At 26.8% G+C, this 115,343-nt stretch carries 87 protein-coding genes, 1 pseudogene and 1 other annotated feature (2 of these 89 only partly in view); of the genes and pseudogenes, 80 read left to right on the forward strand and 8 right to left on the reverse strand.

The features are described 5' to 3' along the window. The 40 genes from JJC01_08095 to JJC01_08290 form a co-directional block, all read left to right on the forward strand. Nucleotides 1–1,777, forward strand: the 3' portion of a protein-coding gene (locus JJC01_08095; GenBank protein UDN59808.1) for a hypothetical protein. The gene continues 1,118 nt to the left of window position 1, outside the view; only the last 1,777 of its 2,895 coding nucleotides appear in the window; its start codon lies off the left edge, out of view; it ends in the stop codon at nt 1,775–1,777. A gap of 46 nt (nt 1,778–1,823) precedes the next feature. Continuing rightward, nucleotides 1,824–2,039 carry a hypothetical protein gene (locus tag JJC01_08100; protein UDN59809.1) on the forward strand — a complete coding sequence of 72 codons (216 nt, stop codon included), beginning with the start codon at nt 1,824–1,826 and terminating at the stop codon, nt 2,037–2,039. Beyond that, entirely contained in the window at nt 2,029–3,111 is a 1,083-nt protein-coding gene (locus tag JJC01_08105) for a hypothetical protein (protein UDN59810.1), read from the forward strand. The genes JJC01_08100 and JJC01_08105 overlap by 11 nt, the downstream gene beginning before the upstream one ends. A gap of 13 nt (nt 3,112–3,124) precedes the next feature. After that, nucleotides 3,125–3,646, forward strand: coding sequence for a hypothetical protein (locus JJC01_08110; protein ID UDN59811.1), 522 nt, complete (start codon nt 3,125–3,127; stop codon nt 3,644–3,646). A gap of 14 nt (nt 3,647–3,660) precedes the next feature. Further along, on the forward strand, nt 3,661–7,407 hold the full coding sequence (locus JJC01_08115) for a hypothetical protein (protein ID UDN59812.1): 3,747 nt from the start codon (nt 3,661–3,663) through the stop codon (nt 7,405–7,407). Between the two features lie 17 nt (nt 7,408–7,424). Continuing rightward, nucleotides 7,425–9,662, forward strand: coding sequence for a hypothetical protein (locus JJC01_08120; protein UDN59813.1), 2,238 nt, complete (start codon nt 7,425–7,427; stop codon nt 9,660–9,662). 1 nt (nt 9,663) lies between these two features. Continuing rightward, nucleotides 9,664–11,496 (forward strand): hypothetical protein, encoded by a 1,833-nt coding sequence (locus tag JJC01_08125; protein UDN59814.1) that lies wholly within the window; start codon nt 9,664–9,666, stop codon nt 11,494–11,496. A 1-nt stretch (nt 11,497) separates the two neighbouring features. Further along, entirely contained in the window at nt 11,498–13,525 is a 2,028-nt protein-coding gene (locus tag JJC01_08130) for a discoidin domain-containing protein (GenBank protein ID UDN59815.1), read from the forward strand. Further along, nucleotides 13,513–15,009: a hypothetical protein gene (locus JJC01_08135; protein ID UDN59816.1), complete on the forward strand. Its 1,497-nt coding sequence runs from the start codon at nt 13,513–13,515 to the stop codon at nt 15,007–15,009. Before JJC01_08130 ends, JJC01_08135 begins: the two co-directional genes overlap by 13 nt. A gap of 207 nt (nt 15,010–15,216) precedes the next feature. Then, entirely contained in the window at nt 15,217–16,728 is a 1,512-nt protein-coding gene (locus JJC01_08140; protein ID UDN59817.1) for a hypothetical protein, read from the forward strand. A gap of 4 nt (nt 16,729–16,732) precedes the next feature. Continuing rightward, entirely contained in the window at nt 16,733–17,338 is a 606-nt protein-coding gene (locus JJC01_08145; protein UDN59818.1) for a hypothetical protein, read from the forward strand. A 72-nt stretch (nt 17,339–17,410) separates the two neighbouring features. Further along, on the forward strand, nt 17,411–19,717 hold the full coding sequence (locus tag JJC01_08150) for a phage tail protein (protein UDN59819.1): 2,307 nt from the start codon (nt 17,411–17,413) through the stop codon (nt 19,715–19,717). Nucleotides 19,718–19,766: 49 nt separating this feature from the next. Further along, nucleotides 19,767–20,459, forward strand: a complete 693-nt coding sequence (locus tag JJC01_08155) for a hypothetical protein (protein UDN59820.1) — start codon at nt 19,767–19,769, stop codon at nt 20,457–20,459. Between the two features lie 146 nt (nt 20,460–20,605). Continuing rightward, nucleotides 20,606–21,223 carry a hypothetical protein gene (locus JJC01_08160; GenBank protein UDN59821.1) on the forward strand — a complete coding sequence of 206 codons (618 nt, stop codon included), beginning with the start codon at nt 20,606–20,608 and terminating at the stop codon, nt 21,221–21,223. Then, nucleotides 21,204–22,337 (forward strand): hypothetical protein, encoded by a 1,134-nt coding sequence (locus JJC01_08165; GenBank protein ID UDN59822.1) that lies wholly within the window; start codon nt 21,204–21,206, stop codon nt 22,335–22,337. Before JJC01_08160 ends, JJC01_08165 begins: the two co-directional genes overlap by 20 nt. Nucleotides 22,338–22,358: 21 nt before the next feature. After that, nucleotides 22,359–22,847 carry a hypothetical protein gene (locus JJC01_08170; protein ID UDN59823.1) on the forward strand — a complete coding sequence of 163 codons (489 nt, stop codon included), beginning with the start codon at nt 22,359–22,361 and terminating at the stop codon, nt 22,845–22,847. Between the two features lies 1 nt (nt 22,848). Beyond that, nucleotides 22,849–23,919 (forward strand): hypothetical protein, encoded by a 1,071-nt coding sequence (locus tag JJC01_08175; GenBank protein UDN59824.1) that lies wholly within the window; start codon nt 22,849–22,851, stop codon nt 23,917–23,919. Next, nucleotides 23,912–24,280: a hypothetical protein gene (locus JJC01_08180; GenBank protein UDN59825.1), complete on the forward strand. Its 369-nt coding sequence runs from the start codon at nt 23,912–23,914 to the stop codon at nt 24,278–24,280. The genes JJC01_08175 and JJC01_08180 overlap by 8 nt, the downstream gene beginning before the upstream one ends. A 38-nt stretch (nt 24,281–24,318) precedes the next feature. Then, entirely contained in the window at nt 24,319–27,963 is a 3,645-nt protein-coding gene (locus tag JJC01_08185) for a hypothetical protein (protein ID UDN59826.1), read from the forward strand. Nucleotides 27,964–28,003: 40 nt separating this feature from the next. Next, nucleotides 28,004–28,780: a hypothetical protein gene (locus JJC01_08190; protein UDN59827.1), complete on the forward strand. Its 777-nt coding sequence runs from the start codon at nt 28,004–28,006 to the stop codon at nt 28,778–28,780. Next, the gene (locus JJC01_08195) at nt 28,773–29,186 is read left to right on the forward strand and encodes a hypothetical protein (protein UDN59828.1); all 414 of its coding nucleotides are present in this window, start codon (nt 28,773–28,775) and stop codon (nt 29,184–29,186) included. The genes JJC01_08190 and JJC01_08195 overlap by 8 nt, the downstream gene beginning before the upstream one ends. Continuing rightward, nucleotides 29,167–29,982, forward strand: a complete 816-nt coding sequence (locus JJC01_08200) for a baseplate J/gp47 family protein (protein UDN59829.1) — start codon at nt 29,167–29,169, stop codon at nt 29,980–29,982. The genes JJC01_08195 and JJC01_08200 overlap by 20 nt, the downstream gene beginning before the upstream one ends. Nucleotides 29,983–29,990: 8 nt before the next feature. Beyond that, nucleotides 29,991–30,665 (forward strand): hypothetical protein, encoded by a 675-nt coding sequence (locus tag JJC01_08205; GenBank protein ID UDN59830.1) that lies wholly within the window; start codon nt 29,991–29,993, stop codon nt 30,663–30,665. After that, nucleotides 30,666–31,784, forward strand: coding sequence for a Low copy number virion structural protein (locus JJC01_08210; GenBank protein ID UDN59831.1), 1,119 nt, complete (start codon nt 30,666–30,668; stop codon nt 31,782–31,784). A 15-nt stretch (nt 31,785–31,799) separates the two neighbouring features. Beyond that, nucleotides 31,800–35,480 carry an Ig-like domain-containing protein gene (locus JJC01_08215; protein UDN59832.1) on the forward strand — a complete coding sequence of 1,227 codons (3,681 nt, stop codon included), beginning with the start codon at nt 31,800–31,802 and terminating at the stop codon, nt 35,478–35,480. Between the two features lie 25 nt (nt 35,481–35,505). Then, on the forward strand, nt 35,506–39,183 hold the full coding sequence (locus tag JJC01_08220) for a virion structural protein (GenBank protein ID UDN59833.1): 3,678 nt from the start codon (nt 35,506–35,508) through the stop codon (nt 39,181–39,183). Nucleotides 39,184–39,301: 118 nt separating this feature from the next. Beyond that, nucleotides 39,302–41,536 (forward strand): hypothetical protein, encoded by a 2,235-nt coding sequence (locus JJC01_08225; protein UDN59834.1) that lies wholly within the window; start codon nt 39,302–39,304, stop codon nt 41,534–41,536. Nucleotides 41,537–41,760: 224 nt separating this feature from the next. Continuing rightward, nucleotides 41,761–43,128: a hypothetical protein gene (locus JJC01_08230; GenBank protein UDN59835.1), complete on the forward strand. Its 1,368-nt coding sequence runs from the start codon at nt 41,761–41,763 to the stop codon at nt 43,126–43,128. Nucleotides 43,129–43,136: 8 nt separating this feature from the next. Further along, nucleotides 43,137–43,622: a hypothetical protein gene (locus JJC01_08235; protein ID UDN59836.1), complete on the forward strand. Its 486-nt coding sequence runs from the start codon at nt 43,137–43,139 to the stop codon at nt 43,620–43,622. 7 nt (nt 43,623–43,629) lie between these two features. Further along, nucleotides 43,630–44,508, forward strand: coding sequence for a hypothetical protein (locus JJC01_08240; protein ID UDN59837.1), 879 nt, complete (start codon nt 43,630–43,632; stop codon nt 44,506–44,508). Nucleotides 44,509–44,543: 35 nt separating this feature from the next. Beyond that, nucleotides 44,544–44,858 carry a hypothetical protein gene (locus JJC01_08245; GenBank protein ID UDN59838.1) on the forward strand — a complete coding sequence of 105 codons (315 nt, stop codon included), beginning with the start codon at nt 44,544–44,546 and terminating at the stop codon, nt 44,856–44,858. Between the two features lie 31 nt (nt 44,859–44,889). Next, entirely contained in the window at nt 44,890–45,219 is a 330-nt protein-coding gene (locus tag JJC01_08250) for a hypothetical protein (GenBank protein ID UDN59839.1), read from the forward strand. Between the two features lies 1 nt (nt 45,220). Beyond that, nucleotides 45,221–47,401 (forward strand): virion structural protein, encoded by a 2,181-nt coding sequence (locus tag JJC01_08255; protein ID UDN59840.1) that lies wholly within the window; start codon nt 45,221–45,223, stop codon nt 47,399–47,401. 10 nt (nt 47,402–47,411) lie between these two features. After that, entirely contained in the window at nt 47,412–49,175 is a 1,764-nt protein-coding gene (locus tag JJC01_08260) for a hypothetical protein (protein ID UDN59841.1), read from the forward strand. Next, nucleotides 49,172–51,298 carry a hypothetical protein gene (locus tag JJC01_08265; protein ID UDN59842.1) on the forward strand — a complete coding sequence of 709 codons (2,127 nt, stop codon included), beginning with the start codon at nt 49,172–49,174 and terminating at the stop codon, nt 51,296–51,298. Before JJC01_08260 ends, JJC01_08265 begins: the two co-directional genes overlap by 4 nt. Further along, nucleotides 51,298–53,007, forward strand: a complete 1,710-nt coding sequence (locus JJC01_08270) for a hypothetical protein (protein ID UDN59843.1) — start codon at nt 51,298–51,300, stop codon at nt 53,005–53,007. Before JJC01_08265 ends, JJC01_08270 begins: the two co-directional genes overlap by 1 nt. After that, nucleotides 53,008–54,237, forward strand: coding sequence for a hypothetical protein (locus JJC01_08275; protein ID UDN59844.1), 1,230 nt, complete (start codon nt 53,008–53,010; stop codon nt 54,235–54,237). A 265-nt stretch (nt 54,238–54,502) separates the two neighbouring features. After that, nucleotides 54,503–54,874: a hypothetical protein gene (locus JJC01_08280; GenBank protein UDN59845.1), complete on the forward strand. Its 372-nt coding sequence runs from the start codon at nt 54,503–54,505 to the stop codon at nt 54,872–54,874. A 27-nt stretch (nt 54,875–54,901) separates the two neighbouring features. After that, complete coding sequence (locus JJC01_08285; GenBank protein ID UDN59846.1) at nt 54,902–55,165, forward strand: hypothetical protein; 264 nt, start codon at nt 54,902–54,904, stop codon at nt 55,163–55,165. Between the two features lie 78 nt (nt 55,166–55,243). Further along, the gene (locus JJC01_08290; GenBank protein ID UDN59847.1) at nt 55,244–56,155 is read left to right on the forward strand and encodes an RNA polymerase subunit sigma-24; all 912 of its coding nucleotides are present in this window, start codon (nt 55,244–55,246) and stop codon (nt 56,153–56,155) included. Between the two features lie 59 nt (nt 56,156–56,214). Here JJC01_08290 and JJC01_08295 read toward each other — a convergent pair whose 3' ends face one another. Beyond that, entirely contained in the window at nt 56,215–56,592 is a 378-nt protein-coding gene (locus JJC01_08295; protein ID UDN59848.1) for a PadR family transcriptional regulator, read from the reverse strand. A 265-nt stretch (nt 56,593–56,857) separates the two neighbouring features. Here JJC01_08295 and JJC01_08300 point away from each other — a divergent pair, with 265 nt between their 5' ends. From JJC01_08300 to JJC01_08320, 5 genes are all read left to right on the forward strand, one after another. After that, complete coding sequence (locus JJC01_08300) at nt 56,858–57,292, forward strand: hypothetical protein (GenBank protein ID UDN59849.1); 435 nt, start codon at nt 56,858–56,860, stop codon at nt 57,290–57,292. A 275-nt stretch (nt 57,293–57,567) separates the two neighbouring features. Next, nucleotides 57,568–58,611, forward strand: a complete 1,044-nt coding sequence (locus JJC01_08305) for a hypothetical protein (GenBank protein UDN60146.1) — start codon at nt 57,568–57,570, stop codon at nt 58,609–58,611. A gap of 110 nt (nt 58,612–58,721) precedes the next feature. Then, nucleotides 58,722–59,864, forward strand: a complete 1,143-nt coding sequence (locus JJC01_08310; protein ID UDN59850.1) for a peptidylprolyl isomerase — start codon at nt 58,722–58,724, stop codon at nt 59,862–59,864. Between the two features lie 459 nt (nt 59,865–60,323). After that, nucleotides 60,324–61,715: a peptide MFS transporter gene (locus JJC01_08315; GenBank protein ID UDN59851.1), complete on the forward strand. Its 1,392-nt coding sequence runs from the start codon at nt 60,324–60,326 to the stop codon at nt 61,713–61,715. A 236-nt stretch (nt 61,716–61,951) separates the two neighbouring features. After that, on the forward strand, nt 61,952–63,745 hold the full coding sequence (locus JJC01_08320; GenBank protein ID UDN59852.1) for an aminopeptidase P family protein: 1,794 nt from the start codon (nt 61,952–61,954) through the stop codon (nt 63,743–63,745). Between the two features lie 85 nt (nt 63,746–63,830). On the opposite strand, the gene JJC01_08325 is transcribed toward JJC01_08320, so the two are convergent. After that, nucleotides 63,831–65,213 carry a peptide MFS transporter gene (locus tag JJC01_08325; GenBank protein UDN59853.1) on the reverse strand — a complete coding sequence of 461 codons (1,383 nt, stop codon included), beginning with the start codon at nt 65,211–65,213 and terminating at the stop codon, nt 63,831–63,833. A 255-nt stretch (nt 65,214–65,468) separates the two neighbouring features. Here JJC01_08325 and JJC01_08330 point away from each other — a divergent pair, with 255 nt between their 5' ends. Continuing rightward, on the forward strand, nt 65,469–65,816 hold the full coding sequence (locus JJC01_08330) for a cupin domain-containing protein (GenBank protein UDN59854.1): 348 nt from the start codon (nt 65,469–65,471) through the stop codon (nt 65,814–65,816). 17 nt (nt 65,817–65,833) lie between these two features. Beyond that, nucleotides 65,834–66,868, forward strand: a complete 1,035-nt coding sequence (locus tag JJC01_08335) for a hypothetical protein (GenBank protein ID UDN59855.1) — start codon at nt 65,834–65,836, stop codon at nt 66,866–66,868. 50 nt (nt 66,869–66,918) lie between these two features. Here the strand turns inward: JJC01_08335 and JJC01_08340 are convergent, their stop codons facing one another. After that, nucleotides 66,919–67,968, reverse strand: a complete 1,050-nt coding sequence (locus tag JJC01_08340) for a PTS sugar transporter subunit IIC (GenBank protein ID UDN59856.1) — start codon at nt 67,966–67,968, stop codon at nt 66,919–66,921. Nucleotides 67,969–68,241: 273 nt separating this feature from the next. On the opposite strand from JJC01_08340, the gene JJC01_08345 reads away from it, so the two are divergent. From JJC01_08345 to eam, 3 genes and pseudogenes are all read left to right on the forward strand, one after another. Further along, entirely contained in the window at nt 68,242–69,783 is a 1,542-nt protein-coding gene (locus tag JJC01_08345; GenBank protein ID UDN59857.1) for a hypothetical protein, read from the forward strand. Nucleotides 69,784–69,919: 136 nt separating this feature from the next. After that, a pseudogene (locus tag JJC01_08350) lies at nt 69,920–70,063 on the forward strand (PLP-dependent aminotransferase family protein). A 443-nt stretch (nt 70,064–70,506) separates the two neighbouring features. After that, a complete protein-coding gene (gene eam / locus JJC01_08355) occupies nt 70,507–71,775 on the forward strand; it encodes a glutamate 2,3-aminomutase (protein ID UDN59858.1) in 1,269 nt (422 codons plus the stop codon). 101 nt (nt 71,776–71,876) lie between these two features. Here the strand turns inward: eam and JJC01_08360 are convergent, their stop codons facing one another. The 4 genes from JJC01_08360 to JJC01_08375 form a co-directional block, all read right to left on the reverse strand. After that, a complete protein-coding gene (locus JJC01_08360; protein UDN59859.1) occupies nt 71,877–72,233 on the reverse strand; it encodes a hypothetical protein in 357 nt (118 codons plus the stop codon). Between the two features lie 150 nt (nt 72,234–72,383). Then, a complete protein-coding gene (locus JJC01_08365; protein UDN59860.1) occupies nt 72,384–73,478 on the reverse strand; it encodes an AI-2E family transporter in 1,095 nt (364 codons plus the stop codon). A gap of 203 nt (nt 73,479–73,681) precedes the next feature. Next, the gene (locus JJC01_08370; GenBank protein ID UDN59861.1) at nt 73,682–74,380 is read right to left on the reverse strand and encodes a transglutaminase domain-containing protein; all 699 of its coding nucleotides are present in this window, start codon (nt 74,378–74,380) and stop codon (nt 73,682–73,684) included. Between the two features lie 36 nt (nt 74,381–74,416). Further along, complete coding sequence (locus tag JJC01_08375) at nt 74,417–75,106, reverse strand: helix-turn-helix domain-containing protein (protein UDN59862.1); 690 nt, start codon at nt 75,104–75,106, stop codon at nt 74,417–74,419. Between the two features lie 393 nt (nt 75,107–75,499). Between JJC01_08375 and JJC01_08380 the strand changes: the two genes are divergently transcribed. The 10 genes from JJC01_08380 to JJC01_08425 all read left to right on the forward strand — a co-directional run bounded on the left by JJC01_08380 (nt 75,500) and on the right by JJC01_08425 (nt 89,257). Further along, a complete protein-coding gene (locus tag JJC01_08380) occupies nt 75,500–76,615 on the forward strand; it encodes a 4-hydroxybutyrate dehydrogenase (protein ID UDN59863.1) in 1,116 nt (371 codons plus the stop codon). Between the two features lie 318 nt (nt 76,616–76,933). Next, on the forward strand, nt 76,934–77,755 hold the full coding sequence (locus JJC01_08385; GenBank protein UDN59864.1) for a MoxR family ATPase: 822 nt from the start codon (nt 76,934–76,936) through the stop codon (nt 77,753–77,755). Between the two features lie 20 nt (nt 77,756–77,775). Continuing rightward, nucleotides 77,776–78,972, forward strand: coding sequence for a VWA domain-containing protein (locus JJC01_08390; protein UDN59865.1), 1,197 nt, complete (start codon nt 77,776–77,778; stop codon nt 78,970–78,972). Between the two features lie 148 nt (nt 78,973–79,120). Next, complete coding sequence (locus JJC01_08395) at nt 79,121–82,519, forward strand: S8 family serine peptidase (protein UDN59866.1); 3,399 nt, start codon at nt 79,121–79,123, stop codon at nt 82,517–82,519. 9 nt (nt 82,520–82,528) lie between these two features. Further along, nucleotides 82,529–84,202, forward strand: a complete 1,674-nt coding sequence (locus tag JJC01_08400; GenBank protein ID UDN59867.1) for a S8 family peptidase — start codon at nt 82,529–82,531, stop codon at nt 84,200–84,202. 110 nt (nt 84,203–84,312) lie between these two features. Further along, complete coding sequence (locus JJC01_08405) at nt 84,313–84,507, forward strand: DUF3787 domain-containing protein (protein UDN59868.1); 195 nt, start codon at nt 84,313–84,315, stop codon at nt 84,505–84,507. Nucleotides 84,508–84,796: 289 nt separating this feature from the next. Beyond that, nucleotides 84,797–85,031: a binding site (T-box leader), on the forward strand. A gap of 75 nt (nt 85,032–85,106) precedes the next feature. Further along, a complete protein-coding gene (asnS, locus tag JJC01_08410; protein ID UDN59869.1) occupies nt 85,107–86,504 on the forward strand; it encodes an asparagine--tRNA ligase in 1,398 nt (465 codons plus the stop codon). A gap of 176 nt (nt 86,505–86,680) precedes the next feature. Further along, complete coding sequence (locus JJC01_08415; protein UDN59870.1) at nt 86,681–87,139, forward strand: hypothetical protein; 459 nt, start codon at nt 86,681–86,683, stop codon at nt 87,137–87,139. Nucleotides 87,140–87,322: 183 nt separating this feature from the next. Next, nucleotides 87,323–87,580: a hypothetical protein gene (locus tag JJC01_08420; GenBank protein UDN59871.1), complete on the forward strand. Its 258-nt coding sequence runs from the start codon at nt 87,323–87,325 to the stop codon at nt 87,578–87,580. A 96-nt stretch (nt 87,581–87,676) separates the two neighbouring features. Then, the gene (locus JJC01_08425; protein ID UDN59872.1) at nt 87,677–89,257 is read left to right on the forward strand and encodes a YARHG domain-containing protein; all 1,581 of its coding nucleotides are present in this window, start codon (nt 87,677–87,679) and stop codon (nt 89,255–89,257) included. Nucleotides 89,258–89,529: 272 nt separating this feature from the next. Here JJC01_08425 and JJC01_08430 read toward each other — a convergent pair whose 3' ends face one another. Beyond that, nucleotides 89,530–90,705, reverse strand: a complete 1,176-nt coding sequence (locus JJC01_08430; protein UDN59873.1) for a GGDEF domain-containing protein — start codon at nt 90,703–90,705, stop codon at nt 89,530–89,532. 344 nt (nt 90,706–91,049) lie between these two features. Here JJC01_08430 and JJC01_08435 point away from each other — a divergent pair, with 344 nt between their 5' ends. The 20 genes from JJC01_08435 to JJC01_08530 form a co-directional block, all read left to right on the forward strand. Further along, the gene (locus JJC01_08435; protein ID UDN59874.1) at nt 91,050–92,414 is read left to right on the forward strand and encodes a zinc ribbon domain-containing protein; all 1,365 of its coding nucleotides are present in this window, start codon (nt 91,050–91,052) and stop codon (nt 92,412–92,414) included. Between the two features lie 21 nt (nt 92,415–92,435). Continuing rightward, nucleotides 92,436–92,927 carry a zinc ribbon domain-containing protein gene (locus JJC01_08440; GenBank protein UDN59875.1) on the forward strand — a complete coding sequence of 164 codons (492 nt, stop codon included), beginning with the start codon at nt 92,436–92,438 and terminating at the stop codon, nt 92,925–92,927. A 257-nt stretch (nt 92,928–93,184) separates the two neighbouring features. After that, entirely contained in the window at nt 93,185–93,856 is a 672-nt protein-coding gene (locus JJC01_08445; protein UDN59876.1) for an N-acetylmannosamine-6-phosphate 2-epimerase, read from the forward strand. 85 nt (nt 93,857–93,941) lie between these two features. Then, nucleotides 93,942–94,808, forward strand: coding sequence for an N-acetylneuraminate lyase (locus JJC01_08450; protein UDN60147.1), 867 nt, complete (start codon nt 93,942–93,944; stop codon nt 94,806–94,808). Between the two features lie 33 nt (nt 94,809–94,841). After that, nucleotides 94,842–96,344: a sodium:solute symporter gene (locus tag JJC01_08455; protein ID UDN59877.1), complete on the forward strand. Its 1,503-nt coding sequence runs from the start codon at nt 94,842–94,844 to the stop codon at nt 96,342–96,344. A gap of 157 nt (nt 96,345–96,501) precedes the next feature. Beyond that, nucleotides 96,502–96,954, forward strand: a complete 453-nt coding sequence (locus JJC01_08460; protein UDN59878.1) for a YhcH/YjgK/YiaL family protein — start codon at nt 96,502–96,504, stop codon at nt 96,952–96,954. 162 nt (nt 96,955–97,116) lie between these two features. Beyond that, complete coding sequence (locus JJC01_08465) at nt 97,117–97,920, forward strand: hypothetical protein (protein UDN59879.1); 804 nt, start codon at nt 97,117–97,119, stop codon at nt 97,918–97,920. 56 nt (nt 97,921–97,976) lie between these two features. Continuing rightward, complete coding sequence (locus JJC01_08470) at nt 97,977–98,864, forward strand: ROK family protein (protein UDN59880.1); 888 nt, start codon at nt 97,977–97,979, stop codon at nt 98,862–98,864. A gap of 18 nt (nt 98,865–98,882) precedes the next feature. Further along, nucleotides 98,883–99,731, forward strand: coding sequence for a MurR/RpiR family transcriptional regulator (locus tag JJC01_08475; protein ID UDN59881.1), 849 nt, complete (start codon nt 98,883–98,885; stop codon nt 99,729–99,731). A gap of 62 nt (nt 99,732–99,793) precedes the next feature. Further along, complete coding sequence (locus JJC01_08480; protein ID UDN59882.1) at nt 99,794–100,483, forward strand: Crp/Fnr family transcriptional regulator; 690 nt, start codon at nt 99,794–99,796, stop codon at nt 100,481–100,483. A gap of 185 nt (nt 100,484–100,668) precedes the next feature. Beyond that, nucleotides 100,669–103,308 (forward strand): diguanylate cyclase, encoded by a 2,640-nt coding sequence (locus JJC01_08485; protein UDN59883.1) that lies wholly within the window; start codon nt 100,669–100,671, stop codon nt 103,306–103,308. 107 nt (nt 103,309–103,415) lie between these two features. Next, on the forward strand, nt 103,416–106,292 hold the full coding sequence (locus tag JJC01_08490; GenBank protein UDN59884.1) for an EAL domain-containing protein: 2,877 nt from the start codon (nt 103,416–103,418) through the stop codon (nt 106,290–106,292). A gap of 172 nt (nt 106,293–106,464) precedes the next feature. Then, nucleotides 106,465–107,472, forward strand: a complete 1,008-nt coding sequence (gene asrA / locus JJC01_08495) for an anaerobic sulfite reductase subunit AsrA (GenBank protein ID UDN59885.1) — start codon at nt 106,465–106,467, stop codon at nt 107,470–107,472. Beyond that, nucleotides 107,473–108,264: an anaerobic sulfite reductase subunit AsrB gene (asrB, locus tag JJC01_08500; protein ID UDN59886.1), complete on the forward strand. Its 792-nt coding sequence runs from the start codon at nt 107,473–107,475 to the stop codon at nt 108,262–108,264. Between the two features lie 12 nt (nt 108,265–108,276). Beyond that, nucleotides 108,277–109,248, forward strand: coding sequence for a sulfite reductase subunit C (gene asrC, locus JJC01_08505; GenBank protein UDN59887.1), 972 nt, complete (start codon nt 108,277–108,279; stop codon nt 109,246–109,248). A gap of 56 nt (nt 109,249–109,304) precedes the next feature. Continuing rightward, entirely contained in the window at nt 109,305–110,090 is a 786-nt protein-coding gene (locus tag JJC01_08510; protein UDN59888.1) for a formate/nitrite transporter family protein, read from the forward strand. A gap of 263 nt (nt 110,091–110,353) precedes the next feature. Then, a complete protein-coding gene (locus JJC01_08515; protein ID UDN59889.1) occupies nt 110,354–112,372 on the forward strand; it encodes an FUSC family protein in 2,019 nt (672 codons plus the stop codon). Between the two features lie 225 nt (nt 112,373–112,597). Beyond that, nucleotides 112,598–113,455 carry an alpha/beta hydrolase gene (locus tag JJC01_08520; protein ID UDN59890.1) on the forward strand — a complete coding sequence of 286 codons (858 nt, stop codon included), beginning with the start codon at nt 112,598–112,600 and terminating at the stop codon, nt 113,453–113,455. A gap of 97 nt (nt 113,456–113,552) precedes the next feature. After that, nucleotides 113,553–114,422 carry a radical SAM protein gene (locus tag JJC01_08525; protein UDN59891.1) on the forward strand — a complete coding sequence of 290 codons (870 nt, stop codon included), beginning with the start codon at nt 113,553–113,555 and terminating at the stop codon, nt 114,420–114,422. Nucleotides 114,423–114,684: 262 nt separating this feature from the next. Further along, nucleotides 114,685–115,343, forward strand: the beginning of a protein-coding gene (locus JJC01_08530) for an FAD-dependent oxidoreductase (GenBank protein ID UDN59892.1). The gene runs 1,342 nt beyond the window's last position; 659 of the gene's 2,001 nt are visible here — the first part of the coding sequence; the start codon lies at nt 114,685–114,687; its stop codon lies beyond the right edge, outside the window.

Consider the following 115,343-nt stretch of genomic DNA (forward strand, 5'->3'; position numbering starts at 1 on the left):
AGATGATATTAAAGATTTTACACATGAAGGTTCAAATATTCAAATGAATGATATCCTCGCTGGATATGATTTTTCAAAAGGGAAACCCACATTTAATTTATATAATCTAAATATAGATGTAGGAAAGGCTGACAATCAAAAAATTTATATTTCTAGTATAGATTTATTCTCAAAATACTATAATCCAAAGTTTGATTTTAAAAATGATGAATATAACTTATTAATATCAAAGTCTAATAATAAGGAAACATCTATAATTGAGCATAAGTTATTTGGAGAATATTATAAAGGGAATCTATCTCTTATTGACTCAATTATATATCCTGATTATCTTTCAAAACCTTCATTATATACCTTTGAATGCTATATATATAAACGACTAGAAAATAGCAAATACAGACTTCTAATAAATAAAGAACTTGAAAAAGGGACAATACAAAAAAATGACTTTAAAACATCTTATGGTTACAGTCTGATAAATTTTTATAAAGAAGGTAGTTTATTAAATATTTCAGAACATATGGATGAGTTATATAAGTACAGTAATAATCTTTATAATATGTATCAAATTCAATTTGGAATCATGAAAAAAATCAAGGATACATCATCTGATGAATCACCAACTAAATTAAAGTTTTCAAAATTACCTACATATAAAAATGATGATGGTTACTTTGGAGTTGCGACAGAATATTTTCCTGACTTTGTGGTGATTGATGGAAGTAAAGATGAATTGATTCTTCCCAAAAGTGGTTTTGATTATAATATATATAAAGATAAGATATTTGGTGACAATCTTATAATAACAGATAAGGATAAGTATGTAAAAAAATACACACAAGCTGGAAATCAAATAATTGAATTACCTATAGAAAATCCAGTTGATTATTTTGCAAATATAGCAATAGATGTTATAAATATTGATGTTTCTGTTATGAAGTATGTTCTTGATACACTATACAATCAATGGAGACATAATATTTATAGATATGCTGGTATAGAGCCTGAAAAAGCTATAAAAGATTTGATAGACTCAACAATGAAGTATATAGGTGGAAAATATTATTGGGATAGATGCAAAATACCACATCTTGAGAGAACCTTAAAACTTTTTTTATGGTATGCAGAAATGAGTATATTGTGTAATTCAGAGTATGAAGTTGTATATATAAGAGAAGATTGTAAGATTGATTATTCTAATAAAACATTAGGAAATTTAGAAAAAAATATATTACATATTGACAATTTAGAATTGACAGATGATTTTGTTCTATCAAGTAAGAAAAAGGGTGTAAGTTCCAAGTTAAAATTTAAAGTCAATCAAGAATTTGATTTACAACTAAAATTTAAAGCATATATGGAAAACCGTGGTGTTTTAGAAATACATATAGGAGAAGAAATTTATACGTTCTTAGGGGATGAAAAACCTTCTTATAATATAGATTTAAAAATTCCAAAAGAAGTTAAAGACGTAGAGATTTTATTTTTTTATGATAATGAGGAATCTTTTATAGATATAGCTGCTTTTAGAATAAAAGATATGTTCAATAAATCAGTTAAGATAAAATATATTGGAAAACTTGGAAAAACAAATAAAACTGTAGAATATTTGATAAATATGTTAAATATTGCAGGTGAGTCTATAGAAGATACACAAGTTAAGTTAGGAATTCAAAATTCAGTACAAGTTGCATATGCACTTGATACATTTAAAGATTATATGTTTAAACATCATAATAATAAAGAAAAAGGTAAGCGAAGAGTAATTAAAAAATAAAAATTATTTAAAATACTATCAAAGATAATCGAAGGGAAGAAATGTTATGGTAAATTATCAAATTCAATATAAAGAAAAAGTAAATCAAAATGAACTATCTGGACCACCAAATGAAGCAAATGAATTTTGGAGAGTTGTATGTGACATGCCAACTTTACAATCAGCAATATCAACTACCAAATCACTAGTGAAAAAATATGGGTATGAAAATTTTCAGATATGTAAAGTGACTAGTATAAGGGTTGAAGTTCATGCAGAGTAAAAAAAAATTAAATAAAATATCTACAGGATATATATTTAGTGAGGAATTTAATGGTACCATGAATCCTCTGTGGGATGTATTTCCAAGTGATAACAATAGAATCACCTTTACAGGTGATTCTATTAAAATACTTGAAAATGATGATAAAACAGAATTATTGATACCATGTCCCAAAGAATCTGGATATGTATTTCAAACATATATAAGGTATGAACCAAAAGAATCTAATGGTAATGGTGGTTGTATAATAAAGTCTATTACTGAAAATTATGTAGAATGTGAATTATCATCAGAAATCGAATCAATATATTATTCATATTTAAAAGTAATATATTCTGATAATTTTGTATTAAACCTTAGAGCATCAAAAGATGGATTAAATTGGGAAGATTTTGGAAGTACAAAATTGTTAGATTCTAACTCAATAGGATATTATCTAAATGACAGTAAAGATACATTAGAAATATTTAATTGTGAAATGTATAAGAATAACTTTATAACATTTATAGGAATTGATAAAACACAAAATATCAAAATATATGACGAAAATAATAAAGAAATAGTGACAGATGTAGATATGAAATATACTGAAGATTCAGTTATTGTTGATTTATCATCAAAACTTTTTCCAATAAATCATGTAAAGGTAGAAGTTGAAAGTGGAGGAAGATTATCTGATACTATAACTATAGACAAGTTGTATGGTGGAGATGTATATTCATTTGAACCAGAAATTAGATTTATTGTCAATGAAGCTAATATGGATAATGGTGACTTTGATTTAGGACTAGTACAAGGTAAAGATAGAGTTTATGAGTTACAAGTAGTAAATGCAGGTGATTTTACTAAAACTGGAACCTTAAAAATAGTTGGAGTTTCTAGTTATGATAGGGGAGATAGTATGGCTTACTTGATGCCATATGGGGATTCAAGTGGAAGTTCTGAATTATTTAAAGAGTTGGACATTACTTTATTGCCTGGAACTACAAGTAAATTTTTGATTAAGATAATAAAGGACTCTAGTTGTATAACAATTGATGATAAATATAGTTTTAATATTATATTTATGTAAGGTGGTATGGTAGATGGGTGTAAGAATAAAAAGATATGGAAAAACAGAATATTTAAATGACCATAACCAATTAAAGAATACTGATATAGAGGACCAACATCCAATAAAAGCTATTACTGGATTGAATGAAAAACTAGATGATATAGATAACAATATAAGTATTAATATAGATGATATAAGAAATAACAGAAATGATATAGATATTATTAATAAGATGATAGAAAATGGTGAGATTGGTGGGAGTTCTAGTGGTGTATCTGATATAACTCCATTAGTTGAAAGAGTAAAAGTATTAGAGCAAAATGTAGTTATACTAAATAACAATAATTTAGAACTAAAAGAATTTGTGATTAGTGTATTGAATGAAGTAAATCGTTTAGAAGATGAACTTGTGAAAACAAAGCTTATTGTAGACGAATATCATAAAAATACTAATTTAAGTAAAAATAGTTTCACTGATACTTTGATAAATGACGATTACATACAAAATCTAATTGATTGTAAGATTGATATAAATAATGATAATGTTACATAAAGTGAGGTGATGATATGCAAGGAGTAGATTTAGGATATAAGAATGTAGAAGGAGATGAAATATCTTTTCCAAATGTAACTATAAATGCTAATATAACTGGCAAAGTAAGTTCTGTTATAGAAATAAAAGATGGCTTTAAAGATGGTTTTGAACTGGAATATATTTTAAATGGTAAAAAGATAAATAAAAAACTTACAAATAATATTTATATAATAACAGAAGAAGAAGTGACTAAGCTTCAGGAGGTTTTAAGAACTTTAAAAATAAAATCAACTGATGATTTCAACGCTTCTATTTACTTGTCATTTGTACCAGAGGGAACAACTGCTAAAGCTGATCAGGAAAGTTATGGCAAAAACGTTGCAAGTAATGTTTTAGATAGTAATGAAGATACTTATTGGCAAGCTACATCTAACAATCAGGGTGTTGATGTGATTTTTAGAGAAAAGAAATTTATAGAGTCTGTTACAGTATGTCTACAAGATGAACTTTTAGAAATCTGGGGAGAAAATGAGAATGGTACATTTGTAAAATTAGCTACAAAAAATGGTAGCGATAGTAGCATAATTAAAAATATTGTTGTAGATATACCTAAAAATGAATATAAACATTTATTTTTTAAAACAGTTACATTTACTGAAGGATGGTCTGATATTAGAGATGTATATATAAATGAAGCAAGAGTAGATTTTAGTTTCAAATATAAAAAAGAAGAAATTAGTTTAGGTGATAAAAAGGCAGAGGGAGATAAGATTATATTTCCGAATGCATGTGCAAAATTCAATGGTAAATGTGGATTAAAAATAGAATATTTAGGTGTAAATTATGATGTAACGACAGAATATGAAACAAGCAATAACAAAGTAAATAGCAAAGATAAGGTAGTTTATATAGAAGAACATAATGAAAATGAAATAAATGAAATACTAAAAACTATAAAAATAAAAGGATATAAAAAATTTAATGTAAAGATAACACTAATTAAGAATAATGATGGTTATATACCTTTTGGAATTGTGGCTACAGCCAATAGTGTTTATAGTGATAATACTCCAGATAAAGCAATAGATGGAAATATAAATACAAGATGGATGTCTTCAACTTATGAAGCAATTTTCAGACTAGAATTCAAAGAAGCTACAAATATAAATAAAGTACAAATGAAAGTAAGTGCATCTCCAGCATCACAAAATAATTATGTAATTAAATCTGGAACAACAATAATAGGTCAAAAAACGTTAGTAGTACCAAATAGTATAACTACTGTCGATATTGATGTCACAACTGCTAATTATAATAATATAAGTATAGAGTGTAGTAGTACTAGTAGTTGGATTAATGCATTTGAAGTCCTTTTAAGTGGATATACTGAAAATTTAGATTCTGATACTTGTATAATAAATGATATGCATGAAGTATATAATATACAAGGAATAGATGAACATACTTTGTTATATTTAAAAGGTGATTCTTTTAATGATTTAAGTCTAAATCCCAAAACAGTAACTGCTATAGATGTATCGATTGTTGAAGATGATTTATTTGGAAAATCGTTTAAATCCAATACTGGATTAATTCAAATTCCATCTGAAGAAATAACTTTGAATGGAAGTACAAGTTTTACAATAGAATGGTTTGAGAATTTAATATCAGTTTATGACGCAGCTATATTTAGTACTAATGAAAGACTAAAACATGGACTACTTTTAGGATATTATGAAGGAGATGTTTCAAATCTTTATTGTAGTAGCAATGGAAGTTCTTGGGATATAATTCGTCAAGGAACTTGTGGAGGAAAAACTTTTAATAAATGGATACATAAAGCTTTTTGTTATTCAAAAGAAAATCTTACTTTATACTGTTTTGAAAATGGCATAAAAACATATGAAAAGAAATTACAACAAGAATTATCTATTTACTGTGGTAATAGATTTTTATTTTTCGACGTTTGGACAAATAAAATTAATGCAAATATATCTAATATTAGAATTTCTGATGTGACAAGGTGGATAGATGATTTTGAATTGCCCTTAGAGCCGTATGATTACTCACCTAACATTGAGATAATAGAACAAACAGAACATCATATAATCTTTAATGTCTTAGCAAATACAACTACTATAAATAAGGTTAAAGTATATATAAACAATAAAATAGAAAAAGAGTATATTGATACTTTTGAAAATCTAATATTTGATATTATATATGATGAAAAATATATAATTGGAGAAAATGAAATAAAATTTGTTATAGATTACAATGAAAATAAAAATATAGAAGAAAAAGTATATCATTATAGGCAAAGAATTGATGAAAATACAATGTTCTTTCTAAACGGAACAGACATTGTTGATAGTAGCTATAATCCAAAGGTTATAAATAACAATGGAGTAACAATGTCTGATGGTGGTAAATTTGGTAAGTTTTATAATATGAAAACTGGATATTTGCAAATACAAAATTTTAATCCTCATTTTAGAAACTTTTCAATAGAGTTTTATTTGAAATTTAATGATAATAGTACACAAGATATATTATTTGATACTAGAGTTTCTTCTTATAACAAAGGATATTTAATTTATACAGAATCTAAAAAATTAAGATTCTATCTTAGTGAATATTCATATTCTTCTATAGATTATTCAAACTTCGATAAAAATGTTTACCATCACTTCGCTTTTGAAATTAAAGACTATAAATATATAAAGATATACCATAATGGTATACTTAAAAAAACAGATACTTTGTCTGAAATACCACAAGAACATGCAAGTAACAACATATATATGTCAAAAAGATGTGATGGAGGTAATTATCGTTTTACCAATGAATTAAGTATGTTTAGAATCTCTAATATGAATATATACAATGAAAATTTTACACCAACAAATATTCTATATTGTTACGAACCTATATTGAAGGCAAACCAAGTATCTGAAAATCAATTAATATTATCAATAAATGATAAATCGAATGTAATGAATAAGCTTGAAATTTTTATAAATGGAACATTAAAAAAAACTATAGTAGATAACTTCGATAATATCTCTTTTAATTTATTATTAGATGATTATAGTGATGACTTTAATGAATTTGAATTGCTAATGACATTCAACAATATTAAGCGCATTATAAAAAGATTTAAAATTTATAAAAATAAAGAAAAGTTAATACTTGCAAGTAAATATTTTGAAATAAAAAATGTTTTGTTTGATAAAAAATATACTCATTTTAAGCCTTTCTTTTTAGGTCATGGTAGTGTTAATGTTTTATATTCAACGAATGATAATGAATTTACATATTGCGATATTAATAGTTTCACACAAATAAATTCAAATAACATAAGATTAATGTTTTTAATGGATTCAGATGCTGTAATTGAAGCTTATAAAATTTATCTAAAGGATTGCACTGATACAACTAACATTAACTTTAATGAAGTTTTACCTCCACCAAATAACATAGATAAATTTCCAGTAACTGGTGGTGAGGGACTTAGTAAAGAATTATTTGATGTTATAAAAAGTAATTTTGATATTTTAAACAATAAAATACTAGAAGAACAAAAATATATAAAATATATAAATGATAGAATTATCTCAGTAGAAGATAAAGTGTATGATATTGAATTTGATGTTGATGAATATCATAAAAATACTAACTTAAAACATAATCAATTAACTGATACTCTTATTAATGATAAGTATATAAAACAGTTAATAGATTGTGAGTTAGATATTAATAATGATAATGTCAAGTAAAAAAAGAAGGTGAATAAATGGCTATAGTTGGTGAACAGTTGTTACAGCCAGAAGCTGGATGGCAAAGAATTGATAACATTGATAATAATTTTAAATATATAGGATTATGGAAAAAAGATACAAGTTCAGGGCTTTATAATAACACAGGTATGTTTATACAAGAAAATGCAACAATAGAAGAAGTAAATTCTAGTTATATTACATTTGCTTTTTATGGTTCAAAAATAAGGATATTCCATACTAGATATGCTAGTCATTCTTCTAATATGAAATGTATTATAGACGATATTGAGTATGAAAATTATAATATTCATGGAGAAACTATAAGACAATATCTTGCCTTTGATAAAATAAATTTAGAAAAGAAGATTCATTTGGTAAAAATTAAAAGTGATGATGGTGTCAGATTTGATTTTGATTGTATAGATATAGATGAAGATGGATATATGATAGATTTAATTGAAACCAAACTAACGAAAAAATCTACATTAGAATCTATGGAAATAGGAGATATAATTCCTTGCAGATATACAGCGCCTATTTCTGGAAAAGTAGGATATTTTTCAGAACTTGGAAACTGTAATTGTGAAGGAATAGATGTAGATACTTCATCAGATACACCAGATGGAAAATTTTATTTTATAAAAGTTAATGATAATAAATTTATATCTGATAGAAATGTTCAAGCATCTATTTCATGGAATGAATTAAACAAAAATAAATTAACTTGTAAAATGCTTTCTCCAACTTCTTTAGTATTTAATGGTAAGTCATCATATGTAAGTATACCTATAGAAAAAATTAGGACTACTAAAGAGATAACAATAAAAATAAGAGTATATTTAGAAGACTGGACAGTTGGAGCAGAACATAGGTTTTTTAGTTGTACACAACTTGGAGGTTATGCATGTTGTTATGTTCCAAAAGATAGATATTTTAGAATAGAGATTGCTACAAATCATCCTAATTCTCCAACTTTATATTTTATTTCTGGATTTAATATTGATTCATCTAACAATGGATGGAAGACTTTTTACATACTATATAATGGAGAATCAGTTAAAATATATGATGAAATAACTTTAAAATTGAATGAAAAACGAAATGGTACTATCATATATGGAAGTACAAATCATTTGGTATTAGGTGGAGAAGCAGGAGGAGGTTTTTCTGTAGAGTCAGGTACTCGTTTAACTGGAAAAATATCAGAGTTTGTAATATGGGATAAAGCAATAGAACCAGCAACTATAGAAAATAATCTAACAGGGAATGAAGAAAATCTAATTTGTCTATTTAAATCTACTAATGCAATTGGGGATACACTTTATGATTTATCACCAACTAAAAATAATGCAACTATTTTTAATTGTATAAAAGAATATGACAATAGTAATAAATATCATTACACTATTCCAAGTGGGGGTATAGCGTATAATGATGATATAACAATATCCTTTCCAAAGAAAGCTTTAAAATCAAACGAAAATGATGACTATATTTTAGAACAAAGTTCAACATACAGTACAGGATTTCTTGCGTATTTAGCTTTCAATAAAACAAACATAGATTCTGATGACTGTTGGCATAGTAATTCTGAACCTAACCCATATATTAAAGTGTCATCAAAAAAAGATAAAATACCAGTTTCTGGATTTAGGTTAACTAACAGAAATTGTCCTGGTTCTATCCAACCTCCATCATCTTGTACTGTATATGGAAGCAATGATAATACAGTTTTCGAAAAGATATATGAAACATCAAATTTACCTTCAGGAAATAAAGCTACTTCTTATCATTATTTTAATTCACAAGTAGAATATTTACATTATAAATTCAATTTTCAGCACGCAGATTTATATATAGCTGTAGGTGAATTAGAAATGTTTAAAGAATATGAGTGCAAAGATTCATCTTCAAGCTTAATTAATAAAAATAAAGGTGGATGGCCAATAGAAAATGATTGGGATACATATATAAGAAATAGTGATTTAAAAGGAAAGATAATAGCAGGAGACAATGATATATGGAACTATCGCAATATGATTTCTTTATGTAAAGAGAAGGTTATTACAGGATTAAAAGATATTAACAATGAAAATATAGAGCCTACAAATGGGAATATATTAATACCAGTTCGTGGCAAAATTGAAGATATTGACGATTTGTCAGCAAAAAGATTTAATATATGTTTATCTTCATCTGTTGCTAAAAATACAGGTTTCAGACCTATGTTAATTGCAGAGGGAGGGATATAGTATGGCTAGTGTAGGTAGTACTTTACCAGAGCCAGAACAAGGTTGGAAAAGATATGACAACACAGACAGTAGAATAAAATATGTCAATAAGTGGACTATAAATAATAATGCTCCAACTGCTTATAACAATACAGGATGTATTACAAATTATAGACATGGTGAAAATGGGATATTAGAATTTAGATTTACTGGTACTAAAATAAGATTAATAGTTCCTGGTTCTGATGGTTCTCATACAGATAAGTGTACAGTAGAGATAGATGGTGAAAAATTTATAGCTAGCCAATGTACATCAAATCTTATACATCCTAATTATATTTATCAAATGTTATTTTTTGAAAAGCTTGATTTAACAGATAGTGTTCATACTGTTAAGCTATATATAGAACTTGGAACACCGCCACCTTCAAGTGCTCCTTATGGAGATAATTATTTAGCTTTAGATGCAATTGATGTAGATGTAAGCGAATCTCTATTGCATCATACACTAGAAGAAAATAACTTAATACAAAATATTCAAATTGGAGAATATATACCTTGTGATTACACTTATGAAGATGGTTTTTCAAACTTTGGGACAGGAAAATCAATAAATTTTATTTGTGTTGAACATAATTTAAACCAAAGTATATTAATATCAGATACAGTAATTCCAAATTTAAGCTTTGATGAAATAAATAATAAAGGATTTATTTATGGTAATTTACTAGAAAGCCAACCTTATGGAAATTATTTATGTACTATAAAGTCAATTACAGATAGTCCATTTAATGATAACTATTTCTATTCAGAATATGATAAATACGTTTTAAATAGTAGTTTAAATAACTTAATTACTGCTGGAGATAAAGATATATGGCATCACAATTTAGCATCTATAACGGATACTTTTTCTGATTCAGATAATACTAAGGTAACAATTAGAGGTGGTACAAATTCAGACTCATATAATATAGTTAATACGTCTGCTAAGAATGATGCAAGTGGCTTTAGACCAGTTCTAATTATTAAGAAATTATACTTTTATCCAGAGTTTGATATTAATTATATTTTTGGAGAATGTAATGGCATTATAAATATAGAAAATATATCATTAGATAAAATAATAGATATACCAAAAATAAAAGTAAAAATAATTAATAAAAGTAAAGATATAGAAATATTATATACAAATTTACTTGATGTAAATGAAGGGAGTTTGGATATAGATGTAATTAATACTAATTTATTAGATGGATTAAATATCTTAGAAATTATCATAGAAGATGAAAATAATTATACTTCAGAACCAAAAACTCTAAATGTGTTTAAACATTATGAAGGAATTATTCAATATGCTAAAGTGGTTGTAACTAATAATATACCCTTTGATAAAGAATATAAAAGTGTGAAAGTCAAATTAAAATCTGATGGCTCAATTATTGGTATATATACTATAGATAATACCAATTATAGTATTTTTAATATAAATTCTATTTTTGATATAAATTCTAATAATATTAATTTATTTTTACTAATGGACAAAGATACTATTATAAATGCGTATAAGATAATTTGTGAAGATGAGAAAAATCTTTCTTTTGATAATGCTGAGTTAATACCTTTGCCATCACAAGGTACTGATGAAGATACAAATTCAATAAATAAAGAAGAAGTGATAAAAATAATAAATGAAACTGTTAATCCCAAACTAGATTTAATAAATAAAAATCTAAGCTTATCTGATTTAAAAATTCAACTAAAATATGATAAAGAATTAAATCTTTCTGCTAATTATACATCTAACTATTATATAGATACTAAGCTTGATACAGTAGAAAAAGAAGGTGAATAGTATGGCTAGTGTTGGAGACGCCCTTCCTCAACCAGAGGAAGGTTGGAAAAGGTATAATGATGATTGTATAAATATATTCTATTCTGAATTGTATAAAAGAGTTCCTATGAGTTCATGTTATGGTGGAACAGGTACATATGTTAGAAATGTTCCTTATGACGAAACAGATATTAATTTTAGTTTTATTGGTTCAAAAGTAAGAATAATGTGTGACGTATGTAGCGATAGGTCTGATTTAATTGATATTAATCTTGATGGTAAAGTTGAACAATTTAGCACAAGAACTGGTAACGCTATGAATTTTTCTAAAATAGTATATGAAAAATTAGACCTAGATAATAAACTACATAATATTAAAATATCAATAAATAAAAATAGTGTTGTTGTTTATTTATTCTTTGACTGTATAGATATAGATGAAAGTGGACATATATTGTCACCAATAGAATCTAAATTGACACAACGAACATCAATAGAAGATATGGAGATAGGAGATATAATATCTTGTAGATATACTGCTTCTACTGCTGGAAAAATAGGAGATTTTTCAGAACTAGGAAAGTGCAACTGTGAGGAAATTCCAAGGGATGTATCAAGCTCAACTCCAGATGGAAAATTCTTTTTTGTTAAAGTAGATGATAATAAATTAATAGCAGATAGAAATATACAAAATAATATATCTTGGAATGAGATTAATGGTAATTTAGATATCTTTTATAGAGAAAAAGTGTTTCCTCTAAATATTTGTGAAAGTGATGAAACAGATGAATATATTTTAAAAGCAAGTAGTGTATATGAAAATAGGCATGCTTACAATGCATTTGGTAACAAAATAGGATGGCACAGCGAATTATATAACTATCCACATATATTACAAGTTAGTTTCAAAAGAAAACCTCAAAGAATAAACTCATATAAGTTTCACTTTGGAAATAACGAACAGTTTCCACAGTCAGCAACAGAATGGACGATAGAGGCTAGTAATGATGAATTGACATGGATAATTTTACAGACAGTCAAAGAAAATCCTGCTCCAAAACATGATCAAATAAAAAATTATATCTTTAAAAATGAAATTTTTTATAATCATTATAGAATAAAAATAACAAATTCAAATTCTAACTCTGGATGTGTAGCTATAAAATGTTTAGATTTTTTTTATAAAAAATTCTCTATGTGTTTACCAGATGGAGGAGTGTCTTACAATAATGATATAACAGTATCTTTTCCTAAAAAAGCTTTAAATGCAAATGAGACTGATGAATATATACTTTATGCAAGTGGGTCTCTTAGTGACGCACTTCTTACATATAAAGCATTTAATAAAACAAACATTGACTCTAATGATTGTTGGCATAGTCCTAATGAAGCAAATTCATATATAAAAATATTTTCAAAAAAAGAAAAAATAATTTCAAATGGATTTATGTTCACTAATAGAAATAGTGATTCATTCCCTCAAGCTCCTAATTTATGTATCGTGTATGGTAGTAATGATAACGAAAAGTTTGAAAAAATATATGAGTCATCAAGCTTTCCTCAAAATGCTAGAGCTGTATCTTACCATTATTTTAATTCTCAGGTAGAATATTTATATTATCAATTTAATTTTAGTGGAGCAACAGGTTATGTAGCTGTAGGTGAGTTAGAGCTGCTTAAAGAGTATGAATATAAAAAATCCTCTCCAAGTCCAATTAATAAAAATCAAGGTGGTTGGCCAACTAATAATGATTGGGATAAATATATATGGAAAAGCAATTTAAATGGAAAAATAGAGTCTGGTGACAATAACATATGGAATTATAAAAATATTGCATCTTTAACAGATAACATTGCTATTTTATCAGTTGTAGATGTATGGGGAACAAGACCAAATGGAACCTCAATTGCTGTTAGAGGATATAATGATCAATTCGTAAATGATAGTAGTCCTAAAAGGTATGGAATAATAAATAATGCCTATACGGCTTCTAATGTAGGATTTAGGCCAATATTAGTTATAGGTGGTGATGCAGAATGGCTGTTATAGGGGAACAATTACTTCAACCAGAATCAGGATGGAAAAGATATGATGAAGCAAATATACAAGCTATAATAAAAGGAACATTTTGGGGAAAAGAGAATTTCAATGGATTTTATGGAGGGTCAAGTATTTGGCTTAAAAGTATTGATAGTAGCTATAAATTTAAATTTTATGGAAATAAGTTAAGACTTATATCAGATAGAAATACAAATAGACCTCAAAATAATACTAAATTAGTAATAGATGGAGTTGAATACATTTGTAATACATATGGTCAAACAAATGGTCAAATACTTGCCATTGATGTAGGTAATTTAGAAGATTCTATACATGATGTTGTAATATCTCCAGTTAAAGAGGGTCTTGCAACTATTGACTGTATAGATATAAATTCAGATGGATATATTCTTGATTTAGCTTTAGAACGAAACAAAACCATTAATAAGTTAGAAGTTGGAGAATATATTCCATGTAATTACAGTTACTATGATGGATTTTCAAGCTTTTATACTGGTAAAGATATAAATTTTATTTGTGTTAGCCACACTGATAGACAGTCTATATTAATCTGTGACAAAGTTATTCCAGATTTATCATTTGATGAGATAAATCAAAAAGGTTTCATATATGGTAATGAGCTAGAAAATCAATCTTATGAGCATAATATTTTAAAAATACAATCCTTAACTGGAGGTTCCAATAATAATGGTTTATCTGAATATGATAAGTATATTGTAAATTCAGACTTAAATGGACTAATAACACCAGGAGACAAAACTATTTGGAATTGGGATATTTGTAGTATTACAAGTTCTATATCAGCATCTGATAATTCTAAAATAATAACTAGAGGATACTCTAGCCTTACAAACTATTCAACAAACAATACTTTCAACAATAAAGGTCCAACTTTTGGGTTTAGACCAGTATTGATTATTAAACATTTATATGTTTCTCCATCATTTGAAATAAATCAATTTGGAAATTTTGATAATTGTTTTAGTATAGCGAATATAAATTTAGATATATCAATAAAAATTCCTAAAGTAAGTGTTAGTATAATAAATACAACTAATTCCAAAACTTTTATTTCTACTGAATTAATAAATGTTGTAGATAATTCTCTAAATATAGATTATACATTTAATAAAGACGATTTTGAATTAAATAAAGTAAATGTACTAAAGATTACTTTAACCGATGAAAATGAGTTTGAAACATCTATAGAAATAAATACATTCCCTATCGAAGATAAGCTGCTTATTTTTAACAATTCAATAACCTCTACTATCATTGAAAACAAACATAATAAAGATAGAATGATTGTCTGCGCTAATATAAAGGATAATTGTATTGTATTATACTTAAATAATAATAATTACATTGAAGCAAACCTTGAAGATTATGTCAGTGTAAATAAAAATACGAAATTAAAATTTTTATTAGATAAAAATTCTGATTTAATATCTTATGGATTATCATTTATATAAAAAATAATTAATACTAAAGCGAATGAAGTATAAAAAAGGAAATCTAAAGTAAAAAATAATTATCGTGATTTGCAAATAAAATATAAATTAAAATCTACAAAATAAATATAAGTGGTAGTATATTAAATAATGTCAAGATATATAGTGTATTTAATTAATCTTGAAGAATTATAAAAAATAAAGATGATTAGAAGGAAAGAAATAATCATGAACATATCAAAAAATTTGCTTAATGAACAAGAATTCTATGGCAAAAATATCTATCTATTGGGAACTTCAGAATTTGGACCAGTAAACACTCCAATAAAAATAAATTCAATTTCTCACATGAATTCAAACTTTGGGAAAAAAGGTTCTTTAGTTGAAGCATATAAAATTATAAAAGAATCCAAATTAGACTGTAAAGTTTATCTATGTAAAGTTACAGGAGCACATGCAGAAATTTATCTGGATGTAAAATGTGCTAATGGAGAAATAATAAAAAACAGTATACACATTAAATCAAAGTATGCAAATGAAATATATAATGATATTGAAATAATGATAAATCAAGATGACTTACGGGTAGTCTATCCAAAAAATTTAGGGGATTATGTATTAAAATATCCATATAAAAATTATCCTACTTTGTATGATTTATCAGAAGCTATAAATAAAGATTCTCAAAAGCTAAAAGGGATGATAATTTGTAGTATTTATTGTGATTCTTATATAGAAACAAAGGATTCTATAATTGAAGTAAATCAAAGTACATATAAACTTAGTGGAGGATATAATGGATTAGATTGCAACAAAAATATAATGTACAATAATTTAGATAGTACATATACTATTTTAGAAGGACTTGATGTAGATATTATTATGCCTTTAGGAGTATATTATGATGATACATTTACAGATGACAGAGAAAAAATAGATAAATATTATGACCTAACAAGAGACTATTTAACTATTAAAGATGGAGAACGATACTTGACTTTTTATGAACAATTGCTTAATTTTTGTAAAGTTCAAATGAAAACAGGTATCATAACTCATGGTGTTATTGGACTTAATCTAACTAATGAGATTTGGATAGATGAGAAAAAATATATTGCTATACTGGAATATTTTAAAAAAGTAAATGAAGTATCAAAATTTGATAAAAATTATGAACAATTGGTAAGTGTAGTAGCTGGAGATGTATATACCACATATGGTACTAACATTGTAAATGCAAGTATAGTATATGCTCCCCTTGTAGCAAGTTTAGATATTATAGCAAATACTACAAATAAGGAAGTTCCAGAATCATTTTCACTATTTAATACCTTTGATACTTCAACAATAGAAAAAATGAATGAACTTGGATATGTATCATTTAGATTTAGTCAGTTACATAGAAGGGTAGTAGTATCAAATGGAATTACAATGAGTGAGCATACAGAATATAAGTATTTATGTAATGTAAGAATGATTCAGTTGACCATGTGTTACATAAAAAAGATGTTATATTCATATATAGGTGAAAATATAGATGCTTTGTTATCATCTGGATATTTAAAAGAAAACTTAACACAATTGTTAGATGAATTAAGGGAGAGAGAACTTATAAGTGAATATATAATAAATGAACTATCTAAACGTAAATCAGGAGAATTATTTTTAGACTTAAGTTTAAAGACAGTATATATGTTAGAGTATGTTAAAACCTATAGTGGTTTGAGTATAGGTAGGTGAAAAAGTGAATACAGAATCTATTCAAAATAATAAAAATATATTTATAACTAAAGAATACATTAATAACTTTGAAAAGATAGAAGAAATACTAGAATATATTTTAAAAACAGAATTAGAAGATAATTGGGGAGTAATTTCCTTTGAAACAATAAAAAAAGATGAGACAGATAAAATTATACTGCCACAAATAAATTACTGTGTAAAATTAAGAGAAATATCTAAAGGTAAAAGTTATAAGCCAATGTTGACTGATCTAATTGATGAATTAGATGAAAATAAAGAAAAAACAGGTAAAGTAATTAAAGTGTATAGACAAAGTTTTGATTGCATACTAGAATTTAGATTTATAGCTAAAACACAAAAAGAATGTAGAAGACTTATGGAAGCTTTTGAGGACATAATAACATCTTACACAGGATTTCTAAAGAAAAAAGGTCTTGGGGATATTTTCTTTTTAAAAGAAATCTCAACTGAAGATAACATAAGTTTTGATGAAAATACTTCAGTTAAAACATCTGAATATTTTATACGATTAGAAAAAGTAAAAACTTTAAATGTAAATAAACTTAAAAATATAGAAATGAAATTTTCTGTAAAGGATAGAATTTAGCCAAGAATAGTATAAATTCCACTTGGTATAAAGTCTATAATATCTACAAAATTTAAAGGGGGAAAAACCTTTATGGCAAACTTAGGAAATATGTATCCTAATCTTCCAGGAATGTTAGTCGAATTTAAAGATGGTGGTTCTGCACTTAGATTTGGTTTGGATGAATATAACACTGATAGTATGTTGTTACTTGGGACAGCAGTTGATGGCCCAGTAATGGAGCCTGTAGCGATAGATGATTCTTCTATAGAATTACTATTTGGTTCAGACACTAATTTAAATGGAATTCCAAATGGTTCAACATTAGTTCAATCATATAAGCAAGCTAGAGATGCTGGATGTCAAGATATAAGAGTAATGAGAATCTCTGGTACATGCGCAACGTCAAATATAAGTGCACCATCTCAAGTTGTTGAAAAAAATAAAAAGATAGATGAGGACTTATCAGTTACTCAAGGATGTGAGAAAACTGATATAAAACTAAGTGGAAAAGGGATTATTGCAAGTTCAATTAGAGTTTATGTAAAAGGAAAAGAACTACTCTCTGGATTTGTATATAATGAATTTCTTAAAAGCATATCAATAGAAAAAAATGCTTGTGATGCAGGTGTACCTGTTTCAATAGCTTATAATTATAGATATTGGGTTGAACAGAAACCAGAATATTTAACTTTGAATCGTGATAAAAAGATTTTTTTATCTAATATTCCAAATGGCGCTGCTATAGTAGTTACTTATGATGGGAAATCTATAGATGAGTATATTGAAATGAATGATAATGTCATAACAATACCATCTTTAGATGAAGGAGAAAGAGTAGTTGTAAGTTATAGGGTAGAAGTTGTAGGAGAAGAAATAGAAACTCAAGTAGATGGAAATATTTTTATGACTGCCACATCAAATCAAAAGCTACTTTTAAGTAATACTCCAGTAGATGGAACACTTACATTATATGTTGGAGGAAGTAAAGTATTAGATTCAAATTCTTTTTCAATAGATAAAAAGTCAAAAACTATAACTCTTAAAAAAGAATGTTTTCAAATGGGACAAGTAGTATCCGTAAGTTATTATATGCCAGTTAAAGAGAAGATAGAAAGAAAGATAAGATTAAAATCTAAGTTTGCTGGAGATATGTATAATTTAGGTCAAGTAAAAGTAGAAGATTTGAGAGACACTTTTGGCAATTATATAGGAAAATATGTAAAAATCATTAAGCCAGAATCTAAAATGAGTATTGGTGAAGAACCTTTAATATTATCAACTCTTGACTACTTAACTTTTGGAGCATTAGTAGATGCAATAAACAATTTACAGACAACATATTTTGCAGAAACGGATACACCAGAAGAACTTACAAAAGATTTAATAAAATCAGCTACATATTTTATAGGCGGTTCTAATGGTTTAGATATGAATAAAGAAGATATGTTTAAGGCATTATCAGGAGAAAGAGATAGAAATGGATACATAGTAAAACAAGGTGCTTATCAATTGCTTGAAAATTATAATGTAGATTGGATAGTTCCTTTAGGTGTTTATGCTGATGATAAACTATTTGACAGACATCAAGATTTTGCATATGAACTTGCTTTATTCTGTGCAGTGTTATCCTATAGAAATAAATCTACATATGGTGTAATAGCAATGAATCCATTAAAAGATACATCTCTATCAGGTGTCCAATCACACTCTAAATATTTAACACAATACAGTAATGAATTTTTAATGAAGGATGATAAAGGTACTATAATTACTGATGGTCAGGGAAACTCTATAGACCTTGGAAAGTTTATATCAGTAGTTGCAGGTCCTACACCTATAGTGGAACATAAGGTAAGTTCGCTTAGAGAAGGAAATCCAGCAGTACTTTATGCTGCGTTCAATACAAGTATTTTACCACATTCATCTCCAACAAATAAGATATTAAGTGGTGTGAAATCACTAAAATATTCTTTTTCAAATGCACAATTGAATGATATAACAGGGAACAAATTGGTTTCATTCAACTCTAAAAAATTAAAGGGTAGAACTTGCTTAAATAAGGTTTTTGTAGTAGATGCTCCAACATCTGCGAAGAAAGATAGTGTATATTCAAAATTATCTACATTAAAAGTTATGAGAGTAGTAACTGATAATATAAGGGAAGTGGCAGACCCATTTATAGGGGAAGCAAATACAATAGAACAGAGAAATGCACTAAGTGCAACAATTGCAAAAAGACTAGATGCATTATTATTACAAGGAGTTATATTAGATTATAGTTTCAATCTAATAGCAACACAACAAGATTTAATATTAGGACAAGCTAAGTTGGAAGTTGGTATAGTAGCACCACAAGAACTTAGAAAAATAACTACTATAGTAGGTCTAAAAAAATAAAAACGGAAGAAAACCATTCGTTTATATTTAATAGTTAGGAGATATCGTTATGTCAAGTCCGAATATAAACACACTAACATCATTTTCTGGTGCTGATTTGGTTGTAAGCTTTGCAAATCAAGTTATTGGAGAATTACAAAAAATATCGTGGAGTATAGAACGTGAAAAAAAACCAGTATACACATTAGGAAGCCCAGATGCAAGAAGTTTTTCAAGAGGTAAAAGAGAGATTAAAGGTTCCTTAGTATTTGCTATGTTTGACCAAGATTCTCTAATTAAATCTATGAAAAGCGTTTTAAAATCATCAGAATCTACAATATTTACAACATCAGGAAAATTAGCTATAACAGAAGAAGAAAACTTTATAAATGCAGTAGAGATGTTGAAGTGGAATATAACAGCACAAGATGCTATAAATTTAAGTAGAAACATGGATAGTAAATCTAAGTATAATGAAAGTAATCCTAAAGTAAGTGACGAAAATTTTGAAATACCTAATGGCTTTAGCCCAATAAGGGATAATAGAATAATTTATTTAGATTCTTTACCACCATTTGATATAACAATGACCTTTGGAAATGAGCAAGGTCAATGTGCATTTCAAAAGATATATGATGTTGATATAATAGATGAATCTAGTGAGGTCTCTATTGATACAATTGTTTTAGAGAAAAAGTTAAATTATAGAGCTAGAAAAATATCACCACTTATACAAGGTGTATATTCAAAAGAAGAAAATTAAAATAAAACATAAAATAAAAGATGTAAATAGATAAAAGTAAAAAATTATAAGGCCTCATGTAGTAAATATTTACAGGTGTATTTTATGTATTTAAAAGCTACATGTGGTTTTTCTAAATATAAATCACAAAAGAGAGGTAAAGTAAAATGGATTTAGATAATACTTTTTACAAAGCATTTTCAAGTACAGATTCTCTCGCATTTGTTTTATTTCCAGAATCTAAGCCCATTCTTTTAGGTAGTTTAACAAGTATATCATACTCAATTCAAAGAAATAAAAAGCCAGTAACATCAATAGGAAATACAAAAGTATCTGGATATACTAGAGGACCTAAGGTGATTTCTGGAAAAATGGAATTTACTTTAATAAATCAGAATCTAATAAGTGATTTGACAAATAAGATTTCAGCTTTATCCAATAAAAAGAAGATTAGTTCAGACGAATTGCCTCTATTTGATGTAATGATAGTATCTCTAAATGAATATAAATATGTCACACAAATGATGATATATGGCATAGATATTATCAATGATAGTCAGATTATTTCTATAAATGATATTTTTATAAAAAATACAATTCACTTTGTAGCAACAGATTTAAATGATTTTATGAGTTTATCAAGTGATAAAACAGTATCAAATAATACAAGTAGTTCAAATGTATTCTCGAATTCAGTGTTTTCTTATGATTTTACTATTGAGGGATATGAATATTCTAAAAAAAGTAATTTGAAAGGCGTTAAATATGACAAATTTAAACTTTGATACTATAAATAAAAAAGAAGTAAATAAGAGAGATTATAGTACATATAAAGAAGAGTTTTATGGAAGTTCTGATGTATTAATTTATATAAATGGAAAACATAATAAACAGATATCTGCAATAAAATTTTATGTCAAAGAGCAAAGTAAACCTATTTATGGATATACATCTAGGGTATTTGATGATATAGCTGTAGGAAATAGAATAGTATTAGGATATATAAAAGTTCCTGTTAGTAATGCTCTCTCAGATACATCTAATTGTTTAGAACAAAATATAAGTATCTGTGATGACTTTATTTTAAATAAAGAAGAAAAAATATATATACCAGATTGGATATATGGATATGATTTAAGAAATCTAAATGATAATTATATATGTAAATATGATGATAACTTCTTATATAAAAATAAATGTAATTTAGATGACAATAATGTATCATTTCTTTATGATAAGTCACTATTTTATGTTGATTTTGGAAGTAAATACGATATTAGAGTACACTCTGTACAAACAGCTCTAGTGTATATGGGATATATGTATAAGGAGCTAAGCTTTAGTGAATTAAAATACGGTCATTATTGTGTATGTACATTTGATATGGTTAAGGCTTTTCAAAAAGAAAGTGGAATTATACCCACAGGAAGGTTATGTAAAAAGACTTGGAATTTAATATTTAAAAAATTATATTCTAATTATAACATCATTATTTTGAAGAATAATGAAAAAGAAATCTGTATTAAAGATATGCAAGAAGAAAATCAGTATAAATCAGATTGTAATTTAAAAGCTATAAATTCTTTTGTTTATGATGAATTAGAATGTGATTACAACTTGATAGATAATTTAATAGATGATTACAATTACAAAGAAAATAAGCTGAAATATGACTTAGAAAATTCAGACTATCAACCTTTCTTTAATCCTAATAATATAAATACACTTAGAAAAAATAATTTTTCGATAAGTCTTATATATGGAGATAAAAAAGAAAAATATAGAAAAATAATAGGAGTATCACCTGTATCAGTAAGTCAAGAAATAGATACAACAGGAAATCCTATATACGATATATACGAATTCATAGCAAAGGATGTAATTGAAACTAATAATTAAATAGTACTTGGAGGTGAGTAAATGAATTATGATGAAAAAGAAATAGAGTTATTAGCAAAACAGGCCAAGCTGGACTTAGAATCTCAATATGGAAAAAATATAGACGAAATTGATTTATATGCAGATGTTTTTAGTGAGGACAGTAAAAATGAAGAATTTCAAGGTTTAGGGCTAGAAGACACTCCATTATTTGAAGGAGGACCAGGAACAATTCAAGTACAAGCATGGAAAAAGAAGTGGTCTGGTTATGATATTTATATGATTGATATTTTAAATAAAAGGTTTATATTTAGAACGATTAACAGATTTGAATATAAGCAGTTATTATCTATTCAAAATATTGACACTTTAGAACGTGAAGAAATTATATGTCAAACAGTTACATTATGGCCAGAAGAGTATAATTGGAAAGATACTACTAAGTCCTTAGCAGGTTTACCAACTTCATATTCTGAAGTAATTATGGAAAAATCAGGATTTACAAAAGAATTTACAATAGAGGTAATATAGTATGCTTTTAATAAAAGATATTATAAATATAAAAGAAAAAACAGGATATAAAAAGTTAATTCATATTAAGTTTAGTACACATGAATATATATTTAAATTAATTAATTTAAATATATACATAAAAGCTGGTATTATTTCTGATACATATGAAGAGTTTAATGATTTTATATGCCAATCTGCATTAATATATCCTGATAAATTTGTTTTTTCAAAAAGTCCAATAGCAGGATTGGCAGATGAAATATCTAAAAGAATAGTTTATGAATCTCATATTTTAGATGAAAGTTCAATAATAGATTGTTTTGAGGAAAGTAGAAGTAAGCTTAATTCTTTTTTAGAACAGAGTAAATTATTTGTAAAAGCAGCATTTCCAGAAATTTCTCTTAAAGAAATACGAGACTGGGATTATGAAAAGCTTATGGAAATGACAGCTAAGTCTGAATATATTCTTAAATTAAGAGGCGTAGATGTGGACCTTGAATATGACAAAGATTATCCAAATAATAAGTCTAATAAAGAGTATATGAATAATCAGAATGACATAAATAATTTAAATAAGGAAAACCTAGAAAATAATTACATAAAATCTAAAAATTATCGTTTGGATTCCAATAAATTCTCAAATACAAGATGGGATAATCCAGAAAAGCTAAAAGTATTAAGGTGTAGAAATGTACAAAAATTAAATATAGGAACTAAATATGCAAATTTAGATTTTTTTAAAATAGAGAATAAAAATGATAAGGATAATATTACTAATTCAAAACATATAAAAGATAAAAAGAGAGATTACATAAGAAATAAAGATAATATCATAAATAGTACAAATAGAAAAAATTCTAAGATAAGCGATTTCTATGTTAATGAAAATTTGAAGAATTATAACGACGATATATCAAAACTTCATTTACAAATAAGAGATATTTTAAATGGAGCAGGATATAAAAATATTGATATAGACTATATTCTAGGTGGAAAAGAATCAAATATAGATTTGAATTTTTATGAAAACAGACTTGAAAAATTTAAAATAAAGATGTTAAAAATGATTGGAGATATTATAAATGAATAATTTAAATAATATTGAAGAAGCCTTTTATAAAGAAGAATATGAAAAATTTTTATTAGGGAGAAGAATAAAAGCTAAAGCATCTTTCAATAATATCAACTCTAAATTAAATGATGAATATTGTAACTTAGAAAGTAAAGATAACATAGTAGAAGATGATATTTTTACAAATAATAATGAAGTATTAAATATGAAAATATCTGCTCAATCTCCTTTAGATACTGATATAGATTATGGTGAAAAAATTATAAAGAATCTATTTAAAAATATAAAAAATTTAAACATAAGAACTACAATACAAGATGATAGAAAAGACATAACAAGTGAGGAAATTGAAAGTGTAATATCTAAAATAATTGAGTGAATTTATAAAAGTGCTTGTGAGTTAAAGAAGGTGAGTTTATGAATAATAAGTCTAATAAGAGTTCAAACCAATCTTATTATGGAGCTATTGCTCAGGAAATAACTGATAAAGATAGTCAAGAAATAGTCAATATGCTATACAAAGAATCAACACTTAGAAACTTAGATGGTGAATATAAACCTTTAAGTTATTACGAATATATTCAATATGAACATAGGCTCAAATATAAAGACAATCTTGATAATATTTTTAGAATAGGAGACTGTTGTTTTAAAATATTACCAGAATATATAAGTATAACTTCTATAAATGATAGTGAGAGTCTTAATGAGAATAGGATGGCAAATATAGAACAATCTAAAAAACAGAATATAAGAAAAGAAATATTTGTGAACTTGACGATAAATGGTATAAATCAAGTTAATGGATATCAAGTAGAATCGCCATTTGACTTCAAATATTATGTAGATGGATTAAGAAATTTAATTTGTCAGTTTAAATATACTCCATTTGTTCCAATTGAATGTAAAGTTGTAAATGATGCAAATAGTATAAATAATGTAGCCTTAAAAAGTATGTCAGTTGAAACTGTAGAGGGTTTTTCTGAGACTCTAAGAATCAAAATAATTATGGAAGAATTTAATGTAAAGTCTTATTTTAATAAAGATAATATTTCATTAGATAAGCATATAGATTGGGATTTGTATAGATTTTATACTCAAAAAAATCTTGAAAATTCTAACTTATCAAGTCTTAAAAAGATACAGTCACTAAACTTCACTGGTAAATTTACATTTAAAAAATTACATTTAAAAAATATTGATTTTAATAAAATAAAGAGCAAAAACATTATAATGAATGAACAATATTTTGATGAAATATTGAGTAGTGAAGAAAGTGTATATCTTACATATATCAATTTTAGTTTAAGTAATACATTTTCGAACATAGGATTAAATCATGATGAAATACCAACAAAACAATATATGGGATTTAATAAAATTGACTTTGTCTTTATATTTAAAACAAGCGATGAGAGTATAATAAAAAAATTCAACAGATTAAATAATAAAAATACAAGTTTTGAAAATGAAGATAGAGATATTATAAAAGTGGAAAATGAACTTGTAAATCTGACTGGAACAGAGTGCATAACCATAAAAGATGTTCAAGTAGACACTGTATTTGGATTTTGTGGATTATACAATATAACCATTAAATGTAGAAGTTATGATATGGATAAAATTCAAAAGATGAAGCCAATATGCTTTAGACCATTTAATAAAGCTATAGAAACATATGAATATGAGTACAATGAAATTCCTGAGGGGAGACTAGGTACAGAAGAGGATTTTATAGATTATACATCTAAAGGAATAGATAATAAAACTATGCAGGATATTTGTGCCTCCAAGAAACTTGTATATTTGGAAATGTATCCAAATCTCAGTCTACCAAAATATAACGAAATAGACAATGCTATACAAAAAGTAAGAAATTTTAGATTTAAAAATGGAATTAAACAAACTTCACTTGTAAAATATCCTAGAACAGATATAGTTATGGGCGAAATAGCGAGAAATGAAAAATATAGTGGTTTTGTTGAACCAGACTTTTATATTATATATCCTACTAAATCTGAATGTAATAAAATTGATACACAGTTAAAAAGCATTAAATCAGATATAGTTGTAGAGCCAGAATATAAATATGGATATGAACCACAAAACATAGGTGAATTGGATGATGAATTTGAAAGAGAATTATCTTCTGACGAACACTTAATATTTAAGAATGAAAACTTTAATAAAATACATGGAAATGAGATTGGAAAATTTAATATCGAACAAGTAAAGCCAACTCAATCCTTTAAAGAGTTTCCTAAAAATAATCGAAATACAGTTGTAGAAAATATGCTAGTTGATGAATTTTTATATTCGCAAAAAGGTACACTCATTAGGGCATTTCCAAATTTTATATTTATGTTATGTGATGAGGGTATAGATTGCTTTGATGGACAAAAAAGTTGGACAAATTACTATATATATAAGTCTATTATAGATATAAAAATATCACAAGAAGTTGATTCTCCTATATCAAGTGCAAAAGTAATTATTCCTAATGATTTTAATAATGAAAAAAATTTAGATGGTGATAGTATTGGTATAAAAAATGACACTCTAAATACGTTTAATAAAAATCAATGTATATTATCAAAAGTGTTGGAAGGATATAAAGAAGACTCAAGAGATGAAATTAATTTAGAAATAGTGAAAAAAAGAAATAAATTAGATAGCCAAGACATTTTGAAAGAAGGAACTAGAGTACATATACGAATGGGATATGGTTCAAATCCCTCAAAATATCCAATTGTGTTTAATGGTACTATAATTGAAATGAACACTTCAAAAGACACTATTTTAATAGAGGCAAAGTCAGATGGATTAGAGCTTACAAATAGATATCTAAGTGAAGATATGAATTTTTTAAATGATAATATAGATTTAAAGAAAGATGCAAGTAATATAATATTAGATTTAATGAGTAAGAGAAGTTCTAAAATAGAATACCAAAATATTGAATATAAGGAAAAGAATCTTAAGAGTAAATATGATGTAGAGCATTTTGGCATGTATGATTTTAATTCTATAGAAGCTTACAAAAAAGTTCAGAGTGATATATCTAAAAATATGTATCTAAGTAATTATAATGGGATATACCTTAGTGATATTCACAGTGTTAACTATATAAGTGAATCAATTTATGAGTTTTTACCAATAGGTAAAAAAATATGGGACATATGTAAAATGAGCGAAAAATCTATGCCTGAGTTTGTAGTATATCCAAGACCATTCCTATTTGAACATAGATTATTTTTTGGTTTACCTATTTGGATGTACAAATTTGATATAAATAAGTTTAAAAATGATACCTATGAGTATTCTAAAGCTTTTTCGCAAATGCATATAGTAGACTTTAATGACTCAATTATAGCCAATAATATAAAAATAGATAATAACAATTTAATAACAAATACAAGAGGAATTTATAATGTATTAGGGACTTTAGAATCAACACCATTTATAACGAGTGATTACAATATGAAATGGTCAAATCAAAAAAATAAAGTATTAGACAATTCAATGATACAGAATTTTAATATATTTTCTACTTTAGAGGATGAAAATTTGAAATGCAGAGAATTATATGCAAATAACAGGCATATGTCTATAAGAAACTGTGTATCACAACTTCAAAATTCATGGCAAGAAACTTACAGTGGTGAGTTGATTATTATGGGGAAACCACAAGTGAATGTATATGATTTAATAGCAATTAATGATTTGTTTGGAGGACTATCAGGTGTGTGCTTAGCAAGGAAAGTAACACACTCTATAAATATGAAAACTGGATTTACAACATCAATTACACCAGGTCTATTGACTGCAAACTCATTAAAATATAGTGGCATGAGTAATATGTTAAAATCATGTAATAAAATATTGTTTTCTGTAGCAAATATATTAAACAATGAAAGCTTAGTAAGTTCAAACAATACAACTGATACTTCTAAACTAACGAGACTAGATAATTATAAGAAGCTAAATAGTATATTTACTGCACAATATGAAATGTTTAATTATAAAAACTCTATAATTAGATATCCATTATATAAAGTTTAATTCATATAGGAAGTTTAACCTAGAGTGGGAGGTAATTAATATGAAGCTTAAAGATAAATTAATAGATAACATAATAGATCCATATTCAAAGATACTGTTTACAACTTCTATAGGTAAAGTAATACATTATAATATATGTAAAAATACAGCAGATGTATATGTAGAGAACATAAAAGGCAATAGTACAACTTTTTCAAATGTACCTATTCAAAATATAGGAGAAGGAGTTCATTTATCACCATTAGAAAAAGGAGATAAAGTATATATACAATTTAATAATGGTTCTATATTTCAACCGAAAATAACAGGAGTAGTAGAGAAGTCATACAAATCTCCATCAAAAAAAAGACAAACTCATATTAGAAAAGGATGTTTATTATCAAATATAAAGAGAGATTCAAGAGAAATAACTAAAAAAACGAGCGAAACTTGGCTAGACTATGCTAATAAAGATAAGTCAAAATATAAAGATTTTATGCATAAAAATCCTATTAATAATATTGTAAAAAAAATAGAAAAAAAAGGAATTTTTGTAGGTAAAGAAGTTGGTATATACCATCCTGTAAAATCTTCAATTGTAAAATTAAGAGATGATAGTAGTATAGATATATTTACAGCAACTAATGTTGGATTAAGGATAAATGCTGAAAATAGAACTATAGAAGTTTTTGGAGATTTTTCTACCAAATCAGAAAACTGGTCAGTAATATCAAATAATATAAATATATGTGCTGAAGATAAAATTACTTTATCTGGAAGTGAGATAGTTATTGATACAAAAAAGATAGAGATAAATGGAGTAGATAAGAATGTTTGATTTTTGTATAACAGATAGTGGAGAGCTAATATATGATAATAATTCGAATAATTTTTTATATTTAAATTCAGATGATTTACTTAGACAAAAATGTATTTGTAGAATAAAGTCTGTAACAAAAGATTGGTTCAATGTAGATTATATAGGTTCAGATATAGAAAAGTTTTTAGGCGAATTAAATAATAAAAATACATTAGACTTAATTATAAAATCTATTGAACAAGCATTACTTTATGATGAGTTAGTTGGAGAAAATAGTTTGTTTTTTATACCTAAAATATGCAAAAATAGGATAGAATTATTAATTTTCATAAAAGAAAAAAGAAATAATAATCCAATTGTTATTAACATGGAAATTGATGTAGTTAGTGGGGTGAAAATCAAATATGATATTAATACACAATAAAAATTTTGAATCTCTGGTTAAAGAAACGGAAGTCGAACTAAATAAAATTGGATTTGACACAAGCCCTGGTTCTATAGCCAAACTTTTTTCTGATATAATAAATAAAAATATATCAGAATTTTATGATGTACTTACAATGAGCCATCTTCAAGCTTTTGTGACTACTGCTACTGGTAGGTTTTTAAATGCTATAGGTATATTAGTAGGATGCAAGAGATTATTTGAAGAATCAGATGAAGATTATAGAAAAAGAATTACTCATCAAACACTAACTTTGGCTAAAGCAAATGAAACTTCAATAAGATTAGCTGTCTTAAGTATCAAAGGTGTAAAAGATGTAATATTAAAAAGATACTCTCATGGACCAGGTAGTATGACTATTGTGCCAATAACTGAAAATATAAAAGATGAAGATTTACTTTTGAATGTAAGAGAAGCATTATTAGATATAACATCATTTGGAGAAAAGGTCATAGTAAAGTTGCCTAATTTTAAATATGTAAAGCTAAATGTAGGGTTGGTATTTTCTTCATATATAGGCGAAATAGAAAAACAAGCTATAAGAGTATCTGTAAGAGAAGAAATCATAAGCTATATAAATTCTATAAACATAGGAGAATCACTATTTATAAATGAATTGACACAGAGAATAATGCAAGTCAGTGATTCTATACTAAATTATTCTTGTAATAGTATTAAGATAAACAATAAAAATTGTTTGTTAATTAATCAGGAGTGCAGATGGGATGAAAAATTTATCGTATCTCCAGATGGGGATTCTGTAGTAATTATATAGGGGACATAATGACTGAAAACATATATTTGGAATTAATAAAGAGTGTTGTAGCAGTTACAACTGCAATTATCACTGTAGTTGGAGCTTGCTTAGGTAGAAAAAAATATAAAAAAAAGAATAAAGAACAATATAAAGCTATAAATAATCAATTAATGTTATATTCGCATCCAATATTTAAAAAAATAGAACTAAATAAAAATATTATAAAAATACATTTTACACTCGAGAATAAGGGAAAAGAAGCTGTTTTTAGAGAAATATTGATTAATCATATGGATATATTTAAGGTTCATGCTTTAAAACTATGTAAAAAAGTGGACTCTGGAAAGATAGTAGATACAGATGAATTATATACAGAAAGTGTTTATACATTAAATAATATTATTGCCGATTTGAAAAGTTTTTATAATGATAATAATCGTTATTCGCAAGAAGAAGTAAATGTACTTGATATAGTGATGGATAAGTATAATCATTGGAATTCAGATAGACAGCATGAAATAGTTGCTAGGATTCAAGAAATTTGTGTATCTGCTTTTTATCCAGATATATACAATAAGTCTATAACGGTATTTGATACATTTCTGTTTGTTATGAATGACATTATGTTTGATGCAAATAAAACATTAAATAATTTAAATGGAGACTTAGTAGGGCTAAAATTTAGAGGAGTGATTATCTAAATGCAAGAAAGCGATTTTGCAAGATATACAGAAAAAATAAGGTCAATGCTTCCCTTTTGGTTTGAAATGAAGAAAAAACCCAATAAGTCTATTGGGATTGAGTTTTTAAATATATTTGGTATAGAGTTGGATGAAATAGAAGAAATGCTACTTTATGCTTCAAAACAAATGTATATTGAATCAGCAGATGAAGAGTTTGTTGATTTGGTATATAAAGCTTTACTACCAAGTAACTTTAATATAAATAATATTTCTATGGTGTATACAAATCAACTCATACTTGAAAGAAGTTGTGATTTGTATACTTTTTTTGGAATAAAGAGAAATGAAAAAAATTTAGAAAATAACATAAAGCAGCCAGATTATTATTTTATTGATGAAAAGAAGAAAATAATTTATGTTAGAGAGGCATACGATAAAGAAGAAGATTTACCTTTTGGTAAAATAAAAATAAAGTTTAATAATAAAGAATTTTTATTTGAGCTAAGTCTACATCATGTATGGAACTTTTTTGATGAATTTGGTTCTTTAGTAGGATGCTCTAGGCTTAAAGGTGAGAAGAATCATGATTATAAATTGAGAATTCTTGATGTCTTTAAAAATCCAGCTAATTCAACAAAGCGAGGTCTTGCTAATGGAATTGCAAGAGAGCTTGGAATTAGAGAAGTAAAAGAATGGAAGAATATGGGCGAAGATTTTATTATATCTGAAAAGATGGTATTGATAAATACTATATCAATAGATAACAATATAATAGACTTAAATGATGTCTATATCACTTCTAGAGGAGAAATTCTTTTAAAGGGAAATCCTGATAAAAAAAATCAATCAGCAGTTATTTCTTTTATAAAAAATCTTGAAATGTATCAACTAGTGGATATAAATAATAAAAAATTAAATATAGAATTGTATAATTCAGATGCAACTCCAACAAGTCTATTAATTGATTATGTAACAAAGATAAAAGATGATACTTCAACTTTCTGGAATGATTTTAGATATGATGAAGATATTTGGGTAAGAAAAGATGAAGATTATGATAATAGTTTTTCATTTTTACCAACGTTTCTTGATTCCAGTATAAAAGGTTTTTCAAAATATGGATATTATAAAAAGTAGATTGGGGGTGAAAAAATGGATTTGAACTTTGAAATTAAACTTATTATAGAGAATACTGAAATAAATAAGTTGATAACCTTTAATAAACATATAATTAAAAAAAATCTAAAGCTATACCCACACGAAGAACTTGAAGTTGATTCAAAAGAAATAACCAAGTATTTTGCTAAAGAGTTAGATAGATATAGTATTGAAAATAATATACATATAAGTAAATTAATGGTTGATGGATATGAAATAGAGTCGTTAACAGAGGGTGTATATATTTTTTTTAAAACAGAAAATACAGAATTATTCTCGCTATCTCCATCTATAGTTGCCGTATTGGAAGAAGAAAAAAATGTAATTATAAAAGAAAATAAAGTGCTAAGCTATACTAAGTTTAAATTGCCAGAAAGAGTGGAAATAGTTCCATATATGAATATTAACATAGCAAGTAGAATGAAAGCATTTCAGTCTGGGATAGGAGATTATAATGATTGTAAGTTATATAAATCAGAAGATACTACATATAAAAAGACATTTAAACTACTAAATAAAATATATGGAATAAGAGCAAGTAACAAGGTAAAATATAACACTATAAAATTTTATTATAGATATAAGATGGAAGCTAAAACTAATTACATTACTTATGATTCTAAAGTAAGTATTAGAGTAAGTGCAAGAGAGGTATCCCAAATTAGAGAAAAAATTGAAGGAGAACCATTTGGGCCAACATATAAATCTGAACTAGATTTAGACTATGTATTTGATGAGCATACTCAAGTAGCAGATATTTATTTATATAGTTTGATACCAGAATTAAAAAATAAAGATTATTCAAAGAGATATAAATTTGATATAGAAGTTTACAATATAAAAGGACCAGTAAGAATATATTCATATACACATGGATATAGGGATTTTTTAGAAGACAATAAAGCTGATGACAACGTTAAATTTAGTGAATATGGTTATTTTGACCATAAAGTGTGTATAAAAGCTGTAGAAGTTATAAGACAAAAAGAATATATTGAAATATTTCCACCACTAGAATATGATTCGCTTGTTGGAGCCATAAATGGAGATTTTGAAGTATCAGAAAATGGAAAGAAGGATATGGTAGATACAGCTCCAGTTTTTGAAGCTTCTCTTGATGTCTATGATAGAAAATATTATTGTATAATAGAAAAATTTAGTCCAGAAGAAGCATATGTTTTATATGAGTTTGATAATCAAGTAGATGAAGAAGACTATACATTAATTAATGGAGACAAAATAAAATTTTATTCTGATTCTATAATTTCCGATTCAACTGAGTATAAGGAATTTTTAGGACAAGTTGATAGAGGAGAGTTCATAATTGATGATAATAGAAAGCATACCTATGTTTATGGTCTTACAGAATTTAGTTTAAATTCAAATGAATATAAAAGGTTTGAGCTTGTAGTAGAAGCTAGTATAAGTGATGTGATGATTTTAGATTATCCAAAAGTGCTTACTATAAGATATGGATATATTGATGATATTATAATTGTATCCTTGAGAACATTACAAAATGCTTTAGCACGTTGGTGTCCAAGTATACATAATGGATATTATTATTATAATCAAGATGAGTATTATTTATATAATAAATGTAATATGAATGGTCAAGAAAAAATATTACAGGATACCTTTAATAAATTTAGAATACTAATTAAGATTACTTTGAATGTATCAGAGCCAACAGGGCAATTTGAAAGGTATGATATTAGAAAATTTAATAAAAAAGACTTATTACTGGATAGTTCAAAATTTGTATATAAAGATAATATGTTATGGCCAAAACCAATAAAATACTATAACGATTATTATTACGATTTTCTGGAAGAATATATTTATGAAACAACACCTTTTTTATTTAACAAAAAACCTACATCCATTCAAGAAATATCATGGATACAAAAATCCAATGAATTTAGTACTGTAGATGTATTTTATGTAGGTCATAATGATATTTATGGAGAATGGATGCAACCAGTTAAATTGATTTATGGAGAGCCCATTCCTTTAAATTTAATATTGTGTAAAGTTTTTAAATTAAGGTTTATACTTAAACCTTCTAAAATGCCCAAACTACAACATAGAGAGTTAATTTATGAATGTGAATCTGATTGGAGAAACTTTATTGATTCTTTCCTTAGTTTTAATTTTTATTATAGAGAAGAAGTATTGATGCCGTTATCGGATAATTCCATATCAATATCAATAACTAACATAATTGATTTAGGGGATACAATAGAAACCACAGAGAATTTAAAATATATAATGCCATCAATGAAGTTTGATGGAGAAGTAGAATTTTATGTACAAGATGACAATGTATTGCTTAATTTAGAAGGAAAACTAAATTCAGATAAATGGATTCAAGTAGAAAATAATACCAAGATTGAAACTAAAAGATTTGTGAGATTTAAAATTGTTTTAAAAGAGGGAGCAAAACTATATAGTTTAAACCTAAAAGTTGGAAGATATGAGTATACAGGAATGAATTTAGAGACTTTTTTACCCTCAATAGGGGATATAAAAGTTAAAGCCACTTACAATTCTACAGAATACTCATCTAAATATGAAAATATAATATCTTATAATCTACCGTATGATACTCAACCATATACAATTATAAAAAATATTGAAGAATATGCAGAAACAGTTGCAAAAGCTAATAATTTTAAACTAGAAAATATAAAAAGTATAAAATTTACTAAGGTAGATGTATATTCTGAAGAATATAATATTTTATATGATGGAGATGATAAAGTAACTAAAAAACCAGTAAAAGCACAATCATTATATTTATCTGAAAGTGATTTTATAGTAGAATCAGAGCAAGATGGAATAATATTTAAAGTTCCTTACACTAAAACAATAAGAATGTCTCCAATACCACAACAATATTCACCTATTATCATATATGAAATTGGAATAGAAGAACCATATACTCAAGTATTTTTTTTGAGTGAAACAGGAGAATATTCACTTGAAAGTGAAGAAAAATTTGAATCTCTTGGGTTTAAAACTTTATACTTACAAAACATAGATATAGATGAGACAACAATAGTGATTACAATAAATGAGGTATTAATGAAGGACTATACTATTGAAAATAATGTTATAGTTTTTGAAAAAGAGGTTCCTAAAGGAAAGATAATAAATGTTAGATACAAGATTAAGAACTCTTTTATAGCTTTGTATGACTATGAAAAAGATGAAGTTGAAATAAAATTACATAAATTTGAAGAAAAGTATCCAAATAAAGTGAAGGTCTATTTTGAAACTCATAAAACATCTTCACTAAAAGAATTAAAGCATATATCACTAAATCCAATCTACAATACCCTATACAATGGATATATATACATATCAGATTATACCTTAGAACCATACTTTTTAAGGATATATTTAGAAACCAACTTTGTGTTTGCAAATGGAAAAGATGATATAAGCATCTTAATATCAGTAACAGATGTGTATAATAATCCAGTTGAAGGTGCTTTTGTAAATATAGAATCTGCTCTTGGAACAATTGAAAAATTAAATGATAGAACTGATATTAATGGAATAATTCCATGTATTTATACAAGTTGGACAGGAGATTGTATAGATGTTATAAAGGCAATTGCTAATGAAAATGCTAAAGATGAAATCACTATAGTAAATAGAAAAATATAGATAAGCTACAAAAGGGGTATGTTTTATGGATATTAATAAGTTGAAAACATTAAATTATAAGATAACAAATGGGTCTAATCTTCAAGGCGTTATTTTAATAAAAGAAGGAAACATAAATTCTCTAGGAGAAGCATATAGAAAAGGTTCTATTGAAGAAGAAACTTTTTTAAAATTATCAGGAAATGTTAATTTTAGTATTTTAAATAATATAATATATTTTAATTATTATGCAAATGATTTATATATTGGAGAAGACTCTTTTGATTTTATTGTGACATTAGAAAATGGAATGACATACATTCAAACAATAGGTATTTTAATTGAACAAAAAATAGTGAGTGTAAATACAAAAGAAAGATTTATAGAAATATATTTTGATAATGAACAAGATAATAGAGTAGCTGTAAATATATCAAGTAATATTAACCAATCTATAGAATTACCAACGACAATAGTTTATAGTTCAACTGATAAAGAATTTAATATTGATAAATGTGTTGAAACTAATGATGCTATAAATAATTTTAGTGAAATAGCGTATCCTTTATATGATTGTAAGGTTGAGATAGTAACTAAAGCTACTAATGAAACCGTAAATAATGGGGCAAGTATAAAAGTCGTTAATAACGCAAATATATCATTTATAAAGAGTAAGAAATTTTTAGGTGATGAATACGGGAAAATTGTATTTAAAAACTTTGTAAATAGAGAATATAATATTGATTCACCTACAAAAGAAATTGTTTATATAGTTTGGCATGCAAGAACAATTGTAACTGAATATAAACCCAAAGATGATATTATAGTAAGTCAAAGACCTGATGTAAGTATACCTAATTTCAAGTTACCTATTATGGACTATCCACAAGCACCAAAAGATGAATCTATTTTAGAAAAAGAAGAATATGTATCTGGAGATTTATTTTCTAATACAAAAGTACATAAAGAATTTGATAATAAAGGAAATAAATCTATTAAACTTGGAAGAAATGTTCCAAATGGAGCAGTAAATTTAGCTTATTATTATAATACAACAGCCTCACTAGATGATACTGTTTCTGTAATAGAGACTAATACAAATAATGTAACATTGCATTTTGTTGAAGATTGGATTCACAGAAGAGATTTAGCTACAAAAAATGATGATTACTTTCCAGAAACTATTGAATTTACTGGTGAAAAAGGCACAGAATTAGAAGGGTATTGGGGTGTTTTATATAGAGATTTTGTTATGTGGGATGAATCTACAGTTACTGATTTTAAACCAGAGCATAAAGTTCAACATGAGGAATTTAAAGGTCTATTAGCTAAAAGAGTGCCTATAGACAAGATATACAATGATGGTGATAAGTATGGTGTTTTAAATTTGACAAACTCTATATTTGAAGCTGTAAGCTTTGTGGAAACTGAGAATGAACTTATTGATTATAATCCTAAAACTTATAATGCATATACACGATATGAAGGTTTGGTTAGAAAGTTAAAAGTATTGTATAATGGGTCAGCTAAATATAGTGGTGTTGTAAATAAAAAAGATGAAATATCAAATATACATCCAGAACAGGAAAGAGAAATAATAATGTATCCAGATGAAAGTGGTCTTTTACATAGAATTGATGGAGAGTATTTGATAGATGACGATTTATTTTATATTACAAATAAATTTAAGGACAACATACCACTGTATTACAGATATAAGTTAAAGTATAAAATTTATGATAATGTCGGATTAGATATAAATGGTTTGTATAATTCAGAAAATATAAATATCGTTTCAGAAAATAATTATCCAATAGATGAAAATGAGTTTAAGTACAAGGTCTTTATAGAAAAAACTAAATATGAAAATGTCTATGATGCATATCTATATACATCATTTGTACCAACTGTAGAAAATCCTATATATGTTATGTATGATGGATTGACAGAAGAAGCTTATGGAAAAGATAGTGTAAATCCTTTAGAAACTAAAGCAGGTATACTTGAAAAGATAAGTCCAATTCAATGTTGCGATTTAGATTCATATAGAGTAAATAGGTTTCAAGATATAACAAATAAGTCTTCTATAGAGGTATTTGAATATGAAATATTGGAAGACAAAAGAAGTAAAATACAAATTGAATACATTATAATGGCGGATGAGTTAGAAATAGCTCCTATTACAAAGGAAATAATAAATAAAAAATATGCGTTATACTCAGAACTTGCTAGTTTTAAGAATGAGGACATGATTATATCTGAAAAGGATACAAATGGATATATGACAGCAAGAGAGATGTTTATGAAGTACTCATCAGTTGAAGACAGAGATAAAATAAATGAAAACTCAACTTTTAGAGTTAAATATAATCTTCAAAATTTAGATACTATGTATTCAAAAGATAAGACTTTGATATATACAGCATCAGATGGAAATGGATTTATATATGGAAGAACATATGAAGATACTGGATTTCCAGAACAAGATTCAACTACTCTTGGAGATATTAAAAATACTAATATGTTAGATAAAGATTCTATATATAAATCAGCGAATGGAAAAGTTTATAAAGGATATTCAGTAGTGTGTAGAAATATAAATCAAATTGTTGTGGGAACTCCTCTAGAAAAAGAGCCCCTAAAAGGTTGGTTTCCAACTATTAAATATGCTTATTTTAGTAAAAAATATGAAAGAATCGATAAAACAATAGAAATTATATATTCCATACCAGAATATGATTTACAGATATTTGGAAAGTATGGCAAACCATATATTGACATATCTGGAGAAAAAGGAAGTTTTGTTGGAAATAGTACTATTAAGGTAAAAAATACTCCAATGTATATAGAAGTTGATAATAGCTGGAAGCCAACTAATTTAAAAGTTTATAAAATGTTAAATGATAAAGATAAAAAAGAACTTGAAATAAAAGGATTTAATTTTAAGTATGGATTTATAGAGATTAATGATTCAGTAAGTGATAATGATAAGATATTAGTAGATTATACTTATGAAGAAAAGAATCTTCATTACAGAGGCTATTATAAAAACCAAGATAAAGATAGCAAAATTATAGATTTAAATTTAAATCCAAATATGTATAGTTTTTATACAGACACTTCTAATGAACTAAATGAGATGAAAAATTCTTATGATTTATTTAATCGAACAATTCACTTTTTTTTAAAACCCATGAGAATAATAGACAGAGGCACAGGTGAGATTTTAAAGGACAACTATTTTTGTGTATACCATAAATTTGATGATCAAGAAGCTTTAGAACCATTTGACTTACATATAGGTAGAATTTTTGTGAGGCATCATACTTCATTAAAATCCACAAATTTAATAGATACTAGATTGAGAGGCGGAGGTATTATCAAAGAAATGGAAGATATACTTCGTCGAGATTTAGAGCCTGAAAGTGATTATTATTTAGATATTGGTACACTTGATGGTAAACCATATCAAGAAAACTCTGTAATTATAATAAGAATAGATAGTAAGCTTCTTTATAAAAATGGAGGAAGATTTTCTGAAGAAGATATAAAAAAAGCTGTTCAAAAGTGGGCTGCTTATGGTAGCTATCCTATTATTGAATTTGTAGATGTAATAAGTGATGATGAGTTACCTCAGACTAGCATAGAAGTCAGTAAAAACATAGATAATCAAAAACATGTAAGACCAAGTATATGGATAGAAAATGTAAACTATAATATATAACTGTATTTTAATAATTATACAAAATATATTTAAATGAAACTCGTTATAAACAATTAAATTAAAAGATTAATAACTATAATTTTAAAAATATACTACTAGATTAAATGAGGTGATTTTATTGGGTGTTTTACCTTCAGCAACATTGCTTACAAATGAATTGAAATTACATGATTTCAAAGGTGTTAAGTTATCCGTTACATTTGGAGATGCTGATTTAAATGATGGATATTCATATGCAAAAATGAATTTTAGAGCAAGTGACATTAAATTTGATTGGTGGATAGATAAACCAAGATTAAATATTATAACAAGTGAACTGACTTTAAATGATAAAAAAGTTTGGAGTGAGTTAAATCATGGTCCTAATAGTGGATTAAATGCAGATTGCCTAGATGGGTATCATGCTGTTGATTTTAAAGATAGATTGGGATACAACCATTTTAAACATGCTGCATTGGTGTCCCATAAAAGATATATTAAAATAGCCACATTTACTCCAAGAAGAGTTGGAAATGTACCTGATTTTTCTACAGATGGTAAACTTCCATATCAGGGGATATTTGCAAATAGTCTAGTGGCTAAAATGAAAAATGAAGATTACATTGATGAATTTGTTAAATCTACATCTAATTATATCGATTACACAAAACCGAATATAGGAAAATTCGACCACACTGATATGATGACAGAAGGAATTTACAACTCCATATTTAGAGGGTCTATAACTTTTCTTAAAGAAAACAGTCCAACTACTATGGATATTCATATTGGTTTATTTGAAGACCCTACAAATACAAATAAAGATGGATGGACTTGTACAAACAAGTTTTTTTATGTATCATTACATGATGAAAAATTACCATTTTTAAATGAAGATTTGTCTTCTGAAGAAAATTTAATAAAAGAAGATGAATTTAGAGAACAAAAAAACAATGGTGGAAAAATTAATTTTGATAAAACTATAGCTGATAAAATAGAAGATTCTATAGAAAAATCAAATTTAGAAAAAGAAAATATCTCAATGTATGCAAGTGTAACTTCACCAAGTGAAAATCATGCACATGAAAGACCTCTTGATTTAAGTGGATATAAGACTCCTCAAGACCCTAGTAAAAATGACTATAAAGCTGAACAATTTCCACCATATAAACATGAAGGGGATAGCTATCAAAAAGAGATAGATATACTAAGGTTATATCATGTGAAGTCAGATTCTACTACAGTTGATGGTGTGGAAATAGTTACTCACAAATTTGAATTATACTTAGCTATAGATGAAAAAACAGAAGTACATATACAGCCATATATGTCCAGTTCTTGTATAGTTCATCAATATCAAAGCCCAGTTACAATATCTGGACTTCCTGAGACAAATCATTTTATAAAGCCAAAGTCAATTTACGATAATAGATATTCCCATATTAGACATAGACATTATGATTATGAAGCTAGAATGGATAAGATTGATAGCGAAGTAGAGGAAATTTGGGATACTTTTGACTATTATGTTGTAATAGCTCAAGGAAGTGATAATGCTAGAAAAATTCTTATGACAGATGATAATGGAAATGTTTTTTGTTCAAATGATAATATGGAAAGGCACACTGATTATAGGAGAAATGGTTCAAGAGTTTTAGTTAGTGATACAAATAAGTGTATTAGTGAAAGTTCTGTTACAACTAGGGAACTTGCTCAACTTAAAGAGGTAAGAGCCAATGTTCAAGAACAGTTAGACGAACTAAGAGATGATATTGATGATATAAAAAGAGACATAATCAATATAGAAAATGAAATTAAAAATATTAAAAAAGATTATGTCAAAAGACGAGGGGATTCTATGTATGGAGATTTAACTATGATTCAAAATTCTAAGATAGTTATAACTGATGAAGGAAATAGAAAAATATCATTACGTGGAGATATGGAAGGTGCTCTAAATGCTGATAGTGATGGAGAGATTGACCATTTTTGTTTATATGATGAAGCTATTAAGTACACAGATCATAATAAAAAGGAGAGGGTAGGTAGACGAATATTATCATATAGGCCTCAAGATGGAAATGGTGGATGTGTGTGGTTTTTTAATAATTCTATCCGTCTTGGAGATGGATTTGGCCTACCAGGTCCTAAATTTTCATTATCTTATTGTCCTCCTGGAGACTATCCTCCATTTAAAAAACCTAAAGTAGGTGATATATGGATAAAGCATATATTGGATACAATATCAGAAAGTAAAAAAGAAGATAATGATAAATACCCTATAGGTCTTTATGTTTGTACTAAAAGTGATGATGATGGAAGTAGTGGTAAGAAATATAAAGCAGAATGGACTCCAATAGCACAAAAAAAATAGTAAGTATACTAGATAAAGGGATTGTTTTAATTAAAATTGAAACAATCCCTTTTATAGTAATCACATATCTTATTTTCGGCAAACTTAAATTGCAATATTTATTTATATAAAAAATTATTAATATAATTTAAAAAATGTTAAACAAATTGCTATATAGATAAGGTATATTAAAAATAAAAGTAAGTTTACAAAAGTAAAATGATATGCAAAAGAGGTGAGTTTATTTGGAACATCCCAAGATAAATATATGTAAATCTACAGAAGGAAATTTATTACACTATATTTATAGATTTAAAAATATTTCATCAGAAACAGAAATAGAAGAATATATAAATAATCAAGACCCAATTATAGAAATATTAGAAGAAAATGCTGATATAGAATCGACTAACATCAAAGATTTTTTACTTAGTAGAAATGATTTTCCAAAAGGATATGATGGGTATACTGAATTTACGCTACCATTTGAAATAGTAATTCCTTTTAAAAAATTAATTGTGAATTTAAAAAATGATTTATCATCAGCACCTCAAGAAAAAATAGAAATACAATTAAGTTCATATCAAACTATAGCAAAAATTTTATTTAAGAAAAGAAATAATTATAATGAATATGAAACATATAGGATTATAACAGAACAATATGAGATTGATGATACAATAAAGATTAGAAATAACAATGGATTTCTAATAAAAAAATCTAATGTGGAATATAATAAAATCACCTTAGATTTTTCCATAGATATAGTTACACATATAGATATACACGCACATGGAGTGTTTGATCCAGTAGTAGCTACTATAGAAGGAAAAAATTACACATTATTTTATCAAATGAAAGAAAAGCAAAAGAATAAATATGAATATAGAGTCATAAGTAAATTTCCTAGTGGAAATATAACAGAACTATCAAATCTAGGAATTTGTGAATTATCTGAAAGTCCAGATAAAATAACTCAAATATTAGAAGTAAAAGAAGATGACCCTAAAATAACAAAATGGAAAGAGATAAAAAGAGAAAAAGCATCAAAGGATATAAATATTAATAAAGAGGATTTATACAGCAAAGTAATAAATACAATAACTAGCCAAGAAGTACATTCAGATGATTCTACACTAATAACTGATGGGATAAGATATGTAAAGTTACCAAATATATGGCATAAAGATAAAAGAGAATTATTTTATAGAAAATCTAGAGTTTTTAGAATGAAAAACATATATAAAAACATATCAACAGACTACTGTAAGCCAATAATATTTCAAGATAAATTTGAAGTATTAATTGATAAAATGGTTATCTATAGAAAAGATGTAACGAATTTAAATGAAAACGAGCAGAAAAAGCCAGTTGATATAACAGATGAAAAAGCCACCATATTTAAAACATATATAAGGCAAGGTGGTAAGTACTATAATGATTATATAAATAATATAGAAGATAATGGTGCAGTTGAGATGGTTGTGTTAAATTCTAGATATCCACTTTTATCAATAAAAGATTACTGTTTGTACTCAAATAAGTACAACTATACTATATATTTATATGATGAGAAAGGAAATATATCAGACCCAGTAGTGGCTGTATTATAGGTGTACATATGTATGATAATATCAATAGTCTTTCAAAAATATATACAGAAAATACAATAACTTTTTCAAGGATAAAAAATCTAAAATGTATAAGTTATAAATTGTATGTAAATGAAAAGATAGGAGAAAGATGGCAAAGTTATTTATTAGCAGAAATACCAAATCCAAAGGTTGAAGTGCTGTTGAATGAAAATAAGGTGCTAGAGTACAATTCGAATCAAAAGTGGGATGTATCTAAGGCTATAAGTGGGACAGTAAGCAAGTCTATAAAAGTGAGTGTAAATAACATAGAGCTAAATAATAGGAATTATACATTTAATTCTAAGTTTAAAATTTTATATATTCATATAGAACTTTCTCCTACAGACTTTGTTGAGATACAATATCAAGTTGATAAGATAAAATACGTGCATAAGACTTTAAATAAATGTGAATACAGTGTAGTACCTGTTTTTGATAAACAATATTTAACAGGGCAGCACTCTTTATTATAGGTGAGTTATGAGTGAAAAATTTACTAAGATTTCAAGAAAAAATATAATAGATAAACTGTATACTGATGAAGATATGATTGAAAATTCATTTGAAAAGGATATATCTTATTATTCAGATAATTTATTTTTTGATAGAGCTTTATTTAATTTTGATAATAATAGATATGCAAATTCCTTATTTATAAATGAATTTAAAAATAAGGAGTATTCTGATGTCCAAAATAGTAGTGATATAAAGTTTGATTTTGATAAAACTTGTATATATTTAAATGAAGGTAGCAGTTTTGGAGAATATAATTCAGTTGATATTTATACTCATGAACATAAAAGTTCTTCATTAAATAATTTTTTTCTGATTGTAGACCAAACTATACCAAATGGTTCGGAAGTAATCTATTATCTAGTAACTGATAAAAAAGAAGTGCTTCAGATAAGAGCAAATAATACTGTACCATATACTATACAAAAAGAAGAAGATATACCTAAAACAGTAAAAGTAAGAGCTAAGATATGGTCAAATTTAGCAGGAGAATCACCTAAAATTAATGCAATAGCACTTCTCTATAGTGATGATTTTACAGAAGCTCAAATGGGGCTAATTAATCCTGATTTAGGAAGACTCCCAGATACTGAATATCCAGAATTAAATGATGTAACAACTATATTAAGAGATTCTAAAAATGATGATAAATTGATAAAAGTAAGTAATGCAACTGAAGACATAGTACTTAATTATGCTGAAGAAGGAAATTTAGATACAATAAATATTTATGAAACTGTATCAGGAGATAAAAAAGAAGATATTTATCTTATATATGATGATTACGAAAATAGTGATAAAGAGGTTGAAAAAGTCTTGATGCAGATCATAAGTAAGAAAAAATAGTAATGTATATAGACAATATGGTGAGTTGGTGAAATATGAGAATACAACAGAAAAAAGAGAATATTTATGTAAAAGGTTTAGATAAAGTTGATGCGTACTTAATAAATATAATTCAAAGATATTTTGAATATGATGGTAAAAAAATATTAGGGTCTAAAGAGCAAATCATAGATGAGGTTATACAAAGAGTTAAAGAAGATTTAATATTACCTGAAATTCAAAATTTATTTGAAGAGTTTTTGTTAAAAAAAGGAATATCATTTGATGAAAATAAAGTGATAATAACTAATAAAGATTTAATAATTATCAATGGTCAAATAAAAGAAGAAAAAAATAATGAAGGAATATAAAATCATAATATAAACATAAGGAGGAAACTTTATGCACAGTTTTGAAAGAGATAAGTATTTCATTTCAAAAGAAAGTTTAGAAGGATATACTATGGAAAGTGGTATTATCATAGGAAAACAATTAACTAGAGAATTAGAATTAATGGATGAAAATATGTATGAAGTTCATAAATTATCTCTGTGGACTAAGTTGCTAAAAGAAGGAATTAGACCTATTAAATGGAATAAATCAGAATGGAATGGCACTAAGATAGAGTTTGAAGTAATGAAAACTAAAGAAGATGTAAAAATGGCTGTAAATGAGTTAATTAATCTATCTAATAAATGTCATGAAAAGTATAAATTAAAGGCTGGAATGTAATATGCCAAATACTTCATTGAATATAAGTAAAATAAAAGATGAGATTATAGAAGCTGTTGTAAGAGAAATAACATCCAATTGTTCTACTGATGAGGAAAGAGAAATTTTAGAAAATGAATTTGAGACAAAAATTAAAAATAATACATTGATAACGAGCTTAGATGAGCATGAAATAAGTATTAATTCTCAATCAATTAATAAGACTATGAACGAACTGTATATAGATTTACTGACTAGTTTTGGTGTAGTTAACTCAATGAGTGAGTTGATATCAAAGTATGATAGTATGAGTACATCATATATAAATAGTATAGCGACAAAGATAAATCAAATAAAAGATAAACTAGAGAGTTGTAGATATTCTACCTCATTTAAACATATGCCTAAATTTATAATAGAGAGATTTAGAAACTCAAACAATTTCGATAAAAGTAGAAGTATTCAAAAAGATAGATATGGTCAATGGATACCAGAAAAGTGTTATGTTAATTTTGATGAAAAGGAAAACATATTAACATTACCATTTTTAAAACGAGATAACATGTTAAGATATGATAATAAAGTCTCAACAGCATCTTTAAATTATAAGTTTCAGCTTGGTGAAGGATTTATAAAATCTTACAATAATGGAACATCTCTTGAAAATGCTATAGATGGAAATCCAACATCATTTTGGAGTGATACTATACTGTCAGATGCTCCATTAAGTGTTTCGTTTGAAAATAATAAACCAAAAGCTCTATATGTAAGAGATAATTATTTTTATGGAATAGACTCTGGGGCAGTTTGTGACCTTGAACTTAATTTTGAATCTATTAATAAAATAAACGAAATAAACATAACTCCATTTACAAAATATCCTATTGATATAGTTGCTATAAGATATAAAATGACAGATGATGAAGATGAAGTGTTGATAGAGTTAGTAACACCAGATAATAAAGACAAAACACTAAAAAGTGTTTTTACTAGAGATAAAGTTACATTTAGATTTCCAGAAATAATATGTAAGAGGATATACATATTATTTACACAGAAACATTATATAAGAGAAACATATGTATATAATCCAACTGAGGTAAATAAAAATTTACTTTGGTTTAATAATGAAAATGATAGAAAAGAAAAAGTAAGTAAAGCTGTATTTAAACCAGTGTACTATGATAGAGAAATGGTTAATTCTCTATGGCAACAAATGAATGATAGAATATTATCAGATTCTTATGATGAGCTACTATCTAGAATAGTTGGAAATGACAAGTTGAATCACAAGGTATTAAAATATGAATACAACTATGGTTTATATGATTTAGGATGCTATAATAATCATTTTGATAGAACTGGCTTTTATATAAGCAAATCTTTAAATTTAAATTCTAATATAAAAAGTGTACAGATAGTAACTGATGAACTACATCCTAAAAATTCACTTGGAAAAACTGTCACCGACATAGAATACTATATTACAGTATCTGATAATCCAGATGCTAAAGATTGGATTCCTATATTGCCAATGAATAAGGAGATTATAGAATCTGAACTTTTATTTATAACAGGAAGTACTAGAGCTTATTTTAGATTTGAAGCAGAAATCGTTTATAAAGTAATGAAAGATGGAGAAGAGATACCTTTAGGTAGTGAAGGATTTTATATACATAAAAATCAAAAAACTGGATTTTTTTGGTGTATTCAAATATTTAATTATGATTATAATGCAGTATATAGTATAAGTTATAAGCCTGTAAGGGGCAGTGATTCTGTAGATTTTGCATCAAAGTTAGAAACAACTATAGAATCTTTTAATGGAGAAAATAAATCAAATTTTGAACTTAAATACAGTCCATTTACAGAGTCTACAGTGGATTATTGTGATGTAAAAGTGGTAGACACATTAAATCAGAATATTAACTGTGAAATAGAAACTCTAAATGTGACAGATATATCAGAAAATGGAAGTAGTTATAAGAATTTTGATAATTTAAATGACAAACTTCAATTTTATATATTTAAGAACTCAATCTATTTTAATAGAGAGATAGAGAATAAGTATATCATAGATATATCATATAAACATTTAGTATCAAAAATAAAGTTAAAAGCATTATTTAGAAGAAATACAGTTAAAGATGGATGGTTAACACCTGCTTTAAAAGAAATAAAATATATGGTAGATACATTTTAAAGGTGATAATATGAATAATTATAAATATAAAAAGCCAAATATATTGTTTGAAGAAAGGATTAAAATTCTAATAGATGATTTAAACAAAGATTTTGATTCTGGAAAAATAAAAACTAAAGCAGAGTATTTTTACGAATTTAAGAATATGATTATTGATTTTTATAATAAACTTGGAAAACCATCATTTAAATTCTATGAGGCAGTATATATACCATCATTTTCAAACTATAGTGATATGTTAAAAAAAGCTAAATATGATATGCATGTCTTAATGTGTAGTTGTGAGAAAATAGGAAATGATTTACAAGTATATTTTAAAGATGTTAAAGAAGATACTGGTATATTAATGAAAAAATTAAACTGCATAGAAACAGAGATAAATGAACTAGATAAAAAAGTAGACTCTTTGAAAACAGTAAGTAATATGATTTATTCAGATGACTTTGTAAAAGTTAGTAATAGAAATAACTTGAATAATACTTCTTGCAGTGTATTATATGGAGCATTAACATTAGCAACAACATCGAGTAAATGTTTAAATGACAATATAAATATACAAGTTTTAGATATATCAAATGGCTTTCCTGGAAATACACATGAAATATATCCATCTTATAATAAAATAAAATATATTGGAGAAGATGACCCTCATATATATTTATCAGATATGTTAGATGGAAATGATGATACTTGGTTTGAGTTTGAAATGTATAATTTAGAATCTGATGTAAAAATAAAAACTGGAATGGTTGGATTTAAGTACAAAGAAGGTATAAGTTGGATAAGTGATGATAGAGTTTTAAAACTACATTTTAAAGTTTCTTTGGAGATACCTGTTAATATCAATTGGTTCAAAATTTCTGGTATACCAAGGCCAAATGTTAATCTACATAATCCTATAATAAAAAGAATAGTTGTAAGAGATAAATATGAAAATGCTCAAATATTACAATTAAATCAATATCTAGATGAAGAGCATATAATAACATTTGAATCGAGTATAGTTAAAGAAATTATAGTTGAATTAGAACAAGAGGACAGTAATTTTACTAAAGTATGTAGAGAGTATTTTTTAAATATAAATCCAACTAGAATTCCATATTTTTTTTATGACAGTGAGAAAGATTATGTACAATTTGATAAACCTCAAAAAAGTATAGAATTAATAGGGCTTAAATATAATCATGATGATAAAAATATAATTTATCCATCTACAAAAACAATAAACAATTTTTTGACAAGAGAGTATGTTAAATCTCAATTGTTTTATAAAAAGATAAGTGAAGATATTTATAAATTTCAATATGAAGAAGTAAGTGCAAGGAGATATGTTATAGGCATAAAAAATATTGATCTTAAATACAAAGTTTATGATATATATGGAGTATATCTATCACGTAAATTTTTATCAAATGAAAATATAAGGTCAATTACTTTAAATTCTAAAGATTACATACCTAAAAGATTTATAGAATATACAGATAAAAACAACAAAATTGATGATTATATTAAATATTATATAAGTTTTGATGATGGTTCAATATGGACTAGGATAAGACCAAGACATAGAACTCAATATGGCTCTTGTACAATAGTAGTAAATAGTAATGTGTCAATTGTAAATAGAAATAAAAATGTTACATATGTTGATATGCTTAATGATGTAAAAGAATTTAGATTAAAAATAGAGTTATATAGACCAGAGGAAATAATTGATGAGTCACCTATAGTATATAGTTATAGTATAGATGTAGGTTCGGAGGAAATTATATGATGAACATTCAAGAGTATCAATTAAAAATTAAAGAAGAAGAGATAATAAAAAGGCTTTTGAATAATGGAGATTTAGTGACTTTTTATGAAGTAAATAAGTTTATAAGTGAATTTTTTGAAAAGAAAATAATTGGTTTGCCTTATTTTAAGCCAATTACATTATTACCATATCAAAATTCAGATAAAGAACAGTTTAATAATATGTTTAAAAATATAGAAGGTGATTTGAAATCTATTTATGAAGTACATAATAATCATGTAGAGTCTTTTATAGAGACTGTAAATAAATATGATTTAGAAATAATAAATATATATAATGAAGCAAATAAGATTATTGCTTATTCAGAAATAGCAAATGAATTTTCAAGCCAAAAAATGGCTTATTACCCCTATGTTATAACTTTTAATACACTTGAAGATACAAATACTATAAACTTAGTAAAAAATAATATACCTAAGTCAACTTGTGAAATAGATTATAATACATCTACACTTAGAAATGAACTTCATTCAACCCCAGATGATAAAATAGATTTAAGTAAGTCAAATTTGAAAATATTATTAAATGGGCAAGAGATAGGTACAAGTTCAAATCTAAATTTAATATTAAATGAGGCTCTTAATGAAAACATATCATTAAATATAATGCCAATTAAAAATGAAACTCAAATAATTATAATTGACTTAGTGTTAGATGATATTAAAACAGTATCTAGAATTGAGTTGAGCGGTTACTCACTACAAGATACCATTATAACACTATTAATTTCTTCTGATAATAAGAATTTTAAAGAGAAGTTTAAATATCATGGAGAAAGAAATAATATATGGAGATTTAACAAAGAAGATATTTTATCGATTAAATTTATAATTGAAAAATACGAAATTGACCAAGAAGAAATAGATAACTTAAATTCATTATTTGTATTAAACAATATTTCACTTTACAATGATAAGTATTCTAAAACTAGTGTGTATACAAGTAATAAAATTAAAATTGATGCACCTATATCAAATATAACATTAAATCCTAAAAATAAAATACCACCTATGACGAATATATCATATTTCATAGGTATAGAAGATAAAAATAATAGTGTAGAATGGAAGAATATAAAGCCAGGTGTAGCTTTAGATTTAAATCTTCTATGCAAAGAAGAAAAACTACTTAATTATTATACATCTGATTTATTTGGAAGACGTGACTTTGATATAGAATTAAAAAATTTTCTGTTTTATATACAACAACTTCCAGAACATGTAAACTTAAATTCTATTGAAATGAGAACAGGACATTCACAATGGATGATTGAGAGGCTGAATGTAAGTGATAAATATAATCAAGAATATCCAAGTTCATTGAAGGTATCTATAAATGACTATGCAAAACATAGAGTTACTGGAATAGCTCCAATGGATGCAAATATGATGGAAATAATGTGTAAAAGCGTATGGAATTATATGGTAATGAGTCAATATGTTAATTGTCTTGAAGATACTGTAATAGAAAATAAATATTTTAGTTTTGACAAAGACAAGGAAGTTTTTGATGTAGTTGTACTTGTAAATGGAAGACAAGTATTTAAAAAAGATAATAAGTATGCATTTAAGTTAAAAAAGGGAGAAAATAAAGTTCAAATAATGTTTTTACTTGGTGAATTAGATTTATCCGAGCCATTAAAAACCATCAAGCATAATTTTAATCTAATGTCTTATAGTGATTATATATTTGCTGGTCCAAAAATGAAAAGAATAACGTATAATTCTCTAGTGAAAGATATAAATCCTCATTCTCTTAAATATTATGCAATAAAATCTATAGATAATATGGACAATATAGTTACAAAATTTGACCCTAATTATACGATTAGCCCAAATGACCCTATAAATATTGAATTAAGAGAAAAAAGGAGTCCACAATACCAAAGACCAGATATAAAAATTAATACAGCTGAGTATTTTAGAATATTTATAAAATATAGACATATGTTGCCATCAACAATTGAAAAGTTAAAATCTATAAATGATGATAGCTTAATAAGATATAGAGTAATGGCTAAATTATCTACTTCAGATATATCTGTCACTCCTGTAATCAATAATATAAAGGTGGTGGCTGAATAATGTCAATAACACTATATACTAAATCATCTGATAAAGAAAATAAGGTTAGTTTAAGTTGGGAGAATACATCAAGTTCACCTCACTTGTACAGAGTATTTAGAAAAAAAATAGGAGATGATTTTGGTAATTCTGTTGATGAAATATTTCAACCTATTTCTTTATGTGAACTAGAAAAATTAGAAAGTGACATAAAGGTATTGAATATACATCCAGACATAGGAGAAGAAATTAGTTTTAAATGTTATAGAGGTATTACATGGAGTATTAAGAAGTCTGCTTCTTTAAAAAAATGGATGGAAGAGCCTTGCAAAGAAGATGCAAGAGGATATGGTATGGCTAAGATAAATGTAACTCCTGTATCAAACAAAGAATTTTGTGAAAATCCAGATGATTTTTTAAAGGATACTAGTGGTATGTACATTTATGATGTAATAGTTATCGGATTTTCTAGTGGTGAAGATTATACTAATGAAAATAAGTTAAATAAGATAGCATTAGATTCTATATTTGAATTTATGAATACAAATAGAAGTGTTATTGCTAGTCATGATTTAATTTCATCCATATTTAGAGAAGATGAAAGTTTAAATAAGTTAAGGGAGTTTTTTAATGTAAAGATTGGAAAATGGAAAGGAGAGAATATATTTTTTGATAAAGGCTATGGATTTACAAGTTCTGTATGGGGAAATGAAGTCGTTGTAAATAAATTAGATTCAGTTGCATTATATCCATGGAATATTGTAAATAAAGAAGAAAAGATAAAAATATCATATACCCATACTACATCTAATTTTGCACATGGAGATATATGGTTTAATATAATACCACAAAAAACAGAAGGAGAGTCGAATTGGTCTACTTCACAAGAAAGAGCTGCTTCATATTATCTTACAACATGGAATAATACTGCCATGATTCAAATAGGACACAATATAAATGATATTGAAGATATAGAGGAAGATGAAAAGAAGATATTGGCAAATACTATTTTTAGAATGAAACAACTAACTGAAAATACGTCTATTGAAGACAAACCTGGAGATACCTCTATTCCAATTAAACCAAGTATAACAAATCAGTATACTACTGAAGATAGAAAAGTCATTTTGGAATATACTTCTAAAGATACAGGGAGTATATATCAATATTATGTAGAAGGAATAGATTTAAGTACAAAAACAGTAACAGAATCGAACATAGCCACCACAATAGTTACTACAGGCATAAAAGAGTACAATTGGTGTTTACATCCTGTAGAAAGTGATATTAATCCAATTATTTTAAATAATTCACATATTGTATACAATAAGACCCAAAGAGAAACAGTGATGACACAATCTCTACAAAAAGGATATTATATGTTTAGGATTTATACAACTGATTATTCAGGTAATAAATCTAAAGTAGAAAGTAAGATTTTTCATGTAGATGGTGAAGTAGACGAAACTTCAAACAGGGTATTAGATGAAGTTCCAAATGCTGTAAGATTTAATAATAGGTATAGGGGGCCACAAGAAAGTTGTAAGACAAGTTCGATGTACAATCAGATAGATTATAATATAAGAAAGTTAAGTGGTAAAATAGATAGATTAGGTGTAATGAAAGAAGAAGTGCTTATAGACTCAAATTATAGTTATGGAAGTTTTGTAGATATAATTGACAATATACAAGAAGAGATAGACATATTTTATGATGTAAGGGGAGATTAGATGAATAAACTTATCATTAATAACTTACCAGTATCAAACAGGAATGATTTTGGATATAAAGCTATAAACAAAAGTTCAATGCATAATGATAATCAGAATAATATGCTAAATGATATCCTAGATTTATTCAATAAAACTAATGAGATAGAACGTACATTAAATAATAAGATAAGTTTGATAAAACTTGAAAATGCTCAGTTGGAAGCTGTAAATTTAAACTTGATACAAAAGTATAATCAATTATTGAATAAGTATATTGATATACAAAAGTCTAATAAATCAAGAAGAAAAATAATATTACCTCAAGATTGTAAGACTGAGGAGAGTACATTTGGAGCTATAATAAACAATGTAACATCAGATATAACTATAAGACCTTCAAAAAAAATTTCAAAATTGGCTGTTTTTGATGATATATCAAATTCTATGTTTATTCCCAAAAGTCTTTCGGTTAAGACAAAAATTACTAGTTTTGGTGTCATATCAGAACAGGATAATGATTTATATGCACCTTTTTCTAAAGATAATAATCTATATTGGACAAAAAGAGTAGTTACAAGTAATTTCGTAGATTTTTTAGATACAGAGTATGAAATTACTCTTCCAGAGGATATTATGACTACATTAGAAATGAATGAAATATATATACATCCATTTTTATGTAGTGTAAAAAATGTATATGTAAGGTTTGGAGATTCCAGCTATTGGGAAGAAGTAGAGGGAATTGAATATCATTCAGCAATAACACAGAATAATTTAACAAATGAATTTTCAAATTCAGTTAGAGCATTTAGAATAAATTTTCCTAATAAAAAAGTTAATCAAATAAAAATAGTTTTAAGAGGTTATAATTATGAAGAATGTGAAACAAATCTAAGAACTTTTGTTTATGGTATAAAATCCTTAGGAGCTTATATAAATTATTATAATAATTATGAATCTTCTACATTTAGTTTTAAGTGTAATATTGATGAAAAGAAAGATGTAATGATTACAGGTATAACGCCCCACTTTAATAATAGCAGTGACACTGGAAAATATTCTAAAGACTTTATATTTGACGTATATTATGAAGATAAAGGAGAATATCATCATAAAATAGTAGATACTTTTCCATTTAAACCTCCTACAAAAAAATTGATGTTTAAATGCAGGATAGGTGAAATTTATAGTGAAATAAATATAAAGAGTATTGATATAAATTATACCTATTATGGAGATGACTTGTAGTGTTTTTAAGTGTGAACGATTGTATTTAACATTTTGCATATGATATAATTAGTAGTACAAATTTGGGGGTGGTTATTTTGATAGTGCTGATTTAGGATTTATAATAAAATATTTTAAGGTTTATAATAAAATATTAAAAAATTTTGTCTTTATCGAAAGACTTTTTTTTATTTTTAAATTGTCAATTGTGACAATTGACCTATATACTTTTATGCTTAGATTTATCATTAATAATGATAGATAGAGCGACATTAAAGATTAGGAGGTGAAAACTATACATTTATTATACAAAAATAAAAGTGAAATTAAAACAGTAACTAAAATAGTAAATCTTATTTTTAAAATTATTGATGAGTTAAAACTATTTGCTAATAATGTGGTGATATGTAATATAAATAAAGATGACTTAAAATATTATTTTTTGAAATTTGATTTACAAAATAAAAACTTGTTGTTTAATATAAAGCTTTACAATTCAATTACAAAAACAATTGTTATAAAAAGTTATGTGTTAACGGACTTGATAAGAGACTGTGAAACTAAAAAAATAGAATTAAAATTGAACTATGATGTCAAAAATATGATATTAAAATCAAAAGAGAATGTACATAAAGATATTACTGAAATTTATATATGATTTTATCAAGCTTATGGGGGGAGAAATATGAATTTTACTATTGATAAAAATATAGAAGCAAAGCATTACACTACAGGCGGTAGAGTTCCAAAGCCACCAGGAAAAGGAGAGGTAATGATATGTCAAATATGTAATAAGCCAATAATGCCAGAACAATTTTCAATAGATAAATATAAAAGAAAAAAAGAATTTAAATGGCATATACATCCAAAATGCTTTGAGTACATAGATAAAATGGCTGATAAATCAGTTCCTGGTTTACTTAATGAAAGAAGATATTTACTTGAGTAAATATTTCTTGTATAAATGTATAGTTTTATAATCTTAATGGATAAGAAATGATAATATAATGCTAAGAAGGTATATAATATGGAGAAAAAAATAACTTATAAAAATAATATGCAAAAGTATGGAATGAGTGAATATCAAAGAATACATGATTTGGTATATGAATTACAAGCTGGTTCAAGAGATGCTGCACAAGAATTAATTAATTCATTTAGAACAATGTTAAATAAGTATGTCTCTTTAATAGTGTATGGACAATATTCTATAGAAGATTACTCAATAAGAAGTTTTATTAAATTATTTGTAGAGGAAGAAAATGAACGACTAAAATTAAATTCATATTTTGTGAATGGCCATGGTCAAAGGGTAGCAGATAAGACAGTTGCAAAAATAGTTGGTATATTTTCAAATAATGACAAAGAAGACATACAACAGGAGATAAGCGCTATTTTTTTATCTATGTGTCATAAATATAAAGATACAAAGCCGTCTTTTCACAATCATGTCAAAAGAAATTTTCATTATTATGTCTTTAGACATTTAGAAAAACTATCTAAAGACCCAATAGCAAGAGGTCTATATTATCAGAAAAAAATATGTAAGATATATGATTCTGACCAACAATTACCTATAGAAGAAACAATTTGTGATAAAAATGCACAAAAAGAAATAGACGAAGTGCTCGATTATGTCGAGCTTTTTTATAAGTTACAATTGTCAATTGCGATAATTGAAAAAGATGTAGCTATAAATATATACGATGATGAATTTTTAAATAATAATTGGATTAATGGAATTACGTGTTCTAATATTTTTAAGGATCTTACAACATTTGAAAGACGAATATTAGTAATGTGGTATATGAAAGATAATACTGATTCAGAAATAGCAGAGCTATTTGGTCTTTGTAGAGGGACAATAAATAAAAAAAGAGCCTGTGCAAAATCTAAATTGAGAAAAGCTGTAAGATTGATTAATTATTTAAAGGAGTAAGAATTATTACTCTTATAAGATTTAGACCACTCTAATATAAAGAGTGGTCTTCTTGAGTATTATTCTAATTCGTTCGCAATAGTATTATAAAAATTTGCTGATTCTATTAGCATCTGTTTAAAGTCTGCAGACCTTTCATTGTAATAGGTTCTACCTTTTTCAGTTATTTTATAGAGCTTTTTACGTTCTTTTTTTGCTGCAACCTCAATAAGACCTTTTGTGAGCATTTTTTCTATTATTGGATACATAGTTCCATTACTAGGTTTCCAAGATAAATTAAAACTACCTATATAATCTGTAACTTCCTTTCCATAAACACAATCGTCTTTTTTTATCATCAAATTTAACGTGTACAGCTCTAAAAATATACTACTAGAAAATTTATTATCATTTTCTTTTGTATTTACCGCTTTCATACCCATTGTTGAATATTTCATATATTTTCTCCTTTTAAATATTATTTTACAAATTCTGATACAGTTTTAATAAATAATTTACATGATAAATAATTTACATTATGTATTTGAATAATATAATTGAATATACACTATGAATTTTAACTTATATTTTTTGTATAGTTTTTACACGTACTTGATTATTATTATATAACATCCAACAGTCGCAAACAACAATTAATAAGTTAGAAGATATTTAGTTTTTAAGCTATAAATAAAATTTCAAATAAAGGAATGGTGAATAAACATGTGTAATACCAATATACAAGAAGAAACTATTTTAGAACAAATAAAAAGGATAAATGAAGAAGATAACAATATAGTTACCAATATAGTAGATAATTTTATAAATAAGCTTTATGATGAAATTAATAATAATGAGAATTTTAGTCTAAAACATGGTTTTTTAACTATAGGAAAATTACTAGTTATTTTAGCACAGTCATTATGTGATAATGAAGAACATTTTTCTAAAGAGTGTGATTTAGCAAAAGATATAGTTTTAAACAAAATTATGGAAGCTATTATGCCAAAAGTTGATTGTGGAAAAGTTATTGATGAGGATTTTGATATAGAAGATTTATCAATAAGAAGAATAATGCTTACACTTGGAATAGCTATAGATTATATTATTTGGAAAACTGATTTAACAAAAAAATATCAAGAAAATAGTATTAAGTAGTTATATACCAAATAAGAGTTTTGACAAAGTAATATTTTGTATGGCAATATAAAGAGTAGATAAAGTATTAGGAGGAACATTGAGTGTTAAAAAAGTGGTTTGGTATTATGAAAAAGAGACAAAAAGTTGAGGCAGCAAAAGAAGAAGGTGAAATAATATTAAAAAATGAAAAAATTTTGTATGAAGAAAATTTAATTGATAAAGAAAAAAAGGTATTATGCTGTAAAGAGGAAGTTGTAAGTGAAGAAAATGAGTCTTTAAACCAAGAAGAATATTTGTCTAATAAAGAAGATAAAGTGTTACGCAAAGAAGAAGTGGTATGTGATAAAAAAAATAAAGTCTTATCTGAAGAAGAATTGATAATCAACAATGATAAAGAAGAATTAATAGTTAATAATGATGATACAACTTTAAATAAAGTAGAAATAATAATTGATGATATAGAAATAATAGAAAAAAGTATAAATAGCGAAGAAATACTAATTAATAAAAATACTATAGAATTAGATAAAAATGAAGTATTTATTACTGATGAATCTATCAACTTAAATAAAGAAGAAATACCGCTTGAAAGTAAAAAAACAGATTCTAAAAAATTTGAAGAAATTGAGCGAAGTGAAAATAATATTTTAGTAACAAACACTACTGAAGTTGAAGAAAAACAAGTAATTGGTATAAATGAATATTTAACAGAAGAAGATTTAAATTACATAAAAGAAATAAAAATAAAACGAGGAAGAAGTATAAAAGCAATAAACTTATATACTAAAGAAGAGAAGACTTTTGATACTCATATTCAATGTAGTAAAAATCTTAAGGTACCACTTGGCTACATAAGAGAAAATTTAAAATATGGATATATGGATTACTTTGGAGAAGCTATAAATTATTTAAGTAAAGTGTTAAATGTAGAAGAATACTGTAAAAATGAGTGGAGCTATCTAGAAAATAGTAAATCTCCATCTGAGATATTTAATATTCTTAATGACAAAATATTTAGTACAAGACTTTCTGATAAAAGGAGAAATGAAATTTTAACTAATGATAAGATTGAAACAATAAAAATGAATTATAAGTTTGAGTGTATTGATGAAGAATATGATGAATATTTTAAAAAATATAAGTCTATAATCAAAAGAGGTGGAAAGAAAAAGATTGAATTAGTAAATAAAAAAGGCGAAGTATTAGAGATATTTAAGTCTTTAGAAGAATGTTCTATTTATTTGCAAAAAGAAAAAAATGAAGTTATACAAATGTTAAAGTATGGAGATACAAAAATAGGAAGAAATTTCATAAGATATAGTTTAAGAAATATTTAATTTCATTTTAAATTCATGAGAGTTTCATTTATGATTCACACATTTAATATTATTTTAATGTAAAATAATAAAAGTGAAGTATTGTACAATTAAATTTAAGGAGGATATTAATGTCTGAAGAAAAAAATTCAAAAGATAATACATTGAATGAAATTAAAAATTCAGAAAATGTAAGTTCTAAACAAGATGATGTGTCAGGTGAAAAAAATACTGATAACAAAATCAAAAAAAGAGAAATAAAATTAAGTAGTAAAAAGCTTAAAGCAATTGTAGCAATTGTTGCAGTAGGGGCAATTTGCTTGGGTGGAGGCTATGTCTCTGGAAAAGAAGCTGGAAGAAAATTACCAGCCACTTCAAAGCGTTATAATAGTAATGAAGTAGTAGCTACTATTGGGGATAAAAAAATTACAGGGGAAATGTTAAGAAAAAGAATGGAGCCATTATTTTATTTAAATGCAAAAAATACTATGAGTGATGATGAAATACGTTCATATGAATCAAATATGATTGAGACTATGATTACATCAGAGATATTATCTTCAGAAGCAGCAAAAGAAAAGATAAGCATAACTAATGACGAATTAAATTCTCAATATGATAATCTAATGTCTAGCATAGAATCTGCAATGGGAATGACAAAAGAAGAGTTTCTAAAGCAATTTGACCTGACTGAGAAATATATAAAAGACGATATGAAAAAAGAACTAATAGCATCAAAATACTTAAATGAAGCATCAAAAGTAACAGATAAAGATGCACAAAGTTATTATGACAAAAACAAGAGCAATTATTTACAAGTTAGAGCTTCACATATTTTAATAAAAACTGTTGATGATAAAGGTAAACAAGTCAGTGATAGTAAAAAAGCTGAACTTAAAAAACAAGCAGAAGAAATACTTAAAAAAGCTGAAGCTGGAGAAGATTTTGCTACTCTAGCTAAAAAGTATTCTGAAGATAGTAGTGCAGAATCAGGTGGAGATTTAGGATTTTTTGGAAAAGGTCAAATGGTAGAATCTTTTGAAAAAGCTGCATTTGCTTTGAAAAAAGGAGAAATATCTAGTAAGCTTGTAGAAAGTGATTATGGATACCATATAATTAAGAAAACAGATGAAAAATATCAACCATTTGAAGAAGTAAAATCAGATTTAGTAAGTACTTTAACATCAGAAAAGCAAAACTTACTTATAAATGATTTAAAGGAAAAATACAATGTAAAAATTACAGATAAATATCAAATGAAAGCAAAGCAATAGATTAAATCAATTTATTAAAAGAAGAAAATATTAATATATATATCTAAAAGCTGTTTTTGTTCTTAAATAGAGAACTTAAACAGCTTTTATTATTTTATCATAAAATTAATTCGCCTAAAAATGAAATTATAAAAAAATAACATGCATAAATTAACAATGAAAACGTATTTTGAATTTAAATTATTTCATTGAAAATCTATATAAAATATAAAAAAAATAAATAAAAAAATTTAAAAGCTAAAAAAATACTATTCAAATATATATACTAAAGTTATTCTTTAAAAATACTTAAAAAAGAATATTTTTCATAATTTTAAAAATAATAATAAAAAAATGAAAATATTAACAATAATCTATTGAGTAATATAAAAAAAGATGCTATTATAAGTATGTGTTAAAATGATTAAGCTAATCTTAGTACTGAATTTAACTATAAAAATAATAAGGGGGCGTTTTTTTATGTCAAATACTGAAAGCGTATCTAAAAAAGCTAGTCATCCGAAGAGTTTTTGGCTTGTTTGTATGACAATTTTATGGGAAAGATTTAGTTATTATGGATTAACAGCTTTGTTGGTATTATTTTTTACAGCGAGTGTAACTCAAGGTGGTCTAGGACTTTCTACTCAAGAAGCAACTTCAATGTTTGGTTTGTTTACAGGTCTTATATATCTTACACCATTAATTGGTGGCTGGTTGGCAGATAAAGTTTTAGGTCAACAAAAATGTATATCTATAGGTGCACTTTTAATAGCAATAGGTGACTTTGTTTTGTTTGCATCATCTACATCTATTAATATGGTTTGGGTAGGTCTATCAATAATCATTTTAGGAAATGGTTTTTTTAAATCAAGTTGTTCCAATATAGTTGGTGATATATATCCTAAAACCGAGGTATCAAGAAAAGACGCAGCATATAGTTTATTCTATATGGCAGTAAATGTAGGTGCATTCATAGCTCCAATCATATGTGGACTGCTTTCTGATAATGTATTTGCAGTAAGAGGAGTAAACGGAGATATAGTGTCTTATGGATATAAGATGGCATTCTTAGTTTGTGGTATAGGTATGATGCTTGGTATGATTATATTTACACTTTTTGCGCCAAAGCTACTAAAAGAAGTTGGAAAACATCCAGTTACTAAGGGAAATAAAGGTGAAAAAATTGAGTATGGACCACTTACTAAATTAGAGAAAAATAGAATCATAGCAATGGTTGTATTATTCTTATTTGTAGTTTTATTTTGGACAGCATACTATCAAACACAAAGTTCATTTATGATTTATGTAAGAGACAATGTAAATAGAACTCTATTTGGATTTGAAATGCCAGTGGCATGGCTTACATCGTTAAATGCTATATTATGTGTAGCTTTATGCCCTGTATTAGCTGCTTTGTGGGTTAAATTATCTAATACTAAAAGAGGCGACTTTTCTATTCCAGTTAAAATGGGGTTGGGAATGATAATAATGGGTCTTGGTTTTATAGTTATGGTATTGGCCACATTAGCCAATGGTTCAGATGGGACAATAAAGGCTAGCATACTTTTTATAGTAGTAACCTATATATTTACAACTGTAGGGGAGTTATTTTTGTCTCCTATAGGTCTTGCAATGTTTAATAAATTAGCTCCAGCTAAATATGCTACATTATCTATGGGTGCATGGTATCTGACAAGTTTTTTTGCTAGTTTGTTATCAGGAAAAATTGCTGGATTTACAGCTACATTAGGTTTTTTGCAAATCTTTGGAGGAATAGCAGGAGTCTTAATAATCTTTGGTTTAATATTACTTGGATTAAGAAATATATTGACAAAATTAATGGCAATGGATTTGTTAACAGAAACAAAATAATCCACACTTAATTAGTGAAAATAAAGGAAATTACATTTGAATATAAAATCAAACGTAATTTCCTCTTTAATTATGAAAAAAAGCTTTACATAGATAGATATTGTAATTAAAATTATAATTGTGATAATTAGAGTGTATAAGATTTATATAAATTATATAAAAGGAAAATTTATGTAATAAACTTTACATACTTATATATTTAGTTATTCAAACTATTATTTTGAGGAGGTCTTGTTGTGAATATAAAAGACAGAGTAAATGAATTAAGAAGACTTATGGAAGAAAAAAATATTGATGCTTATATGATTCCGTCTTCTGACAATCATCAAAGTGAATATGTAGGAGATTACTTCAAATCAAGAGAATTTATATCAGGATTCAATGGTTCAGCTGGAACAGTTATTGTGACTAAAGATGAAGCTGGATTATGGACAGATGGAAGATACTTTATACAAGCAGAATCTCAATTAGAAGGAAGTACAATAAAATTATTTAAAATGGGACAAGAAGGTTGCCCAACTACTGATGAATATTTATATACAAATATTCCAGAAGGTGGAACTTTAGGTTTTGATGGTAAAGTTATATGTGCTAAAGAAGGAGCTACATTAGCTGAAAAATTATCTAAAAAAGGTATAAAAGTAGAATACCAATATGATTTAATAGATAGCATATGGTCAGATAGACCAGCTTTATCAGATAGTAAAGCATTTTTATTAGATGTTAAATACTGTGGAGAAAGTTTTAGTTCAAAGTTAGCTAGATTGAGAGAAAAAATGAGTGAAAAAGGTACTTCTACTCATGTAATAACAACTCTTGATGACATAGCATGGTTATTTAATATAAGAGGTGGAGATGTTAAATACAATCCAGTTGTACTTTCTTATGCAGTGATAACTTTAAAAGAAGTTTATTTATTTGTTGATGAAAGTAAATTAAATGAAGAGATATTAAATGAATTGGCTAAAGAAAATGTAAAAATAAAACCATATAATGATGTATATGATTTTGTAAAACATATAGATAAAGATGAAAAAGTTTTAGTTGATGGAACTAAGATTAACTATGCAATTTACAATAATATACCTTGTGGAGTTGAAAAAGTTGATGAGTTTAATCCAGTAATGTTCTTTAAGGCCCAAAAAAATGAGGTAGAATTAGAGAACATAAGAAATTCACATGTTAAAGATGGTGTAGCTTTCACTAAATTTATGTACTGGTTAAAGAATAATGTAGGTAAGATAGAAATAACTGAAATAAGTGCTACTGAAAAATTAGAGGGACTAAGAAGAGAACAAGAAGGATTCTTTGAACCAAGTTTCAATACAATTGCTGCATATAAAGAGCATGCTGCTATGATGCACTATAGTGCAACTCCAGAATCAAACTATAAGTTGGAAGCTGAAGGTTTATTCTTAGTAGATTCAGGTGGACAATATTATGATGGAACTACTGATATAACTAGAACTACAGTATTAGGACCTATAAGTGATGAATTAAAATTACATTTCACTTCTGTAGCAAGAGGTATGATAAATCTTTCTAAGGTTAAATTCTTACATGGTTGTAGAGGATACAACCTAGATATATTATCTAGAAGTTGTATGTGGAATATGGGAATAGATTATCAATGTGGAACTGGACATGGTATAGGATTTGTATTAAATGTTCATGAAGCTCCAAATGGATTTAGATGGAGAGTAGTTCCTGAAAGATTTGATAGTGCAGTTCTTGAAGAAGGAATGGTAACTACTAATGAACCAGGTATATATATAGAAGGTTCTCATGGTATAAGAACAGAAAATGAAATAGTAGTTAGAAAAGCTGAAAAGAATTTTTATGGTCAATTTATGGAATTTGAAGTTGTTACATTAGCTCCTATTGATTTAGATGGTATAGTTCCAGAATTAATGAATCAAGATGAAAAAGATTATTTAAACTGGTATCATAAATTAGTTTATGATAAGATATCTCCTTTCCTAACTGGTGAAGAAAGAGAATGGTTAAAAGTTTATACTAGAGCTATATAGTTTTGTAATTGAATACTATAAATAAATCGAGGCATTTTAATGCCTCGATTTTTGATATATTATCTATTAAACTTAAACATAGTTTTTACTTTGATAATTCTACAAGTTTTTTATTCATTATAAGTAATATAATTCCAAATAGCAATAAAAATGAAGGGATTACTATAAATACTTGTAACATACCAAGGTGGTCTATAATAGCCTGTGTATAACCAGATAATTTATTTGCTGCAAATTTACCTAAGAACCAAACACCCATTAAGAATGAAATATATTTTTCTGGTGAAAGTTTATTTACCATACCATATCCAACTGGAGAAAAACAAATCTCTCCTATACTTTGGAATGTTAAAAATCCAATTACCCAAAATACACTTGCTTTCTGAATTGAATTAGGGTTAGTTCCTGTTTGTATAACTGCGACTATCATGAATAAAAATGCTATAGCTAATAGTATAAACCCTAGACTCATTTTTGAAGGTACACTTAAATCGCCTTTTTTAGTCTGAGATAATTTTACCCAGACTAGAGCAGATATAGGGCCAAGGATGACACATAGAAGACCATTATATGAATCTATCCATGAGGTTGGTATTTGAAAATTACCAACAGTCAGATTTATGTGTTCTTTTGTATACAAAGCTATAGACATAGAAGCTTGATTATATGCTATCCAAAAAAATACTGTAAAAAAAGCTAATATTAATATTACTATTATTCTTTTTTTCTCAACTGTAGTTAATGGTTTTGAAGCAAGTAATTTTTTATATTCTAATGATTTCTTTATAGTTTCTTTTTGACTACTAAATTCATTACTTGAAGATTTATAAAATCTTTTGTGACCAAATATAAAGAATAATAAGCCTATTAAAACAGTAATTGAAGCAAATAAAAATACATATCTGTAACCATACATATTTATAGAAGTACCATTTTTCATAGCGAACCATTCATTAGCGACCAAACCACAGATTAAAGGACCAAATAATGTTCCCAGATTAGTAGCCATATATGTAATAGAAAAAGCGCCATCCTTTCTTGGGTCATCATTAGTATATAAGTTTCCAACTAAGGTATGCAAGTTTCCCTTATAAAAACCTATTCCTAATCCAGACAAGAATATCATGATGTTTACATCCATTTTGCTATTTGCCAGATATCCTAAAAAGTAGCCAATTGAAACCATTATCATTCCAAGCATAATACAATTTTTCGGACCTAAAAATCTATCACTAACCCATCCACCAATAACTGGAGAAAAATAAGTCCATGCTAAAAAAGATGCAAGCATTGATGCAGATTCTGCTGGTGTTAATCCCAAACCACCTTTAGATACTTGCTCAGCTAGAAATAACAATAGCACTAATTTCATACCATAGTATGCAAGTCCTACAAATGTAAATATTGAACAACAAAAATATAAATCCTTAGGCTGTTTAAGCTTTTCTTGAGTTTTTAAAATTGACATATGTTGAGAACCTCCAGACCAATAATTTAACAAAATTTTTCCACACTATATGAGTATATGTTTTTTTTATAAAGACGTCAACTTATGGCATAAGAAAACAAAGTGTTAATAATCTATAAAAATAGTATTATTTTATAGATTCAGTAATATTTTTTTACAAGAATATATGTTATTATTATATTAAAATACAACATATTATGGAAAGGATATGCCAATTTAGTAGTTAGATTGATTGTTTGGCAGGTGGGATGAGCTATGATAAGAAAGAAATCTGAATTACAAGTAGAAGTAAAAGAAAATTTAACTGGTGGGGTTGGAAAAGTTAAGCTTGAAAATATATTACAAATTGATGAGCTTAAAGGAAAAGGAAGATTATTTAAAAGAATAACTTTACCAGTAGGAAGTTCAATTGGTGTGCATGACCATACAACTGATTTTGAGGTATATTATATATTAAAGGGAAAAGGTAAAGTTTTTGATAATGGGGAATTTGTAGAAGTAAATGAGGGTGATGTAATATACACTGCTGATGGTGAAGAACATTCTATAGAGAATATAGGAGAAGAAGAACTTGAATTTGTAGCAGTAGTCTTATATGTGTAAAATATGGAGGAGGAGTCATGACAAGCAAGATAGAAGAAATTAAAGACAAGATAAATAGATTTTGCAACTCCAATCTAAATCAAGAATATAAAGATATAAGTTTTAAAATCTTGCAAGACATTTTAGATAATAATAAAGAGATAATTCATTCTTCTAGAGCTGATATATGGTCTTCAGCTATACTAAACATAGTTTTGGAGCAAAATCTCTTATATAATAAGAAGCATCCATTACATATAACCAAAAAGGAATTTTCAAAAAAAATAGGTGTTTCTTTAAACACTATAAACAATAAATCATCATTGATAAAAGACGTTTGTAATATTGATTTCTTAAATCAAGATACTATTGCTATCTCTAATATTGAGTTTTGGGTAAGAGAGAGTAACTCTAAATCCAAAGCCATAGATTTAGAGTTAGAAAAGAAAAAAATACTTTATAAAAGATATATTAAACTATCACAAGAAGCTAAAAATCATATTGAGTCAATTAGGTATATGGAAGAAGCTGTAAACATTGGAAAAAGCATGATTACTAAGGAAGATAGACAACTTGGATTTTGGAAAGGTGTATCTACTAGAGCTTATATGGTAGCACTTGAGTCTCTTGCTAGGAAGTTAGAGAGTATTGATAATTTAAAGGAAGCTAGAAAGGTATTAGAGTATTTAATAGAAATCAATCCTGATGATGAGCAAGGAATAAGGTATAAATTACTCAATGTATTAATTAGGTTAAATGATAGAATAGCAATAAATAATTTATTTGAAATGTATAAAGAAGAAAATTCTGCTACATGGATGTATAGCAAAGCTCTTTATTATTTTAAAAATAAAAATATGTTTTTAGCAAGTGATGCTATTAAAAGTGCTAAAAATAAAAATAAATATATTGGATTATATTTAATAGATTGGCGAAATGCCTTTGGTAGAGAGTTTGTTACAGCGGAAGAAAAGGGAGAAGCTGTCTATTACTATGATGAAAATATAGTACTTTGGAATGAAGTTAAAGGTTCTATGGATTGGTTACTGAAAAAAATGTTGGAATTTTCATAAAAAAAACTACTCCTTATTACTTATAAAAAAGTAAGGAGTAGTTTTTTTATTTATACATCTAATTTTAAATCTCCTGGTTTTATCATACCTTTTTTTCTCATAAATTCTGATATTATTAGAGTTACAATAGCAGGAAGTACAAAGTTAAGTAAAAGTATACCAATCCACATAGTTATTCCACCTTTTCCAGCACTTTGCATGGCAGTTACTGTTCCAAATTGTCCAACTAATCCACAAGTTCCCATACCAGAGCCAATAGGTATATTTTCCATTTTAAATATTGTTGTAGACAATGGCCCAAGTATTATTGAAGCTATTGTAGGTGGTATCCAAATTTTCCAGTTTTTTATTATATTGGGAACTTGGAGCATGGATGTACCAAGTCCTTGAGCTACAAGACCTCCTACTCCATTTTCTCTAAAACTCATAACAGCAAAACCTATCATTTGGCAACAACAACCAACAGTTGCTGCTCCACCAGCAAGCCCTCCCAAACTTAACATCATACAAATAGCTGCACTACTTATGGGTAGTGTAAGAGCTATTCCAACAAGTGCAGAGACAAGAGCTCCCATTATTATAGGTTGCATAGTGGTTGCTTGCATTATTATGTTTCCAAATGAAGTCATAAATGCAGAAACTGCTGGTCCAATAAGTTCTGCCACAAGTACTCCTATTAGTATTGTTACAGCAGGTGTAACTAATATGTCTACCTTTGTTTCCTTTGAAACTAATTTTCCAATTTCTACTGCAAAAAGTGTAGCGACAAATGCACCCACAGGTCCTCCTAGTTCATTACCACAAGCTCCAACAAGTGCACAAGAAAATAGCACAAGTGGAGGCGCTTGAAGTCCATACGCAATAGCCACTGCTATAGCTGGGCCTGTAACTTGCTTAGCAAGTGGGCTTATAACTTCAGTAAAAAGAGATATGTTAAAGTTATCTCCTAATGTGTTAAAAATTGTTCCAATTAAAAGGGAAGAAAAAAGGCCTAGTGCCATATAACTTAATGCATCAATAAGATACCTTTGAACAGAAATTTCAATGTTTTTGCTCTTAGCAAACGATTTAAAATTTCTTTTTTTGCAATTGATTTCCAATTTAAAATCCTCCTCATATAATACAAATATAATTTCTTTTTAATTAATTATATAACTTTTTAGCTGACAAGACAAATGTTATTTCACTAAAATTAGACTACTGTAATAGTAAGAAATTAACACTAATTTTAGTTTTAAATTTTAAATTTATGGTTTATAATTAGTATAGGGATATTCTGAAATATAATACTTTTCCAGTTTATCCCAATATTTAACTTAGGTAGATTGCTTACAAAACAAATGATTATATATTAGGCTAAAGGAAGTGGATAGATGAGATTTGTAGAAAATAAGAAATACAGAAAAATTGCCATAATTATATCTATTCCTATATTGCTTGTTGCGCAGTACTACCTTTTTAAATTTGGAATACTTAGACCAATGGTAAAGGGAGTGGAAATCGAAATTGTAGATGGGGAATATGTTAAAGATTTAGATAAATATGTAGTAAAACTAAATGAAACAGTTACTTTGTCTACTGGCGAATATATCAAGGTTCCTTCATATGCTAAAGACCCAAATATTTGGTTTAATGTGTTGGATAATTCAGGGACTTTAAAAATAGATGGAAATAAGATGACAGCATTAAAGGTTGGGTATTCTTCTGTGGGTATTATGAAGAATTCAAGAGTGTTGAAAAAGGCTACTATAAAGGTAGTAGACCCAGAAGTAGAATCACTAGATATGGAGATTAATGGGGATTTAAAACATGTTGGTGATAGTGCTACTATAGAAAGTACAATAGAGGTTGATTATGACAAATTTAAAAAGTCATATAAACCTATCTATAAGAGTAGTAATGATGATGTGCTAAAAATTAAAGGAAATACAGTAAGTGCAGTTGGAGTTGGAAAAGCCACAATATATGCTAAGTGTGGAAATAAAGAAGTAGAGAGAACCTTTAGAATTCAAGCTAGAGTTGCCGAAATAAATATGAATGATGTAAAAATAGAAGTTGACCAAAATGAGAAATTAAAACCAGATATAATAACTTCTCCACCAGGTTTAGAACCACCAAAAATACACTATGAGTTGGCCGATTCAAAATTACCTGTGGAAAGAGCTATAAGTCTAAGCGGTGATGGAAGTGTAGTAGGTCTTAGAGAAGGTAAAGAAAGAGTAAGGATAACTTGTGGAGATAAGTCTAAAATAATAACTGTAACAGTAGTCAAAGAAACTATAACTAATGATTATATACAGAATTTAGTAGGTTCACATAAAATAGTAAATAACAAAGTTATTATTAAACTTGAATGGGATTATATGAAAGATGTTTTTGACTATGATATATATCTTAAAGACAAGTTGTCAGAAGAATCATTTAAGAAAATCAAATCTATAACTGTAAATGAAAGTGATTTAGGAAAATCACAAAAAGTATATGCTACTATAGAAATTGATGTAAAAGATAATCAGAGTATAGATTATGATATTTATGTTCTAGGTAAGAAAGACTCAGATACAACCAAGCCAAGTAATATAATAAACATTACTAATATGAATGGTAATGGCAACTCAGATAATAATGATAACATACAAAACATGAAGGTTGAAAATATATCCGCTAATGTTGACAGAGATAACAATGTTATTAGAGTTAACTGGAGCAGTGTATCTCATAAAGAATGTACCTATAGTATATATATAAAAAATAATACTAATGGAGATGGTGAGTTTACTTTGTATCAAAGTGATATAAAAGGGAATGAACATACTATAAGTATCCCTGAAGGAGATTTAAATTTAGATATATATGTAGTGGCAAATTACAATGGACAAAATTCTAAAAATAGTGATGTTATAAATGTAAGATAAATTTATACAAAAATTTAGAAGTGTTAGATTTATGATTTATTAATAAATCAAATCATTATAAGAAGAGGATAGTATGGGAGTAATCATACTATCCTTTCTATTTTATTGAAACATACTGGTGTTAAATTTTTAGTGTGAAAATTATTGTAAAAATGAAAACATAAAAGGCATATATATCATACCAGATTATCATAATCCAACAACGCATTCTATGTCTAACTTATCATGTAAGAAAATAGCAGAGATAGCAAAAAAGTATAATATCATAATTATTGAAGAAAGAAAAGATGAGATTATAAAAAGAAATGAAGCTACTAATAAGATTTTATCTGAGTATAATTTAATTAAATAAATAAAAATGCGGAGAAATTTATTATAATAAACCTCCGCTTTTATTATTTAATGAAATACTTTACTTTCTATTAAAATTTTAACTTTAATCATCTTGAAAATATAATCGTTTTATGGTAAAATAATTCTTAAAAATAGAAATAATTAATCATTTGTTAAAAAAAATGCATAATAAATTGTAATTTATTGACTATAGTGGGAAAATATTCACAAATGTATAAAATAACAGAAAAAATGCAAAAATAAAATCAATTTCATATGTTATAAAATCTATATGGCAAAATTAAATTTGCCTATCAGAATGATATAAACACATCAGAAAGGAGGATGCTATCAATAATGGAAATTAATTAATTTTGGTAGCTAAAAATTATGAATGAACAAACTAGAATATCCTTAGAGAGAGCTGCTGAACTAAAATCAAAAATTGATGATTATATTCAGGCTAGGAAAACAATTAACAGAGGTCTTGAAAAAGAAGAAGAGATAAATAAACGAAAACAAAACATATTAAGCATATTAAATGGAACAGAAGAAGACTGGAATAATTACAAATGGCAATTATCAAATAGAATCACAGATGTAGATACTTTATCAAAGATTATCAATCTAACTAAAAAAGAAAAAGAATATATAAAAGAAGTTGGTACTCAATTTAGATGGGCAATATCTCCATATTATTTGAGCTTGATAGACCCAAATGATATATGTGACCCTATAAAATTACTTTCTATACCGACACATATAGAATTGGAAGATGAACAAGATGATTTAGACCCAATGGGAGAAGAGTATACAAATCCAGCAGGATGTATAACTAGAAGATATCCAGATAGATTAATAATAAATGTAACAAATGAATGTGCTATGTATTGTAGACATTGCCAAAGAAGAAGAAATATTGGTCAACAAGATTCTCATAAGTCGAAAGCTGTTATACAAGAATCTATAGACTATATTAGAGAAAATGAAGAAATAAGAGATGTATTAGTAACTGGTGGAGATGCTCTTACATTAAAAGATGATTATTTGGAATGGATTCTTAGCCAACTTAAAGAAATACCACATGTTGATTATGTTAGATTAGGAACTAGAACTCTTGTTACCATGCCACAAAGAGTTACAGATGATTTTTGTAATATGCTAAAAAAATATCATCCTATATATATAAATACACATTTTAATCATCCGATGGAAATAACTAAAGAATCTAAAGAGGCTTGTGAAAAATTAGCAAATGCAGGTATACCATTAGGAAATCAAGCCGTGTTATTAAATGGTATAAATAATGATAAATTTGTAATGAGATGTTTAAATCAAGAATTACTTAAAATAAGAGTAAAACCATACTATATATTCCAAAGCAAACATGTAAAAGGAACAAAACATTTTAATACATCAGTAGATGATGGTCTTGAAATAATGGAATATCTAAGAGGATATACATCAGGAATGGCAATACCAACATATATAGTTAATGCTCCAAAAGGAGGCGGTAAGACTCCATTACTTCCACAATACCTTGTATCAAAAGGAACAGATTATGTTATGCTTAGAACATGGGAAGGCAAAGTTATAAAAATGGAAGATGAACCAGCTGTAGATATAAAGAAACTTATAAAAGAGCAAGCACAGGATTAATAAAATATTTAAATATATAAAAAGAAACAACTTTAAAATAAAAATAAAATGGATGCTAAATTTATATCAATTTGCATCCATTTTTATATTAGTTAATTATTTTATTTATTATTTTGTTGTTGATTAACCAATTCAAGGTATCCACTTGGATGGAAGTAATATATCTCAGAAGTATTTTCATTTACAAAATAACCAATGTCACCATCTGCATCTGGTAAAAATACATATCCATTAAGATTTTTAGCTTTTAATGCTTCAAAATCGCTAGCATTTCCTTGATATATGTAATCAACTTTATTGTTGTATTTTACTAAAAGTTCTTTGGCTTGCTCTTGAGTCAATTTAGTACTTTGACTTACAGGAACATTCTTTTGAGAATCAGCATAAGAAGATTCATTTACTGGTGCAGTTAATAATAAACAAGATAAAACTAATAAAGATATAAGTGCTTTTTTCATACTAAAACCCTCTTTCGTAATTAATTATATAAGATTCATTTCTTAATAATATTATATGTTTTCTATAATTAAATATTACCATTAAAGAGGATAATATTACAGTTACACAGCTGTAACCTTTGATTACAAAATCGTAATTAAATTGTATTTTTATTCCATTTGTATTTTATCATGTCTACGATTAACAAATTCACAAAAGTATATTTTTATTACACCCATAACAGGAGCAGATAGAATCATACCAGGTATACCAAAAAATCCTCCACCAATAGTAACTGCTAGTATTGTAAAGAATGGGCTAAGCCCTAGCTGTCCACCTACAATTTTTGGTTCTATAAATGCAACTTCTACTTGTTGAATTATTATTAAGTAAATTAAACAAGTTAATGCAGTTGTCGGATTGTAGAATAAGTTGATTACTACAACTGGTGCCATACCTATTACTGGGCCAAAATATGGAACCATATTCATAATACCCATTAATGTACCAAACAATAGGGCATATTCAGACTTTAAAAAGTATAGACCAATTCCAGAAAGTACTCCAACTACAAATGAATCTAAAATTTTGCCTGTAAAGTATTTACCAATATTTAAATTTAAGCTTTGACACAATTCTATTATAAAGTCTCCATATTTTTTACCTAAAGAAATATAAACAATTTTCTTTGTAAATTCTAAGAATCTTTCTTTTTCTAATAATATATAGAAACAAATTATAAAACCTAAAACAAGTTGTACTATAAATTTTCCAACAGAGAAGGTAGTACTAAAGATTCCTCCAAGTGAACCAATAAGCAAGTTACTAAACTTGGGCATTACGCTCATAATTTTATCACCATATTCTTTTAATGTATTAGGGTCTACTGATTGTAAGCTTTTTCCTAAATCAAATAAAAATTGTTCTGTCTTGTCTATATACATAGGAACTTGAGTTACCAAATCAGCCAAACTGTTTACTATGGATGGAACTGTAAATAGTATAAAAGATATTAATATAACTATTAATACACCATAAGTAAGAAGCAAAGAATATATCCTTTTAAAATTAAGTTTATTTTCTAAAAACTTTACTAATGGATTAAATACATATGCTAATACAAAGGCTATTATAAATGGAGTTAGTAGTGACATCAGTAAACTTATTACTCCAAAAAAATATTTGTAATTATCAATAACTTTAATCAAAATATATGAAATAACTACAGTAAGTATAATATTTAAATGAATTTTTTTATCTTGCAAAACAACACAACCTTTCTTATATTTATTAAGTTTATATTTACTTAAATTTAAAATCAAGTTAATATTTATAGCTTATTATACAATAAAAAGTAGTATTAATATAGTGTGATTAATATTAAATTTGACAAGTGTACAATATTTTGCAAGTTTTCTCTAAATAGTGTTTTTATCTTCTCAAATTTGCATATTGCAAATAGAAACAGTTATAATTTGTTTCTAATTCTCTGTACATTTCTATTTATATAGTGCCTTCCAATATATTTGTATAAAAGATTTTTACACCATCCTATTTTTTGGTTATATTGATTGAAAAAATCATCTGGAGTATCAAAGGTTCCCAAATCATCAATTATTCCCTCTTTTTGAATAAATGTATTATTTAGATTCCAAGATATTTGAGGATTTTGCAAATCCTTAGTGGCAATGCCCCATCCCAAAAATAAGCCTTGACAGTCATTGTATTTTTGCTGAATACTTGTAAGATAATTTTTATCTAAAATAAGACCTTCTAATTGATACCATTGTTTTTCATAGTATACTTCTATCCATGTGTGAATGATTTCTGTAGGAGTAATCTTGTAAAGAACTCCTAAGAGCTCTAATTGAACTCTTTTATCTAGAGTAAAACCATGAATCCTACATGGAATGCCAACTCCTTTTAAAAGTGCCATAGCAAGTATAGTCTTTGTATTGCATTGTCCATATCCATCTTTTAGTATTTTACTTGCAGATATATTGTCACTTTCATTAAAACCAAACTTGATGTCATCTCTAACAAAATTATAAATTTGTTTGATTTTATTAAAATTATCTAATTGATTCCATTTCTTTTCGCTAATAAGCTCTTGAACATTTTTTGAATTAAAGTCTAATAATGTACTTTCTGATAAATGTCTTTTCATAAAATATAAATCTCCTTTATTTAGTGTAATTATATTTTATATCTTAGAGTAATTTGAAACTTTCAAAAACTTGCTGTTTTTTAATATACCAGAAATATTCATACCAGTCATACATTTATTGGTATATGCTAGATGTGAAGCGCTGTCAAAACCTGACATCATAGCAGCATCGGTTATAGAGTATTTACCAGATAAAAGTAAAAAATATGCTTTTTGAATTTTATGTAGGAGAATATAACTTTTTAATGGCATTCCTGTTTGTTCTTTGAATATATGGGACAGTCTACTTGGCGAAAGAAAGACCATATTAGAAATATTTTTTATAGAATGGTCATGACAGTCACACTCATTAAGTCTTTGCATTATTTTATGAATTCTTTTATCAACTACTGTGTAATTGTCTTGAGTAACATTAAGATATTCGAACATAGAATTTGTAAAATTTAAATAACTTTTTTCATCATGATTTTTGAAAAAATTAATATATTCTTTTTGTGTATGTTTATTATTATGAATATCTATAATTCCATAACCTTTAATTTTGTCAATATATTTTGACTTAAAGCTTAATGCAAGTGATGATGTTGGCTCAATTAACATAGTAAAACATATTTTTTCTCCTGTTGAAAAACAATGTTCTATATTACTATCTACAATAATACATTTACCTTCTATATCATTGCCATCTATAGTTATATTTAAACTGTCTTCAATTCCTATAAACAATTGTAACATCCAATGTTTATGCTTATTTGATTGAATAGAATTTGTAAACGAAGAAATATGATTATTTGACATAATTATATAATTAATAAAATTACCTCCAAACATTTTTCTTATTGAGGAAATACAGGTTAATTGTACAGTATTTTTCAGTAAGATTAGTGAAATTTTTATTTTATTATACTTTAGATTTTAATTTTGTTCAATTATTTTAAAATTAGATTATTTTTATAATGAATTAATTTTATTTTATATACTATTGGACCTGTATTAAGATATTTTAAAATATAAATTACTTATGGTAAAACTTGCATATAAAAAATAAAAATTTTATAATTATATTACAGATTATATAAAATAAAACATCAAGTCATAAGTTGAAGAAAAGAGGATGTCATGAAGTTATTTCAGCAAAAAACACAAGTTCATAAATTTAAAAATTCAAAGGAATTTATAGAAGAATTCAAAATTTGTAAATCAGATTTTATATTGACAAGTAAAAGTGCATATGATACATATTTTAAAAGCCTTGGTTTGGATGCACATGTAGAATATAAAAGTAAGTATGGAACTGGTGAACCTAATGATATAATGATGGATAAATTATTGGATGATTTTTCAAAAACTAATTGTACAAGAATTATTGCTATTGGTGGGGGAGCAGTTATTGATATGGCAAAGTTGTTAGTACTGAAAGATGGAAATAAATCAAGTGATTTATTTCAAAAAAAGGTTCCTTTAGAAAAAATAAGAGAATTAATAGCTGTTCCTACAACTTGTGGAGCAGGTTCAGAGGTGTCAAATATTTCAATTGCAGAAATAACAGAGATGAATACGAAGTTTGGATTAGCTGTAGATGAATTATTTCCAGATTATGCAGTTTTAATTCCAGAGTTATTATTAGAGCTTCCATATTCATTTTTTGCTACAAGTGCAATCGACGCTTTAATACATGCTATAGAATCTTTTGTATCTCCAAAGGCGAGTATTTATACAGAAATTTTTAGTACCAAAGCTATAGAGATGATTTTAAATGGATTTCAGCAAATTGTACTAAATGGAAAAGATTATAGATTTGATATTATAGAAGATTTTTTGATTGCAAGTGATTTAGCTGGTATTGCTTTTGGAAATGCTGGTACAGGAGCAGTACATGCACTTTCATACCCATTAAGTGGAGTTTATCATGTTACTCATGGTGAAGCTAATTATCAATTTTTTATAGAAGTATTTAAAGCATATAATAGATTATCACCAGATGGTAAATTAGCAAAAATAAATATGCTTTTGAGTGAAATAATGAGTTGTAAAGTATCAGAGGTATATGAAAAAATGGAAGAACTACTTAATAAAATTATTACAAGAAAAAGTTTAAGAGAATATGGAATGAAAGAGTATGAGATAAATAGTTTTGCAGACAGTGTACTAGATAGTCAACAAAGGTTGCTAAATCAAAGTTATATTAAACTTAATAAAGAAGAAATAGTAAATATATACAGAACTTTATATTGATATCCCAAATCTAAAAGTTAATTGTTCTATATTTAGCTATAACTCAAATTTATGAAAAGCGGTGATTTGATTAAATCATCGCTTTTTATGACTGACATTTTTATAAGATAATATATCTTGTACTTATTAAAAAATATATATTTCATTTAATTATGACAAATAAAGATAAAATTTAAATATTTTAGAGGTAATTTTATTTAGATATAGAATTTTAGAGTAATGATATACAAATGTGTTATATTACCACTTTATATCAAAAATAGTAATATAATAGTCATATACATTTAGAAAATTTATTGTTTAAAAGGAGTAGAACCTATGATAAAAAAAGAAATGGGTAATTTTAAAGGAAGCAGTGATTATGTAGTATCACCAGAATTAATGGCATCAGTTAATGTTGCTATAGCACTTGAAAAACCACTTTTAATTAAAGGAGAACCTGGAACAGGAAAAACTATGCTTGCACAAGCAATTTCAAATCAACTGCAAAAAGATTTAGTAATTTGGAACATAAAATCAACTACAAAAGCACAGGATGGTCTTTATGTATATGATACTGTTCAAAGACTTTATGATAGCCAATTTGGAGGTGAAGGAGTAGATGATATTGGTAAGTACATAAAATATGGTAAATTAGGAGAAGCATTTAGTTCAGAACAACAAGTAATTCTTTTGATAGATGAAATAGACAAGGCAGACTTAGAGTTTCCAAACGACTTACTTTGGGAATTAGATAAAATGGAGTTTTATATAAATGAAACAAAAGAAACTGTAACAGCAAAACAAAGACCTATAGTGATTATAACTTCGAATGCAGAAAAAGAGCTTCCAGATGCTTTTTTAAGAAGATGTATATTTCATTATATAGAATTTCCTGATAGAGATATGATGGAGGAGATAGTAAAAGTACATTTTGATAAAGTTGAAGAACATTTATTGGAACAAGTAATGACTACTTTTTATTGGATTAGAAGTTTAAGAGAGATACAAAAGAAGCCTAGTACATCAGAGTTAATAGACTGGATACAAGCATTGACTTTGAGTGGAATTCCAATTGAAAAAATAGAAAAAGAAGTTCCTTTTGCAGGGATACTGCTTAAAAATAACGAGGATATTGAATCTATGCAAAAACGTTTGTAGTCAATAGGAGCTGAATAATTATGTTTATTAAATTTTTTTATTTATTGAGAGCAAGAGGCCTAGATATATCTTTAAATGAGTGGATGACTCTAATTGAAGCACTAGACAAAGGGCTTTGTCATTCAAATTTTTCGAATTTTTACTATCTTTGTAGGATGATTTTAATAAAAAGTGAAAGTAATTTTGATAAATTTGATGCAGTGTTTTTGGAGTACTTTAAAGGTATAGAACACAAAGAGGAAATTCCAGAAGAGATTATGAACTGGCTTAAAAATCCAAATGTAGATTTAGAAGGATTTGAAAGATTAGAGCAAAATCCCAACATAAACCTTGATGAATTGAGAGCTAAATTAGAGGAACGTATAAAAGAACAAGATTCTCCACATAATGGAGGGAATTACTGGATAGGAACAGGGGGTACTTCTGAATTAGGTCATTCAGGCAAAGGTCAAACTGGTATACGCATAGGCGGAACTTCCACCTATGGAAGAGCTGTTCTCGAAGTTGCAGGAGAAAGAAAGTATAGGGATTTTAGAGATGATGAAGTTTTAAATATGCGTCAATTTCAAGTTGCATTAAAAAGGCTTCGTCAATTTTCTACTAGAATAGATGCTCCAAAAACAGAGCTTGATTTAGATAAAACCATTGAAGAGACTTGTAATAATGCAGGGTATTTAAAACTGTTTTTCGAAAAACCAAGAAAAAATACAGTGAAGCTTTTGTTGCTTATAGATTCAGGGGGTTCAATGAGAGGATATAGTACTTTATGTAATACATTATTTCAGTCTGTAAGTAAATCAAATCACTTTAAAGATGTAAAAGTATGCTATTTTCATAACTGTTTTTATGATAGATTATTTACTACACCAGAATGTTGGTTAAGTAAGTCTATTGATACTGAATGGATATTACAAAACATAGATAAAAACTATAAAGTTATAATCGTGGGTGATGCGTCTATGGCACCTTCTGAGTTACTTCATATTGGTGGTAATTATCGAGGTCCATATAACGATACACCTGGAATAGAGTGGCTTAAAAGATTCAAAAGAAAGTATAGTAAAATTGTGTGGCTAAATCCGGAACTGAGAGATGGGTGGGATTCAATCAGTTATTGGTATCAGACTCAAAGGTTAATACAAAGTGAGTTTAATATGTATCCATTAACTGTAAAAGGATTGGAAAAATCATTGAAAAATTTAATGGTCGCGAAATAATATAAAAAATGATGGTACAAATTATATAAAAAATGTACCATCATTTTTTATATTATAAATTGTATAATTGAAATTTAAAAATTATGTAGTCTAATACATTTTAGACTTACAAAAAACATATACATTAATAATAATTTTAGAAATTGAGGTGATTATAATAAATTATGAATTAATCGTAAAATACAATGGAGATATATTAAGATTAGAGCAAGAATTAGGTGTTTCAGTAGAAATACTTAATGCTTCCTATGCGATAATAACATCAAGTGATGAAGAAGATATAAATAGATTACTGACTTATCCAGAAATAGAGTTTATAGAAAAACCTTTTATATTACAAACTCAAGACATACAAAGTTTTTCAAGCACAGGGATAACAGGTTTTAAAAATAGAACAGGATTAACTGGAAAAGGAACTATAATTGGTATAATTGATTCAGGTATAGATTATACTTTGCCTGTGTTTAGAGATAGTGAAGGAAAGTCCAAAATATTATACTATTGGGACCAGTCTATACAAGGAAATCCTCCAGCAGGTTTTAAAGAAGGAACATTATATAATAATGAAGATATAAATAATGCAATAGCTGGTAATACATATATACCTATCTCAACGACTAGTCTACATGGTACACATGTTGCAGGTATTTGTTCAACCATTGCAAGCGATGCTAGGATAATCGTAGTAAGGGTTGGAAATATACAGACAGATGTTTTTTCAAGAAGTACAGAGTTTATGAGGGCGATTAAATTTATTTTAGATAGGGCATTAGAATTAAGAATGCCTGTTACATTAAATATAAGTTATGGAAGTAATGAAGGCTCACATAGAGGGACTTCTTTATTTGAGCAGTATATAGATGATATGTGTTTATTTTGGAAAAATAATATAGTGGTAGCGGCTGGTAATAATGCAGATAAGGGGGGACATAAAAGGATTAGGCTTCAAAATAATACTACAGAAGAAGTTGAGTTTGTAATTGGAGAAGGAGAGCGTATATTAAATATAAACATATGGCCAGATTTTATTGATGACTTTAGTGTACATTTAGTAAGTCCATCGAATAGTCAGACACAATCAATTTCTCTAACTTCAGGTGAAATAAGAAATACTCTAGGAGATACAAGAATTACTGGTTATTTTTATCCTATAGCACCATATTCTCTTACTAGAAGAGTTACATTGCAATTAAGTTCAAATACACAGATAAATCCTGGTCTATGGAGAATTGTATTTGAACCTATAGATATTGTAACTGGTAATGTAAACATATATCTACCAACTTCTGAGGGATTAAATAGAAACACGAGGTTTTTGATTCCTACTCAAGAACTTACTGTTACAGTTCCTGGAACAGCAAGTAGAGTTATAACTGTAGGAAGTTTCAATTCAAGAACAGATATAGTATCTATATTTTCTGGCGAGGGAGATACACAATTGGGTGTATTTAAACCAGATTTATTAGCTCCAGGCGAAGATATAATATCTTTTTTACCAGGAGGTACCAGTGGAGCATTAACTGGAACGAGCATGGCCACTCCTCATGTTACAGGAGTTTGTTCGTTGTTTATGGAATGGGGAATTGTAAATGGAAATGATTTGTTTTTATATTCGCAAAAGTTAAGAGCATTGCTTCTTAGGGGAGCAAGAAGAACAAGTAATCAGTCATATCCAAATAATTCATCGGGATTTGGTTTTTTAAGTTTATCAGACATAGATTTATATACTTTATCTAGTATAAATCAAGACTTAGAAACAGAAGACATTGGATATAGAAGCACTAATAAGTCGTTTAAAGATGAAGAAAATAATTATAGAGTTATAGAAAATTATAATTCTCAGAGAAACGATGATTTAAAGTTGGAGGATTTTATAAGTGAAAATATGGATAGACAATCAGGAACATTGGCAGGAATAAATGTAATTCATACTCCTGAATTTGAAGATGAGTTAGCCTCATTGGGTATGAGTCAAGAATTTCTTAAGCTAAGTGACTCATTTGGTGTATTATCTATAAACACTACAGACTATAATAGCATACAACGAGTTTTGGAACTTCCATCAGTTATAAGGACAGAATCAACTATAAAGATGACACTGCTTGGAGAGATTAATCAAGGTACTTTTGGTGGTGTAGTTGCAACCGAAGAAATAGGTGTAAATTTTTTTAAAAATAATCCCAATATAACAATAACAGGAAGAGGTACTCTTATAGCGATTGCTGACACAGGAATAGACTATTTACATAAAGACTTTATATATGCAGATGGAACCTCAAAAATAGCTTTTTTATGGGACCAAACAAAGAATGGAACTCCACCTGAAGGTTTTTATATTGGGACAGAATATACACGAGAAGATATTAATAGAGCAATTGCAGAAAATGATGCTAGTCTATCTCAAGATGAAGTTGGGCAAGGGACTATGATAAGTGGCATATGTGCAGGTCTTGGTAATGTAAATAAGGAATATGCAGGAATAGCTGAAGATGCTGAATTAATAATAATAAAAATTGCTAAGATAGAAGGATTTTATAATAGTGCAATGTTATTTGCTGCATCTCAGTATGCATATAAAAAATCTTTAGAACTTGGGAAACCATTAGTAATAAATATATCTTTGGGTAGCAATAGTTTAGTTGGATTGACCAATAGAAGTAATAGTGAAAAAGCATTTTTTACTAGAGGGCTGTGTATAACAGCAGGAGCTGGAAATGAGGGAAATACTCAGACACACACATCTGGAAGAATACCAAATGTAGGAAGTTCCGTTGAAGTCGAGTTGGAATTAAATGAAGAAGAAGAAGAATTATCAGTTGAACTTTGGCTGAATAAACCAGATAAGGCAGATGTAATAATAGTGTCTCCCACTGGGGAAGAAAGTAAAAGTGTTGGAATATCAAGTTATAATAGGATAACAGGTTTATTTGATTTAGAAGGAACGGAGTATTCTATAACATATGTATATCCAACTACTTTTTCAGGACAGCAGTTTACCAATGTTACTCTGAAAAATGCTAAAAGAGGAGTGTGGAAGATTAGATTAGTAGGAGTTTATATTGTAAATGGAATATATAACTTGTATCTTCCAAATAGGGCTCTTTTAAAAAGTGGAACTAGATTTAGAGAGGTTGACCCTTTTTATACAATAAATTATCCAGCTGTTCAAGATGATTTAATAACTGTAGGAGCTTATAATACTATTAATAATAGTTTGTGGCAAAGTTCATCAAGAGGGCCGACTATTGAGGATAGATTAAAGCCAGACTTAGTAGCACCAGGAGTTAATATAATAGCTGCATATCCTGGAAATACATATGCGACTATAACTGGGACAGCAGCAGCTAGTGCACATGCTGCAGGAGCCGCTGCGATGTATTTTCAATATACTTTTGTTGATAGAAGATATCCAAATCAAGCATATGTTCAAAAAATAAAAACTTTTATGCAGGCTGGAGCTAGAAAAAACCAAACTACAGAGTATCCAAATATGAGTACTGGATATGGAACTTTGGATGTTAGAGGTATGTTTGATGTGTTAAGATAGGAGGGATTTATGGAAAAATCTTATTGTATAATTTACCAAGGTGATATAGAAACTGCACTTCAAGAAAACGGAATAAATAAATATATGGTTTTAAATAGTCAGCTTGCAGTAATATATGTACCTATGGATTTTGATGAAACTATTTTAAACAATATATTACAGGTTGCTTGGTGGGAAGAATCTGCTCCAATGAGCAGCTTAATTGAAATAACTAATAATATGAATAATGGAGAAACTATTACAACAGCTACTGAAGCAGAGTATATTTATGAGAATCCATATAATGATATAACAGGAAGAGGGATTTTATTAGCAGTTATAGATTCTGGTATAGATTATTTACACCCTGACTTTATAAATGCGGATGGAACGAGTAAGGTTTTACGATTATGGGATCAGGAAGAAAATACAAATCCACCACCAGAAGGATTTATTTTTGGGAGTGAATTTACAAGAAGTGAATTAAGTTTAGCTATAAGTAGAAATGATGGAAGTTTAAGTCAAGATAATATAGGTACTGGAACTTTGGCTTCTGGTATATTAGTGGGAAATGGAAGAGTAAATTCACAATATAGAGGTATAACTACAGAGTCAGATTTGATAGTGGTTAAATTAAAATCATATACAGATACTTATTATGCTGGAAAGATAAATTATAGTGTTTCAGATTTTTTAGCAGCTATAACATATGTTACTAATATAGCAAAAACAGAAAATAAGCCTATAATAATAAATCTTACTATTGGAGTTAAGTCAGGTGCTGTAGCAACTACTTCCATATTAGATACATTTAATATATTAAGTAGTGCTGGTGTTGTTGTAGTAAGTGGTGCAGGTAATCAAGGTAATACAGATATTCATTATGCTGGAAGATTTAGTAGTTTAAATGAAGTCCAAGATGTAATAATACAAGATGGTGACGATTACGCACTTGATATAACACTCAATACAAATGGTCCAGATAAGATAGGGGCACAAATAATATCTCCTTCAGGTGAGGTTAGTCATGATATAAGATATTCTCCAGACTTTTATGTATATAGAGGAAAGTTTAATCTGGAAAATACTACTTATTCAATGAGATTCATCTATCCATATATTACTTCTGGGAATGAAAGCCTAGAGATAAGACTCAGAGATATAAAACCTGGTGTGTGGACTTTGAGGCTAACTCCAGAACTTATAATAGGGGGAGAGTATGATATATATTTACCAAATAAAAACTTGATAGCACCAGATACAAGATTTTTAGACCCAGACTCAGTGGCTACAATAACTATGTATGCTGCTGGTGATGATGTAATCACAGTTGGTACATTTAATAATAAGACTGATAGTATGTGGATTGGTTCATCAAAAGGGCCAATTAGAGGAAGGGGAATTAAGCCAGATATAGTAGCGCCAGGAGTAGATATAATATCTACATATAAAAATGGAACCTACAATACAGCAACAGGTACAGGAGTTAGTAGTTCAATAGTTTGTGGAGTCTTAGCCTTATTAATGGAATATTTGGAAAAACAAGATAATATCCCAAGGTTATCGTTGTTTACACAAGTTTTAAAAACATATTTAATATTGGGAGCTACGAAGCTCGATATATATACGTATCCAAATGTTTCACAGGGATATGGTATTTTAAATTTAAAAAATACAATTCAACAGATGGCAAATACTTTATAAATAAAAAAATATGTAAATAATGGTATTTTATCTGTTATAAATTTTACTTATGAATTTAATTTGAAAAATTGCTAAAACTATTACAAAATAAATATATAGAGGTGATAGTTTTGGAAAGTAAAAAAGCAAGAGCATTAAAAGGTAACGATAACAAAAGACTTAGAAGTCCGCTTCTAGTTGGAAATGAATCAACAGCAGCTTGGGCAGATGTTGAAAAATTAAAACCTCATAGTAAAGTTTCAATACCTTCACTTAATAGTGTTGAAGAAGCAAAAGATTGGGTTGACAATGGAAGTAAATTGTAAAACTTCTATACTTGATAACAAAAATAAATAATTTATTGTATTTAAGTAAAGTAGTATTAGTTTAAAAAGCTTAAAGTTAAACTTAAGCTAATAAACAGTATACTGCTTTACTTTTTTTATAGGTGTCAGAAGGCAAAATGTAATTTACAAATATTTGAAAGGAAAATATAAATTTTTGCATATAAATATTTCTAGATTATATAAGACTAGTAAATATCAATTGCATAAATTTATTGACTAAAAATTTATAAATTGGTATAATTTTGTTAATTAGCGGAAATAATAGAAGATAAATACTGTGAAGAGAAGAGTAGATATAAAATGCAGTTTTAGCGAGTTGAGGATGGTGAAAGCTCAATACAAGTTTTATATTGAAGAACATCTTGGAGTTTCTAATCGAAAGCTTATTTAGTAAGTAGACTTAGACGGAAGGCACCGTTATAGGCTTTAAGCATTGCTTAACTAAGAGGTCATTTATGACAACTAGGGTGGTACCGCGAAAGTAATAGTCTTTCGTCCCTTTATACAGGGATGAAGGGCTTTTTTTATGGAATTATATTTAGAAAAAATTACTAAAAATTAAACTAGGAGGCTTTAAAATGCAAAAGGAATTTATAACAGTAAAAGAATTGTACAGAGATAAAGAACAGTACATAGGAAAAACTGTAAAAGTAGCTGGATGGATAAGAACATCTAGAGTATCTAAAAACTTTGGATTTATAGAATTAAATGATGGAAGTTTCTTTAAAAATATGCAAATAGTATTTGATGAAAAAGTTGAAAATTTTAAAGAGATAGGTAAATTGGCAATAAGTTCATCTATACTTGTAGAAGGTGAGTTGGTATCTACAGAAGGAGCTAAGCAACCAGTAGAAATACATGCAAAAAATATAGTTGTAGAAGGTGAATCAGATAGTTCATACCCACTACAAAAGAAAAGACATACACTTGAGTATTTAAGAACAATAGCACATTTAAGACCAAGAAGTAATACTTTTTCAGCTGTATTTAGAGTAAGATCAATAGCTGCATATGCAATACACAAATTCTTTCAAGAAAGAAACTTTGTATATGCACATTCTCCAATCATAACAGGTAGTGACTGCGAAGGTGCAGGAGAAATGTTTAGAATAACAACTATGGATTTAAATGATATTCCAAAAACAGAAGATGGTAAAATAGACTATACACAAGATTTCTTTGGGAAAGAAGCTAATTTGACAGTTAGTGGGCAATTAAATGCCGAAATAATGGCACTTTCTTTTAGAAATGTCTATACTTTTGGACCTACATTTAGAGCTGAAAACTCTTATACAGGAAGACATGCTTCAGAATTTTGGATGATAGAGCCAGAAATAGTTTTTGCAGACCTTGAAGATAATATGGAACTTGCAGAAGATATGATAAAATATGTTATAAACTATGTTTTAGAAAACGCTCCTGAAGAAATGGAATTCTTTAATAGTTTTATAGATAAAGGATTGCTAGAAAGACTAAATAAAATAGTAAACTCTGAATTTGTTAGAATAACATATACTAAAGCAGTAGAGCTATTACTTGAATCAGGACATGAGTTTGAGTATCCAGTAGAATGGGGATGCGATCTTCAAACTGAACATGAAAGATATATAACAGAACAAATATACAATTCTCCAGTATTTGTTACAGATTATCCAAAAGATATAAAAGCTTTCTATATGAGAATGAATGAAGATGGGAAAACTGTTAGAGCAATGGATTTATTAGTTCCTGGTGTTGGAGAGATAGTTGGAGGTTCTCAAAGAGAAGAAAGAGAAGACGTACTATTAGATAGAATTCATGAAATGGGATTAAATGAAGAAGATTACTGGTGGTATTTAGAACTTAGAAAATTTGGTACTGCTACTCACTCTGGATTTGGTCTTGGATTTGAAAGAATAATTATGTATATGACAGGTATGTCTAACATAAGAGACGTTATACCTTTCCCAAGAACTCCTAAAAATGCTGAATTCTAATAATTATAACCTATAATATGATTATATAATTTTTCGATATAATAAAATAGCTTGTGTGCTATCTGATTTAGATACATACAAGTTATTTTTATTGTGTTTACAAATATATGTAGTTTGTTTATTCATATTTTATTATACAATGTAATTATAAGTTACTTATACTAGGAGGATAAATAATGTGTAGTTTTTGTTTTATTAAATTTAATGTGAATGATGTAAAAATATTTAATCGAATAAAAAATTTATTTTCATATATAGCAGATATAAAAAATGATTGTATACAAATTGAGGATTTAGAATATTATATTTTAGAAAAAGTAGACGAATTTTATAATAAAGAAGAATTAGATTATTTTTGGTGGCCAACAGAAGCAGAAAATAAAATGTTTTGGGAGAACTATAAACTACTGGATGAAGAGAATCGACAGGAATACATAAAGTCTGTTTCATGGGATTTTGAGACTGTGTTTTCTGAAATTGGACTTGGCGATTATACAATAGAAGGTTGCGAAATGATTGGTGAACAAACTGCTAAACTTTATTTTAACCCTATTGGATATCCTTATGGTGGAAATGAAGTGCTTCAAGAGGCACTAAAAGCTTTTGGAGTGACAATAGTGGGTGTGCTTGGATAACGTTTATTGTGCTATACTATAACTAGTAGAGTAATTTTTTGGAAGTTTAAATATAAATTATATTTAAGCATTATCTTTATGTAAATAGTATAAAAATATGTAAGGTGATTTAAATCTAAAAAATTATTGAATAGTATATTTATTACACAAAAAGTTTTATCATTATCATGAGGGGGAGTAATAATGTTAAAGAAAGGGTTGTTTATAGTTTTAAGTTTGGCACTTATATGTACAGGTTGCAGTTCACAAAATGATTCTAAAGGTAAGCAAGCAAACAAAGATAATTCTCTTATACTATTAAAAAATGATGAGAATAACTCAGGTGATATGACAGATGTATACATAAAGACAGAAGGTAAGGATGAAGAAAAAATAGCATCAGATGTACCTACATATACTAAAAAAGATTATATAAATGGAGAACAATCAATATTAATCTAAGATAAAGAAAATAATTTATATAAGTATAATCTAAAAAAAGAAAAGGAAAAAATAGCATCAGATTTATCTTCTGACGAAATTAATTCATATGAATTTATGCCTTCTTCAAACACTATAGCATATATATCATCAGAAAAATCCTTGTATGTAAAATACGATGGAAAAGATAAAGAAAAAATAGCCAATGATGTTGTATTGTATAGGATGTCTACAGATGGAAAATTCATATATTATATGAATACAGATGAAGAGTTATATCTATATAAAGAAGATGGAAATAAAGAAAAAATATCTACTGATATACAGAGTTTTGATATTGTAAATAATAAAGGTGATGTAATATTTATAAATAATGATGATAATCTATATTTAAAAAGTACAGATAAAAATGATAAGGTCAAAATTAGTTCAGATGTATCAAATTTATGGGGGGTAAAATCTAATGATGAAGAAATTATGTATATAAGTGAGTATAATTATAAGGATTTGAAAGGTGAATTATATTTGTACAAAAATAATGCTAGTGAAAAAATAGCATCGGATGTTAGGTCTTATAAATATAGAGATAGTAAATTTTATTTTATAAATAGTGATGATGAATTATATGAGAAAGAAATAGGTAAAGAGGTGTCTAATAAAATAAAATCAGACATTAATTATGTAAGTTTTATTAAAGATGGAATTGTATTTACAAATTCTGATGGAGATGTATATATTAAGAAAAATAATAAAGAAGAAGAAAAAATAGGCAATGATATGAAAGAAAATTCTAATGTATCTATTATTAATGATGAAAAATTACTTTATATTAAATCAAGTGGTGAGTTATTTTTAGATAAAGACAGGATAGCAAGTGATGTTGTTGGCTATTCATTTAATTCAGAGAATATAGCATATTCCACTAAAAATAAGGAAATACATTTTTATAATTTAAAAACTAAGAAAGACAATATAGAAATAAACAATGTAGGAAAATATTCAGAGATTTATTTAGGAAATAAATTGATTTACTCTAAAAATTTAGAACCAAAAGACTTAAATGGTTTTTGGAAAGCTGATGAATATAATATATTTGAATTTGAAGAGCCAAATAAGATAAAACTTTATAGTAAAAGTGAAGAAGAAAGCAATTATACAGTTAAATATGAAGTAGAAAGTTCAGATAGTAATAGCATAGTATTAAAAGGAAAAGATACTTTATCAAAGGAAAAATTTACTATAACTAAGTTTAATAGTAATGAAATTTCATTACAAGCTAATAATGTAAGTGGTACACTTAATAAAATTTCCAAAGAAGAAGCGGAGAAATTTATCAAGAGTATAAATAACAAGGAAAATAGTGAAAATACTGATAAAAAGAGTATTAAAAGTGATTCAGGTTCAAGTTCTAATTTGAAAAATAAAGAAGTAAGTTATGATGATGATTATATTATATATGATAGTGATTCTAGAGTATTAACTAAAGATGAACTTGAACTTTATAGTAAAGAGGAGTTAGCATATATAAGAAATGAAATATTTGCAAGATATGGATATGTATTTAAAGAAGAACCTTATAAAAGCTATTTTAGCAATAAGTCATGGTATCAGCCAGATTATAGTATAGGAGCGGATACAGATGTTTTAAATTCTGTAGAGAAACAAAATGTATCATTGATTAAGGAAATGGAAAACTAAGTTATAAGAAATTTTAAAATACATGTCTAAATGTAGTATAAGATAGTCTATAGACATTAAAATTGAAATGTGAATTAATTTTAAACATGAATTAATTATATATAAAATTATTAAATCTATAAGTTAGACTTAAGTATAATTTATAGATTTAATAATTATGAATCTAAAAGCTAATTTATAGGTTTACATAATATTATACAAATATTTTGAACAAAATAAATTTATTATTAAGAAAATATAAATATAAGGATTAATACTTTGTTTCTATACTCCTAATAAAACTCAACACGATTACGACCTTGTTCTTTTGCAATATATAAAGCTTTATCACAATAACTTATAAATTCATTTAAAGTTATTAATTCTTCAACTTTCTTTGTATGAACTCCGATGCTAACAGTCACACATTTTGAAGGAACGTCATCACGTTCAAAATTACAATACTCTATAATCTTACGTAAATATTCGGATTTAAGTTTAGCATTCGCCTCATCACAATTGAAAAGACATATAAAAAATTCTTCACCACCATAACGGATAGCATGTGAATTTTCAGAATTTGTAAAATCTAAAATTACTTTAGCAATATTCTGTAAACAGTAGTCACCCTTTTGATGTCCGTAAGTGTCATTAAACTGTTTAAAATAATCTATATCTATCATCATTCCTGTTATAGGTTCTTGCTTTGTATGGGTCTTTAATTTTTTTTGAAGAACATCTTCTAAATACCTACGATTATTCATTTTAGTTAGGTCATCAGTCATAACCTTAAGATTTAATAAATTGTTCATATGGGAGATTTCTTCATATTGTTGATGGATTAGCATTTTATCATAATAAGTAAATACACGACTTCTATATAACATTGTAGAAATAAAAATAGCAAGTGATGTTATAAAAAATGTGTTTACAATATTACTGAACTCATTACCTGATACAGTTTGAATTCCTGGTAAGAGTAGATTAAGAAATAAAAAACATCCTCCAAAAACTATTATTGATTGACCTAATTTTAATACTGAAAAAGCAGCAGCTGTTAACATTATATAACTGAATACACTCAAATCATTTCCGCCTAACTGGTCAAGCAAAGTAATTACACAACCCCATAAGCAGAAAAATGTTACATAAATCACCCACAAGTTTATATAATAAGTACAATGTTCCTTTTTTTTATTCCAAAGATAAGAAAAAACAAGCATAAAAATTAAAGAGATACAAAATAGTATTATATACATACAAAAATACCATTGACGTCTTGGGGTGGCAAAAGGACCACCATCTCTAGCTGATATTGATATCATCATAATTAGTTGAGATATTATTATTATGATACAAATAATTTTGCCTGTATGATAAAGATAATTGCAAAGTTCTCGTTCAACATTTTCTTTGTATTTTTTATCTAGAGGGAATCCAAAGAATTTTTTTAAATTTTCTAAGTTCATATAAGCCTCCATTAAAAATAAAACATAAAAATAAGTATTCCTCTTCTTTTCTTAGATACTCGGAATACTTTGTTTATAACTTAATTATAGCAAAATATGTTATATGTAACAATCTAAATTTGTAATAGATAGTATTTATTAGTTAAGATTAAATAAAATTTTGTATTAGTATTTTATTATAATTAAGATTAGTAAGTTATTTATTTTAGAATATTAGATAATTATAATGAAATACTAATACAAGACAAATAAAATAGATAAATATATCCAATTAAGGTATAATTAAGTTTTATATGATATAGTTATATTTGATAATTGACAATGGTAAAACTTGGAGGGAAAAAATGGATGAAAAAAAAATAGATAATATGAATTATTCATATAGTAACTATTCTAAAAAAACAGGTAAGCCAACTAGAAAAATAAAAAATAATAACCTTACACTTGAAACTAAAGAAGATAAACTTTGTTCTAGTTGCAACAAAGAAAATAATCCTAAAGATAATTACTGTAAATTTTGTGGAAATGAACTTTATGAAATAGTATCATTAAAATCGAGCGAAACAAAACTTGACTTAAAATCTAAAATAAAAGAACTCTCATATCACGCAAATACAAGAGGGATATTTTTAACGACTTTTTCAACTATATTCATATTGCTTGTTATTTCGTTAATATTTAAGGCTATAATTACTATTCAATTTAATGATATCAGTTACATGATAAATCCAGCACATATAATGTTAGCCCTTAATCTAGGTCAAATTAGCGTATCTATGTCTACTATGATGGGTTCTGGATTTATAAGTGCAAATATAGGATTGTTAATATTACTTATAATTCCTGTTTTAGGATTAATTATATCAAATTTAATTTTTATGAGAAAAAGATGTAAGGATTCAAAAACTACATTAGCCAATTCTCTTGGAGTGGGAATTTTCTATGGATTAATTTTAGCTATTTTATGTACTTTTACTAATGTTAAAACTAGCTCACATAGTATGCTAGAGTATGGATATGCTTTAGAGTATAGTTATGAATTTTTTAGTGCACTTTTAAATGGATTTGTATTAGGATTTATATGTACATATATAACTAATTATAGAAAAAGCTATGAAAAAGAAAATATGTATATGTCCCTTTTTTCAAATGCTATTAAAATATTCATATTAGGTTATGTTTTAGTGTTAGCAATACTTTTTATATTAACTATATCTGATAGTAGTTATTTAAATGAATTGAATATGAGTGGATATTCAAGTGGTATCGATTTATTTGCTGTATTGCCACAAATTGCTAGTTACATGTGGGCTTTTGCAAATGGAATTTCGGTAACAATAATAAATTCAACAGTTTCAATGCTTAGCTTAGGCTCATCCTCTTTATTTGGAGATACTAAATTAATGTTTTATGCAATGGGGGCTTTGTCTGCATTAATAATTTTATTAAATGGATATAAATTAAGATTTAAATATGATACAGATAATATTAAACCTGTAATAATATTTAGTATATATTATGCATTTTTAATGGGTATGTTGGCTCTATTTAGTACTTTTATACTTGATAGTAATATTAACTTCTTTAATACAACTAGCTATGGAACAACTCTAGTTATGCAATTTAAATTGTTCTCAACTATTATAATTTCATTTATATACAGTTTTGTGATATCTTTAATAGGATATAAGCTAAACTCAGCTGATTAAATATGATTGGAGGAAACTTCTGTGGAAGAAAATAATAAAAAGACAGTAGATGATAAATTTTCTAAGGTTAAGAAAAGATTTGGTAATGGAAAATTTAAGATTGAATTATATAAAGAAAAATCAAAGATAAATAGAGAAATTGATGATATTCAAGAAAAGAAGAGTAAAATCTTTTTAGAAATGGGAATGTTGACTTATCAAAAAATTAGAGAAAATTCTATTGATGATGAGTGTTTTGATAAATTCTGTGATGAGTTATTAGAACTTGATAAGATAATTTATGAAAAAAATATGGAAATTAATGATATGGAAATTGCAGAAAGCAATGTAACTTGTGAATGTGGCTATATTGGAAATATAAATGACAAATATTGCGCTGAATGTGGTAAAAAATTTGAATTAGATAATGATTGCGATAATTTTATAGTTTGTGGTTATTGTGAAAGTGAAGTAGATTCGGAATCTGAGTTTTGTCCATGTTGTGGTAGAAAAATTATTATGGATTTAGAGTAATATTGGGGAACCTATGTATTGTATACATGGGTTTTTTTATTGAAATCATTTGTATCTATATAGGAATGAAAATAAAAACCAAAAAAATGAAATAAATTTTCTTAAAACTGTGAAATATAAGGAAATACTTGGAATAAATCTATAAAAAAATAGAATTAATAAAAAAATATGAAAAAATATTGCAAAGAAAAAGTTTTCATGTTATTATTAATACATAAATTAAGAAAATAAATTTCAGAAATGAGGTAATCGAAAAAATGCTAGATAAGGTAAAGGGAAGACTAATAGTATCATGCCAAGCTTTAGAAAATGAGCCTCTTCATAGTTCTTTTATAATGGGTAGAATGGCTAAAGCTGCTCAAGAAGGCGGAGCAGTTGGCATTAGAGCTCAAGGAGTTGATGATATTATTGAAATAAAAAAAGTTACTGGACTTCCTGTTATAGGTATTATAAAGAGAAATTACGAAGATTCAGATATATATATAACACCAACTAAAAAAGAAGTAGATGAGCTTTTAGCAACAGGATGTGAGATGATAGCACTGGATGCTACTAATAGAGTTAGACCAAACAATGAAGATTTAAAAGAAATTATAAATTATATAAAAGAAAATAATGTTTTAGTAATGGCTGATATTTCAAATTATGATGAAGCTATTAAGGCGCAAGAATACGGTGTAGACTGCGTTTCAACTACATTATCTGGATACACTCCATATACAGAAATTTTAGATGGTCCAGATTTTGTATTGATGGAAAGATTGGTTAAAGATTTAAAAATACCTGTAATAGCAGAAGGAAAAGTAAATACTCCTCAAGATTTAAAGAAAGTCTTTGAAATTGGAGTTCATTCATCAGTTGTAGGTTCAGCAATAACAAGACCACAATTGATAACAGAAAAATTTGTCAAAGCAATTGAAATTAATTAAAAAATTAATTTATAAATTAAAAATTAATTATATTTAACTATATTTGAAAATTAAAATTGGAGGTAAAGATATGAGAACAACAGATATGAAAGGAATTTATTCAGCATTATTAGTTTCATTTGATAAGGAAGGAAATATAAACGAAAAAGGGTTAAGACAAATAATTAGACATAATATAGATGTTTGTAAAATAGATGGTCTTTATGTAGGAGGAAGTACAGGAGAAAACTTCATGCTTTCAACTGATGAAAAGAAAAAAATATTTGAAATAGCTAAGGACGAAGTAAAAGAAGAAATAAAGTTAATAGCTCAAGTTGGTTCAGTTAATTTAAAAGAAGCTGTAGAGCTTGCTAAATTTACAACTGATTTAGGATATGATGCTATAAGTGCTGTTACACCTTTTTATTATAAATTCGATTTTGAAGAAATAAAACATTATTACAATACAATAATAAATTCTGTAGACAATAGATTAATAATATACTCTATACCATTTTTAACTGGTGTTGATATGAGTTTAGATCAATTTGGAGAATTATTTGAAAATGAAAAAATAATAGGTGTTAAGTTTACAGCAGCAGATTTCTACTTATTAGAAAGAATGAGAAAAACATTCCCAAATAAATTAATATTTGCAGGATTTGATGAAATGATGTTACCAGCTACAGTTTTAGGTGTAGATGGGGCAATTGGTTCTACATTTAATGTAAACGGTATCAGAGCTAGACAAATATTTGAACTAACGAAGAGTGAAAAAATATCAGAAGCACTTGAAGTACAACATGTGACAAATGATTTAATAACAGATATATTAGGAAATGGTCTATATCAAACAATTAAATTACTACTTGAAGAACAAGGCGTTGAAGCTGGATACTGTAGACAACCTATGAAAGAAGCAACTGATGAAATGAAATCAAGAGCGAAAGAAATATACAGAAAGTATTTTTAATAAAAATACTTTTAGTATGGGAGGATTGGTCAAATGGTAGGATTTACTTGGATAGATTTTGCAATACTAGTAGTTTACTTATTGGCAGTTTTATTTGCAGGATTGTTATTTTCAAAGAAGGAAATGAAAGGAAAAGAGTTCTTCAAAGGTGATGGAACTATTCCATGGTGGGTTACATCAGTATCAATATTTGCCACATTATTAAGCCCAATATCATTTTTATCACTAGCAGGTAATTCTTATGGTGGAACATGGATTTTATGGTTTGCACAATTAGGTATGTTTATAGCTATACCTTTAACAATAAAATTCTTCTTACCTTTATACAGTAGATTAGAGATAGATACTGCATATGAATACTTAGAAATGAGATATGAAAGTAAAGGACTTAGAGTACTTGGAGCTTTAATGTTTATAATATACCAAATAGGACGTATGTCTATAATAATGTATCTACCATCAGTAGTTTTAGCAGGTCTTACAGGAATACCTGTAAATGTGTTAATAATAGTTATGGGGGTAATAGCAATAATTTATTCATATACAGGTGGATTAAAAGCTGTTTTATGGACTGACTTTATACAAGGTATGGTACTAATAGTAGGTGTTACAGGTACGCTATTTTATTTAATATCAAGTATAAATGGCGGATTTGGAACAGTGATGGATACTCTTACAAGTGGGCATAAGTTCTTAGCAACAAATGAAGTTATGTTTGATAAAAACATACTATCTACAAGTGCATTTATAATATTTGTTGGAGCTGGTCTTAATACTTTTTCATCATATGTATCAAGTCAAGATATAGTTCAAAGATTTACTACAACAACTGATATAAAACAACTTAACAAAATGACATATGGAAATGGTGTTTTATCAATGGGACTTGCAACAGTATTTTATCTAATTGGAACTTGTTTATTTATATACTATACTCAAAACCCAGATTTAGCACAAACAGTTCAACAAGACCAAGTATTTGCATCATATATAGCTTATGAATTACCAGTAGGTATAACAGGAATACTACTTGCAGCAATATATGCAGCATCTCAGTCAACTTTATCAACAGGGCTTAATTCAGTTGCTACAAGCTGGACTTTAGATATACAAACTATTATAACAAAAGATATGAGTATGGAAAGACAAACTAAGGTTGCACAATATATATCATTAGGAGTAGGTATACTTTCTATAGTTGTTGCAATAATCTTAGCAAATGGAGAAATAAAGTCAGCATATGAATGGTTCAATAGTTTTATGGGGCTAGTTCTAGGAGTTTTAGCAGGAATATTTGTACTTGGTGCGTTTTGTAAAAGAGCAACTAAAATGGGAGCATATATTGGATTTGCAGTATCAGCAATTTTAGTTGTTTATCTAAAATATAGAATGCCAGAAGTAACTTCTTGGGCTTATTCTCTAATAACAATAACTACTTCTGTAGTAGTAGGAACAGTATTTAGTGCAATAGAATCTAAAGTTAAAGCAAAAGTATCTTTACCAAAAGCTGAAACTACAGTTTATTATGAAAAATAATATAGAATTTAAATAAGAAATTATCCTATAGAGTGGCTAGATTAGAGTGATTAGATATATAAATAATCTAGCTACTCTATAAGAATGTATAAAGAACTGTATATGTAAAAAACCTGAAAGTAGAATATACTTAAAATTATATAGGGAGATAGTGATTATGATATTTGGAAGTATAAATCATAGTAAGACATATTCAACATTACACGAAGACTTACTTAAGTGTTTTGAATATGCTAAAGAAAATTCATTGATAGATTACGAAAAAGGGACTCATACAATAGATGGTGATGATATCTTTGTAAATATTGTTGAGTATAAAACTTGTGAAAAAGAAGAAAGATTCTGGGAAGCTCATAAGAAATATATAGATGTACACTTGATGCTAGATGGATGCGAAAGAATAGATTTGAACTTTATAGAAAATTTAGAGCAAAAGACATATGAAGAAGATAGTGACTTTTTGCCTCTTGATGGGAAAAACAATGGATATGTTGAACTTAGAAAAGGTGATTTCTTAGTATGTTATCCAGAAGATGCACATATGACAGCAATAAAAGTTTCAGAAAAAGAAAATATAAAAAAAGCTATTTTTAAGGTTTTGGTTAGATAATGAAAATTTATATAACTACTAAGGCTGAAAATAGTGATTTAACTTTCAGCGATTAGTGATATTTCGTAAATTTTAGTTAGATTACTATTTTCAGCCTTAGTTTTTTATAAGAAAGTTTAAATAGATATTAAAAGGTTTAGAATTGTATAGAGGAGTTAATTTATGGATAAAATAGATGTATTTTTATTAATAGGACAAAGTAATGCGAGAGGCTTAGGAAATCCAAAAGACAGTGTTATTCCAAATGAGAATTGTTTTGAATACTTAAGTAGCAACGAGATTATAAACATGAGATGTGAATTAGAGACTTCTGAAGGAGATGGTACTATAGCACCTGCATTTTCAAATGAGTGGAATAGACTTACTGGTAATAAAGTTTGTTTTATACACAATGCAAAGGATGGGTCAAGAATAAAAAATTGGAATCATGATAATAACTGGTTTTTAAATGACACTATAGAAAAATTTAATGCAGGGTGTAATACTTTAAGCAAGAATTATAAAATAACAAATAAATATGTTATTTGGATTCAAGGTGAAAGTGATGCAAAGTATGGTAGTGATGTTTTATACTATAAAGAGAGTCTAAAAAAAATTGCATATAGACTAAAGGAAGAATGTATCATTGATAAAATGTTTGTTAGTTTAACTGGTTATTGGCTTGGAGAAGATGAATATTTTGTTAGAACAAGACGAATTGCAGCAGCACAAGAATTTGCTTGTAATGAATGTGACATATTAAGCATAGGAAGCAAAATTGCTATGAAATTTCATGACCAAGGTCTAACTATTGATGATGTACATTATAGTCAAGAAGGTCTTAATATGTTGGGAGAAGATTTATGTAAGAATATTTATAAATATCATATAACTGAGAAAAAAATTATATTAAAGGATACCATAGATTTATCAGAAGCGAGAAAATATATCTGTGAGTTGGAAAAAATAAATAAAAAATTCATGTAATATAAAATTTTAATTAGTAATATTGGTTATAAAAATAATTTGTATGGAGATATGTTATGAAAAATTACGTTTGTATAGATATTGGAGGTACTTCAATAAAATATGGATTTATTAGAGAAGATGGGTTAATAATCGATAAATCCAGTTTAGATACTGAAGCAAAAGAAAAAGGTGGACCAGGAATATTATCTAAAATAAAGAAAATAGTTAAAAAATATATGAAAGAAAACAATATTGATGGGATATGTATATCAACTGCAGGTATGGTTGACCCAATTGAAGGTAGGATAGTATTTGCGTTAGAAGAATTAATTCCAAACTATAAAGGTATGGAATTAAAGAAAGAGATAGAAAAAGAATTTAATATAAAATGTGAAGTTGAAAATGATGTTAATTGTGCTGGCCTTGGTGAAATGTGGCTTGGAGCAGGTAAGGGAGCAACTTCTTCTATATGTATGACAATAGGTACTGGTATTGGTGGTTGTGTTATAATAAATAATAAGCTTATAAATGGATTTAGTAATAGTGCTGGTGAAGTAGGATATATGAATATGAATGGAAGTACTTTCCAAGAACTAGCATCAACTAGTAGTTTGGTAAAAAAATTAGCAAAAATAAAAAATATGGATGAAAATGACCTAAATGGGAAAATAATTTTTGATTTAGCAAAGAATAATGACGAAGATTGTTTAAAAGAATTGGATAATATGATAAAATCATTAGCAATTGGTATTGCAAATATATGTTATGTAATAAATCCTGAAGTTGTAATTTTAGGTGGTGGAATAATGGCACAAGAAGAATTTCTAAAACCTAAAATAGATAGAGCATTAAAGGAGATTCTTATAGAAAGAGTTTATAAAAATACTAATGTAGAATTTGCAAAGAGACAAAATGATGCAGGTATGCTTGGGGCATTGTATAATTTTTTAAACAAAATATAGAGAATAGAAGGTTTTTTAATGAGTATTTTAGAACAATTGGAATCACCAACTTTTAAAGTTACAAAGTCAGATAAATTATTGATAGCTTATATAAAGGAAAATATAGAGGATGTATTTTATAAACCAATATCACAAATTGCTAAAGAGAGTAATATTGGTGAAGCAACTATAACTAGATTTGTTAAAAAAATGAAGTTTAATGGGTTGCAAGACTTTAAAGTTACTTTAGCGCAAGAAATATCAAGTAGTAATAAAAAAAATATTATAAATAAGAATATACAAAATGATGAGCCAGCTTTAGATACAGCCAAGAAACTTTTAAACTCAAATATAACTACTTTAGAGAATACTGTTGAGATAATCAATAGTGTAGATGTTCATGACTGTGCAAGACTTATAATAAATGCTAAAAAGGTTTACTTTATTGGTATTGGATATTCAGGTATAATAGCACAAGATTCAAACTATAAGTTTATGAGAATTGGGCTTAATTGTGTAAGTTTTGATAGTAGTCATACTATGATAATGATGTCTTCTATAATGGAAGAAGGAGATTTAATAGTTGCAATTTCTCATTCTGGGGAAACTGAAGAAATTATAAAAACTGTAAAACTTGCGAGAGCTAATAATGCTAAAATTATATCTATTACTGAAAATAAAAATTCTGAATTAAAGGATATTTCAGATGTGCACTTATCTTATGTATCTGGGGAAACTGTATTGGAAACTGGTTCAATATCCTCTAAATTGGCACAATTTTTTATTATTGATTTAGTATATACACAGGTAGTAAAAGAGCTTTCAAATGAAGCTATTGAAAGAAAAATCAAGACTACAAATGCTATAAAACTGTTTAAAAATGAATAAAATCAGATATTTGTAATACTTTATGTGGTTTTCTTAAAAATTTAGTAATGGGGAGATTTTACATGTCTAAATTAAAAGACTATGATATTGACAAAGTAATACTTTTTAATAATTTATGTAGTGAAACTAAGAATCAACTTAAGGAAAAAGCTAAACTAAAAAGATTACAAAGAAAAGAAATTTTATTTTATGAAAAAGAACAATTGGACAGAGTATACGTACTTTTAGATGGAAAAGTATCTATTTTTAAGATAAGCGAAAATGGTGAGAGAAAGGTGATTTTTATATTAAATAATGGAGAAATTATAAATGACATTACCTTTGATTTTACGAAGAATTCTGCTGTTGGATGTGAGGCATTTGAAAATTCAATTGTGTCTTATTATAGCATTGAAGAATTTACAGAAATTATGAAAAATGATTTTCAGCTTACAAAAGATATTATTTCTTATATGGAGAGAAGGACAAGACGTTTATATAGACAGTTAAAAAATTCAATATCTATAAAAGTAGATAAGAAATTAGCAGCAAAATTGTATAGATTAAGTAAAGAGTTTGGAATTTATTGTGGAGAATGGACCTTATTAAATGTAAATCTTACAGTTACATATTTAGCTGATATGCTTGGCTGTAAAAGAGAGACAGTTTCTAGAATGATAAAAGTATTGCAAAAAGAAGAACTTATAAAGATTGATAATAAAGGTTTTTATGTAAAAGAAGCCGAACTATCAAAATACTTTAAAAATAATTAATTATAATTAAATAAAGATATTATTAAGAGAATCTATCCATAGATTCTTTTTTATTTATCTAAAATGATAATATTTGCCTTAAGTTTATTGAAACAGCTTAATTCTGATAGTATAATTAATTTAATATGAACAGTAAATATACAGATGTTGACACAGCTTCTATACTCAGAAAGGGATGTATCAAAATGAAAAATAAAAAATTCATAGGTTATGCTTTAGGTTTGATTTTTATATGTGTATTTGTGATGTTTTCTCTTTGGGATTTTACCTATAATGTTAATTCATTAGTAGAAAAAAGTAAAAAGATGCATTTAGAAGAGTTGTCATTGCAAAGTTCAAATACTATAAATGTTAAGCTTAACTCACTAACAAAGTTTATAAATAGTATTTCTAAAATTATTTCAGAGTCAGAGGGTATGAAGAAAGAAGATATAATGAAATTGCTAAATGATGTATCAAAGGAATCTGATTTTGAAAAAATCTATATTGCATATCCAGATGGTACAGCCTATACAGGTGATGGAAAGGTCTATAATATATCACAACATAGCTATTTTAAGAAAGCAATGAAAGGGGAAAGCAATATTTCAGAAATCATAAAATCATCTGTTAACAATGAAAATAGTTTTATAGTAGCATCTCCTATGTACAAAAATGGTAAAGTGATAGGTGTTCTGTATGGTTCTTATTATACAAGTAAATTAAGTGAATTTATAGATGTGACTAGTTTTAATGGAGAAGGAAGTACATATATATTTGAAAAATCAGGAAATCTTGTCTTAAAATCTACTCCAGGAGAAACTGATGACACCATAAATAATGTTAGCGATTTTTTTGATTTTATTTATGTTAGAGAAGATTACAGTTATAAAAACTTTATTGAAGATATATCAAATAAGAAAAGTGGATTTTTAGAATATAAATTCAAAGGAAAAGAGGAATATGCCACGTATACTCCAGTTGGTATAAATGATTGGTATGTATTGTCTTTTATTCCAAAGACTTTGATAGTGAAAGAGATTTCTAAGATAAACAAACTTGCAATTATATTAACAACTAAAAACTTCATAGCACTTTCAATTTTGATTTTAATTGTATTTTATAAAGAGAAAAAATCCAAAGAAAAGCTTGTAAAAGCAAATCTAGAGATATCTTCACTCACTAACAATATACCAGGAGGTGTTTTTAAATGTAGTGTAGGTGAAAAATATGAATTTGTGTTTTTAAGTGATGGATTTATTAACCTGTTTGAATATACTAAAGAAGAGATAAAATCCATGTTTAATAATAATTTTTATGATGTAATTTATAAAGATGATGTAGATAGAGTGAAAAATGAATTTGCACTTCAAATATTAGAATCAAAAGTAGTTGAAATAGAGTATCGAATGATTACTAAGAGTGGGAATTTTGTGTGGGTTGTAAATAAGTGTGAGCTTATAAAAGATTCTGATGGAAAAGAGTATTTCTACTGTGTGTTGGTTGATATAACAGATTTAAAAAAAGTAGAAGAAGAACTTAAGATTAATGAAGAAAGGCTTAGAATAGCCTTATCCAAGACTTCTAACATAGTATTTGACTATTATATGCATACAAAATCTATACATGTCTCTAGTGATGTCTCTTTAATATATGGATTACAAAAAAATATTGAAAATGGCATAGAATATTTTATAGATTCTGGGATAATACATCCTGACTTTGTTGATGTGTTTAAAGAATCTTTTAATAAAATGGAAAAAGGTGAAGAAAGTGTAGTATCTGTAATAAAAACAAGACTAGTCAATGGAAAATATATATGGAATAGAATGACTCTAACGAATCTATTTAATGGAGCAGAAATTCCAATTAGAGCGATAGGTCTACTAGAAGACATAAATGAGCAAAAAAAAGCTGAAATGCAATATAATCAAGAAGAGCAATATAGAAAAGCTATGTTGTCTGAAGCAATTGCTATATATGAAATTAATTTTTCTCAAGATAAATTTATATCAAGTAATATAAAGCCTGATAACAATTTAGGCTTAAGACCTGCTGGAAAATATTCTGAAGTAATGGAGGCTATTGTTGACGATATAGTTTTTATTTCAGATAGGGAAAACTTTAAAAAAGTATTTTATTATGAAAATGTCTTAGATTCATATAATAAGGGAGTAAATGAGTTAAAGTTAGAGTATCGAAGATATGACATTAATGGTAAGATTTTATGGGAACTTTGTACAATGCATTTACTTAAAGACCCCCAAAGCAATCAACTTAAAGGATTTGCGTACATTAAAGATATAGACAAACAGAAAAAAGAAGAGATTGAGCTTAAATTTAAAGCTGAACGTGATATATTAACAGGAATTTATAATAAAGGTACAACTGAAACTCTAATAAAGAGATTTTTGAGTTTAGACAGAGTTAAAGAAAGTAGTCATGCATTTTTTATTATTGATTTAGACGATTTCAAAGCTATTAACGATAATTTAGGGCATGTCTTTGGTGATAAAGTATTAGTTGAAGTATCAAAAAAATTAACTTCTATTTTTAGAGAGGATGATATAATTGGACGTATTGGTGGAGATGAGTTTGTAGTTTTCATAAAAAATATGAAGAATATAAAATTTATTGAAAACAAAGCGATTGAGCTATGTAATGCATTTAGAAATTATTATACTGGAGAAAATAAGTCATATAAAGTTTCTTGTAGTATTGGAATATCTATTATGCCAAATCATGGAACAACTTTTATTGAATTATATGAAAAAGCAGATAAAGCTCTTTATCATTCAAAAAATCAAGGAAAAGATAGATTTATTATATTTAATGACTCTATTTAAAGTTTAAATGCAAATGGAGGGCTTAAATTTTTAATATAAAGAATATTAAGTTGAATAAGAATATTTTAACTATCTTGATATGATTTAGTTATAAATGGAGGCATATTATGAATGGAAAATATAGATTTACTATTACTATGGTTATTTTTTTACTTATATTAAATACATCATTTGTTTTAGCCACTTCTGAGAAAGAAAAAGTAAGGGTTGGATATTGGCCTAGTTATGGAATTTCTGTTACAAAAGATGGTCAGTTATATGGATATACATATGATTATATGAATGAAATCGCTAAAATAAATAATTGGAAATTAGAATATATACCTTGTGGATGGAGTCAAGGTCTAGAAATGCTTAAAGAGGGAAAAATTGATATATTTGGAGCATTGCAAAAGGATGAAGAACGTGAAGAATACTATGATTATACAAATTTAAATTTTGGATATGAATATGGAGCATTGTATGTGAACTCCAAAAACAATACAATATCTTATAATAATCTAAAAGAGATTGATGGAAAAGTAGTAGGTACAGTTTCAGATAATCATTTTAAAAGTGTATTTGATGAATACTGTAAAAAAAATAAAATATCTGTAAAATATAAGTACATAGAAGGTGCAGAAGAACTTCAAAAGGAACTTGAAAAAGGAACCATTGATATGATACTTACAGGAAGCATTAGAGATATACCAAATACAAAGGTAGTATTACGTTTTTCATCAGAGCCTATCTATTATGCAACAACTAAGGGAAACAAAAAAATACTAGATGGTTTGAATTATGCATTAAATGAGATTAAGCGAGAAGATATATATTATGATGGTAATTTATTTAATAAACATTATAAGAGTACTGCAATAGCTAAAGAAGTATTTACTTTGGAGGAAAAAGAATATATAAAGAAACATCCTGTAATAAAAGTTGTATCAGGTCCTGATACGTCACCACTATCTTTTTATGATAAAAATACAAATTCCTACAAAGGTATATCAATAGATATATTAAAATCAATTTCAAATAACTCAGGTTTAAAGTTTGAGTATATAAAGGTAGATAATTTTTCAAAGGGTTTAAAAATGGTTGAAAATGGTGAGGTAGATATTTGTGCAAATATGTTTATGTCACGGAGTACTGAGTTAGAGCATAATATTATATTTACTGATGGCTACCTTGAAACTACCATGTTAGGTTTGGCAAAAAATGATATTAGAATGGATGAAAAAACTAAGGTAGCAATGATTAAATGGACAGGGATAGAATCATTCGTAAAAGAATATTATCCAAATCAAGAAGTAAGTTTTTATCCAAATGCTAGTAAATGTATTGAAGCTGTCAAGAAAGAAGAAAGTGATGTATTTATAGGAAGCAACTATATCCTAAATAATATAATTAATACTGAAGAATCTGATGGGCTTATGTTTATGCCAATAAAAAATCAAGTCGTGGATATTGGAATAGGGGTTTCTGAAAAAGCAAATCCTGCATTATTGTCAATACTCAATAAATCCATCAATAGAGTTACAGAAGAAGAGGTTGCAATTGCAGTTACAGGCAGTACGAAGTACTTAGAGCATACAGTTACTCTATTAGATTTTATACAGCATAATATTATGGCATTTATTTTGATAATATTATTTATTATATTTATAGTTTTTGGAATATTTATTGTAAATTATAAGGTACAAATGAATAAATTAAAAAAGATAGCATATGTTGATGAAGTAACAGGTATAAGAAGTCTATTGAAATTTAAAATTGATGCTAATAAGCTTTTTGAAAAATATGGAACGTATAACTTTGTTATATATTATATTAACATAGATAAATTTAAATATATAAATGATATGTTTGGTTTTGAATTTGGAGACAATATTTTAAAATATATAGCAAGAAAAATAGGTGAAAGTATTTTTAAGGATGAAATATATGCAAGATTATCAGACGATAGATTTATTGTAATGACTAAAAAAAGTAATATAGAAAATTTAAGAAAAAGAGCAAATGATTTTTTTGAGATTGTGAATAGTGATAAAGAAAATACATTTAAAATAGATATAATACTTAAATGTGGAGCGTATTTAATTGATAAAGATGATGTAAATATTGATGTAATGATTGATAGAGCTAAGATAGCTTGTCAAACAATAGAAACCAATTATAAGAGTAAAGTTGCTTTTTATGATGATAAAATAAGGCTTTCTATACTTCGTGAAAAAGAAATTGAAAATAATATGGATAATGCACTTTTAAATAAAGAGTTTGTAGTTTATTTGCAACCTAAAATTAACCTTATAACAGATGAGATTGTAGGTTCAGAGGCTCTTGTTCGTTGGATTCATCCAATTAAGGGAACTATATCGCCTAATGATTTTATTCCACTATTTGAGAAAAATGGATTTATAGAAAAACTTGATTTGTATGTTTGGGATAATGTCTTTAGTACAATGTCAAAATGGATAAAAAATGGAATAAAGCCACCACCAATTTCTATAAATGTATCAAGAATTCATTTAAATAATAGAAATATAGTAACTAGTTTAAAATCTTTAATAAATAAGCATAATATACCAGCGCATCTAATAGAACTTGAGTTAACAGAAAGTTTATTTTTGTCAAATATAAGCATGCTTTTAGATATTTTAAATGATTTGCATGATATTGGATTTATTGTATCTATGGATGATTTTGGAAGTGGATATTCTTCACTTAGTCTTTTAAAAAAATTACCAATTGATGTATTGAAGATTGATAGAGAATTTTTAAATGAGACAATTACATCTACACGTGGAGAAAAAGTTATAAAGAATATAATTACATTAGGTAAGGATTTAGATATGCTAATTGTAGCTGAAGGAATAGAAACTGAAGGTCAATTAAATTTATTAAAAAATGCAGGCTGTGATATTGGACAAGGATTTTACTTTGCAAGACCTATGGATATAGAATCATTTGAAAAGCTTGTATTTAAAAGAACAGATTTTTAATTTAAAGTTATAAATAATAAAGAAATATTACTAGAGTTTAATAAACTCTAGTAATATTTTTTTTATTATTTTTAAAACTGTGATAATTATCACAGAAGTATCTAAAATAAAGTGTTAAGATTTAAACAAGATAATAAGTAAGCAAAACTAAAATATAAGAAAGGTGATAAAAATGAAATTAAAATTAGATTCATCCAAATTCAATGAAGGTCTGAATTTCCTAAAAAAAGACTACAAAATATTTGCACCAGTCATAATGCCATTTAAAGGTACTTTTTCAGATACGGACATGATAAGATACAAGGAAGTAAATACTTTTGAAGAAATGGAATTTGCTCAAAAATCAAACTTTTCACCAAAAGAAGTAGTGCTTCCTATTAATCAAGTCTTATTTTACTTTACTGAAAAAGAATTTAAGGAAAGCGATTTAGACAATAAAAAGATTTTAATTTTTCTAAGAGCTTGTGACATAAATGGAATAAAGAGACTCGATGAAATATATTTAAATAATGGAGAAGAAAAAGATTATTTTTATAAACATATTAGAGAAAAAATAAAATTTGCACTTGTAGGATGTAAAGAGAGTTTTAGAAATTGTTTTTGTGTAAGTATGGATTCTAATAAAACTGATAACTATTCACTTGGATTGAATATAGAAGGAGAAACATTGTACTTAGACATAAAAGACAATGAATTTGAAGTATTTAATGGAGAGCCATCAGAATTTGATGTTAGTCATGTAACAGAAAATTTAATTTCTATAGATATACCAGAAAATATTGATTCTAATGAGATAATAGGAAATCCAATATGGGATGAATATGACACAAGATGTATTGGATGTGGAAGATGTAATTTTGTATGTCCAACATGCTCATGCTTTACAATGCAGGATATTTTTTATAAGGAAAATGAAAATGTAGGTGAAAGAAGAAGAGTTTGGGCTTCATGTCAAGTAGATGGATATACAGACATAGCAGGTGGAAATTCTTTCAGAAAAAAACAAGGAGAAAGAATGAGATTTAAAACTATGCATAAAATAAATGATTTCAAAAAAAGATTTGGATATAACATGTGTGTTGGATGTGGAAGATGTGATGATGCATGTCCACAATATATATCATTTTCAAAATGTATAGAAAAAATAAATGATTTAGTAACTAGTAAGGAGGAGATATAAATGAACTCATATATACCAGTAAGTGCAAAAATACTAGACATAGTTAAACATACTGATAAAGAATGGACATTCAAAGTGAATTGTGATACAAAAGGGGTTCTGCCTGGAAAATTCTATGAAATATCTATACCTAAATATGGTGAAAGTCCAATATCAGTATCAGGATATGGAGAAGATTATATTGATTTTACAATAAGAAATGTAGGTAAAGTTACTAGTGAATTATTCAATTACAAAGAAGGAGATTCGTTTTTTATAAGAGGACCTTATGGAAATGGATTTGATGTATCTTTATATGAAGGAAGAGAAATCGTAGTAGTAGCAGGAGGAAGTGCATTAGCTCCTGTAAGAGGAATAGTTGAATATTTTTATAATAATAAAGATAAGTGTGAAAAGTTTAAATTAATAGTTGGATTTAAATCACCAAAAGATGTTCTATTTGCAGAGGACTTAAAAAGATGGAGTGAAAAATTGGATATTTTAGTTACTGTGGATGGAGCTGATGAGGGTTATAGTGGAAATGTAGGATTAGTAACAAAATATATTCCAGATTTAGATATAAAAGATATAAATAATACTTCTGCAATTGTAGTTGGACCTCCAATGATGATGAAATTTACAGTAGGAGAGTTTTTAAAAAGAGATTTAGACGAAAAAAATATTTGGGTTTCTTATGAAAGAAAAATGTGTTGTGGAATAGGAAAATGTGGACACTGTAAGATGGATGATACTTATATATGTTTAGATGGACCAGTATTTGATTATTCATATGCTAAAAATCTTATTGATTAGGGGGTGGAGTTTGTGATAAGAGATTTAAATACTAAAAAAGTAATGAAAAATGCTTATAGAATTACAAAAACAAAATATAAAACTTCTTTAAGAGTTAGAGTGCCAGGAGGTCTTATTGACCCTGAAAGTTTAATCACAGTTTCTAGGATTGCAAATGAATATGGTAATGGTCAGATACACATAACTACAAGACAGGGATTTGAAATCTTAGGAATAGATATGGAAGATATGGAAGAAATAAATAATATCATACAACCTGTTATTGAAAAGATGAATATAAATCAAAGTGAGAAAAATGCAGGTTATCCAGCAGCAGGTACGAGAAACATAGCTGCATGTATAGGTAATAAAGTCTGTCCAAAAGCGCAGTATAATACAACTGAATTTGCAAAAAAAATAGAAAAAGCAATTTTTCCAAATGACTTACATTTTAAAGTGGCATTGACTGGATGTCCGAATGACTGTATAAAAGCTAGAATGAATGACTTTGGAATTATAGGAATGACCTTACCACTATATGAAAAAGATAGATGTGTGAATTGTGGAGCGTGTGTAAAAAAATGCTCAAAACTATCTGTTGGAGCATTAAAAACAGAAAATAATAAAGTAGTAAGAGATGGAGATAAATGCATAGGTTGTGGAGAATGTGTACTAAATTGCCCAACAAATGCATGGACTAGAGATGAAAAAAAATACTATAGATTAGCTATAATGGGTAGAACAGGTAAGAAAAATCCAAGACTAGCAGAAGATTTTCTTTTATGGGCAGATGAAGACAACATAATAAAAATAATACTTAATACTTACAAATATGTAGAGCAATATATAGATAAAGATGCACCAGGAGGGAAAGAGCATATAGGATATATAATTGACAGGACTGGATTCATGGAATTTAAAAAATGGGCACTTGAAGGTGTACAATTTGAAGAAATAACTAAAGTACATGAAAATATATACTGGAGTGGTGTTAAATATCTATAAGTAATAAAAAAATATATTTAAATAAATTATAAATTTAATAGAAGGAAGAGGGAATTATGCATAAAGAAACTTTGGATAAATTAACTAACGCAGCTATAAATAAAATAAATTTATTAAATACAAGTAAGATAAAATATTTAGTGTCTTCTGCTTTTGCAGGACTTTATGTAGGTATCGGTATACTTTTGATATTTACTATTGGAGGGATTTTGACAGATGCAGGTTCTCCTATGACAAAGATAATGATGGGGTTATCGTTTGCAGTAGCACTTAGTTTAGTTGTAATGACAGGAACAGAGCTGTTTACTGGAAATAATATGGTAATGTCTGTAGGTATGCTAAATAAAGGGGTAAGTATAAAAGATACTTCTAAAATATGGATATACAGTTGGGTAGGAAATTTAATAGGAGCTTTAATTTTAGGTATAATGTTTGTAGGAACTGGTTTAGTAGATAAAGGTCCTGTAGCAGAATTTTTTGCAAACACAGCAGCAGCCAAGGCATCTATGCCATTTATGTCTCTTTTCTTTAGAGGAGTTTTGTGTAATATCTTAGTTTGTGTCTCAGTTTTATGTTCATTTAGAACTAACAATGATAGTGCAAAAATAATTATGATATTCCTATGTTTATTTGCTTTCATAACAACAGGGTTTGAACATAGTGTAGCGAATATGACAATCTATAGTGTTTCATTATTTTCTCCAACAATTCAAACAGTTAGTATTGGAGGAGCTATTTATAATTTAGTAGCAGTAACACTTGGAAACATTGTTGGAGGAGCTTTATTTATGGGACTTGGTACTTACATACTAGGTAAAGAAAAAATTAAACAAGTTTGCTAGATAAATCTTACAACGCCCTCAATAAGTACAAATATTGTATTATTGAGAGCGTTGTTTTTAATTTTAAAAAAATATTTGAAAGAAAAAACGTATGCTGGCATATGAATATATATGTTATATATGATTATAAAGTTCGTTAATATATGAATTAAAATTAGAATTATAAATAGAAAAATTAGAATCCTCACGTAGAAAAGACGATTTTGAATACGATAATAAGTGTGATAAAATTGACTTTGTTGAAATTTTTAAGGAGGTATTTGATGACAAAAAAATTAATAATATCAAAAACTAAATTGTTTATTTTTATAATAGCATTTATATCTGCATTTATAGCTTTATTTGGAAGTAAAAATACACTTATAGGTGTGGCTATAGTAACAGCTATGCTAATGCTTTTGGAAAGGGATTTAACTATTTCTCCAATTAAAAATTTACTGAAATACTTGATAATAAACGTAACATTAGGAGTATTATCGTTTTTTGCAGTACAAAATATGTATTTAGGAATTTTATTAAATTTTATAGCATTATTTATAATAGGATATTTATTTAGTTATGACTTGAAAAGGGCTGTATATGTACCTTTTGGTCTTATGTATATATTTATGATAAGTATACCTGTAGGATTAAGCGAATTTCCTATAAGATTATCGGCTTTAGCTAGTGGTTCACTTGTCATAATGATTGCTCAATTTGTTATGAATAGAAATAGAATGAAAAAAATTGGTGACAAAGAATTAATATCTATATGTGATGAGTTGTTGGAAAAAATAAATCTTTTAAAAAATATTATTAACAGTGATAATTCTGTAAATAAGTCTAATATGAGAAAAATAGATAGTTGTAATTACACAATAAATTCTATATCAAAAGGTCTTAAAATGGTTATATTTGATAATAGAAAAGATGATTTTTTTATTAGTATTAAAGGAATGGATATAATAAATATCTTATTTTCATTAGAAAGAATAAGTTTAATCTTAGATAGATATAAAATAGATACTAAGGAATTTGAGGATGAAGACATAAAAAATATGCTAAAAGAAAGTAGTACAAATAGTAAAGAAGATGTTTTAGTTGTAGTATCTAAAGAAGTAAATTATATCAAGATGTGCTTAGAAAATAAAGATAAGATAACTGATAAAGAAATACTTGGGTTTAGAGACTATGTTGTCGCTCAAGATACTAAAAATATAAATTTGAAAGAAATTTATAGTGTTTTAGAAAATCTATATGAATTTTTATTAGAGTACAAAAAGGTAAAATCAAAAGAGGAAAAAAGAGTTGAAAGAAAAATAAAGATACCACATGAATTTAAAAGAATATCAATATATAAACAACATTTTAATTTAAAATCTATAAGATTTTCTTATGCAATAAAAATCGCTTTGGCTGCAGCAATCTCAGGTTTTATTATGGACTATTTTCACTTAAAAGATGGAAGATGGATAATGTTAACTGTGTTTTCATTAACACAACCTTATGCAGAGAACTGTTTGCAGAAATCCAGAAAAAGAATAGAAGGTACACTAGTAGGAGCGGTAATATTTATTGTTTCATTTTCAATAATAAAAGATAATACATTAAGGTCATTAATAGTACTTTTAGCAGGATACATAAACTCATATGTAGTTGATTATAGAAAACTGATAGTGTGTGTAACTGTTTCAGCCCTTGGTTCCGCAGCAGTTATGGGAGACCCTAATGTTTTAACTATGAGTAGAATTTCATATGTAGTATTAGGTGCAATTATTGCATTAATAATAAATAAATTTGTTTTACCATATGATGCAAAAATGGGGTATCAGCATGTTATAGATGTGTATAAAGGTATAGTTAAAAATATAATTAATGAAGTTAATAAATCTATTGAAAATTCAACCAATGTTCATTATATAAAGAATCTATTATTAGTGCCATCACTTATTGAAGATAGACTTATGCTGATAAATACTATATACAAAGATGAACATCAAGATGATTTCTTAGAAAATCAACAATTACTAATAAGTAATATGTACAATTTATATATAAATGTCAAAAAGAATAATATTAGAGATGAAGATATAGAAAGAATATTGAGAGATACTAGTTATATTTCAAATTATGATGCTGATAAATATGATGAAGGAAGAAGTGTAATTTTAGATAGTATTGAAAGTACAGTAAGTTTAGGCGATAAAATAATTTGTCTAAATTTACTTCAAACCTTAAATGGTGTAAAAGAAATGTATAGAATAAGTAATATCAGTAAAATGTTAGTGCAAGAAGTTGCATAGTTTTCTAATCTAATTAAATTATATAAAAAGTCATAGCTTTAAAATAAAGTATATGACTTTTTCTTTTATACAATGTTAACAGAAAATAGTATATTAAAAACAAAAACCATATATTTATGAATTTTGTGTGAAAAAGGTTAAAATATTGATTTTTTTCATTGGTTGAAAAAACAATTTACTTAGGATAAACTATAATAGTATTCAAATATTATGGGGGTTAGATTTATGAGTAAAGATGTAAAGGTAAAGCGCAATAAGAAATATGATACATTTAGTATAACTATGGAACTTGAAAGACCTTTACTTTATGATGAGGTTGAAAACGAAGATGATAAAAATGATAATAGAAAATTTAATATAAAAAAGAAAATATTCATGGGAATAGGTATACTGTTTGTATTGATTCTGCTTAGTTTTTTCATATGGATAAACAAAACATATGAACCTCAAAAACTAGCAAAAGAAGCATTAGTTAGCAATAGTAAAGTTGAGGTAACCATAAATGAAAATATTTCATTTACACCGAAGGGTAGAAAAGTTTCTAAAGGTCTAATTTTTTATCCAGGAGCTAAAGTAGAAATTGAATCATATGCACCACTTGCAAGAAAAATAGCAGAAAGTGGATATGAAGTGGTAATTGCAAAAATGCCACTTAATCTAGCTATACTTGGAACTAATAAAGCACAGAAAATTATGGATTCTTACAATAATATAGAACATTGGGTAATAGGAGGTCACTCATTGGGTGGAGTTGTTGCATCTAATTTTGCACGTGACAATAAATTAATTGATGGAGTTGTGTTTTTATCTTCTTATCCAATGGGCAATGAACTAAAACAGCTAGGTAAAAAGGTTATATCTATATGGGGAAGTAAAGATGGAGTAGTTAATTTTAAAAATCTTATAGAAGCAAAAGAAAAACTTCCTGATGATACAACTTATGTTGAAATTGAAGGGGGAAATCATGCACAATTTGGAGATTATGGAAAACAAAAGGGAGACAATGATGCTATTATAAGTCAAGAAAAACAGCTTAAGATTACTGCAAATAGTATTATTAAATTTTTAAATAATATATCTTAAACAAAAGCTTGAAGTTTATAATATATATAAAGTATTATTTTAAGTAAATATTATTAATATAATAAAATTAAGAGTTGATTAAAAGGGGGATTTTAATATGGAATATGATATGCCACTTTATAGACCGCCAAGTGAGGCTTATAGTCTTATAATACAAGTTACACTAGGATGTTCTCATAATAAATGTACATTTTGTAGTATGTACAAATCAAAGAAATTTAAAATAAAACCATTAGAAGTAATAAAAAATGAAATTGATATATTTAGAAGACATTATAAAAATGTAGACAGAATATTTTTAGCAGATGGAGACGCATTGATAATACCAATGGAAAAACTAAGAGATATAATATTGTATATAAAAGAAGTTTTTCCAGAGTGTGAAAGAATTACTCTATATGGCTCTCCTAAGTCTATAGAGAAAAAAACTGATGATGAACTTAAAGAGTTAAAAAAACTTGGTGTTAAGATGATTTATCTAGGGCTTGAGAGTGGAAATGATGAGGTATTAGAAGATATTAAAAAGGGATTTAATAGTGAACAACTTATAAAAGTTGGTAGAAAAGTTAAGCAAAATGGTATTAAATTATCAGCTACTGTAATAGCAGGTCTTGGAGGAACTAAAAAAACGAATCAACATGGAGTTGATACAGGAAAAATGCTAGGAGCAATTTCACCAGATTATGTAGGTGTATTGAGTTTAATGGTAGAACCTAATACTGAACTTTACGATTTACTTCAATCAGGTGAATTTACAGTATTGGAAGATAAAGCTGTGCTACAAGAAATTAAAGAAATGATAAAAAATATAGATACCAATGAAAAAGTCGTATTTAGAAGTAATCATGCCTCAAATTATGTTAACTTAAAAGGAATATTACCTGAGGATAAACAACGTCTAATTGATGAGATAGATTATTATCTAAGTAACTTAAAATTAAAAAGAGAAGAGTATAGAAGACTGTAAAATTTAGCTATTCTTAATATATATGTGTAGATGTAAAATATTAAAATTATCTAGAGTTTAAGTAATCATGCTACATTAATAGTGTATCACTATTAATGTAGCATGATTTTTTTTGTTAAGAAACATAATCATAAAATTATAGAAAAAATCTATCAATAATGATGAAAATATGCACTGGTTTAATAGATTTCTACGCATTATAATAGAGACATAAATTTAAAACACAAAAACTATAAACATAAAAACGTGTGGAGGAATAGAAATGAAAATATATCAAAATATCTTTGAACCATTAACTATAAAAAGGATGAATGTAAAAAATAGAATAGTTATGCCACCAATGGGAACAAACTTTGGTGGAGAAAGTGGAGAATTTAAAGATGAACACATTAAATATTATGAACAAAGAGCTAAAGGTGGAACTGGACTTATAATTGTAGAAAATGCTTGTGTAGATTTTCCTTTAGGTTCTAATGGAACTACACAAATAAGAATAGACCATGACAGATACATACCTGCTTTATATAAGTTAACTGAGAGTCTACATAAACATGGTGCATGTGTAGCTATACAAATTAATCATTCAGGTGCTTCAGCTATGCCAGATAGAATAAATGGATTAACTCCAGTATCTTCTTCGAACATACCCTCAAAAAATGGAGGAACAATACCAAGAGAATTAAAGAAAGAAGAAATACTAGATATAGCTAAAAAATATGGAAAGGCAGCAAAAAGAGCTCAAATAGCTGGTTTTGATGCTATAGAGATACACGCTGGACACTCATATCTAATAAGTCAATTTTTATCCCCAATTTACAATAAGCGTACAGATGAATTTGGTGGAAGTCTTGAAAATAGAGCGAGATTTGCAAAACTAGTAATTGATAAAGTTAGAGACGAAGTAGGAGCCTTATTTCCTAT

Source organism: Clostridioides sp. ES-S-0010-02, assembly GCA_020641055.1.
Classification (GTDB): Bacteria; Bacillota; Clostridia; order Peptostreptococcales; family Peptostreptococcaceae; genus Clostridioides.

What these genes read in the sequence shown, in the direction of transcription:
- JJC01_08310 (UDN59850.1), top strand. Translation starts at nt 58,722, where the DNA reads ATGTCTGAAGAAAAAAATTCAAAAGATAATACATTGAATGAAATTAAA.
- JJC01_08190 (UDN59827.1), top strand. Translation starts at nt 28,004, where the DNA reads ATGAAGCTTAAAGATAAATTAATAGATAACATAATAGATCCATATTCA.
- JJC01_08290 (UDN59847.1), top strand. Translation starts at nt 55,244, where the DNA reads ATGGAGAAAAAAATAACTTATAAAAATAATATGCAAAAGTATGGAATG.
- JJC01_08215 (UDN59832.1), top strand. Translation starts at nt 31,800, where the DNA reads ATGGATTTGAACTTTGAAATTAAACTTATTATAGAGAATACTGAAATA.
- eam (UDN59858.1), top strand. Translation starts at nt 70,507, where the DNA reads ATGAATGAACAAACTAGAATATCCTTAGAGAGAGCTGCTGAACTAAAA.
- JJC01_08180 (UDN59825.1), top strand. Translation starts at nt 23,912, where the DNA reads ATGAATAATTTAAATAATATTGAAGAAGCCTTTTATAAAGAAGAATAT.
- JJC01_08265 (UDN59842.1), top strand. Translation starts at nt 49,172, where the DNA reads ATGATGAACATTCAAGAGTATCAATTAAAAATTAAAGAAGAAGAGATA.
- JJC01_08235 (UDN59836.1), top strand. Translation starts at nt 43,137, where the DNA reads ATGTATGATAATATCAATAGTCTTTCAAAAATATATACAGAAAATACA.
- JJC01_08250 (UDN59839.1), top strand. Translation starts at nt 44,890, where the DNA reads ATGCACAGTTTTGAAAGAGATAAGTATTTCATTTCAAAAGAAAGTTTA.
- JJC01_08325 (UDN59853.1), bottom strand. Translation starts at nt 65,213, where the DNA reads ATGTCAATTTTAAAAACTCAAGAAAAGCTTAAACAGCCTAAGGATTTA.
- JJC01_08360 (UDN59859.1), bottom strand. Translation starts at nt 72,233, where the DNA reads ATGAAAAAAGCACTTATATCTTTATTAGTTTTATCTTGTTTATTATTA.
- JJC01_08470 (UDN59880.1), top strand. Translation starts at nt 97,977, where the DNA reads ATGAAAAATTACGTTTGTATAGATATTGGAGGTACTTCAATAAAATAT.
- JJC01_08465 (UDN59879.1), top strand. Translation starts at nt 97,117, where the DNA reads ATGGATAAAATAGATGTATTTTTATTAATAGGACAAAGTAATGCGAGA.
- JJC01_08205 (UDN59830.1), top strand. Translation starts at nt 29,991, where the DNA reads ATGACTGAAAACATATATTTGGAATTAATAAAGAGTGTTGTAGCAGTT.
- JJC01_08435 (UDN59874.1), top strand. Translation starts at nt 91,050, where the DNA reads ATGGATGAAAAAAAAATAGATAATATGAATTATTCATATAGTAACTAT.
- JJC01_08240 (UDN59837.1), top strand. Translation starts at nt 43,630, where the DNA reads ATGAGTGAAAAATTTACTAAGATTTCAAGAAAAAATATAATAGATAAA.
- JJC01_08135 (UDN59816.1), top strand. Translation starts at nt 13,513, where the DNA reads ATGGCTGTTATAGGGGAACAATTACTTCAACCAGAATCAGGATGGAAA.
- JJC01_08415 (UDN59870.1), top strand. Translation starts at nt 86,681, where the DNA reads ATGTGTAGTTTTTGTTTTATTAAATTTAATGTGAATGATGTAAAAATA.
- JJC01_08490 (UDN59884.1), top strand. Translation starts at nt 103,416, where the DNA reads ATGAATGGAAAATATAGATTTACTATTACTATGGTTATTTTTTTACTT.
- asrA (UDN59885.1), top strand. Translation starts at nt 106,465, where the DNA reads ATGAAATTAAAATTAGATTCATCCAAATTCAATGAAGGTCTGAATTTC.
- JJC01_08130 (UDN59815.1), top strand. Translation starts at nt 11,498, where the DNA reads ATGGCTAGTGTTGGAGACGCCCTTCCTCAACCAGAGGAAGGTTGGAAA.
- JJC01_08260 (UDN59841.1), top strand. Translation starts at nt 47,412, where the DNA reads ATGAATAATTATAAATATAAAAAGCCAAATATATTGTTTGAAGAAAGG.
- JJC01_08445 (UDN59876.1), top strand. Translation starts at nt 93,185, where the DNA reads ATGCTAGATAAGGTAAAGGGAAGACTAATAGTATCATGCCAAGCTTTA.
- JJC01_08485 (UDN59883.1), top strand. Translation starts at nt 100,669, where the DNA reads ATGAAAAATAAAAAATTCATAGGTTATGCTTTAGGTTTGATTTTTATA.
- JJC01_08275 (UDN59844.1), top strand. Translation starts at nt 53,008, where the DNA reads ATGAATAAACTTATCATTAATAACTTACCAGTATCAAACAGGAATGAT.
- JJC01_08380 (UDN59863.1), top strand. Translation starts at nt 75,500, where the DNA reads ATGAAGTTATTTCAGCAAAAAACACAAGTTCATAAATTTAAAAATTCA.
- JJC01_08195 (UDN59828.1), top strand. Translation starts at nt 28,773, where the DNA reads ATGTTTGATTTTTGTATAACAGATAGTGGAGAGCTAATATATGATAAT.
- asnS (UDN59869.1), top strand. Translation starts at nt 85,107, where the DNA reads ATGCAAAAGGAATTTATAACAGTAAAAGAATTGTACAGAGATAAAGAA.
- JJC01_08480 (UDN59882.1), top strand. Translation starts at nt 99,794, where the DNA reads ATGTCTAAATTAAAAGACTATGATATTGACAAAGTAATACTTTTTAAT.
- JJC01_08100 (UDN59809.1), top strand. Translation starts at nt 1,824, where the DNA reads ATGGTAAATTATCAAATTCAATATAAAGAAAAAGTAAATCAAAATGAA.
- JJC01_08450 (UDN60147.1), top strand. Translation starts at nt 93,942, where the DNA reads ATGAAAGGAATTTATTCAGCATTATTAGTTTCATTTGATAAGGAAGGA.
- JJC01_08120 (UDN59813.1), top strand. Translation starts at nt 7,425, where the DNA reads ATGGCTATAGTTGGTGAACAGTTGTTACAGCCAGAAGCTGGATGGCAA.
- JJC01_08155 (UDN59820.1), top strand. Translation starts at nt 19,767, where the DNA reads ATGTCAAGTCCGAATATAAACACACTAACATCATTTTCTGGTGCTGAT.
- JJC01_08515 (UDN59889.1), top strand. Translation starts at nt 110,354, where the DNA reads ATGACAAAAAAATTAATAATATCAAAAACTAAATTGTTTATTTTTATA.
- JJC01_08335 (UDN59855.1), top strand. Translation starts at nt 65,834, where the DNA reads ATGACAAGCAAGATAGAAGAAATTAAAGACAAGATAAATAGATTTTGC.
- JJC01_08520 (UDN59890.1), top strand. Translation starts at nt 112,598, where the DNA reads ATGAGTAAAGATGTAAAGGTAAAGCGCAATAAGAAATATGATACATTT.
- JJC01_08525 (UDN59891.1), top strand. Translation starts at nt 113,553, where the DNA reads ATGGAATATGATATGCCACTTTATAGACCGCCAAGTGAGGCTTATAGT.
- JJC01_08370 (UDN59861.1), bottom strand. Translation starts at nt 74,380, where the DNA reads ATGAAAAGACATTTATCAGAAAGTACATTATTAGACTTTAATTCAAAA.
- JJC01_08255 (UDN59840.1), top strand. Translation starts at nt 45,221, where the DNA reads ATGCCAAATACTTCATTGAATATAAGTAAAATAAAAGATGAGATTATA.
- JJC01_08175 (UDN59824.1), top strand. Translation starts at nt 22,849, where the DNA reads ATGCTTTTAATAAAAGATATTATAAATATAAAAGAAAAAACAGGATAT.
- JJC01_08400 (UDN59867.1), top strand. Translation starts at nt 82,529, where the DNA reads ATGGAAAAATCTTATTGTATAATTTACCAAGGTGATATAGAAACTGCA.
- JJC01_08295 (UDN59848.1), bottom strand. Translation starts at nt 56,592, where the DNA reads ATGAAATATTCAACAATGGGTATGAAAGCGGTAAATACAAAAGAAAAT.
- JJC01_08385 (UDN59864.1), top strand. Translation starts at nt 76,934, where the DNA reads ATGATAAAAAAAGAAATGGGTAATTTTAAAGGAAGCAGTGATTATGTA.
- JJC01_08165 (UDN59822.1), top strand. Translation starts at nt 21,204, where the DNA reads ATGACAAATTTAAACTTTGATACTATAAATAAAAAAGAAGTAAATAAG.
- JJC01_08105 (UDN59810.1), top strand. Translation starts at nt 2,029, where the DNA reads ATGCAGAGTAAAAAAAAATTAAATAAAATATCTACAGGATATATATTT.
- JJC01_08455 (UDN59877.1), top strand. Translation starts at nt 94,842, where the DNA reads ATGGTAGGATTTACTTGGATAGATTTTGCAATACTAGTAGTTTACTTA.
- JJC01_08270 (UDN59843.1), top strand. Translation starts at nt 51,298, where the DNA reads ATGTCAATAACACTATATACTAAATCATCTGATAAAGAAAATAAGGTT.
- JJC01_08140 (UDN59817.1), top strand. Translation starts at nt 15,217, where the DNA reads ATGAACATATCAAAAAATTTGCTTAATGAACAAGAATTCTATGGCAAA.
- JJC01_08390 (UDN59865.1), top strand. Translation starts at nt 77,776, where the DNA reads ATGTTTATTAAATTTTTTTATTTATTGAGAGCAAGAGGCCTAGATATA.
- JJC01_08460 (UDN59878.1), top strand. Translation starts at nt 96,502, where the DNA reads ATGATATTTGGAAGTATAAATCATAGTAAGACATATTCAACATTACAC.
- JJC01_08160 (UDN59821.1), top strand. Translation starts at nt 20,606, where the DNA reads ATGGATTTAGATAATACTTTTTACAAAGCATTTTCAAGTACAGATTCT.
- JJC01_08475 (UDN59881.1), top strand. Translation starts at nt 98,883, where the DNA reads ATGAGTATTTTAGAACAATTGGAATCACCAACTTTTAAAGTTACAAAG.
- JJC01_08210 (UDN59831.1), top strand. Translation starts at nt 30,666, where the DNA reads ATGCAAGAAAGCGATTTTGCAAGATATACAGAAAAAATAAGGTCAATG.
- JJC01_08125 (UDN59814.1), top strand. Translation starts at nt 9,664, where the DNA reads ATGGCTAGTGTAGGTAGTACTTTACCAGAGCCAGAACAAGGTTGGAAA.
- JJC01_08200 (UDN59829.1), top strand. Translation starts at nt 29,167, where the DNA reads ATGATATTAATACACAATAAAAATTTTGAATCTCTGGTTAAAGAAACG.
- JJC01_08300 (UDN59849.1), top strand. Translation starts at nt 56,858, where the DNA reads ATGTGTAATACCAATATACAAGAAGAAACTATTTTAGAACAAATAAAA.
- JJC01_08420 (UDN59871.1), top strand. Translation starts at nt 87,323, where the DNA reads ATGTTAAAGAAAGGGTTGTTTATAGTTTTAAGTTTGGCACTTATATGT.
- JJC01_08430 (UDN59873.1), bottom strand. Translation starts at nt 90,705, where the DNA reads ATGAACTTAGAAAATTTAAAAAAATTCTTTGGATTCCCTCTAGATAAA.
- JJC01_08425 (UDN59872.1), top strand. Translation starts at nt 87,677, where the DNA reads ATGCCTTCTTCAAACACTATAGCATATATATCATCAGAAAAATCCTTG.
- JJC01_08115 (UDN59812.1), top strand. Translation starts at nt 3,661, where the DNA reads ATGCAAGGAGTAGATTTAGGATATAAGAATGTAGAAGGAGATGAAATA.
- JJC01_08245 (UDN59838.1), top strand. Translation starts at nt 44,544, where the DNA reads ATGAGAATACAACAGAAAAAAGAGAATATTTATGTAAAAGGTTTAGAT.
- JJC01_08345 (UDN59857.1), top strand. Translation starts at nt 68,242, where the DNA reads ATGAGATTTGTAGAAAATAAGAAATACAGAAAAATTGCCATAATTATA.
- JJC01_08150 (UDN59819.1), top strand. Translation starts at nt 17,411, where the DNA reads ATGGCAAACTTAGGAAATATGTATCCTAATCTTCCAGGAATGTTAGTC.
- JJC01_08185 (UDN59826.1), top strand. Translation starts at nt 24,319, where the DNA reads ATGAATAATAAGTCTAATAAGAGTTCAAACCAATCTTATTATGGAGCT.
- JJC01_08170 (UDN59823.1), top strand. Translation starts at nt 22,359, where the DNA reads ATGAATTATGATGAAAAAGAAATAGAGTTATTAGCAAAACAGGCCAAG.
- JJC01_08315 (UDN59851.1), top strand. Translation starts at nt 60,324, where the DNA reads ATGTCAAATACTGAAAGCGTATCTAAAAAAGCTAGTCATCCGAAGAGT.
- JJC01_08220 (UDN59833.1), top strand. Translation starts at nt 35,506, where the DNA reads ATGGATATTAATAAGTTGAAAACATTAAATTATAAGATAACAAATGGG.
- JJC01_08110 (UDN59811.1), top strand. Translation starts at nt 3,125, where the DNA reads ATGGGTGTAAGAATAAAAAGATATGGAAAAACAGAATATTTAAATGAC.
- JJC01_08510 (UDN59888.1), top strand. Translation starts at nt 109,305, where the DNA reads ATGCATAAAGAAACTTTGGATAAATTAACTAACGCAGCTATAAATAAA.
- JJC01_08285 (UDN59846.1), top strand. Translation starts at nt 54,902, where the DNA reads ATGAATTTTACTATTGATAAAAATATAGAAGCAAAGCATTACACTACA.
- asrB (UDN59886.1), top strand. Translation starts at nt 107,473, where the DNA reads ATGAACTCATATATACCAGTAAGTGCAAAAATACTAGACATAGTTAAA.
- JJC01_08330 (UDN59854.1), top strand. Translation starts at nt 65,469, where the DNA reads ATGATAAGAAAGAAATCTGAATTACAAGTAGAAGTAAAAGAAAATTTA.